This window comes from Pseudoalteromonas sp. BZB3 (genome assembly GCF_040104455.1).
Lineage (GTDB): Bacteria > Pseudomonadota > Gammaproteobacteria > Enterobacterales > Alteromonadaceae > Pseudoalteromonas.
Genome location: NZ_JBECOS010000020.1, coordinates 1 through 109,147 on the forward strand (window position 1 = coordinate 1; position 109,147 = coordinate 109,147).

Below are 109,147 nucleotides of genomic sequence, written 5' to 3' on the forward strand. Positions count from 1 at the left end.
GCAATATAGGTAAATATTCTCCACCCAATAACCACTCCCATTCAGATAACAGAGTGTCTCGTTCAAGGTGCGAGAAATTTACCGTTAAGTCATTTAATGTCATCTGCACTTCCTAGAAAGCTAACGCTTGCCGTAAACGGCACAAAATAGCAGGCTAAAATTGGCGACGAAGGAGCACAAGCCTGCTGTTTTGTGTCCTTGGTTTAACGGCCTTGTTAGTTACGATGCCTTTTGAGCATCTGATTTTATTGAAGAAATAAAACCGAAAAGACAAACTATGCTTACTAAACTTAAACAAATAATAGATAACTGATTTAGCTGTAAGTTACCAAAAATAAATAAATCGCTTACTAAAAGTGCAGTACTTGATGTGAAACCAGCTAGAAAACCTGATTTGTGCTTTTTAAGATTCACCTTATCTCCTTACTGGATGAATTTCATTAGTAACTAACGCCTCATTCAGAGGCAACAAAATAGCTGGTTAAAATTAGCGAGGCACGAGCAAAAACCAGCTGTTTTTTGTCCTGCTGCAATGACTTGTTAGGTGCGTTTTATTTACTCAATATGAAACATGCCGCGGCATTGTCATATACTGCGCCATATTCTTTGAAAGTTTTGTACGGAATATATAGGCTAGAATATAAATATATTATCAAAGCGATTAATAGGCTAAAAGTGGTTAAAACTCTTTTTCTCTTTTTAACACGCTCTCTTACCTTCTTATCCTTAAAATCATCATTAGTCATGTTTCTAATGAAAATTGCTAAAGCAGTTATCAAAGCTGAAAAGGCTACAAAAAACCAAAAGGCAGGAGCAAAGTGCACCACTCCATAACCTGAAACCCCTAATCCAATCCCAGATGTAGCAAACAAAAAAGTGTAAAACGCTCCAGTCATAAACATTGGAATAAAACCTAAACCCGCTTTCCCAATCTTTGTTAACAATGAATTTTTACCAACCATATGAAAGTTATACGCAAAAATGAGGAAAATTGGAGGTAACACAACAAGAAAACGTTCTACCCATACATCTTGAAGGTCTAAAATACTCTTTAACTGATCACAAACCGATTTAGAAACATCAGAAATTTTCTCAATAATCCCAGTACCTGCAATTTCATAACCTAAAAGGCTACTAATGCCAACAACAATAACAAGAGATGAATAAAATATTACTGCTTTATATTTACCGTACCACTCAGAAAGAGAGAATGACTTTTCATTAGTTGAAACAGCTGACATTGATAACCTTATTTAATTTATTATTTTTGACAAAAACATAATGAATGTGTAGTGACTGAGCACCTAACGCTTGCCGTAAACGGCACAAAATAGCAGGCTAAAATTTGCGACGAAGGAGCACAGCCTGCTGTTTTGTGTCCTTTGTTTAACGGCCTTGTTAGCTTTCGCTTACACCAACTTGTTGTGCCACTTGACCTGTTAGGGAAAAATGAACCTCAATATCAGTTGGTTCAATATTTTCAATTTTATACTCACCACCCAACAGCCAAGGTTTTGTTAAGCTATAAATTTGGTTGTGTGATAATGATTTACCTGACTCTATTAAATCACCTACCATTTGAACTGCAAAGTATTCTATAACGAACTCTTTATCAGCTAACAACTCATTGAAGTCTTCAGGTGTGTCAGCTACTTGTGAGAACTCACCGCCTCCTGAATCAAGCCACCAAACTTGGCCATTATTTACATTTTGAACAAATGCATCACCGGAAGCTGAAAGCAATATAGGTAAATATTCTCCACCCAATAACCACTCCCATTCAGATAACAGAGTGTCTCGTTCAAGGTGCGAGAAATTTACCGTTAAGTCATTTAATGTCATCTGCACTTCCTAGAAAGCTAACGCCGTTGTAACCGGCAAAAAATTGTTGGCTAAAATGTGTAGCGTAGCGTAACAGCCAACAGTTTTTTGTCCGCGTTGACGACCTTGTTATGCGTTGACACTCAAAATTCAAAGCGCTTGCGCCTGCACTAATAAGCCAAACTTAAAATTAAAAAACACCCACCAAACCAAAAATTGCAAAGAAGCGTTCGACTGGTGAATGACATTTCTGGTCACAGCTTAAATTGAAAAACGAAAAGCCAAGACCAACTTAAAACTTGATTACGCCACTGTACCGAAAAGCTGATTTGAAGAAAAGACTTGAAGCAAAAACCATTTTAAAGACAGCGATTTAAAGTGACGCATAACGCTGCCGTAAACGGCACAAAATAGCAGGCTAAAATTGGCGACGAAGGAGCACAAGCCTGCTGTTTTGTGTCCATGGTTTAACGGCCTTGTTAGCTTTACAAAAAGCTGAGTGTGTACAAGATAACCCAACCTGTAAAAGCTATAAAGAATAAGCCTTTAACTATTTTTAACTTTCTAGCCTTTTCTGTATACGCAGCCCTAAAAAGAAAACCTGATGGTACTGCTGCACCAAAATAATAAACTCCCGGAGCAAGCAAAACACCTGACTTACTCGATGCGTAAGTAATAAAACACAGAGCTAGAAAAGCGCCTATAAAGAACATACCTTTCGATGTTTCTAGAAATTCAATTGAAGTATCAAAAAAATCACTTAAATATTTTGTCATTGTGTAATCCTTCACAAATATACAGAGTAAAGCTAACGCCCGATTAACGGGTAAAAAATTGTGGGCTAAAATTGAGCGAAGCGAATAGCCCGCAAGTTTTTTATCCCTGTTTAATTGCTTGTTAGGTTACCGTTCCTGAAAACTATCCCCTTACTTGATTGTTGCCAGCCATCAATCTCAGGGTGATTGATTAAGTAACCATGAAACCCAAAAATAGAATACTTTTTCCGGATACGCTCTGCCCAAAATATGCCAATTAACGCACCGATAAAACTTGAACCATAAATGATGTTTATGGCTGTATCGTAATCTGCGTAACCCAAAGAAAATGCCGAGGTTAAGGCAAATAACACTGTAGGTACTAATACTATTTGTAAATAGAGGCAGATAAAGATGCCATACCCAAGCAATGTTATAAATAGTTCAAATGGAAAGGCCAAAATACTTCTAATTATCTTGAACAATTCACCACCCCTTTTGGTAACCTAACGCCTTACTAATGGGCGCAAAAATGCTTGGCTAAAATTAGCGACGAAGGAGCACAAGCCAAGCGTTTTGCGTCCTTTTGAGTAACTTGTTATACGTTTTTACTCTAGTCTTCCTTCAGGGCACCAGACAGCCATGCCACCTCCAGGGCAAGCAACAACTAACCAAGTATCAGAGTTTTCTCCATGACTAGTTAACCCGGCTTGCCACGGCTCGTAATCCTGATCTTCTCCGTTCATATAAAGAAGCTTTCCACTTTCAAAATACACAACCAAATGGGGATGATGAGATAATATTTGTATTTCCTTTACTTCTTCGCCCCTCAATTGATGAAGTTTGATTTCTTCTTGCTCTTGGGTCAGTTCTTCACATTCAACGGGAAATTCTTCTGGTAAAGAATCAAAGATATCCCATTCGGATGATAAGTTGATATAAGCCTCTTGAGCTATGTCTTTTGGGCCATCCAGTAATAGCTGTGGAGTGAAAAACCTCAAGCCATTAACAGAGCTTCCTTTCATCAATCTGTTCATTACAGATTCGGCAAATTTTCTATCAGATTCGTCCATAGTCTCGAAACGTATAACGCTTAGCTAACAGGCAAAATTGAATGAGCTATAATCGAGCGAAGCGACGAGCTTATTTAATTTTGTCCTAGTTTAGCGCCTTGTTGTGCGTTTACACTTTGCTTTTAAAGCGCTTGCGCCTGCACCAGCGAGCTAAACTTTTATTTACAAAAACACTCACCAAACTCAAAATTGCAAAGAAGCGCTCGACTGGTGAATGACATTTCTGATCACAGCTTAAATTGAAAACGAAAAGCTAGACCAACTTAAAACTTGATTACGCCACTGTACCTAAAAGCTGATTTGAAGAAAAGATTTGATGTAAACACAGCTTTTAAGTCACTGACTTGAAATGACGCACAACGCTTGCCTAACCGGCGCAAAATAGCAGGCTATAATTAGCGACGAAGGAGCGCAAGCCTGCTGTTTTGCGTCCTTGGTTTAGGCACTTGTTAGGTGTTTTCTTCGTAAATATCTATTACATGACAAGCTTGAAAAGTGACAAGTTGTCCGCACTGCACACAATCACTGCCAGCAGGATCATTATCTAATTTGCCCTTATAGTAATTAGGGTAAACGCCTATAATTTCTACCCACATACGTTCAACCGAAACTTCGTCAGAACCTATGTTCTCTTCCATGCTGAAAATTAGCTTTACCAAATCGCCTACTTTAAGAGATTCCCTGTCTTCTTTTTCAGGAATCCAGAATGTGTCTGGATATTCCTTATTTAATTCTTCTCCATTATCCAATTGATAATGATCTCTTTCATAGGTTGGCAGAGTCATCAAAAACCTCGAAACACCTAACGCCTCGCTTAACCGGCGCAAAATAGCAGGCTAAAATTAGCGACGAAGGAGCGCAAGCCTGCTGTTTTGCGTCCTTTGGTTAAAGCGTTTGTTATATAACAAACTACTTACTCATAGCACTCTTAACTCTAATTAAAATAAATAAGCAACTTCCAGAAATTAAAAAGTGCGCCCAATAATCAACAATAGAGAATGAATCACTCGGTACAACAACCATGTAGAGGTCGTCCGATTTAGCTACTTCTGTTAATACTACCTCGTACAGATAAGTATCATAAACAAATAGAGCTATGCCCGAAAAAATCAGAACGATGCTGATTATAAATAAGGCTTTAAACATTTCTCACAACTCCAATTGTTATATAACGCCGTTGTAACCGGCTAATAATAGTTGGCTAAAATTTGTGAGGCACGAACAAAGCCAACTGTTATTTGTCCGCGTTTACAACTTTGTTAGTGCTTTTTTTGCAAATATTGGCTACTGACTCTTTTAGCCCATCATTAAACTTATATTTGCCTAGTTTTGTATTATTTACCAATAATAGTTTTAGCTTTTCAAGCAAAGTCTCAGGTGTTTCTTTACTGAGGCAATTGGAATACTTACTGTTACTTTTCGATGCGTCTAAATAGCCTAATAGATAAGAAGAACAATGGCGTTTATAGCGAGCAAATTTTGCTAAATCTGATGTACATTCACTTACAAACTCTTCAAACGAGATCGGCTGATAGCTTTTCACGTTGAAAGAAACAGCAAAAATGACAAAAGGTAGTATTAGTTTCACAAAACTCTCGAAAGCACTAACGCCGTTGTAACCGGCAAAAAATTGTTGGCTAAAATGTGAAGCGGAGCGTAGCAGCCAACAGTTTTTTGTCCGCGTTGACGACCTTGTTATGCGTTGACGCACCGCTTTTGAAGCGCTTGCGCCTGCACCAATAAACCAAACTAAAAATTAAAAACACCCACCAAACCCGAAATTGCAAAGAAGCGTTCGACAGGTGAATGACCTTTCTGGTCACAGCTTAAATTGAAAAACGAAAAGCCAAGACCAACTTAACATTTGATGACGCCACTGTACCTAAATGCTGATTTGAAGAAAAGACTTGAAGCAAAAAAACCTTTTAAAGACAGCGATTTAAAGTGACGCATAACGCTCGATTAACGGGTTAAAAATAGTGGGCTAAAATCGAGCGAAGCGAAGAGCCCGCTGTTTTTAATCCCTGTTTAATTGCTTGTTATATGCTATTTAAAATCAAAACTAGGCCTTTTGTTACCGCAACAAATATAGATATACCAATGATAATTTTCGGTAACTTTGGGTAATTAACTATCATGTATTTCAGAGCTGGAGATTTATCAACTGTTCCGAGTTTACCGCTAAAATGTAAAGCACACATGACGCAAATGAAAATCACCAATAATGTATTGTATGGTTCAGGCAACATCTATCCTATCCATAGCTTATAACGCCTCAGTTAAAAGGCAAAATTTGGTTGGCTATAATGTGAAGCGGAGCGAAACCAGCCAACTGGATTTTGTCCGCTTTTAAACTGTTTGTTATACATCGACAACTTCACAATCCCAGTTTTCTATACTTGATTTGAGCTCTGAAATGAAAATTAAAACAAAAGCCAACACACCAAATGCAATACATAGCCAAATAGGAAGTATTCTTTGAGCAATACCAATTCCTGCTAAAGCGCCCAGAATTATAGGGGGTATCCAGTAATAGATTGGCTTTTTGGGTGGTTTTATATATTTAAGTTTATAAAGTTTTACTAGTACGCCTTCTTTGTTCAAAGAGCACTCATTACGACCCTTAATTAAGTCTTTACTCTCGAAGGTAATCTCATATTCAACACCGTCGACCATGAATTTATGGTTAGATTTCAATTTATAATTCTGGCTTTCAGAAACTAGTTTTCCATTAACAGAGACAAACTCTTTTCCAGAGAAAGGACTACACTGATAAATGATTTCATTTGAGTCAACTTGAAAAATGAAAGTAGCCCCCTCTTTAAATGAAACTTCCACAAATTCATTGATTTTCATCCAGACATCCTTTAGATGTATAACGCCCGATTAACGGGTAAAAAATTGTGGGCTAAAATTGAGCGAAGCGAATAGCCCGCAAGTTTTTTATCCCTGTTTAATTGCTTGTTATGCGTTGACACACCACTTTCAAAGCGCTTGCGCCTGCACCAATAAGCCAAACTTAAAATTTAAAAACACTCACCAAACTCAAAATTGCAAAGAAGCGTTAGACTGGTGAATGACCTTTCTGGTCACAGCTTAAATTGAAAAACGAAAAGCCAAGACCAACTTAAAATTTGATTACGCCACTGTACCTAAAAGCTGACCTTAAGGAAAGGCTTGAAGTAAAAACCGTTTTAAAGACAGCAATTTAAAGTGACGCATAACGCTTAGCTAACAGGCAAAATTAAATAAGCTAAAATCGAGCGAAGCGACGAGCTTATTTAATTTTGTCCTAGTTTAGCGCCTTGTTATGTTCTTTACGCACAAGAAATACGCCCATGCGATTAATATGATTTGCAATGGTGCTCGTATCAACAAATAAACAGCTCCCCATTGATGACCACCTAGCCCAACACTATTTAAGGCAGCGTATACATTTGCAGGAAAAAACAATACAAAAATGAGAATACCAAGTTTTGCTGCAATGCGTTGGAATTTAGGCATGAAAAGAGCAATGCCAACCATTAATTCGAGGGCACCTGTAAAATAGATTAATGAAACTTTGAAAGGCACCCAGGAAGGAAGCATTTCAACCATTCCATCTGTTCTTACGATGTGACCTATAAAGAAAAAAATAAATGCCATCCCTAAACCCCAACAAGCATACTTGTTAATATCAACAGATACCTTCATGAATTTAGAGTAAGCAAAGGCCATACCCAGCGGAGAAGAAAGAATTAAAAGAATTATTATTGGTGTTACCATGGTTCCATCCTAAGAACATAACGCTTGCCTAACCGGCGAAAAATAGCAGGCTAAAATTAGCGACGAAGGAGCGCAAGCCTGCTGTTTTGCGTCCTTTGGTTTAGGCACTTGTTAGGTTACTGTTTACCTATACGCTTGATTATTAATAATGTTAAAAGCATAGCTGAAGTTAAACCAACTAAAAATGGTTCATAGTTACCTTCTGGATCTTTGAACCACATCCCAGCTATGAATATTGATATAGCCAAAAACATAAACTCTACAACCCAAAGAGATTTTTCTATAGGAGATTTGATAGTGTTTTCTTTCAAATCTAACACTTTGGCGTTGAGGTTATTTTGAAATATAGCTAAATTATTGGCCATTTCAGCTTCAACATCAGGAAGCATTCTTTCGAATAACTTCGGATTCCCTGCCACTTCAGTGCTTTTTTCTAACTTGGCTATGCTTTCAACTTTAAACTGTTTCTGTGCGTCCTGAGCAAGTTTTGAAATATCATTTTCTAACGAAGAATCATACTTAAGATTTAGCGTATCGATATATGAAAGGATCTCTGAATATATTTTTGTAGTGAATTCAGCAATCATATTCATGGTTTGTTTGATTGTGTTTCCCGAACGGAGCATACCATCAGCGGCATGCTTTCTTAGCATTAACTCAAATTGTTCATCTAACGAGGAAGTTGAATCAATTAAAATCAACCTAATCTTTTCCTCAAAGTTTTTCTTAAAGTCGAAATTCATACTGAATCCATTCAAAGTAACCTAACGCTTAGCTAACAGGAAAATTGAATAAGCTAAAATCGAGCGAAGCGACGAGCTTATTTAATTTTGTCCTAGTTTAGCGCCTTGTTGTGCGTTGACACACCGCTTTCAAAGCGCTTGCGCCTGCACCAGCGAGCTAAACTTTTATTTATAAAAACAATCACCAAGTTCATAATTGCAAAGAAGCGTTCGACTGATGAATGACCTTTCTGGTCACGGCTTAAATTGAAAAACGAAAAGCCAAGACTAACTTAAAACTTGATTACGCCACTGTACCTAAAAGCTGATTTGAAGAAAAGATTTGATGTAAACACAGCTTTTAAGTCACTGACTTGAAATGACGCACAACGCCTCGCTTAACCGGCGCAAAATAGCAGGCTAAAATTAGCGACGAAGGAGCGCAAGCCTGCTGTTTTGCGTCCTTTGGTTAAAGCGTTTGTTATATAACAAACTACTTACTCATAGCACTCTTAACTCTAATTAAAATAAATAAGCAACTTCCAGAAATTAAAAAGTGCGCCCAATAATCAACAATAGAGAATGAATCACTCGGTACAACAACCATGTAGAGGTCGTCCGATTTAGCTACTTCTGTTAATACTACCTCGTACAGATAAGTATCATAAACAAATAGAGCTATGCCCGAAAAAATCAGAACGATGCTGATTATAAATAAGGCTTTAAACATTTCTCACAACTCCAATTGTTATATAACGCCGTTGTAACCGGCAAAAAATTGTTGGCTAAAATGTGAAGCGAAGCGTAACAGCCAACTGTTTTTTGTCCGCGTTGACGACCTTGTTATGCGTTGACACACAAATTTAGAAGCGCTTGCGCCTGCACTAATAAGCCAAACTTAAAATTAAAAAACACCCACCAAACTCAAAATTGCAAAGAAGCGTTCGACTGGTGAATGACCTTTCTGGTCACCGCTTAAATTGAAAAACGAAAAGCCAAGACCTACTAAAAACTTAATTACGCCACTGTACCTAAAAGCTGATTTGAAGAAAAGGCTTGAACTAAAAACCGTTTTAAAGACATCGATTTAAAGTGACGCATAACGCCTTAATAAACGGCGAAAAATAGCAGGCTAAACTAAGCGAAGAATGAGCGCAAGCCTGCTGTTTTGCGTCCACGGTTTAATTAACTTGTTAGTTGCCGGTTACAACGATATCGCACTTATAGCCGCCAACTTCACTCTCTAAAGTATCACTGTTATACACTGTGTATTTACCAGAAACTGTGAATATTTTTTCATTGTAACCATTATACTCCCAGCGAAAACCTGTGGTTTCGGAGTTTAAGCTCAACACTTTTGTTGATTTCAGCTCAGAAGGTGACATTAAACTATTCATTTCCTCAGGAGCACCACCAACTACCAGAAATAACCACGTCTTATCTGATTCTCGAAATATAGCTAACTCATCAAATGAGCTCTCACCCAGAGAAATAGAAATACTATCTTTGAAGCTGATTTCACTAGGATTGCAGTTAAAATGCTTAGGTGACTCAACCCAAACTATTTCAGGAGCCTCGCTTTGTTGTGACCCTAAAGAAGCAAATGGGCTCAATAAAAGTATAAGTATTCTCAAAATTTTCCTAGGCAACTAACGCTTGCCGTAAACGGCACAAAATAGCAGGCTAAAATTTGCGACGAAGGAGCACAGCCTGCTGTCTTGTGTCCTTGGTTTAACGGCCTTGTTAGGGTTCAACTTTCACAAAAGCTGATTCAGCTGAAACTATAAGCTCTGCACCTGATTCAAATTCTAATGACCAATGCCAACTGTCATCAGGATCACCGTCAACCCAAAACTGACCTTCACACCATTCATCGTCTGAAAGGTAACCAAAACTACTCAAACAATCATCTTCATTAAATGACCTTTCAGAGCTTCTTGGTTGAAAACCAAAATGCTCTACATTGAAAAGTGAAAGCAAAAGAGTTGTAGGTAATTCACTTTTAACCCAATCATATTTTCCCTTTCGCCACTCTAGAACAATTAAACGCTTTTCAACATCGTAACTAAATTTTATAAAATCATAATCATTATGAAGGTCATAAACAGTAGAGTCATGTTTCAGATGAATGCTACCTGTCCATGAAAAATTCTCTGAAATCACGATTGAACCCTAACGCTTAGCTAACAGGCAAAATTAAATAAGCTAAAATCGAGCGAAGCGACGAGCTTATTTAATTTTGTCCTAGTTTAGCGCCTTGTTATGTTCTTTACGCACAAGAAATACGCCCATGCGATTAATATGATTTGCAATGGTGCTCGTATCAACAAATAAACAGCTCCCCATTGATGACCACCTAGCCCAACACTATTTAAGGCAGCGTATACATTTGCAGGAAAAAACAATACAAAAATGAGAATACCAAGTTTTGCTGCAATGCGTTGGAATTTAGGCATAAAAAGAGCAATGCCAACCATTAATTCGAGGGCACCTGTAAAATAGATTAATGAAACTTTGAAAGGCACCCAAGAAGGAAGCATTTCAACCATTCCATCTGTTCTTACGATGTGGCCTATAAAGAAAAAAATAAATGCCATCCCTAAACCCCAACAAGCATACTTGTTAATATCAACAGATACCTTCATGAATTTAGAGTAAGCAAAGGCCATACCCAGCGGAGAAGAAAGAATTAAAAGAATTATTATTGGAGTTACCATGGTTCCATCCTAAGAACATAACGCCGTTGTAACCGGCAAAAAATTGTTGGCTAAAATGTGAAGCGAAGCGCAGCAGCCAACAGTTTTTTGTCCGCGTTGACGACCTTGTTATGCGTTGACACACAAAATTAAAAGCGCTTGCGCCTGCACCAATAAGCCAAACTTATAAATTTAAAAACACTCACCAAACCTAAAATTGCAGAGAAGCGTTCGACTGGTGAATGACCTTTCTGGTCACAGCTTAAATTGAAAAATGAAAAGCTAAGACCAACTCAATACTTGATTACGCCACTGTACCTAAAAGCTGATTTGAAGAAAAGACTTGAAGCAAAAACCGTTTTAAAGACAGCGATTTAAAATGACGCATAACGCCGCCTTAAGCGGTGAGTAACAGTTTGCTAAAATGTGAAACGAAGTGGAACCGAGCAAACTGTTACGAATCCGACTTTAAGGCTTTGTTATACGCGGCTTGCAGCATAGCCGTTGCATAGCCATCCGAAAAATGAAAATAACTAGCTACAAGGAATAAACATATTTGAAATATACCTAATTGAATACTTGGTAATACCAACATTCCAAAATAAACTGCTGATGCAGCAATAACCAAAAAAAACCTTTTTGCTGTATATAAACCAAAATGCTCTTGGCTGGTGACTAACTTCGAGTTGGCTACAGCTTTAGATACTTTGGAAGTAATTTGACCAAAAATAATACATGAAGCTAAAGCCCAATCAGCGGTCATAAAGATTTCACGCCAACTCCCCATATAAATTTTAACCCCAATCAAAAGGCAAAACGGAATTGCTATATACAGAAATTCAGTTTTTAAGTCAGCATAAATGGCCTTTCTCTGCCGTTTAGAAAGAACTAAGTTCATGCTGGTAAGCCCTGTTTCTTGTGATGTTAATAACTTCTTTAATCTTGGCGTTACGAATTATAGGCTCCCCCTTACCTTTAGGGGGGGTATAAATATCATAAGAAACAAGAGTGTCCATGGTATCTTTAGGACCAATTGGCTGAATTAAACCTTTTTGATACCTATCTAGCCAATCCTTATGAGTTACTTTTGCTGAAAAAGGCTGTTTTATTTTTTCACACCTAAACGTCCAAACTGAATTCCCCTCATTAACCGGTATTTTGGCAAACAGTTTCAGCTTTATTTCATGACTTTCCGTAGAGCCTTGAAACATTTCTTTTGGATTTCCAGTGAAACGCCATTTGGTGTTTAACCGACACTCATTTCCCTGATCGTTTGATGATTTAAAAATGACACTTTCACCACATTTTGTTTTTTCGTTCGCTGTAGAGAAAGCTTTTAAGACATAAGCTAAATGTTGTCTATCAATGAGAGGTTCTGCAATCTGATTAGGCACATTATTGGTAAGTGTATTTTCTATTTTAATTGCAAGTTCTTCAACTTGCTGCTCTGTCTCAGTTTCATCAATATCTACTAAATCATCAAAAGTGCTATTTCCAGATTTATAAATTGCTTCTTCAAATATTGCATCTAATTTACCTGGAAGTGAGGACAACTTACTCAAGATAGAGCCACTTTCAATTGCATTTAGCTGAAAATCAAAGTCTCCTTTAATGCCCATGGAGTTAGTCATAAGTTGACCAAAATCCCTATATGCATTTATATAAAGAGACATAGCATCAAATATTTCCGCAGGGTTTTTGCGATCTTCCAAATAATCCAATTTAATACTTAACTCAGGTTTCAAAGAGCATCTCCTTATGGTTGATATTTTCACCTAGCGTATAACAGCTTATTCTCTCCCAAATTGCCTGAATAAATACCGACAAAACGGGCTATATTACGTGTCCCAATATTCACACAAGAAAAGTTCATTGTAAACATGAGTTTAGAATGTCCAATTTTGCTCAGTTGTGAAAATTGGACAAAACGCGCTGTAATAATGTTATGCGTCAAAAACAAAAAGCTGTATATAAAAACAGCATTTTATTTTGCTCTTTTTGTGAGGTAGTTAAATTGATATAAGTGCATCATGATTGAAGGCTGAGAATCTAAACAAACTTGCAAAGTAAACTTGATTAGATATCTAAACCCTCTTGCACACGTATTTTTGCGGCCACAAAGTCTACATGTGCAACATACATCAAACTCGATATTTTACGAATGATGTGATCTTCATAATCATCTAAATGACCATCTGCAAAAGCAACGTGCCATAACAGCTCTATCACCTCCATACGCTCTTCATAGCTTGTTTTCGCATTCACTTCTTTTACGAATTGGTGCAAATCTAGCGCAGCTTCAACCATAGGTCTTACTTTGTCTATCAGAACTTCAACTTGTCTTTCATCTAGCTCACATTGCGTTTTTAAAATTTCGGCAATCTTATCTAATTCCGATTGCTCAATTTTGCTGTCAGCGCGCATGACTTCAACTAACAGAGCTGCAAGCCCTGTATTAAAGTCAATTGAATTCTCAGGCTTGTTGGTTTGCTGTAATTCATTACTGAAGTCAGCTAATAATGCTTTAAGCTTTTTAAACACTAGTATGTCTCTGATTGTTCTATATAGTTTGATTATATCTCTGTTCTTCAAATTATATCGACTCATAAACATTTTCTTACAGTATTTAGGGACTCAATGACATACACTCGCCATTCTACATTTTGGAATTACATGGATGCATATGAAAACGCTTATCTCAGCACTACTTTTGACACTCTTAGCGGGGTGCGTTTACGTACCAGAAAACGTACATAGCTATGATGAAAAATGTAATGTCATGCGTAAAAAGAAGGTGTTAGCCCTAGAAGAAGCGATCCCCATGGCAAATTGCTCAAATGAAGCATGTGCACTCTTAATGGCTAGTTATGGTTTAGTGACTGCAGCTAGCTTTGTGGTATCAGGTAGTATTGTGGTTATTTCTAATACCGTGTATTGGCTCGAAAAACCCTCTGATTGCAAACTAGAGGAAACAAACATCAACTAAACTAAAATCGAGTTAACTTGGGAAAAACACCTGCACAACTAAGCCCGTTTTCCCATCACCTCGGTTATGCAAACTTAGTTGACCATGATGGGCTTCTGCGATTTCTCGACAAAGCGCAAGCCCCAAGCCGCTTCCACTTGCTTTGGTTGAATAAAAAGGTACAAGAGCATTCGCCATAACCGCTTCACTCATACCTTTACCTGCATCACTCACGCTGAGTAATGCACCTTGAGATTTAGCTTCAATTTTTACTTTAATCTGTTCTGCTTCTGAACCCGATTCATGCGCGTTTTTAAGCAAATTAATAAGAAGCTGCTCTAGCTGAACTCTGTCTGCAAGGCATTCAACGTTTGGGATATCCCCTTCAATACTAAAAGCCCACTCTTGCTTAACACTGTTCAATAAACTCGACCAATCAATTACTACGAGTTTTGGTTGAGGCAATTTGGCAAACTTGCCGTAACCTTGAACAAACTCATTCAGGTGATTTATGCGCTCTTGCATGGTCGAAAATACCCGCCCTAGCCTTGGTTCATTGAGGTTTTGCGTCAGTATTTTTCCGCTGTGTAGCATAGACGACATAGGGCCTAAAGAGTTATTGAGCTCATGACTGATGATACGTATCACCTTCTTCCATACTGCCACTTCTTGACGACTCAGTTCACGAGTGAGCTGTTTAAAAATATATAAACGGTGGCTATGGTTATTTAACAAGAACTGTCCGGTTGAAAGGTGCCAAGTTTGGGCTTCGTCATCTTGATTTAACTGACTATCGTGTGAATGTGCGTGCTTTAAGTGAAATAGTCCATCTCTGCCTGCTTCCATCGCATTTTGAATTTGCTCACTGCCAAAAGCATAGAGTTCATTGCGAGTCAGACCTTCAAGTTTCTGCTCACTATTAAATAACAGTTTGGCACTGTGATTACTGAAGACGACATGGTTATTGCTGTCTATTAAAACTAGCGCTTGCGGAGAAGACTGCAACACTTTATCGAGCATCAATTCACGCTGATAAATCCATTGTTTTTCTTGTCTAAGTTGCTCGGCGGTTTGGTTGTAAGTATGGCACAAACGCCCAAGTTCATCGTCTTCAATGTAAGCAAGTAAACTCGAAAACTCACCGTCTTTGAAGTTTAACAATCCCGTTTCTAACGCTTTGATACCTGAGTTAACCGGTTGAGTAATTAGACCACTCACAAACCAAGCGAGAACAACGGCTAAACTCAAACTAATCAGGCTGTGTGTACTTGATGCGCCTAGCACAAGTAGTATAGGCACTAACGCCAACACAACACTTAACATTGTTGCTAACTGCAATTTATGGCGAGTACTAAGATTAGCTGTGAGTGATTTCATAAAAGTTATCGTTTTAGTTTTATTAGTAATCGATATCGAATTTTTGTAAGCGCCTATATAGCGCTTGTCGTGATAGACCAAAATGCCTTGCTACTTTGGCAACAACCCCATGATACTCACGCATTGCCGCCTCTATTTCATCTTTATTAGGTTCTTTATTTGAGTTTGGAAGCGTTACATTTTGTGTTTGGTTCAGACCAAAGTCGGTAAATTCCAGTGCACCATTTGGCTTTAGAACAGCAGCACGCTTACAAGCGTTTTCAAGCTCTCTGACATTTCCCGGCCAAGCATAGCTCGTCAAAGCCTGCTCAGTGGCTAATCCAAATTCTCGTTCTGGCAAGAAGTGTTTTATAAGTGGAACGATGTCGTCTTTTCGTTCACACAATGCAGGCAGTCTGAGCTCTATGACATTCAGTCGGTAATATAAATCTTCTCGAAACCTGCCAGCTTTTATGTCTTGTAATAAGTCAGCATTAGTCGCCGAAATAACCCGTACACTGACCTTTTGTGTTTGCACTGATCCTAAGCGCTCAAACTCACCCGTTTGCAAAACTCTAAGAAGCTTCATTTGCCCTGACGGAGGTAAATTGCCAATTTCATCTAAAAATAACGTGCCGCCATCAGCAGCTTCAAAACGACCAATACGCTGTTTATTAGCGCCTGTGTAGGCACCCGCTTCTGCGCCAAATAGCTCAGCCTCGATTAACTCACTGGGCAATGCGCCTGCATTAACTTTAATAAATGATTTGTCTGCCAAAGCAGAATTTAGCTGCACAATTTCGGCAATACGCTCTTTACCACTGCCGTTTGGCCCAGTGATCAATACCGACACGTCTGACTTAGCGAGTTGCAATGCCATATCTACTACTCGCTCCATGGCTGTGCTTGCATACACAAGACCAGCTAAATTTGCCTGCTCATGGGCAGAGTGTCGCTCATCTTGTTGGCGGTTAAATGTATCGTTGTCTTGCTTGGCCTTACCCAATTCAATCAGGTTTGCAATGCTGGTCAGTAATTTATTATCGTCCCAAGGCTTGGCAATGTAATCAGCAGCGCCCGCTTTCACTAACTCTATGGCGGTTTCAAGCTCTGTCCATGCGGTGATCAGAATAATAGGTAAGTGTGCATTGAGTGCACGCAGTTGATAAAAGAGATTTTTGCCTTCTTCACCCGATGTGGTGTCAGCGGTAAAGTTCATATCTTGAATAGCCAAGGCAATACGTTGATAGCGAACAACTTGCTCGGCTTCGAAAGGGGTATGTGCTGTCACAACATCATAACCATGTATTTCGAGCAATAGCGATAACGCATCGAGTACAGCTTGGTTATCGTCAATGATGAGTATTTTGTCCATGTATTTTCGTTTTATTATTCGTGCTACACCAAAGGCTTGAGTGTAGCACGAACTAATAGATTGAGTATTTAGAAGTTAAATTGTTCTTGTTGCAATACTTGGATCGATATTAGCCGCACGCCGTGCTGGCCCAATCACCGCTAATAAACTGATCACAAAAACTGCAACGGCTGTGATTGCAACATACCAGTTTGATAACGCAGGGACTGAGTAATGTGCCATAAGCTGTTGACCGAGTAACACTGCACCACATACCCCTAGTACTAAACCAGCTACACAGATTAGGCTGTTTTCGACCACAAAGTAACTGATAATCGCTGATTTGCGAGCCCCCAGCGCGCGCCTTGTACCGATTTGCTTTGTGCGCTTATTAATATTAAACAAGGTAAGGCCAAAAATACCCAAGGCTGTAACTAATACTAGTACACTGATTAATATCACTAGCATACGCATCATTAATCGGTCTTCGGCAACATAATCTGCTTTTTTTACATCCAGCCCGGTTAAATCTTGAATAACGCGCTTTGCGTAATTTGAATGCATCGCACTTTCAATTTGCTTCATCACCTCGGCGCGGCGTCCTGGCTCTGTACGAACTAAAAACTGATGAAGCTTACCTGGGCTCACTGTCGGTAGTAATACTGATTTATCTTTACGGTTTTCAAGTTTCAGCCAAGGGCCTTTCATCATGCCGATAATACCGACAATTGTTAAAGGCTGGTCGCCCATATAAATCACTTTGCCTAATCCATCCTCACCGGGATACAGATCGTCCATCAATGCTTTAGTTGCCAACGCCACTTTAGGGAATTTGCTATAGTCTCGATTCAACACAACTTCATCTTCAGTAAAGTTGCGACCAGCAATTAAGTTAACACCTAAGGTGTTTAAACCGTGCTCGTCTGTTTCAAAGTAACTGGCGTTCACCGATTTTGACTTTTCTGGTACGGGTTTTAATCTAAAACCCGTTGACGAACCTCCCCCCGACAGTGGCACAGCACTGATCTGAACAGCATCAACAACACCCGGCATGGCTCTGAGCATCTGCTCATCTAAATCTATCTGTTGGATTAAATCAACGTCAGTGCCAAAGGTCATTACGTTAAACTTAAAAATATTTTCTTCTTCATACCCCGTTGGCTGGTTTAAATAATCGAGTCTATCTTTAATGATAAAAGCTGCATTGCTAACAATGGCTGTTGTAATCGCTATTTGTATTAGCAACAACACTGCCCCCACTTTGGAGCGCAACAAGGCATTGAAAATAGGTTTAATTTCTAACATGTCAGGCTCCTATTGGGTTTTAAGATAAGTAGCTGGTGTGGTGTTACATACTAACCAAGCGGGGTAAAGACCGGCGATAATACACGCTGAAATGGCGATTAACGGCGCGGTCATCAGCATTGAAATGTCCATATTCGCGAGTGCATCGTAATAACTCAGGCTTTGACGTATACCAAATAAACCAACTTGCGCCACAATAATGCCGATAACACCACCAAAAAGTCCCAACATACCAACTTCAACAATGTGCTGGAAAAACACTTGTTTCTTACTTGCGCCAAGTGCTCGTCGCACGCCCACTTCTGGCGCTCGGCGTAAGAATTTCGCCAGTAAAAGACCAAGAATGTTAGCTAAACATACCGCCAAAAACATAAAGCTCAGTGCAACCATAATCTTGTTATCTTCGTTCACCACCTCCCAGTAACTGATCCATTGATTTACATCTCTAAGCTTATATTCGGCTTTTTCACGCGTAAAACGTCCAGCTTTCTTTTCTTCAGCAATATAGTTTTCTAAATACGCTTCAAAAACACGTTTCTCAGAGGCATTGTTTAACTCTACCCAAAACTGTAACCAAAATTTTTCTGATTGCAGCTTGTCGTTAAAGACTTTTACAGGTTCATGTTTCCAACCATTGGTGTTTCCCCAAGTGTCTATTTCATTCGCTTTGATCAATGAGAACGGAATAAAAATATGCTCTGGTTTGTTGAAAGAGCCATTGTTTAGGTCGAAATATTTTATGTGTAACTTCCAGTCTTCGATCACCCCGACAACACGCACACTTAAATCATCAAGATAAAAGGTTTCCCCTACACTATTACTCGTACCGAATAATTTTTTGCTAATGCTTTGAGAGATTACAGCGACTGGAGCTGCACTACTTTCCTGCTCTTTGCTCCACACGCCGCCATTGATGAATGACAGATTAAACATATCAAATGCATCTCTTGACGCCACGCGTGTTTGCTCTAAAAATGGTTTCACTTTATCTGAGTTTAAGTGCACCGAAAAACCGGTTTTCATCAAAGCTGCGCGTTTAAATGGTAAATCCGCGTTTAATAAATTTTCAGTATCACGATAAGTTAACTGGTATGGCATGCTGTCAGGTGACCACCAGCTTTCTCCTTCATCCATGCTTTGCAGTTGTACCGCAAACAGTTTGTCACTCTTTTCAGGAATAGGGTCCATCGACATCATGTGGTAAACCGACAAGCTGGTCATTGTAATGCCAATACCAACTCCTATGGCAATTACCATTAACAGGCTTACTAATGGCGTGCGTTTAAAGCTCCGCCAACTTAAATCTATATAATGACTGAACATATTAAGCTCCTACTGCCATATTTGGATTACCCTGATATAGCGTAAAATCAGCAAGTTGGCCGTCTACTACCTGAATATTGCGCGGTGCACGACGAGCTAACTCCGCGTCGTGCGTTACCATGATTATGGTGGCGCCATCTCGGTTAATTTGTTCAAGCAGCTCCATGACTTGACGTGCCATTAAGCTATCTAGATTACCTGTTGGTTCATCGGCCAATAAAAAGCGAGGTTCACCAGCCAACGCACGTGCAATGGCAACACGCTGTTGTTGACCACCAGAGAGTTGCTGAGGCAAATGCTTAGCACGGCTAGCTAGCCCCACTTGCTCCAAACACTGCTCTATTCTGCGCTTGCGCTCAGCCGCTTTGATCCCGCGATAACGTAAAGGCACTTCAACGTTTTCGTACAAGTTTAAATCTGGAATGAGGTTAAAGCCCTGGAAGATAAAACCAATCTTTTGGTTACGTAAGTCCGCACGTTGATTGTCATTCAGTTTGCCAACATCAATGCCATCCAATAAGTATTCGCCACCAGTGAAGGGTTCTAACATACCTGCAATATTCAAAAAGGTGGTTTTACCTGAACCCGACGGGCCAGTTACAGCAATAAATTCACCTTCTTCAACATTTAAATTAAAGCCACGTAAAGCATGTGTTTGAACCATCTCTGTTTGGTACATCTTGCTGATATTATTCATTTTTAACATTATTCTTTCCTTTTTAATTCGGTCTATATTCTGTTGATGATGCCTAAATGTGCTTGTTGTTATTTCAACGATACTTATCTAAGAAGTACTTATCTCAACAATACGGCATCGACATTTTTAAATGTGTCGTAATTTGAAATGATGATTTCATCGCCTTGTGCAAGTCCACTTAACACTTCCACATGGTTAATACTGGTGACACCGGTGTTGATTTCGATGCGTTCTGCACGTTCGCCATTAAGCTTGTAAGCCACGTAGCCACCCGCATTCATAAATGCTCCACGCTTTACCATTAATACATCGCTGCGGTTTTCTAATAAGATACGCCCTGATAAACGCTGGTTTTGACGTATATTGCTAATATCACTTTGGTTAAAGCGCACACGCGTGGTTACTTCACGGTTATTCACCTCTGGCGAAATGGCTGACAACGTACCTTTAACTAGCTCAGTGCCCATTTTCAGCTCTACTTGCATGCCGATCCCTAAATCATTGGCATAGCTCTCTGGTACTTGTAATTCTGCTTCAAAAGCGGACAAATCGACTAAAGTGAGTAAGGCTTGGTTTTTAGTCACCATGGCTCTAGGTTGCACCAGCAAGTTACCAACGATGCCGGATACACTGGCTTTTACATTTAAGTTGCTGACTTTTCTTTGAAGTTCATCAACCACCAGTTGCTGTCTAGCAACTTGGCTTTGCGATGATTGTAACTCAAACGCCAAGGTATCTTTGGCGAGCTCAACCTCTTGCTGCGCATGTTTAAACGTCAGCTTAGCTTTGGCTAAATCATCGACGGCTTTTTCTAAATCAATTTGACTGATCAGGCTTTTCTCTATTGATAATTTTGCTCTTCGGTTTTCACGCTCAGCGGCACTGAGTTCTACTTGCGCCATGTCTAATGTTTTATTAAGTGTTAAAGTCTGGCGCCTTGCTTCTAGCTCACTTCTGGCAAGTTCGCCTTGTAGTCTGGCAAGCTCTGATTCTTGTTGCTTTAAACTGTTATTCAGCTCCGGACTTTCTACCTCTGCGATCACCTGCCCCTTCTCTACACTGTCACCTGCTTTCACTTGCAAGGTGACAAAGCCTTGCTCTGGGCTGTAAGCTTTTGGTGCATTAGCAGCAACTATTTTACCTGTTGTAGCGATATCTCTGACTAGGTCACCTTTAATGACCGTCGCAATTTGTAGCTGGGCTTTATCAACAGACTGGCTGACATTATCGGTATTCATCATGGCGTAACCTGCCCAAGTAACAAGCGACAGTACACCAGCAATCAACAGTACAGGTTTTATTCTTTTGGGCTTATATTGGACCATTTGATCTTGGCCACTGGTATCTCTGATCATACTTATTCCTTATTGATTCAAAAATTGCTCGGTGCAGCTGATAAGTAATGACATCAACAACATCAGAAGGGGTGATACAAAAAAAGCGGTCGTTAAAATCATTGTCTTGCTCCTGAGCCTATTATGTCTAAATAGATACCAAGACTGTGCCAAACTTTAAAACCCAATATTATCATGCAGTTACCAGTTTCTAGGTTCTTGTACGCTTGTCCGCGGACTATAAAAGTGTCCGCATCGGACACTTTTTAACTAATACCTCTCCTCTTAATTAAGTGATCTATTTTGAGGATTGGTATAAGTCACTCACGCAATGATAAAAATGCTTAAGTCATTGAAATGAAGTAATAGACTGTTAATCTAAGAAAATAACAACGGTATCTAAACTGAGATTAAGGAGTATAAAAATGAAGTTCAGTTTATTAGCGGTTATCGCATTGCTCTTTTCGAGTCAACTTATGGCACAACCAGAGCAAATCTTTTTATTACGCCACAGTGAAAAAGCCAGTGGGAGTGATCCGTCATTAACAGATAAAGGAAAACTCAGAGCCAATAACATTGCCAAACAACTTCAGTCAGCCAAACCAACACAGCTGTTCAGTACTGATTACAACCGAACTCAACAAACCATCGCGCCACTGGCAAAAGCTACATTGCTAAAAATCCAAAGCTATAACCCAAGAGAATTAGTACAATTTGCAGGTGAGTTAAAGTTATTAAATGGTGTAGCCGTTGTTTTAGGTCACAGTAATACAACACCTCAACTTGTGAAGCTGCTTTCAGGGCATCGAGTGAACATTGAAGAAGATGAATACGACAAACTATATGAACTGCGCCTGCATGGCGATAAATACCAACTTATTCGTCACAAAACATCAGCTAAAGCAAAGTGATATTCTCGCATTAAAGATAACTCTTTTGTAACGTGAAAAATCGACAATCTAAATCTATGCTTTATAAAAAAGATAAAGCATAGAACTTCATGAACGTTCAACAGTCTATTATTATTCCAGCAAAAAAAGAGCAAGTATGGCGCGTCATTAGCGATATACGTCATGCCCACCAGCATATTTCTGCCATAAAAAGCCTAGTGATTATTGAGCAACCTAAAGAGGGACTAAAAGGCCTAAAATGGCAAGAAACCAGAGCCATTTTTGGTAAAGATGCCGCAGAGACAATGTGGATCACAGAGTCACAAACCAATGTATTTTATAAGACCAAAGCACAAAATCATGGTTGCGATTATTACTCTGAGATGAAAATTGTCGAAGGAAAAAATCAATGTGAACTTATTATGGGTTTTACTGGTGTTCCGCAAAGCTTGTTTGCAAAAATAATGGCAAAGCTCATGTCACGATTCATGACAGAACAACTTAAAAAAACCATGCAAGCAGACTTAAAAGACATTAAAAGTGCAGTGTTGGCGATCCATAACCTAAACACTGAGTGAATTATAATTGCTCTGAAAAGATTTTGTATATTCCGGCTTCTGCTTGCTCAACTGTTTGTGAAGCAAACCCTAAGCGAATATGACTTACCTCGCCATCATTTGGTTTTAAAGAACGGACTGAATTAGGGTGATAAAACTCTTCTTCCGACTGAAAATAAATTCCCTTTTCTCTTGCTCTTAATTTTAACGCAACCACATCTTGATGGCAGTTTAGCCAGAATGCCATACCACCATCAGGCTTGATAAATGAAAGGTTTAGGCCCTGCGCTTTTAAAGCATTAAGGGTGCTATTCATTGCTTGCCATCGCGCTTTATATGATTTGGTCATACGCTTTAAGTGACGTTCAAACTCTCCTGTCTCCATCCAGTGCGCGACCGCCAGTTGAGTAAAGACGTCATTCTTATGATTAATGAGCTTTTTTAACCCTTTTAAATACGCTAGAACAGGTTTGGCAGCATGTAAATAGCCGAGTCTCGCTCCAGCACACATTATTTTAGAAAAGGTCGATATATAAATCACAATACCCGCGGGATCATCTGCCGCCATTGGCTGAAGAGGCCGACACTGATAGTGAAATTCATGATCATAATCGTCTTCAATGATCAGCACACCATATTGATAGCACAACCGGTAAATCTCCAGACGTCTAGCTATTGGCAATGTCACTGTAGTCGGGTATTGATGTAATGGTGTTAGATATAGTAGCTTGATTTTTCTAAATTTAAACTGGGTTTCTAAGTCATCAACACATATCCCCTGCTCATCTTGTGCAATATCGACTAGTGCAGCACCACAACTTTCGAATGCCTGTCTTGCAGGCGGGTAGCCTAAGGTCTCAATCGCAACAAAGTCACCTTGATTGATAAACCCTTTAGCAACCAAATATAAAGCTTCTTGTGAGCCATTACAGATAAGTAAATCATCAACATTTAGTGCTCTTGCCTGACCGAGGTATCTTAAAATTTGGTGCTTTAGTGAGGGTAATCCTGTACTCTCTGAATAATGCATGTCATGGGCGTTGAATTGCCTCGCGGCCATACTCAAAGATTGTTTAAATTTCTGTTTTGGAAAAGCTGATAGATCAGGCAAGCCACCGGCAAAAATATAGTCAAAAGCAGAAAGGTCGACTTCACTTGTCTGTTGTAAGGGCATCGAAAAATTATACTCAAATGGTTTTACACTTCTTCGTTTAGTATATTTTTCACTGGCATCAATTGGTAAATGTTCACTTACAACATAGCCACTTCTTTGTATAGAAGTCAGCCACCCTTCAGCCACTAAGCCTTGTAAAGCGTTCATCACAGTGTGACGATTTACTTGGTAATAAAAAGAAAGAGCTCTGGCTGACGGAAGCACTGTACCAGGTAACAATGAACCTGACTGAATTGCATTGCGGTATACGTCAATAATTTGCACATATTTGGCTTTGCCATCACTAAAAATAATCTCTAAAGGTTGCATGGCTCTGTCTTACTGAAAAACTGAATCATCATAAAAGAGTATAAAATATGCCTGAACCTCTTCTTGCTGTGTAAATGTCGAATTAACTATAGCTTGGCAGGAGTATTAATAATTTGCCAACTACTCACTTTATCATTTACATATCCTGACTGGCGATACGCTTTTTCAATTTCACCCCTTTCTTTTAAAATTGATAGCCCTTTTTCAAGTGCCTTTATCAAAGGCTGACTTTGAGCGGTGAAACGCGCCACCGGAAAATGACGACTATCAGGCATAATGACTTTTAAGTTTTTGATCGGTACATAAGTTTGGCCATTATGTTTAAAGCTCAAATCATCAGAATTGTGAAAAGGTCCTAGCATCACATCAGCTCGTTTTTTATAGAGCATATCTAACATGGTCGTGTACTTACCAGTGTGATACATGCCATTAAAGTCTAATTGCTTAAGTATTTGCCAGTCATGCTGCCAATTTTGATTTGAAACTGCGATTAGCTTAACTAATTCAGCGGGTTGCTTAACTGACAGCACATCAACATTGTCGCTATGCGTATATAACCCAGCTTCTGCACGACCCGCTTCTAACACGGCGCTGCTAATATGCAATTTCTGCTCAAACTGTTTAATCTCATTTAACCAAAGCGGAGTCGCACTTAAATGGATTGCCCCTTGCTTCATCAATTTAATTCTACGTGGCGGATGATCAACTTGAATATAGTTAATTGGTAATTTAAATCCGCCAAGGCGAATTGCTTTAACAAGTAAAGCATGTTCAACAACATCGCGAGAAGCTTTTAAACTGCTGTAGTCGTGTACGTCTAATATGTTTCTATTGTCTAAAAACTCAATGTACTGCTGTTTTATATCATCTTGTATGGCTATGGTTATCGTTGAGTTGTCTATTTCGGCTACGCTAGCACTGTGCCAAAGCATACAAAAACACAATAATAGTAGGCGGGTCATATCAATCCTTAATCTTCTCAACGCACTGTCATTAAATCGTAATTCACTTATTAACTCAATAATAAAAAAATATTAACACTGGTCTAGTAGTTTGTTCCGCTCTGGTTGTATTTGTTAGACCTAATAACAGCTAACTTGTCCTTAGAGATCATTGCGACGATAAGGAATTACGAAGATGTTAAAACCTATTTCATTAGAGACCGAGAAAGTTAAGCTCACGCCATTAACTGAAAATCATCTAGATGCCCTCTTTAAAGCAGGCAACCACCCTGATATTTGGCAATGGGTGTTTAACAATTATTGTGAGAGCAAAGAAAAGTTAGCTTTGTGGTTTAAAAACACCGCACAATTTAACCAGAATGAACAAATTGTCATGGCAATCATAGATAAAGCCTACGGTACTGTCGTTGGCACTACACGGTTATTTCGACTTGATACACACAATCATAGTGCTGAAATTGGTCATACATTCATTGCTAAGTCAGCACAAAAAACCTATGTAAATACCCATGCAAAGTATCTACTACTCAGCCATGCCTTTGAGGATTTAAACTTAGTGAGAGTCACCTTATGTACTCATGAGAAAAATAAGATCTCAAGAAATGCTATTTCACGTCTTGGTGCCAGGTTTGAGGGGTTAGCATACAAACAGCGAAAACTACCTGGCGGTAATTTCAGAAATACAGCCATTTTCAGTATCACTGACGATCAATGGCCAGATATAAAAGCTAAGTTAACGAAACGAATGCAAGCAACTGAAACTGCACAAAACTAAAACAATCTAATTGATTTAACACAACAATAAGGGAGTATTGGGTGTGTTGACCTTTGCTGTGTGTTTTTGCAGCTGTGAGTTGGATGTTTAGGCAAGGCAGAGGCTGCATAGCATAGTTATTCTATGTAAGTCAGCCGATAACGCCGAATAAATATTCAACTCGCGCTGCTCGAAGAGTTCAACCAAAGGCTTCCACTACTTTGTCATTCGTCACTCACATAAATCATTATGCTTCGTAACTCATTTCGCGTATTGAAAGCCTTTGATTTGAACAAAATTCATACCTCAAAGATAAACACACCCAAGATTAATTAACTCCTCTGATCTTCATCAAATCAGCGCTAAATTAAGTCAGTCACCTAGATTATTTTGTTTATAAATCAACCTTATTTGACTATATTGCCCGTCTTGCATTAACAGGATGGAATGCCAGTATGAGTTCACGACACACTCAAGAAATAACACTAACAAAAGAAACCATTCTACTTTCAACCACAGATCCCAGTAGCAGGATCACCTATGCTAATGAGGCTTTTTGTGATGTCTCTGGTTTTAGCACCACAGAAATGTATGGTCAGCCAAACAACTTGGAGCGCCACAATGATATGCCTAAAGCAGCTTTTGCCAATATGTGGGACACAATTCAAGGTGGTAACTCTTGGATGGGCCCAGTTAAAAACAAAAGTAAAGATGGCCGATTTTATTGGGTGAATGCCTTTGTGACGCCCATAAAAAATGAGCAGGGTAAGATCATTGAGTATCAATCTGTCAGAACCCATCTAGACGCAAAGTTAAAAAGCGTGCTGATCGCGCATACAAAAAAATACAAGCCGGGCAAGTTGCCAACCGTTATTACGATAGCACCAAATGGATAAGCTATGGTTTGGTTGCATCAAGCGCTATTGCTTTTATGACATTGGCCTTCATCTTTTCAACTGCCATTTTGGCGCTCGCTATTTTGCTTATGTTAACTTCATACATGCAATTGAGATGGCGTAAGCGTTATACCCTCAAAGAGGCCAAAGAAGCGTATGATAACCCACTTATGTCATTCTTGTATTCAGGGCATAACGATGCCGTTGTTTCATTATATTTAGCAATAAAAATGCAACAAGCCAAAGTCAGAGCGGTTGTTGGACGGGTCAATGATGAGTCTCTTAGGGTAAATGTAAATGCACAAAAAAATACTCAAAGTGGGCAACAAGTCTCAGAGCTATTAAGAAAACAAAATAATGAAGTTCAGCAAATGGTGCAATGCATGCAAGACTTCACCGTCACCATCGAAGAGTTGAATACGAATGTAGAACGAGCCTCACGCGCTGCAATGGCTTCAGAGCAACACACTCAAGATGGTAAATCTTCTGTAGATAAAGTCATTGATGCCATACATCATTTAGATGAGCATTTAGCTGAAGTTAACCAAGCCGTATCTAGATTGGTTGCTGGTAATGAGAAAATCCATGGCATTTTGAATGTCATCAATTCAATTGCTGAACAAACTAACTTGCTGGCATTAAATGCCGCGATTGAAGCAGCAAGAGCCGGCGATCATGGCAGAGGTTTTTCTGTTGTCGCTGATGAAGTAAGGGCCTTGGCTCAAAAGACTCAAGCATCAACAGAAGAGATAACCCAGCTAGTCCAAGAGCTGAACGATGTATCACAAAGTGCTGTTAGCTCGATGGACCAAGGAAACCTTTTGTCTAACACCAGTGTGGAGCTTGCAAGTAAGAATGGTGAAAGCCTATCGACGATTCAGTCCCATGTTACCGAACTGGCTGATCTTAACCGTTCGGTTGCAGCCACATTATAACAGCAGTCCGTGGTCATTAAACAAATCAACCTCAATGTTGAGAGCGTAAGTGAACTGGCCGACTTAGGTGGGCAACATGGTCAGCATTCTCATAACTTAAGCCAAGAGCTGTTAAGCCAAATCGAGCAGCAAACCAAACTCATCCAGCAATTTTGCTAACATCAAGTTGCGTGGCTTAAGTCACGCAGCGCCCACCAATTGACCGCTTTTTGTACTATATTATTTACAAATCATAAAACTATAGTTCTTAATGTTGACCAAATACTTCAATTAAAGGCCCTTCAGAGCGATCGCTTCACTGTTCTCAGCGTAATGACTTGTACCAACTCACGCGAGGCCAATACCATGCTGTACTATTTAATTACCAGTCAAAACTACAAAACCTTCAGAAACATTGAAGATAAAGTAAAAGGAATTGCCTACGTTGAAGACATTACTCACCTGTGTAACCACGAACCACATCCTTGGCACATCTGGCTGACAAACAAGGTCGCTCACCTCATTAAAGCTGAATCATTATTTGCTCTGCTAGTCGTCATTTCAACATTTATTGCAGCTTCTATGACTAATCTTTCTACCGGTCTATTTGTGATTGGCGGAGTAGTTGTTGTGCTCTTTAGTATCTGGGTTTGCGGATTAATTGGCATCGAGCAAGTTTCTCATTATGTATCATGCCAAGATATGCTCAAGGATGAAGAAGACGCACTTGCAATGTACATTGAAGCACAAGAGGAAAATAAGGAAAGAGTTGAAAAGATACTGAAGTCTGAGAGAGAGCTTAATTTATATAAAGTAAACGTTTAATTTATATAAGCGGGACAAGTCCCGCTCATAAAGCTTTATTGCTGGTTAGTCAGCTTTTCTTTTGCAGCTTGAACTTTTGCAAAATCTAGACCTAACTCTTCCACAGCCTCTTTAATCAAACCTGGATTTTGCATGACTAAGCCCATTAACTGCTGAAGCTTTTCTTGAGGGATACCTAGTTGTTGCACAATCCCCATCGCCATAAGTGGGTTGTCTGTTAGTGCTTCAAATAGTTGGTTAATCTGTTCATCAGCAATATTATTTTCTTTAAGAATGGCAATAATTGGATTCATAATTTATCACTCGCAATTAGTTTATAACGCTTTATGTATGGGCAAAATCATTGTTTTCAACTCTCGCCATGAAGTTTGTTATATTTATCAAGCGCTAATTGAACGCGCTTCACTAAGGCTTTATCAGTTTTAAGACTAAATGCCATGCAAGCTCGGCGATTATCTATTTCTTTTACCTCGATGACTTTTCTGAGCATAGAGTAATCATACCCGAGCTCTTTCATCCTTTCTGAGGCCGTGTATTCAGTATGTAAAATCAGATCTACTCTTCCACCAAGTAACTTTCTAGGTGATGAACTAGGATCTGAAGTGAGATCTAAATTTAACCCAGGCTTAAAACCTGCGTCTGTCAGATACCCTTCACTTACGCTACCACGCACGATAGAAATCACATATTGCTTCGCATCATCAAGAGAGTTGAGCTGAATATCATTTCTTGTTTTTAACGCAAATAAATACTCTTTCACTGGAGCCATTAGCGGGCAAACCCATTGAAATAGTTTTTCTCGTTCGGGCGTTCGATAAATTGAATAGATCATGGTATTGGCTTGTGTCTTAGCCAAATGCATAGAGCGTAACCATGGATAGCTTGTTATTTTATATTCAACACCAGCATCAGATAAAACAGCTCTCACTTTGTCTGTAGAGCGGCCAACAAGCTGCCCTTCAGCATTGGTGTAGTTATAGGGTAACCACTCTTCAGTCACGACATGGAGAGTTTCTGACGATGATACCTTAATACTAAAAAGTAAGGCTAAATAAAGAAAAAGTTTCATTTATTCCTCAAGGCAAGTAATAGAGACTCACCTATCAAAAAATGCATCAACCGCGAATGCGATTAACTCATCAACTTGAGATTCAAACTCTTCTAGCGGCTTTTCTATTTTTTGAAAATAGCTATCGACTTGTCCTTGAGTAAGTTTGCGATTCAATAAAGAGTACTCTTTTTCATCGAGTAGCTTGTCATATCTTGGAACAAAAGAAAGAATAGCATAATTAGGAGGCGGTATTTTCTTCACTGCGAATTGACAAAACTCTTCGATGTAATCGATACCATCAGGACCCAAACAACCGGGTTCAACACGGTAAAGAAGTTGGATCCTCATGTCTTTGCTCATTTTACTTACCTAAAAAAGACCACCTTTTTGATTTTTCCTTTTTCAATCTGGTAGCTAGTTACAAACTCAGAGCGCTTATCAACTACACCTGCTTGCTGGGTGCAAATTTCTGAGCTTTCATGATCAATAACAATACTGCCATGCACAATTCGTTTAAGCGATTTTGCATTTAAGCATTTCATTTTCTTAAACATCAAACCATAACGTTTGATTAAATCTTCTTTACCCGTAAACATGAGTTTTTGTGGGTACATGTAGAACTCTACATCATCAGCATATAAAGCCAAGAAAGATTTAATGTTTTGTTGATTATAGGCAACAATTAACGCATCTATTACTTTTTCAGCTACTTTTTCTTCTGCTGTTTTAATATTACTTAGTGCAGCCGCCTTTTCTTCAAAGGCTGGATTTGCATTAATTGCAAATGAAAAAAAGAACAAAGTGATAAAACTAAAAAATCTCATAAGTACCTAATAAAAATACAGCATAAACCTGAGCACCTTATCAAATCTCAGTCTTTTTTCATAGCTTACCAGTATTGTTCGACTGATATATGACCAGGTTCAGAACGTCGGTGCCTTGAATAACCGAGCGTTTGAAGAAGTTGCGCCAAGTCTTTTACCATGTCTGGATTTCCACAAATCATAAAATGAGAATCTTCAGGTAAACGTTCTTGATTGAAATACTTCGCTATTTCATTGCTTTGAATTAGATCTGTGATTCTACCTTGTAACCCCTTCTCTGGCATTTCTCGCGTCACGAGGGGTAAGTAAGTAAATTGCTTAAACAGCTTTTGGTGTGCATTTATAAAGTCTTGATAGGTTAAATCTGTATTAAACCTAACGCTATGGATAAGGACAATTTGCTTATATTTGTCCCATATCTTGCCATCTGCCAAAATTGACAAAAAAGGCCCGATGCCTGTGCCTGACGCTATCATCCAAAGAATCTCGCGCTTAGGTGACTCTTCAATAGTTAAAAAGCCGTTTGCTTTCGCTTCGACTTCAATACTGTCACCGACTGAAAGATCAACAAGACCTGATGTCAACTTACCGCCCTCAACCTCTGTCAGGTAAAACTCAAGTACAGGATCTTTCGGTGCATTAACATATGAGTAAGCTCGAGCAATTCGCTTATCACCAATTGTCATCGCTAACTTAGTAAACTGGCCAGCTTGAAAAGGAGCGACATCTGCAGCAACTTTGATGGTAAAAAGTGTTGGCGTCCACCAGTTTACTTCCGTGATTTTTCCACTAACCCATTGAGACATATAATAGCTCTGTTTATTTCACACTCTATAACTGTGGCAGATAGCACCGATATGTCAAAAATCTCAGCAGTTCACAAATTTTAGGCAAAAAAAAGCCACACTATTCAGTGCGGCCTTTTGGGGTGTGATTCGCTTTCATTTTGGGCGTGTCTCCAAAAATCAGCGATTACGTTACCAAGGAACTTTCTTGCTCAAAACCCAACGAGCAAATAACAACTTAAAACTCTTTATGAAATCGTTAGATTGACTCTAAAGCAATCTTAACCATTTCGTTAAATGTACTTTGTCTTTCTTCAGCCGGTGTTGCTTCACCTGTGATCACATGATCACTTACTGTGAATAATGCCATTGCTTTTGCACCATATTCAGCTGCAACGCCATACATGCCTGCAGTTTCCATATCAACGGCTAATACACCTAGCTTGTCTAATTCTTCATAGAAAGAACCATCAGCTTGGTAGAATGTATCCGTAGTAAATACGTTACCAACTTTCGCTTCGATACCTAGTTTACGTGCCGCATTAACACCGTTTTCTAGTAGACCGAAATCAGCAATCGCTGCATAGTCATAACCACGAACACGTGCACGGTTTACATTTGAATCTGTACTTGCACCCTGTGCAAAAATAACATCACGGATTTTAATGTCTTGGCTAATACCACCACATGTACCGATACGGATAAGGTTCTTAACACCGTAGCTAACAACTAGCTCACGGGCATAAATTGACATTGATGGAATGCCCATACCCGAACCCATGATGCTTACAGGTTTACCATTGTATGTGCCTGTAAAACCAAACATGTTACGAACACCTGTAACTTGGCGAGCGTCTTCAAGGAAGTTTTCTGCAATATATTTTGCGCGTAAAGGGTCACCGGGCATTAATACCGTTTCAGCAAAATCACCATTGTTCGCATTGATATGAGGAGTACTCATTCTCTTTTCCTTCTTACGCCTTGATCAGGTCGTCAGCAAAGCTGTCGCCGTAGTCAAGTGTTGATAAATTAAACCACTGGGCAAGGGTTTGACCTATGTCAGCAAAACTTTGTCGTTCGCCGAGTGCGATATTGTCAATCCCCGGTGTATAAGCCAGTACCGGTACATATTCACGTGTATGATCTGTACCTGGTGCTGTTGGATCGCAGCCGTGATCTGCCGTAATAATTAATAAATCATCTTTTTGTAATTTATTAAGTATCGTTGGTAGGAAATCATCGAATTGCTTTAGCGCTTCGGCATAACCTACTGCATTACGTCTGTGACCAAATTTTTCGTCAAAATCCACAAGGTTTGTGAAAATCAAACTGTGATCAGGGGCGCTGTCGATGATTTCAGAGGTTTTCTCTAGTAAATTCATCAAACCTGGCGCTTTATGCTTCTGGGTAATGCCTTGGTGGGCATAAATATCAGAAATTTTACCAATACTGATCACTTCACCACCATCTTGCGACAACTTATCTAATAATGTTGGTGCAGGAGGTAGCACAGAGTAATCTCTACGATTACCTGTACGAATAAAGTCGGCACTCGAAGTGCCTATAAATGGCCGCGCAATCACTCGTCCTATGTTCATATCATCAAGCAGTGCCCGTGCGATTTCACATACTTGATAAAGCTTGTCAAGGCCGAATGATTGCTCGTGTGCGGCTATTTGGAACACACTATCAACTGAGGTATAACAAATTGGCATGCCCGTTTTTACATGCTCTTCACCCAGTTGCTCTAAAATAACGGTACCTGAACCGTAACAGTTGCCTAAAATTCCTGGAATTTCGGCGCGTTTGCACAATTCAGCAACAAATTCTTCAGGGAAGCATGGTTGTGTATTAGGGAAATACCCCCAATCAAATAACACAGGTACACCCGCCATTTCCCAATGGCCAGATGGCGTATCTTTACCACTTGAAAGCTCTTTTGCATAACCCCAAGCTGCCTTTGGCGCTGAGCGTTCTGCCACTTCACACGCTTCTTTACCCGCTGCTTCGCAAGCGTCAACTAAACCAAGTTTAGTTAAGTTAGGTAAAGGGAGTGCTTCTCCTTTATCTTCTTTATATGCAGCTAAAAGGTGCGCAAGGGTATTTGCTCCTAAGTCTCCAAATTGTTCAGCATCTGGAGCGGCACCTACGCCTAAGCTGTCTGCCATCAGGATAATTGCTCTTGCCATAATTTACCTCTTAACTTATGCCAATCTGGAGAATAAATAATTGCCTCCGAATCAGTGTTGGATACTTTAATAGTTGGTTAACAACAGCGTACAGGACATAAGTCCGCTTTTAAAACTAGACGCCAATTGTCACGAAAATGTCATAAAAGTCCTGTTTTTAGCAAGCGGACATAAGTCCTGTCGCATAAATATCAAAATCGCTAAATTTGCTCCCTAAGCGAAGCAAAAGAGATTATTCGTGTCTTTTTTGCTATTGTGATCTTCCGAGTGAATCAACAGTTGGGTGTGAACTTTAGTGACACGAACAATTATAGCTATTGCTGGTGCATCTGCATCTGGCAAATCTCTTTTTACGCAAACTATTTATAACGAGCTTGTAAATGAGCTAGAAGATGGTTCTATTGCCATCATCGAAGAAGATGCCTATTACAAAGATCAATCGCATTTACCGTTTGAGCATAGAACACAAACAAACTATGACCATCCGGATGCATTTGAACATGAGCTTCTTAAATCGCATTTAGAGCAATTAAGATCTGGTCAGTCTGTAGAAGTACCAAGTTACGATTATGCGCAACATACTCGTAGTAAGGAAACTCGTCAGGTTAACCCTGCAAAAATATTAATTGTTGAAGGCATTTTATTACTCAGCGACCCTGAGTTATGTAAAGAGTTTGATATAAAAGTATTTATTGATACGCCTCTTGATATTTGTTTACTGCGTCGTACGCAGCGTGACATCGAGCAGCGAGGCCGAACACTACAATCTGTTGTGGAGCAGTATCAAGCAACGGTAAGACCCATGTTCTATCAATTTATAGAACCATCTAAACATTCAGCTGATTTAGTGGTTACACGCGGTGGCATGAATCGCGTGGCGATTGATATAATCAAAAGCAAGATAAAATATTTGCTACAAGAATAAAAACGGGAATTTACCATGACAACAATAATGAGCCTAGTGGGCATGATGGCCCTACTGGGTATTGCATTTGCAGCGTCAACGAATCGCAAAGCTATTAATTTGCGTACTGTTGGGGTGGCGTTTGCACTACAGCTTTTTATAGGTGGTTTTGTACTATTTGTAGAAGCTGGCAGAAACATACTTGACCAATTATCAAGCAAAGTATCAGCAGTAATTGGTTATGCAGGAGACGGTATCGAGTTTTTATTCGGCTCTCTGGCAAAAAGTGACAGTAATATTGGTTTTATTTTTGCGATCCAAGTATTACCGGTCATCGTATTTTTCTCTGCGCTAGTCGCAGTGCTTTACCACCTAGGCATCATGACATGGGTCATTAAAATTTTAGGTGGTGGCTTACAAAAATTGCTTAAAACGTCTCGTCCGGAGTCGCTTTCTGCAACAGCTAATATCTTTGTGGGACAAACGGAAGCACCTTTAATTGTAAAACCGTTTATTCCAAGCATGACGAAGTCAGAGTTATTTGCTGTGATGGTAGGTGGCCTTGCTACCGTAGCTGGTTCTGTTATGGCAGGTTACGTTGCAATTGGTGTTGAGCTTAAATATTTAATTGCTGCCAGCTTTATGGCTGCGCCTGGTGGTTTCTTAATGGCAAAAATGATCGTGCCGGAGACAGAAACACCTAAACAGAATTTATCAGATGTAATGTCTGATGAAGAGAAACCAGTAAATGTGATCGATGCAGCTGCATCTGGTGCGTCAAGCGGTATGCATTTAGCACTCAACGTAGGTGCAATGTTACTTGCTTTTGTAGCTTTAATTGCATTATTAAATGGTTTGTTAGGCGGAATCGGTGCTTGGTTTGACCATCCGACCCTAACATTACAAGAGATTTTAGGTTACGTATTCGCACCAGTTGCATGGTTACTTGGTGTACCTTGGAGCGAAGCTGTAACGGCCGGTAGTTTTATCGGACAAAAGCTAGTAGTTAACGAATTCGTTGCTTATCTAGACTTTATGAATTATCGAGAAGGGTTAAGTGCTCATACACAAGCAATTGTCACATTTGCGTTATGTGGATTTGCTAACCTTTCATCGATTGCAATCTTACTAGGCGGACTTGGCGGTATGGCGCCGAGTCGAAGAAAGGATATCGCACGCTTAGGGCTCAGGGCGGTTTTAGCAGGGTCAATGGCTAACCTAATGAGCGCCGCAATTGCAGGGTTTTTCCTCTCGCTAGCTTAGAAACTTAACGAGATTTCCCTAAAATTTGCAAAACAATTGGTTGGTTGCTTTAAGGGGTTAAAGTAACCACACTAACTTGAACGATACTTCACCAAAGGGCCTTTATGGCCCTTTTATCGTTTCTGGAGCAAGCTATTCTTTAAATGAAAAGTTTTCAATGAAAAAGCTCTGAATTAAAAATATATTCACCCTACTTTTACTTATCTCTTTTCAATTAACGCCTGTAACTTATCCTGCTTTAAAAAATTTTCTAATGACAAGAACAGCGGTTTTGGCAGTTCATCTAAGGCGAACCATTGCCAACCTAGACACTTATTTGGCTCCATGATTTCAGGCTCACCTTCTACACCATTTGCCACCACATACAAGGTTACATAATGTTTATTTAGCGGATTAAATACATCGTTAGAAAAGCCCAACTGACTGACTCCAGAAACCTTCAAGCCTGTCTCTTCTAGCGTCTCTCTGATTGCACAAGCCGCTATTTCTTCGCCCATTTCTAAATGACCACCTGGTGTGGCCCACGTATTTGCGCCATGCGACCCAATACGTTCACCGAGTAGAATTTTACCATCACGAATAATGACAACTGCGACACCCACTCGAACATGTTCTGACATAATATTTGCCTTAATTATTTATTATTTTATTAAACACAAAAAAAGCCGCTTAATCGCGGCTCTTTATAGATAACCTGAGCTCAGGTTAGATAGATTTTTAAATTCCTTTTTTAGTTAACACAGCGGCATAGAAACCATCGTACTCGGAGTTTATTCCCGGTTGTAGGTTTAGCTCTTCTAGTAATTCAAAATTTGGGTTGTTTTCCAAGAATGTGTGCACTTGCTGCTGGTTTTCACTCGGGAAAATAGAGCAAGTCGCATACACAAGCTTTCCGCCGACTTTACACATCTGGCTGTAACGCTGCAGAATTTCGGCTTGCAAATTGATCAGAGTATCAATATTTTCAGGTTGTAAATGCCATTTTGCATCTGGATTACGGCGCAGAACTCCCGTGCCAGAACATGGTACGTCTAGTAACACGCGATCAAACTTTTCTTTTAAGCGCTTAATGGTTTTACTGTTTTTGATAAAACGCGTTTCAAGCATATGTACACCCGCACGCTTTGCACGTTTTTTTAGTGCATCTAGCTTATGCTGATGAATGTCCATCGATAAGATGTAGCCTTTATTTTGCATTAGATTAGCAAGGTGTAAGCTCTTACCACCCGCGCCTGCACACGCATCAACAACACGCTGGCCAGGTTTTACATCGAGTAATGGCGCAATCTGCTGAGAGCCTGCATCTTGCATTTCAAACCAGCCTTTGCTGAATGCATCTGATTTAAATAAATAGCCGTATTCTTCAACTTCTAAGCAGTTTTCTTGCTCAAGTAGTTTGGTGATTGATTGGCTCTTTTTCAAAGACGTTTGTAACGTTGCAGCTTCGGTCTTCAAGGTATTTACACGAAGGTAAGGTTTCGCAGGTACGTTCAGTGCCTGTGCGATATTAATCCAATCATCACCAAGCTCTTGCTCAGCGCGCTGCCAAAGCCAATCAGGATAGCTTTGTTGCTCTGCTGGAGAGGCCTCATTAAGGTTTGCTTTTAATGTCTCAACATCTAAACCTGCAAACTCAGACCAATTTGGTAACTCTACGCCATTTAACAGCTGATAAGCTTCAAAGTGTAGCCACGGCCAATTCTCATCTGAGGTGTCGATATCAAGTGCCGTATTGAGCTGGCGATGATAACGGATCAGCTCATAGCAATGTTGTACATAATAAGCTTTGGTTGCTTGATTCCAAAAAGCTTGGTTAGCAAGGCCTGCTTCTATTGCTTTATCAGCGTACTGCTCTGTTTCGAAAACTTGTTTAATACAGCTAATAATGGCTTCAACACATTGGCTATCGTCTAACACTCACCTAACTCCTAAATTCAATAACGACGCGGATTGTAGCTGATTTTCAGATAAGCGACGAGCACTATCCACATAAAACATGTAGGGTGCTTATTACATTTGCAACAGTTCATTACAAATTCGAACTTGTTTGCTCTGCAATTAAACCTAAGATAGAACCACACTAAGTTCGAGGAAAGGAATAAAAATGAAACACACGCTTTTATTGATGGCAGCGCTAGGCGCATCTTATTCAGCGATGGCAGCAAAAGATATTCCAATAAAAACCAATCGCAGCCTGATTGAAACTAAAAGCCCGATTATGTTTGCCTATCATGATGAAGACGCCAATTTAGCTGAGCTTAATCTTGAAAGCATGGAATTTACCAAGCTCGAACTGCCAAAAGATACTTTTGGTTTTGATTACGGCAAGTTTGCGGGATCATCTAAAATCACCGCTTTTGTGATGAATAAAGAAGGTATTTTTGCTGTCGATAAACAGGGCGCTAAAAAGGTGCTTTCAACCAATGCACTGCTTTCTAAACTAGAATTCGACGAGTTCGAGAAAATCAATTTTATTAGCGACATTAATAATGATGGTCTGAGCGACATTGTTCTGCCTGACTTAACTCACTCAGAGATTTACATTCAAAACCCTGACAGCAGCTTTACTAAGCACACATTCAGCACTGAGCCTAAATTTTCGGGTAATTTTAGCAGTGGTAAATTGCGCCTAGACATTGACTTAACCATGGTGCCTAAAGTATTCGACATAAACCAAGACGGGTTTAATGATTTAGTGTTTCATGATAGAGAAAAAATCGATGTACTTTATGCCAATAAAACAGGCTATGAAAACGCGCTTAAACCATTAAAACTCCCTGTTGAGACGGGCAAACTTGATGACGTTGAAGCGAATCGCCGCATTGCGAAATTACTCGATATCAACAATGACGGTAAACTCGACCTTGTCACGCGTTATGCACCAATTGTTGAAGGCATGGACTCGCTCGATGTTGAACTCACCTTTCAGGTATTCTACGGACAAAAAGATGGTCAATTTTCAGCAACCCCGTTAACTTTGCCTAAGGCTTCTGGCACCAGCCGTTTTGAGTTCGATAATGATTTTAACGGCGATGGTAAAAGTGAATTACAAAAGTTTCATGTCGACTTTGGCCTAGGCACCATCGCTTCAATGGCACTGGGCGGCGGTAGTACTGATGTTGATGTAGAGATCAGCTTTTATGCGCAAAAGCCTGACGGCACTTTTTCTGAAGATCCAGACTCTGAAAAAGAAGTTGAAATGGAAATTGGCATGAGTAGTGATGAAATGGCTTTAACTTACTATGCCGGCGATATCAACGGCGATGGTAAACAAGATGCTGTATTCAAAACCGGCAGTAAAACACTCAGTGTTTACTATGGTAATGCCGAGACTGTTTTAAACAAAAAACGCAGTAAGATCAAACATAAACTACCTGAAGATGGCAATGACATTAAGCTAGTCGACATCAATAATGATGGCAAACACGATTTTGTACTAAGATTTCAAGATGATGATGGGAATAGCAAAATAATCACACTGCTCAACTAAAGCAGAATTTAAAAGTGGTATTGTAATAATAGCTTTGCCACTTTCCCTTCTCGATGTAAACATAACTTTATTTTTTTGATAAAAACTATAAAAATATTCAAAACACCATTGATAATAAATAAATTATTAGGCAAAGTGTCTCCGATGTTTATTGTTCCGATCCACTTAATTTAGTGTTCTATTTTTGGCAAAGGGAAATTGTCAGTTACAGGCGTAATACTAACTATTTAGTTTTATCTAAAAACCTACCAACGCTAGTCTCAGTTTAACTTCCCCCATCAATTGAATATTCCGGATTGGTATTAACCACATTCTAAAATTTTAGTACTAAAGAATTTTCAAAAAGGTGAATACTTATGGCTTTTGATTATGGCTCAATAGATCTTGGGCTCAAAAACCCCTTCAAATTAGAAGGCAAAGTGACAGCATTAAGAGGGGTAATTCAAACTCTCACAGGTATGACACTGCTATTTTTTGCAGCAGGCCTTGTAAAGGAAGATCAAATTTCGGGCTGGATTTTAATGCTATTTGGCATTGTTAATTTAGCTATTGGACTCAAAACTGCAGCATCAGGTATTTACTCTACTTTAAGATATTTTGTTGGAAGAAATCACCCGACTTCTCTTGCCTATAATTTTAGCAAATCAGAATCATCTACTGCTCACAGCGAAAAAAATGATGTAGCTTATCGAGCAAAAACGTTGGAAGAAATGTTGGTAGGAAGAAAGAACAGCACTTTTGTCGAACCAAAAGGTTTCATCGCAAGACTGCTCCATAGTCTCTTACCTAAACTACTATTCTTACCTTATCCCGTTAGAAATATGACGCAACGAATCTTCAATGCATGGATAAGTACGATTGTCGCTTTAGTGTCATACGCCCTGATCGCCTTCGTTTCTTTAACTGGTTTTGCTGGTGAAGTTGGTGAATTAGCCTTTCCTATTTACAGCTGTTTTTTAATGCTTTTTATTTTTCTTACTTGGCGCTCGGCTGGAAGACCCATCTCTAGAAAAGCAGAAAGTACGATTGAAACCTTAGGCACCGCAAGTTTTACCAAAATTATTGCCCTATCTATTGTTTTACCTTTAGTCATTGGGCTTGTTATGTCATTTTTAATGAACAAAACTGGGTTCTCGAAGCAAGATATTGAGCAATTTTTAAATCAACTTCCTTCTTTTAATTCAGGTCTGTACTTAATTGGTATTGTTGTATTTGCACTGATTGGCACAGCAATTATTGGCTCTATGATTAGCGCCCGTTTAAATAAGGTTGATCCTGTCACTGAAGTATCAGAATTACGAGAAAACTGGCAAGAATCTGTTCACCCGAATGAAATCTTTATCAATCTTGATAATTTAGTCATGGCAAACAGGCGCTACAGAGAGGTTCCTAATAGAGTTTATAAAGAGCTAGACCCTAAACTGCAAGAGCAAGTTGATGGTAAAGGTGGCTTTAATGGTGAAATGATACAAGAAGTACAACCCAAGTTTTCACCTATGAACTTAGGTAAAACATTCGAGCTATCTCGCTTGTTATCTCTATTATTCGGTAATATCTTTTTTATTATCACTCTAATCTTTAGTGTTTTATTAGCCTACCAAGCAATTGATTTAGCTAAATTTGTTAGTAGTCAAAACATAAATAGCTTTGAAACAGCTTTCAATTCTGCAAACTTATCCACCTCGTCCCAGATGTTAATAAACATCGCTCAATTATTTTTAATAGGTGCGATATTTAAAGCCTTCGCTCGCCTTATGACTAATTCGGCCCATGTATTTTTTGCAGAAATGCAATTCGAGTCATTACTTGTATATTTCAAATGTGAAGGCACGTTTACCGAATCAAAGATTTCTACAGGTACAGGTATTCATGATTCAACTCGTTCAGAAAATACGCTAGTAAGAAGCAGCATCACACCTTGGATTATTGTTTCACGTATTGTGAGTTCAACATTCGCAGCGACAGGTTTAAAAAATTTAGAGCACCCAAGGCATATACTCGAGATGCACAAAGATGAATCGCAATTAGATGCTATAAAGCATGATATTGTGAGCTTCTTGAAAGATAGAGAGTCTATTGCTTCTATCACCAGTGAAAGAGATCTAGGAAATGCTTCACAGCTTTATCAGTTAAATCAGCAGACGAGAGCAATGAGCGGACAAAGTATTGCACATAAGCAAGATGAGGAAGCAGCCGGTTTTTTAAGAGCCGAACAGCCTGAAAGTGCAAAGTAACGTCTCTTTAATATAGGTTTGTCTGTCACTTTTACGAACAAACGTACAATTCGGGGTGTCAAAGGCTATTAAGACGAAAATTGATTTTGATAGCCTGTTTCTTGTGATAATGGCAGGTTGTCAATAAATTTAAAACCTAACTTTCAGTAGGTGCGCGGTAAATATGCACACCAAGAAAAATTGCAATAGTTAAAAGCAGGTGTAAATTTGTGTCTGCTTTTTTCATGCAATTGATTCTAATATATACTTGTAGAACGAAAATTATTTCATTATCTTAAACAGTAGAAGAATAATAAATCGGTGATATACGTGCAGTATCTACCTCTCGAACACACGCATTTTCAAGATGTTATCTCACTAGCAAACATCGTTCATGGTGACAACTATATGGACGAGCAGAGCCTAACTAAAATGCATCAACAAGGTATCAAGCATGATATTAATGCCAGCTTTGTTGCAATAAATGAACAAAACGAGCTCGTCGGGTTTAGGCTAAGTTATGCCGCAGATCAATGGGACATTGATAAGTGGTGTAGCCCAAAACTCTGGCCTGTACTCCCTTCACAGATGGCATATTTCAAATGCATCGCAGTTTCTGAAAAAGCTCAAGGCCAAGGCATAGGCCCCAAATTACTTCATGCTTCTATTGTTGCTTTAAGACAGCAAGGTGCTTTGGCAGGTGTTGCGCATTTATGGAAACAAAGCCCAGGTAATGGCGCGGTGAAATATTTCACAAAAGCAGGCGGTGAGCTGATCAAGCTTCATGATAATCGCTGGACCGAGTTATGTGATACACAAGGTTATGTGTGTACAGTTTGTGAGAGCAGTTGTCAGTGCCAAGCGGCAGAAATGGCTTTACTTTTTTAAAGTTTAGTTACGAAACATTGCGCGGCTTCTAACCGCGCAACTACAGGCTTTTCCTACCAAGGTATTTGATCACCTTTATAGCTATAAAAGCCACCACTTTGGTCGTCAGTTAAAGACTCAATAACTTGCTTTAACCCCAGCGCTGATTCTTCCGCACTTATCAGTGCATTTGGTCCGCCCATTTCTGTTTGAACCCAGCCAGGATGTAGCGCTACCGTTTTAACGCCTTGTGATAACAAATCGTTTGATAGGCTTTTGACTACTGAGTTTAAAGCCGCTTTCGAACTGCGGTAAATGTATCCGCCGCCTTTGGTATTTTCAGTATGGCTACCAACGCGTGACGATAAAGCTGCGATTACTTTAAGTTCACTATTTAAGACTTGGGATACAAACGCTTCTGCAAGTTTAGTCGGCGCAATCACATTGGCTTCAAATACGTCACGCCAAGCACCTACATCGCAATTGCCAAAGCCATAACCTTTTGGCCCATAGAGCCCGGCATTATTCAAAAGCACATCAATGTTTGAGTCTGCTAATTTCATGCTCAAAGTTGCCATTTGCTGATAATCTGTAATATCTAGTTCATAGACCTGAAGCTTTTTGAATTCGCTCTTTAACTGATTAAGCGAAGTTGCAGTACTGCTGTTTCGACACGTTGCGATTACTTGCCAATCATCAACTAAAAAGACCTTGGTCAATGCTAGCCCTATGCCACGGTTTGCACCGGTAATAAATACTGTTTTCAATCGAGTTCACCCAATATACCCAAACTTCCTCAAGATGCATGATTCAGAGCGCTGCCTTCTGTTCTAGTTCAAGGAAAAGGACGCAGCGTAATGACGCGTCCTTTCCAAGTTCTTTGACAATGAAATAGGACTGAAAGCACGCTCCCTTGGGCGAGTTTGATTGGCTTTCATACTGCGTTATCAATTTTCGATTTAGAACCACTAGATCTTCAAATCGATGCCTTGTCTGACAGCCAATCAATTCTCGCTGAACCTCGTATCTTGAGGTGGTTTGGGTATATATTCAATACTTTGTGTCATTTTGCCATTTTTACATTTGCCATAACACCCCGGCTTTCTTGGGCAGCTGTTACCTCGAATACAAATGACTCTAAGTTCAGACGCTAGCCCCCGCTCTATCCAGTTAATATTTAGAATACGCGCCACACTAAGCAATTGCTGACGGATATTATGCGGCACAACCGTTGAGCCGCCATGTTTAATACAAAGTGCTTGTAGGTTCTCAACGACAGCTTGCGCATCAGTGCCTTGCGCATCAATGGCAGGGTTCAAATCAATCCCCATACACAGAACATGTTTTGCACCAGCTAAATCCTCAACTAATACAGATTCGCAACAATACAAACGCGTCTTACCATCAACGCTCAAAATTGAAAGCTGGGCACTGCTTTCTCGCGACATTTCTCCAAACTTTCTAAATACCGCCCAGTGCTGACAGGGATCTTCAACCTGACGCATATTACCCCAAGGCAGAGGAATACCATTGCCTCGATAAACCGCTTTCAACTTACCCGGTTTATACGCATCAAAGTAATGCCAATGTGGGTAGGGTGACACCACAGTCATGCGTCGCATCGCCACAGACACCGAAATATCGAGTTGTTTATGTACTGAGATATCGTATCCATAGCTGTCGAGTAATTGCCTAAACGGCGCTTTAGGACACAGTAATGCGCCAGCAAAAAAACTGGCTTCAAAGTCTTGCCAAGCTTGTAGAATATCTTGCGCATTGGGTGTGGTGTGTAATTCGGTTTCTTTTTGCTCAGCCCCACCTATCGATAAAATGCACTTAACCCCGTCTTGATTGTGTAGCACTGCATGTCCAATATGCACCGCTAAATCATATTTTAATCGGCTTTCTTTCGTTTTTAATTTCTCATTTAAAAACACAATATTAGGCGCTCTTAAAAAAGAACTGACTAATCGTGACTTATTAACTTGTTTTACTTCGTTATGGTTTTCCTTTTCATTAAACCATTTAATTTCTAACCCTTTTTCTTGAGCGATACGCATTAAATCGTTGGAGGTTAGATATAAGTTTTTATTGCCTACTTCTTCTGCTGCACGCTCTAAATCAGGAAAATGATTTTGATGATGCTCTTGGTGCGCACGAATTAATAAATGTGCGAATTGACGGCCGCTTATTCCCGTTTGAGACAGCATTTCTGGAATCGCAATTTGTAAAATATCATTACTAAACAGAAAGTTGGGCTCAAGAGCCATACCTGTGATCCCGCCACTTCTGCCTTTATCTGGGGTAATGGTATCTTTTTCAGGCTCACTGTCTAAAAACCACTCAACGGGCTTTTGAAATACTTGGGCGAGATTTTCAAGCATTTCTTGACTCGGCGTGCGCTTGCCGCGCTCTATCATAGAAAGGTAAGAAACAGAGGGCGCAGAATAGGCATCTACTCTCACACATCGACTAGATAAATCTTCTAATGTCAGATGGTTACGCTTCCTTAAATTACGTATTTTGGTCCCTAAAAAGTGAGATTTCCGCATTAATGTTGATGTCTTTTTCACTGCCGTCCCCTGCTTATATTTTATTCACACAGTAAAAATAGCAGATTTTGTAAAATTTACACTGTGAAATTCTTTTTGTGAAATTATAAAAAATATTCACATACACTGAATTCAACAACCAACAAAAACGATTTAACGAATGAGGTTACGATTATGACAGCACTAACTCGCAGTGAAATGACAGATCAAACATGCCAGAAAATGACACTTGCAAAACAATATCTTGATGAGCATTGCCCGCTTGATCAGGGTTCACACACGCAAGTGACACATTACTTGGTTTACTACAATCACCTAATGGCGTTTTTCGCAGACGGCAGTCACTGTGGTTTAGAGCAGCCAAAACAATTTGTTGCCCTTTGCGGACACCGTGATGATCCAACAGCTATTTTGCTTAAGAAAAAAGATGGCTTACATATTGAACTGACTTTCAACCGCCGTGGTGATGCAGGTAAAATTGATATGGCGCACATTGATGATATTCAAATGGAAACACAGCTCAGTGCTGTAGATAGTAATAATGACGCAACCCAACTAAAACGCCTTTGGATTAGCTTTTTAACAGGCATCGAATATTCAATTGTTCGTGAAGGTCAATCTAAAGCCTATACTGCAAAAGATGGCAGCGAGTATGTGCTGTAAAATCAAGTCACAAACAGCATGAAAAACCAGTGAGCACTGTGAAAAAACAGCGGTCGGTGCTCAAATTGTCAAAAACCAATGTTCATATGTTTGAGACTACACCAAATTTTAAAAAGCTGTCGTAGATAAAGCCTTTTTACCTGTGGAGAACTTCACTGCTGAAACCATACTTTATCTTTAACCCTTCAAGCGCAGCTAAAAATGCCTCTTGCTCAAATAACCCTTCAATTATGTTAAATTGACTCTCTAAAGAAGTTAGACTTAATAAAGCTCTGTAATATTGCTCATGAGATGCTTTTGAGAAATAAACTAAATCTCGCCAATGTGGGGGCAAACTAAAATAATAATTTAATGTTGCTCGACTGATCACAGCCAGATCAAGGCGTTGCTTTATCAAAATTTCTAGCAACTGTAATTCTGAGCTCGTTGGGGTCAGTTTGGCCTTCCCCGCTTTTAAAACAGGTGCAACTCTAAAGTAATGATACCCTCTCACCCCTCCAATATTTTTTCATAAAGAGATTTTTTACCTGCATAATCAAAAAGCTTTTTAACATGAGAAATAAATTCATCCTGATCATGTAATAAAGGCCTGGTCCAGAGAAACTTGGTTTTTTGCTTGTCTTTAAACCATACAGGGTGAACACCTAAGATCATGCCATCTAAGGTATTGTTGGCGATTTCTCTATTGAGTCTTTTAAGAGGTACAAACTGGGCGACAAACTGGTATTTGCTTTGAAAACGATGAAAAAGCTCAACCAGCTCAAAATAAAGCCCTGTTTCTAATTCTAACTGTTAAATATATGGCGGTTTTAAATGGTAGATATACACGTAAACTTTTTCAGCAGTATGTATTCTTTTTCCCTCTTCTTTTGTATTCAGTGACAAAGGCATTAATACCAAAAGAAGTAGAATAACTAAAAAGTACGGCACGATAATTCTATATTTATTTATCATTTAATTAGCTATAGACGATTTTTGAGTTTCTACAACTGCTAATTAATTATCAACGCTGCAAGAAAACCCACTAAAAATTAGGACCATAGCGGTTGCGCCACCACAAAAGTTCCTGCGAAAAGTTGAATACACTCTAATAAAACTGATTAAAGTAAGGGTTCTTTTATTGTGTCTTTGTACCAGTTTTTTGCTTGCTGTAATTGAGCTTTAATAAACTCATCTTTTAACGTCATATAAACTTGTATATCGTTATTACAAGCCCGAGCTGCGTCCGCTTTAATCTCAGCATACTGTAAAGCAGCTAGCTTATGCGCTTTTAAATAATCTCTAAAAATACGATGTTCAAACGCATGATCATGGCCTTGTTCAAAAATATGCACATGGTGGGTTCTTTGCAGGCCACCCTTTTGAAAGTAACGTCTTCCAACAATGCTATTCTCCCCCTTGCCAACAAACCCAAGCGCCGTGAATTGCGCAGTGAGATTATCTAAAAAGTCTAAATTTTTCACTTCAACAAGTATGTCGATTATGGGTTTAGCACATAAGCCAGGTACTGATGTACTCCCTATGTGTTCAATCAAAATCACTTGACCTTCAAGCAAAGATTTTAGTTGTTGTTTAACCTCTAAAAACATTTCAGGCCAAAGTGGGTTATATTCTACGACCTCAATAATTCTTGCCATTAACTTTAACCTTATTGCTTAAACGTATTAATTAAGAGATATTACACAGTTTCTACCACTATCTTTCGCTTGATAAAGTGCTCTATCGACTCGAGAAAACACATCATCGAAGCTAGTATCCTCGCAATTGAACTCAGTAAGTCCAATACTGACCGTGAGCTGGATTTTTTTAGCGCCGCATAGTAAGGATGACGCAACTTTATTTCTCAAACGTTCAGCAACATAGCCGCCTGCATTGATGTCCGTATAGGGTAACAATATTGCGAACTCTTCCCCGCCAATACGGGCGAAGGTATATTCTTCTCGCAACAGGTCTTGTACAGTTGAAGTAAGATTTTGTAGTACTTCATCGCCTATAGGGTGGCCAAACTGGTCATTAATATTTTTAAAAAAGTCGACATCCAAAGTTAACAAGCTAAAGCACGTATTTTGCCGTTTAAAAATACTAAATGCTTTCTCTGCCTCTTTTAAAAAATAGCGACGGTTGTAAATACCGGTTAAATCATCAGTGTTAGCTAAACGCTTAAACTCTTCTTTTAGCTTGAAAATCTCAGTTACATCAGTTGAGAAACCAATAAGAGAGCGCTTGCCTGCCATGGTCACTGGTACTTTAACGCTTAAATAATGCTGAGTTTCTCCATTATCAACCATAACTTCCTCAACACGTTGCACTTGCTGCTCTGTAATGGCTTTAGAATCACTCGCATGAAAGTGCTCCGCGGTGTCTTTAGGCAAAATATCTTGCTCTTTTTGACCAATTATTTGGTCTGAATCTAGACCGAATAAGTTCGCGACTTTGGAGTTCACATATAAATAACGTCGTTCCTCGTCTTTCATGTAAACATATGCTTCTACATTATCTAGAATAACGCTCAACAGTTGTTTTTGTTCTTCAACTTGCTCTCTAAGACGCTTTTCTTCGGTGATATCATGTGCGACACCTACCAAGCCGATGATATTTTTTTGTTTGTCGAATAGTGGGGTTTTAATAATCCGGTAAACTCTTTGTTCTGAAGTATGACGAACAAAGTTTGTTTCTTCAGAGGCAATTTGCTGCTTACCAGACAATACTTTCCTATCATTTTCAATTATTTGCTGAGACATTGAAAGGTCAAAAAACACGCTATCGTCTTTACCAACTATGTCATCTTTTGAACATCCAAATAATGCCTCAACTTTATCATTTGCATATATGTATTTCCCTTGCATGTCTTTTACGAAAATATAAGCGCCTAAGTTGTCACATATATTAGACATTAAAGACATAGGCTCACTTGTGACGATATTTTGTATATTTTCCAAAAAATTATCCCTTATAGATTTAATATTTTTTGAACATTCTTTCGGTAGTGCTTCTAAAGAACAATGCAAACTTAGCACAACTAAAGCAAATAGAAACTGATTTGCGAGTAATCACTTCACTTTTAGGCTTGATTAATCAATTCAAGATACAAATTGTATACAGTATTTTATTTTTGTTTATTAATATGCACTTTCGGCTTTTAATTATCTTCACTCTATTATCTTCTTTTTTCACTCAAGCACTGGATATAAAAGTACACACGCTGCCAGTTCAAAGTGAGCTCACAGCAAGTGCAATTAGCGGAAAGCTTATTTGGGTCGCCGGTAACAAAATTACTATTTATAAGAGTTTGGACAAAGGTAGGACCTGGATTAATAGTGGATTCAAATCTAATAAAAATTTGATTTCAGAGACATAGAAATCATTAATTACCAAACCGCCATTGTGATGACGGCAGGATATGGTGAAGATTCGCGTTATTCATCACCAACAATCAAGGGAAGAGCTGGAGGTTACTCTATCAAAACCCTGACTAGAAAGGCTTCTTTAATAGCATCGCCTTAGTTAACAGCAAGCTTGGTTTTCTGATGGGCGACCCTGTTAACGAACACTTTATGCTAAAACACACAAAAGATGGTGGTGAAACATGCCATGCCATTAATATGACACATTTTCCAGAGATTGAAAAAGATGAAATCGCATTTGCCGCTAGTGGTAATACGCTCATTTCTGATCGCCAAAATGAAATCTATTTTGCGACAGGTGGCAACCAAGCTGCGATATATCAGTACAATTATAAAACTAAAACAAGCCATAAAACTCAACTTCCCCTTTATAGCAAAGAGAAGACATCTGGTGCTTATAGTGTCGCGTTCAATAGTAAAAGTGATCTATTTGCACTAGGAGGCGACTATAAACAAAGACAAGGTCTATATGAAAACATTGTTTTAATAAATAAGAATGGTCGACCAGTAAATCAAGCGGTTAACTTTGGAGGTCTCATTACAGCGATGCAATGCGCTCACAACTTTTGTATTGCTGTTGGTAAATCAAATAGCTATATGTCGAAAGATAATGGTTATCAATGGCAACCCTTTAAAAGCACTAGCTTTGAGGGGTTTTATACTTTAGCCCAAAGTGAAGGCACTTTTATTGCCGCAGGTACACAAGGTAAAGTAGCTGTCATAAATCAAGATAACTCATGGTTTTGAACACTGAAATCTTGGGTTTTTGAGCACAAAAGCTTATCTTTAAATTAGGTCTGTATGTTTATTTAGAGGAACTAAAATGCGTACTATCGAAAAAGAACTGTATCAACTTAGTGCTGATGACATATGTGTTTACGCTGTTGTTAAAGGCTCATGGAGCTATGACGAAGCGATCCTGTTCAGCAAAGACTTTTTAGACATTATTAAGACATTTGAAGGAAAGCCTTTCACACATCTGGTCTACTTTGATGGATTCACTTTTTCAGTGCCAGAAATTGAAGAAATCATTCAAAAATTGGTAGATAAATTAGTATCTCAAGGTTTAAGATTTACCGCTCAAGTTATCCCATTTGAGTACTACAACATCACTCAGTTTCAACTTGCAAAAATGACGCAAACTAAAGGCTTATTTGTCAAAAAATCTTTCAACTGTTTAATCGATGCACAAGATTGGTTAGAGTCTCAATCTTTCAATATGCCTCATCAAGATAACCACTTTGAATGCGAAATATTTAAAAGTTTAAAAACAGGGTGATAACAAAAGGTTAAGAAATGTAAACAACATAAAAACTTGTTTATTAATAATTTAAGTCAAACCAAGTCTCTAAAATCACACCAAAATAAAACAATAAATTTACAATTGTATTGATAAAGGTGCAAAAAAAAGTATAAATTGTTCCTCTTTTGAACAGGAGGCGGCAATATGAAACGTATCTTATTTATCTCACTCTGCGCTGTGATCATAATCGCAACATTTTTCTTTACTAAGCATAGTGAAGATGAGCAAAATATTGTCATCGCACAAATCAGCAAACCTGATGTAGTCAACGTAAGTCCCCCTTCTGTACCTGCTAAGAAAGAAACGCACATTGACGATACTAAGCCATTAACGAAAACTGATGTCAGATCAGAGTTTTATGCAATTAATAAACTATCAGAAAAAGCTAAATCAGTGCTTTCTGAAGCGGGTGTGTTGCCATCAGATCTAAATAACGAGGCTTACGTTGAATTTGACCTTCCCTCTCTTCGAGCATTAGAAGCAGGCGACAATTTTGAGCTGATGATCCCCCAGTCGGCAGAAACTTTTATCGCAGAAGTCACATTTATTGATGTCGCAGGAAATGGCGATAAGAGTATTTTTGGTAACGTAACTGGTGCAGATGGTCGCTTTCATACCACGGTTTTAACCGTAGGCAAAGATGCGGTTTATGGTCAACTTACCGCACCAAGTGGAAATTATGTATTTGAAACTAAAGACCAATATGGATGGATAGCTGCAAAACGGGACTTGTATAGAAAACACGTTGAGTTCGAGCATTCTGAGTCTGAACATCACTCAGATGCACAACACACGGAGCATGAAAAAACTGACATTTTTGCTCCTAAATTTAACAAAACTGACAAGTAAGGAAAACAGATGAAAACATCACTTAAAACACTGGTCGCTGCATCTGCAATTGCGTTTTCTGGTTTCGCTTCGGCTGTTACCATTGATATCGGTATTTTATATACAGACCAAGCAGCTGCTAAAACAGCAAACATCAATACTAAAATCAACCAACTTATTGCCTTTTCAAACCAGGTATATCAACAAAATGGTGTTGATATTCAACTTCGTTTAGCTGGTAGCCAAAACCTTGGAAATTATGCCATCACACCTGAATCTGGATGGTTAAATGCCGTAACAAATAGCACATATGTTGCAGATCTTCGCAACACTTGGCGTGCCGATATGGTTGCTGTGCTAGGTACTGGTGAGAGTGCTGGTAATGGTTTAATTTCATGTGGTTTAGCTTGGGTTGGCCAAGGCTCTAACGGTAACTTATATAGCTCAATGAGCGATCGCATGTTCAGCATTACTGCCATTGATTGTGGTGCAACGACATTTGTACATGAACTAGGGCACAATCAAGGCCTTGCTCACTCGCGTAAACAAGGTGATACATCTGGCGGTGTTTACGTTGATGGTATGGGCCACGGTGTACAAAATAGCTTCGCAAGTATCATGGCTTACCCACACGTGTTTGGTTCAGCAACTCAGTACGATTATTTTGCAAACCCAAATTGGTCTGTAAATGGCGTACCTTATGGTGTTGTAGGTCAGGCATATGGCTGGAAAACAGTCAACGATACTAAGTACAGTATTGCTAACTTTAAGTAATATGATGTAAAAATAAAGAGAGGTGTATTGAGCACCTTTCTTTTAAATTAAGCATGTTAAAACTGTATAAATGCCCTTCATCTTTTATTTCTATTCTAAGAATAAAATCTTTTTTCTAAAGTACCCAAAAAGTTTGTCAATGACTTGGCAATGTCATATTTGCTTGATATGCTGAAAAAGAATGTATAAGCGCTTGTTTTAAGTACATTAATCAGCTTTTAGCAACAATCAGCTCTTCGCTAGAAATAAAAATAAATTGAGTTTTCACATGTCTTTATCGCAATTTTCAGATCAACTCATACATGAGCAATTTTCGTCAGCCCAATACCAACTTTTACATAAAATTGGTGAAGGTGGATTTGGTAAAGTTTTTAAAGCAATACAAGTCAATACTGGTCAGCATGTTGCCATTAAGTTTTTAGCAATAGAACCACATAGTGAAGAGCAACAAAAACAGCGCTATGTAGAGCGGTTTAAAAGAGAAACAGCATTAAGTAGTCAACTACAACACCCAAATATTGTCAGGTTACTCGACAAGGGTCAGATTAACGATAATTTGTTATATGGGGTATTTGAGTATGTTGAAGGGCAATCCCTTAGAGAGCATTTTATTCAAGAAGGTGCACTAAACGCCGTTGATGCCAAAGAAGTCATGCTTCAGGTCCTTGACGCCTTAGTTCACGCTCATCAAAGCGGTATAGTTCATAGGGATATTAAACCTGCCAATATCATGCTCACCAAAACGGGGGCAAAGACACACGCTAAAATTCTCGATTTTGGTATTGGCACGCTCACTCAAGATAGCCGCCAAGCCGACTTTAATACACTAACTCTAACCCAAGAAACACTAGGCACACCATCTTATAGTGCACCTGAACAATTGCGCGGTGAACCTGCAACAGAAAAAACCGACCTTTACGTTTGGGGTTTAGTTTTCTTAGAGTGTTTAACTGGCCTACCTGCAATAACCGGGTCAAGCATTGCTGCTGTTTACCATAAGCAATTAAGTGATATGCAAGTATCAATACCAAGTAGCTTACTGGGTCACCCCATAGCAGATTTATTGCGACGTGTATTAATTAAAAACGCCACCGATAGAGTAATTACTGGTGACGCGCTTTATCAGGAAGTAGCCCAAGTTAACATGTCTAACCTGGTTGGCGTGTTAGCAGATCTGCGAGTACAACAGCAAGCAGATGATGACACGATGATCATGCGTGATGATGGTCCTGCTGGTGCGTCAATGCAAAATTTTACAGCCCATATTGAGCGTAAACAGATCACAGTTTTAGCAATGCGACTTAGCAGCAAAGTGCTAACAGACAAAGAGCTTGATTTAGATATTGTCGATACTCTATTTAGATCTCAACGTAATCACTGTATAGATATTGCGACGCGCTATGGTGCCACTCATGTTGGTAACTTAGCAGATTCAGTGTTGTTTTATTTTGGTTACCCAATAGCATCTGATAACGACACACGCCTTTGTGCTCGCACAATTTTAGATGCTATCAGTGACATCGCTAAGCGTAACGCACTTAATCAAGAAGCACATGGTGTGCAGGTTAATGTGCATGCAGGTATTCATGCGGGAGTGTTCACAACCTATGCTACCGCTATGCCTGAAGGCCATATTGCAAATACTGCGATGGCGCTAGCAAGAGAAGCCGGTGAAAGACAAATTTTATGTAGTGAAGAGTCAAGGGCCATTCTTGAACCCTATTCAGAGTTTGAATATTCTGGTGAAAAATTACTAAGCAGTAACCTTAGTAAAGAACGTATATTCAGCTTAAAAGGTGAACGCCGAGTAGAAGCCTTTGGCTTTATGCGTGGCACAAGAAATAGCCATGAACTCGTTGGAAGAAGCAATGAACTACAACAGTCTTTATCAATCTTTAATCGCGAAACCACAGAAAGCCGCTTTACCCATATTCATGGTGAAGCCGGTATTGGCAAATCTCGTCTATTACAAGAAATCAGAAGTAATGCGTCTAAGTACCAACACCTTGTCGCACAGTGTTTACCTGAGCATCAAAATAATGCGCTTTACCCTATTCTGAATCTGGTCCGTTATTTGTATAACACAAGTAATTTGACCACAGCACAAGCAATAGAAACCTTTACAGCCATTATAACAGAGCATGACAACACGTTAGATTGTGAACAAGCATTACCTATCTTACTAATCTGGCTAAATATTGAATTAAATGATGAATTAACAGCCTCAACATTGGCACCTGATGCGCAAAAAGGTTATTTGTTTAAAGCTCTTACTGCATTATTAATGAGTCAGAGCTTCACAATCAACGCTAACAAACTATACATCGTCGAAGATATTCACTGGGCAGACATAACAACCATTGAATTTATTCAGCACTTCGCGAAGCAACTCCATAATGGCGACGTACTTATAAGTACTTCACGTCAAAAAGTACCTACCCAATTACAAGATCTCACTTTGCTAGAAGTTGGTTTGAAGAAATTAACTCAGCAAGCAACTGAAGACTTCATCGTAAAACTGTTTGATGATCAAGCCGTATCACAAAACGTCCTTGATGTGCTTGTAAACCGAACTGATGGTATACCCCTGTTTATCGAAGAACTCATCGGTATGTTAAAGCAAAGAGAATTAGTCAGTGTCATCGATGGCGAGATTAATTTCATAAGCCCCGAAAAGTTAGATCAAGTGCCTACCAGCCTGCGTGAGTCACTTCAGCAAAAACTCGACAGCCTAGTTCATGCAAAAGAAACCGCTCAACTGGCTGCCACCATTGGTCGTGAGTTTGAATATGAACTGCTAGTTGCCGCTTCATCATTAAGTGAAAACCAAATTCAAAATGACTTAAATGAACTGGTAGCAAAAGACTTAATTGTTCATCAACGCAGTGTGGACCATGATAGCTATATCTTTAAGCACGCATTGGTCAGGGATGCGGCTTATGATTCTATTTTAGACAGTGACAAAATAAAAATTCATTCTAATATTGCAGACAAAATTCTCAGTTTAAAGAATGAAAATAACTATATTTCAGAGCTATACAACCATTTTAATTTATCAAAGCAATACCTTAAAAGTGTTAATTATGGGTATAAAATTGCCAAATCTCATTCTGTCTTAGGCTTTTATACTTCAGCATACAACTTACTTGATAGCTGTATAAAATCTGTATCAATTACAGAAATTGATGAAAACCCTATAATATTTGTAAAAATAAATTGTTTAAAAATTAGCTGCTTAGTTGCTATTGAAGGGTCTGGGAGTAAAGAAATACTCTCAATATCCTCCTACAACAATGATTTAATAAAAACCTTAAAAAGCTCAGATCTTTCACATGACTTAACTCATTACATTCATCATATAAATTGGTCAACAATGACCTATCATCATATGATATCAAATAGAATAAAAGCATTAGAACTAGCATTACTTGAGTCAACAAATGCCAGCTCTTTAAACTATACAAATGACCAAAAAATTGTTTCTTTTATACAAGTCGCTAATTGCTACCTTCTTGATGGCAATGTCAAAGAATCTTATATATATGTTCAAAAAGCTTTAAATATATTCACCTATAAAGATGGAAGCTTCGAGGATAACTCATGTCTTGAGTACGGGTTTTCGAGCAAAACCTTCCTGTATATGATCAAAGCGTCTTCAGAAGCAGCATTCAACGACAGTAAAGCTAAAGAATCTATCTATTCGGCGATAGAAATAAGCAAAAATGCAAAAAGCCCAATTAGCGAATTAATGTCTCTTGGTTATGGAGCTATCTGCGGTTATTTATTAAATGACAAATCCTTTATTTCTGTATGCATAGAAAAAATGTCAACACTTCTTCTAAAGCATACTGATCTTAGCCACTTTTCTATGTATCTTGATATGCCAAATGCTTTCATTAAGAGAGATATTGAGAGCTTAGAGCAATCTATTCGTATTATGGAAGAAAGCGGCCAAACCCAATGGCTTAGCCTATATAAGTGTATGATGATTGATATTTTAAAAAGTCACGGTCTTCATAAACAAGCTAATGAAGTTGTTTTAACTACATTAAAATGGTGTGAAAGTAGCAACGAAAAGGTTATGTACAAAAAGCTAAAAGAATATTTAAAAGAAGGGAATCATGAAAAATAATTATAAAAACACCGGTTTTATTCATATTGAAGACTTTTTTAGTGATCAAGAGTTTGAGACTCTTATAGGGTTATCTAAATCTATAGTTCGCGAAAATGACTTTTTAGATTTTGAGATTAAAGATTTAGAAAAACTTCACCTTACTAATAGTAGTAAGTTTAATGAGTTTAGCGCTAGAGGTTATAAATCTGAAAAGTTATATAAATATATAAATTCAGTACTAAAACAACGCATAGATAAAATAATTAAAGAGATATATAAAGATAATTTTTTCATAGAAGACGATGCGACATTGCTTGCTTGGTACCCAGAGAACTTAATCAAAGGTTTTACTGGATATCATCAAGATGGGCCATCTGATGAGATACCTCATGGCTTCCCTCATTGTTGGATTCCACTTACAGATGAGAGAAAGGAAAATTTTGAATGTATACCTAAAACACATACTTTTGGTAATTTTCCTCATAGCCATATGGGGCACTTTATTAAAGTAGAATCAAATATCGTTGAACAGTTTAAAGAGAATAAAAAGTCTTTTTTTGTTAAGCCTAAAGATCTTTTTATTTTTAATACACGGCTGATGCATTGCTTAACAATCAACAACACTAACTCAATAGCATGGTCTATTGAATTCATCGTAAAATAAGGAAAAAAAATGAGTAATTTATTAAAACTATTAAGTGAAATTACAACTAATCAATCAATGCTAAACAGCTTCATTAACAATGAAAATGTTCTTTTTAAAGCATTTAACATTGATGAAAAGACGCAGAATGCTTTTAGAAGCAATGATGATGGCAAATCATTACTAGATGCTGTGAAGCTTGAGCTAGATGCACACGCTGCACCTTCAAAAGTAGTGGTACAACCTGATTACCACAGTGCTGCGCCAGTATTACATTTGGTAGATGCTTTAGTTCAAAACGAAGCTTTCCGTAACGTTTTTGTTTCGAATGAAAATGGAATTCGTGATGGAGCGGCTAAAGCATATGGTGTCAACGACACTCAAGCAGACACTATCGCGGCATTAATCGAAAAGAAAGAAGGTTACGAAACCGACCTTGATGCTGTTCTTGCTGATATTAAAGAAGAATTAGTTAAAATCAAAAATAGTTAATACATTTTGGGGCCTAATAGCTAGGCCCCTTTAAATAATGTACCTAATCATTTTTAATACTGATATTCCCGTGGCGAAGAGTCACTTGCTCAAATTTGTGAGATAAAAAAGCATCTTAACAAGAAGAGAAAATTAAAACTTTATATTTAGAAACATTAACATCAGATTACTCTCTATTATCCGTTGCTACTAGAATATCTTAGTGTGGACCTGAGCTTTATCAAACTTTGCCTAAGCTGGAAACAAGCGCATATGTGTGGCCTGGTCGGTCAAGAAAGTGTGGATAAGCGGAGTAACAACCTGCAAGACTCATTATAAATGTTAGGTAAAGACACTTCACCTTATAGTCAAACAAGAATAATACGATTCATAAACATCTTATGTTAACTTTACGTAAATTCATTCTTTGTCCATATTTCAACTTTACAATGAAGTCTGGCTTTAACACAAAGGATTCAATAATGCGTCGATACTTACATACATTGGTTGCAGGCGCCTTACTTACAGCGCTGTCTGGCTGTGGGTTTGGTGACAATGATGACCCCAAAATAGATATCATACCACCTGATAATTCAGCTACAGAACCACAAACAAACATTGCCATTACTGAAATTTCAACTGGCCCATTAGATGTACTAGAACCAAACAGTACATTTAGAGCTTACTACGATGTGCATGTAAAAGGCTTCGACGACATTGACGTTGATGTACACTTTTATTTAGTGCATGCCGCTGAACTAGATGAGTCTGGTGAAACTGAAGTTGAAATAGACGAAGTACACAAAGTTGGTGCATTAGAACTGGTTAGCGTTCGTGAAGGTGATCACACCTTTGATATAGACATTACTGTACCTAACGACTTAATTGGTGGTCACTACCATGTAGTTGCGCAAATTGACCCACACGATGATCATGCCGAAGACTTAGAAGACGATAACCACCCTTCTGTTGATCACGAACCATTCTCTGAAGGCGACTTTCCGTTCGCTGATATTCAAGTACGTGTACTTGAAAACCACGATTACAAATTACTTGGTGCTGAATTTGGTCAAGAAGCATTAATCTTAGACGTACCTGATACCCAAGATGGAACAAGCCACCACCACTCAGATTTAGTTGGTTTTATTGAAGCTGACTATGAAGGGGTTGATTTAGGTGACTCGGTTATCACTGCTGAAGTCATGGTAAACGGTAACTGGGTACCAACGCATTTTTGGAATGCTGAAACGCAAGGTTATGAAGATCAAATCTTACATACTTTCACAGCGGGTCTTCATGATGAGCACATTGGCTTTGATATCGCGTTAGATGATGAACTATTAAAGACCATTCATGATGGTTATGACGCTGCGCAAGAACAAAACCTACAAGTGCGTTTCACTTTGACTGACACAGGCACCAATGCTGAAACAATCACTGACAATAATATAATTGAAGCTGAGATCCCGCTTTATTTCTTCAGTGGTGACGAAGATGTAAGTGAAGATGAAGGTGTTGCTAAACGTGGTGGTCCACAGTATTCAGTTGGTTTAGCTAACATCAAATTAGAAAAATCATTTGATAAATCTTATGGTAACAAGTCTAAGTTCAGCGTAGGTGTTGACTTAAATGGCACATTATTCATTGTTCCAACTGGTGATATCGGTGGTCGAGTAGCAGGTGAAGGTACTGTTGAAGCTTACTTCTTCAACGCTAAAAATATACTTTTTAGTATCTCTTATGATGGCAGTGCATACGTAAGTGGTTTTAATACGGGTTACGCATCCGAGATGATCATCTTTAATAACGTTGTATTTGAAGATGAGAAGTACACAGCTAAATATGAAAAGTCGTGGGAGAAAAAGTGGGAAGAGAACAAAGTATTAGCTAAAGCTCGCTTTACAATTGGCCCTGTTCCTATGAGTGTTGAAGCGGGTGTAAATGGTAGCCTTGGCTTCGAATTAACGGTTGGCTATAACGCTGAACTATATGCTGAAGGTGACTTATTCCATGTTGACTTTGGTGCATTTGGTCGTGGCGGTATTGACTTAGCTCTTGTTTCTGCGGGTGTTCAAGCTGTACTTACTCTAATAGATAATACTTTTGCATTAGAATCAAATGCAGGCTTTGCTCTTGCTAGTACAGGTAACAGCAAACCACATATTTACTATGGTATTGAGCTTAAAAATGATCTTGATGTAATCTCAGGTAAGTTTGGTTTATACGCTAAAACTGTCGGTGTTAAATGGTGTAAGAAATGGGGTATTCCTTACCCATGTGGTAAGAAAGAAACTAAATATGACCTATGGCTATACCAAACTAAGAGTGTTTACAATAAATCTTGGACACTTTACTCAAAAGAGGACGAAATCGAATTATGATAAGTTCGTTTCGTAAATCTTTGCTTGCCGCGCCAGCTTTGGCGCTGGCAAGCGCACAAGCTTATGCCCAATGTCAGACACAGTTTAATTTCGACATTAAAACTTATACGTCTTTTGACTACAGTAAACTCAATAGTGCTGCGCAAACTACACAAGTAGACTTGCAAGGTGTGCTATCTGTTAAGCCTGCAGTTAAAGGAGAAGACAAAAATTGGTGGGCAGTTAAAGCCGACCAAGTAAAAATTGTTCAGGGTATTACTCAAGTCCCTGCGCCTAGTTATCAAACTGCTTTTGCCTTTAAACTTAACGAGTATGGCTTGATCAGCGACTTTCATTTTACTGATAGGCTGGACGACCAAACTCAGCAAAAGCTAAAAGGTTTAGCATATTACTTACAATATCAGACAAAGTTAGCCGATATAAAACCAGAGCAAGATACTCTGGGAACTTACAAAGCTGATTATAAGCACACTGATAGCAAAATCAGTTTTACTAAAACGCGATACGAATTAGATAAAGATGTGGCACTTAATTCTTTCAATCAAGTAGACATCTTACATTCAGAGCACACCATTGAGCCATCAAGCTGCTTTATGACCCTACGAGAGGGTAGCGAAGAGCTAGATTTAGTCGGTCAAGATTTAACGTTTCATTCAAAGCAGCGTTATTTAATTACCCAGTTAAAAACGCCTGTAGCGACTGACTTATTTAATATGCATGTCGACTTAGAGCAATGGCAGACACAAGCTATTGAGCTGACTGAAGATGAAAAAGCACGCTTAGCTGCCGAACTGAAAGCATTTTTAACGCAGCAAGATATTACTCAAATCGACGCATATACATTGTCGTTATTACTAAAAAAATACGACGCAGTTTTAGGCACGTTACGAGATGTGTTTGTTACGCAATTATTGAGCGACAATGCGCAAATGCGTTTATTTAATGCATTAGGCCAGCTCGATACCGAAGCGAGCCAACTACTGTTAAGCAATTTATTGGTTGATACCGAAAAGCTACCTGTAACGCAATTTAGAGCACTACGAGCTTTAACTCAGGGTGAAACTGCGCTTACACAACAAGTGACCGATACTTTGTTAGTATTACTCAACGATGGCTTTTTAAGTCTTGATAGTGAAGTGCAATCAAGCTTTTATATGACGCTGGGTATTTTACTTAATAACCGTGCCGACTCGCCGGCTGCCCAGCAATTAGCCCAAGCGATTACTGAGCAAATCACTTTAGGTGAAAATGAAGCTAAAACTGCTGATTTGATTACCGCTTTAGGTAATAGCAGAGATGAGCAGCATGTTGCGCTTATCGAGGAGCATCTAACTGACGCAAGCCCTCGAATTGAGAAAGCGTCTATCAGAGCATTGGGCATGATGCAAAGCGAAGAAGCCTACAGCAACCTCGAAAAGCATTTTAGTAAACATTCAGGCCGCAATACCAAAGCCCTTGTCACAGCACTAGGTAACTATCAAATGCAGCCAAAAACCAGTGATTCGGTGCTAAACATTGCTGTGAATGATGACGATGACAATGTTAGGTACGCAGCAATCAATGCATTGGCAAAGCAAGAAAATCAAAAAGGCATTAAACAAACGCTTAGAATGGCTTTAAAAACTGAGCAATCTAAACGTAACTTTAAAGCAATCATTAAGCTACTGCACAAAAAAGACTAAAAAAGGCGCTAAGGCGCCTTTTTTAGTCTAAGTTTTTAGACTCTACTAAATAGTTTCGCCATATAATGTTTAATGACGCCTAGTACTTTTATAAGCACCACTTTCGCCCTCAAAGAAACGCGACATAATAAAAAATAGGAGGAGCCCCTCCTATTCGAAAAATTAAAACTAAATATCAAATTTATATTTAACTATTTTTGAGACTGAAAATCTGGGTGACCAGACCTATTAAGCATAAAGCTGTAAAGGTCAACATAACGTCTTATGTTTTGCTGAGTGCTTGATCCTGCGCCGTGACCTATCTTATCGTCAGCCCTAATCAATAGCATTCCTGAATGCTCTGATGATAAATACTTTGCAGCAAATTTTGCTGTATGCCAATAATCAACCCTTTTGTCATTAAGACCTACATCAAGGTAGATATCTGGCAAAGCACTAACATCATTAAGCATTTCATAAGCGTCCATTGCAAGTATTGCTTTAAAATCCTCTTCATTTTTAGGGTCACCTAATTCACCAATTTGGTTCGCGCCATTCTTAGACTGTAAAATTCTTGTAGGGTTAAGAATTGCAACTGATAGCGCTGCATGGCCAAAAAGATCTGGTCGTTTTAAAACTGCGGGACCAACTAAAACGCCCCCCATACTCACGCCATATGCGCCTAATAAATTTGGCTCGGTTCTGCCTGTTTTCACTAAATGCTCAGCACAAGCGATAAAATCAGCATGGCCATTTGGTTTATTCTTGCCTCTTCCCATCTCATGCCAAGTTCGGCCTTTTTCACCACCTCCTCTGACATGACAATTTACCCAGATACCCCCCTCTTCATTGAATGGGAACATCCTTGGGCGATAATTAGGCCTAATTGAGGTACCGTAGCCACCATAGGCATATAAAATCGTTGGAGATGGGTCTTTTAAATCTGAAGATTTGCCATATATTGTTACCGGAACCAAAGTGCCATCTGCACTCTTAGCGAACTCTCTCAATACTTTATAGCCAGTTGGAAGCTCATGTGTAGCGCTATTCAAGCCTAAAGAAGTTATCTCCCCAGAGTTATATTTGAAGTATTCTCGAGAATGCATTGGACTTTCTACAGAAAATATTATCGCGTCTGAAGCGTTGTCACTTGAAAGAGATCTAACTACGCCATCAAATGGAAGAGAAATATTAGTGATCTTTTTATTAAGATCTACGAAGCGTACGTTATCAAAACCATCTTTCATGCTGACAACAAACAAACCACTATTTACAGCAGTAATTGATGTAAGGACTTCATCACCTTCCCCTAAAACTGGCGTAGCATCATTGAGATTTTGTGACCTGTTTAAGTCAAGTTTCAATACCTCTCCATCAGGGGCTGTTTTTTTAGATAGAACATACAATTCATTACCAATTAGTGCACTGCTCGATATTCTATCTTTATAGTCCGCTACAACCTGCCATTCTGATTTACCTTGCTCTTTAATCAACAGTCTGTGATCAGGTCTAGCTCCGGTGCCTTTGCCTAATACCCAACGACTATCTTTTGGATAAATTACAACAGGGAATTCAGCAGAATTAAAATTAGCCCCGTTGTCTATTTCAACCCCTAGCTCTAGATTACGCTCAGCGCTTTCTAGTTTAACATTCTCAACAACCATTCCTTGAATGGGATCGTTGTCTATTGCATATGTCATTTTAGTGATAGAAAATTCTGTATCGTTTTTCCAACTGGCAACAAACTCACCCCATACAGGAGATACCTCTGTGTCTAAAATTCGCAAAGAATCTGTATCAATAATTCTAACAGTTCCAACTTCAGAACCGTCTGGAGAAATGTGAAAAGCAATATATTTACCGCTAGGAGAAACTGAGTAACTATGTATTGCTGCCGAACTACCATCATTATTGTTGTACTTAGCAGGGTCGACAATTAAGCGCTCTTCTCCTTCTATACGAACATATAATTTTCCGACGGAGTCAGTAGAGCTCTTATGCAAATAAAAAAGTTTATCGCCTGACAACTTGGCTTGAGAAAAGCTCGACTGTGCGCCAAATAACTTTGTAGTCGCTTCTTCTAAACGAAGCCTACCTGCTTGAGACCCAAGCAGCTCATCTGTTTGTTTGGCTGAACTTAACATCCAAGCTTTCAGTTCATTTTCTTCTTTTTCCATCCAACGATATGGATCATTTATTTCATAACCAAAAACTGTTTCCTTTTTTGGTATTTTTTTAGGTGACTTATTAATTGAGGCATCGTTTAATGCGTCATGATTGGAGCAAGCAGCCAAAACTGCTATGGAGATCGTAATAAGTAGGTATTTCAAAACATATCCTTTGAGAGTGTGCATAATTAAAAAAATTTAATCGCAAGCGAGGATACTTAATAACATTTTGACCGTCAAACATTAATGCTTATAAATCAGCAAGTTGAACTTTAACCTTTCTTGTAAAATTCATTCCCTGCTTTACATTGCATATGGAGTACAGCCTAATACCTACACAGTGTCTAGAGACCATAAATTAAGTGGGAGATGATAAATAAAAAACTCTGTTCCTATGAGCTTGCAGCATAACCACTTATGAACGCTCTATAAATTATAATGTGAAGATGCCAAACCAGAAATGGGTTGTACGTTTAATTCGTCTCAATACAACCAATACCGACATTTATTTTTTGCATGTATTGTGCAAGCATTTGTGATGCAGCGTCTTTTGAACTCAAATTATCAAAAACCCCTTGTTGATCGGTAGCACTTCGATGTTGTCCAAGCTTGAGCTTACCCTCTATACTTAAAATTTCTATTTCAACTCCAACGATAGCGCGAGACAAACGCGCATTAAATTCATGATTATAAATATCAACTTGATTGAATAAGTCTGCTTCGTATTTTTCAACTGTTTTAGTCACTACAGCCATTGTCTCTTGTCCATCGAGAAGTTTTACTCTTCCTTTAACGTTTACCGCAGCATAGTTCCATGTCGGTACGGCAGGGCCTTTTTCATACCAACTAGGAGAAATATATGCATGGGGCCCTGAAAAAATAATCAGCACTTCTTTTGCATCTAAGACTTTGTGATGTGAATTAGCTTTTGCTAAATGTGTATAGAGCGTGTTGCTATCTTGATCAAAAATAAATGGCAGGTGTGAGCTAACTAAATCTTGTGAAACTAAACATCCAAAACCAAAGTCATGGATAAATTGGACGGCAACAGCGTCGGGCATTTTTTGATTTTTTGGGATGTGCATAGTGTTACTCCTATTTGTTTAGAAGTAACACTAGTCAAATTTGGTCTATAAATATTCAACCAAAAACAAATTAAGTAATAGACCAGAGAATTCAAAAGTAGTTTGTAGTGATCTTTTTAATGTATGCCAAGCTATATGAATACAAGGTGCCACAACTCATCATGCTTATTGATTAAAACTAATCTCTCTAGACTCCAATAAGAATTGCTCTCCTGAGTGAAAATTAATTTCTATATAGAAAATATGATTTTGTTTATATTTGGGTTCTGTATTGAGCGCCAATTGGGTGATTTCTGCAGGCATATTGTCTGGCTGCGCAATGAACTCTGCCACAGAAAAATAGTCTACATCGCCATTTTGTTCACTGTAATAAGGAGAGTGTACGTAATCTAGGTACACCACATCAAAAACATCATTCAAACTGCTTCCTGCGGGTAAATCATCATTGAAAGCGGCACTAGAAGTAATCTTAATACTCGAAATGCGCTGCTCTGTGAAAGGTAACACAGGTGAGCAAGCATATGCTTTACTCATGAGTGAAAAGTCAAAGATAGAATCAAATCGTTTAGCGAGCGAGTTTTTCTCTATATCAAGTTTTATAATAAAGTTCTGAAAGTCAATGGCGTCAAGACTTTCATAAGCATCTCCACCAACATACTCTCCCCGCAGATCAGAATTAAATACACTCAGTGTATAGTCTTGAATAACATATTCTGGAGTACTCAGGTCTCCGCATGGCGTGTCTGGTCCCTCATCATTACTACAACCAGCAGTTAATAAGGCAAGGAAAACTGAGGTAAATACGGTGCAGCGTTTCATAGGTGCATCCTTTCTAGTTCAAATAAGCGTTTCTATTTTGATTCCAAATCGAGTTTATGAAAAGCCTTTAGCATCAGTTTTTAGTTTTATTCTTATCTAGTTTGTAAATTAATGTAACCGGGCAATAAAAAGGCCAAAACCTAAGGTGGTTTTGGCCTTTTGCTCTGGGGGTTGTTTTATAAAAAAATTAATAACTGATTTGCTTTTAAACGCTTTTTAAGTTCGCGTTAGAAGTCTACGCCTATCGACAACCTGGTGTGTTGTAATCAACCACAATTGAAGCTCCTTTGGCGTTACCCGATACTTTAAGGTAGCCCCAATATTGGCTTTGGTTGTTGATATAAATACACTCACCATTGCCGCTATTGGTAGAAGAAGCATCTACATTCGTGCTGGTAGGCCAGCCTTGGTTGCTATATTCAAGACTTAAATCGCCCGAGCCATTGGCGGTTGTGATTGCGATGCTGTTTTGGCCGCTTACATTTTCTAAGCTTAACCAGATTGTGTCTTGCTCAGCCAAACATCTCACTTGACCGTCATATAAACGACCACCTGTTACAGGACCACTTGTCGCACACGCATCAGGTACATTGAAGCCTGAACCTGCATTGAAGCTCGCCATAATCGACGTATCAAAGCTGTTGTAACCATAAACCATCACATGGTAAGTCCCAGCTTGTATATTACTGATCTCACATGTTTCGTTATTACCACCGATATAAGGACGGCAATCATAGTCAGACATGGTCGGCTCTGAACCAAACTTCACGTACAGATCGGCATCTCCAGTACCACCGTTTAAAGCAAAGGTCAGATTACTTGCACCTGCAGGTACCACAAACGTGAATTTCAATACGCTGTCTTGCGCGCCAGAAATAGCCTTTGATTCACCATTTTTCAATTGGTTGGTCGGCGTCGTATCACCTAAAATAGTTGCTGTTGTTGACTCAGTTCTGCTCGCCCCTTCTGTGTCAGTAGCAGTGAGTGTCACTGTATATTCACCTGCCTGTGCATAGCTATGTACAGGGTTCGCTTCAGAGCTTGATGTGCCATCACCAAAGTTCCATGTATAACTTGCGATGCTGCTTTCTTTATCAAATGAGCCTTGGCTAGAGAAATTAATTAGTTCAGCCTTGTTTGCCATATAGGGACCGTTAATCGCCACTACAGGTGCTTCATTTAATTTATCGCCGTTTGCAAGCTTTTGTGTCCACTGGGTAAATTCAGCATCGTAATCAACTGCCCAGTTGTTTAAACGCGCCTTATACGCTGCCCAATCACCAGTTCGAGTCGAGTTCAGCATCAACTTTACTTCATCTATATGACGTTCAAACATAAAGCGAACAGCTAGATAACCCCAGCGATAGATCCTGTCTTGGTCAAAGCCATCATAAGTTGTATTGAAGATTGTACCTAACGTGAAAGTTGAGCCATCTTTAATGGTATCAATCGCTGCTTGGTTGTTATCTTCATTGGCAATATATTCAGCAACGCCTTCACTCCACCATACAATGGCCTCTGTTGGTGCATTGAAGTCACCATATAAATCGAATCGTCCATCAAGGTAATGTACATATTCATGCTCTAAGTTCCACACATAGTGATCAGGGTTCGCATAACTGGCTTCGTACGCAATAAAGTTTGGCACATTACCTGGTTTCGAAGGGTCGCCCTCTAAATACATGCCGCCATTATTAGTGTTGATGCCGAAAATTGGTCCCCCATATTTGCCGTAGTCAGTGCTTGAATCAAAAATATTGACTTGCAACTGCACATTATTGTCATCAGCAACAGGCATATTGTTAGTATCTAGCTTGGTATGAAAATAACCTTCTTCGTAACCCATTTTGCTACAGGCTGCTTGATGTTGGGCCGTTGTCATATTCTGTGAACGGATTTTAATTGTGCTACTACAGATATATGTTTGCGAAAGAACTTGGTTTTCTAACTGTTCGCCGTAATTACAAATGCCATAGTCATTACAATTACCGTAATAACTGGCCGTATCAGCTGCACCTAACCAAGCTACATCACCAAAACCGACCATTTCATAACGACTGAAAATGTCTTTAAGTCCTGCATCAACTGAACTCTGAATGGCTGTATCTGAATATTTTTTAAGGCGGCCTAATTCTCGTGCTGCATTAGCCAACATAAACTCAGCGCTTGAATCAATCATATAATTGCTGGTTGAAAATTTTCTTAGTGCTGCAACAAGGTCGGTTTGCGTACCAATTTTTGCTTGAAATTCGTTGTTCCATTGGCCACGGAAAAGTAGAGTAAATACATTATTTACTGCATTTCGCATATTCCACTTTGTTGCATAACTCTCGTTCCAACGATTTAGCCACTGTGTAATGATTGGTAAATATACGTCTTGTTGTTCTGAGCTGTCCATTGTAATGATGACTTCAGATAAGGTCTGACCATGCGCATCATTGTCGTCGTAGAAGTGGCTATTATTTACGAAGGCATCAATCGCCTTTTTTATTGCTGGGGTCACCCAAGCTGCAAAAGTAATTTGATCGTTATAAAACTCAGCAAAGTAGCCCGCACGTAAGAATAAGAACATGGCTTCGATATTTGCATCACCACCACCTTGATAGTTTTGGCTTAGAGTTTTTACGTGATTTGCCACTGCATACATATTGTTCGAGTCAAATGCAGTTGCTTGAATATTGCTTGATGCTGAGAATAATTCGTTTACACATTGTACACCTTGAGACTTAATTTCATTGATTAAAGTCGTACTATTAGTGGTTGCCAAAGCATTAACATTACATACTGCCGCAGCCTGTTCATTCGCTAATGAGAATGCATTCATTTGCATCATTACAGGTTGTTCAGCATAGTGAGATTCTGCAGTCGGAGCATTTTCAACATGTGCTTCATTTTCTACACCATGGTGATGATGATGATGATGATGATGATGCTCAGTGTTGATGGTATTTGTTTGCTGCATTTGCGGTGCTGTCATTGCAAATGCAGTTATGCCATAAAGTGAGCCTGCTACCAGTACTGCAAGTTTTTTTATTTTCATTTCTCTTCCTTACTTGTTGTTTTTTATTTGAACAAATCGCTCAAACACCAAACATTAAAGCAGCACATTAACAAGAATGCAATATATTGTATGCAATTGTTAATCGTGAAAACAATTAATTTACAAAGCGGGCAGTTATTAAATTGGTTGTAAGCGTTTTAATTGACTAGGAATTATAAATAGAAAAAGAGGCGAAGCCTCTTTTTTATGTTCTAACTAAAAAATTATCGAGACTTAGCAAAGCTGTGTATCAGTGCAAAGGCCTGTAGTGACACACCAAACTCGAGAGGTGGTTACACCACCTGCAACTGCTGGTGTTTGCTTTTCATCTAATAGCTTGTGTTTTTTAGATAGATTTTTAAGCTTTTTTTATTTAGTTTCAACACATTAAACTCCTTTTGATTAGCAAGTGAAGCCAACAAATGATGTACAAATAAATGGGTGGGTAAATGTTTCGTCATCAATGGGCTTTGCACCACCACCGACCTGAGGTGTCGCTGCTTCGCCTAACTGTTTATTTGCTAAAGGTTGCTGAAGTGTTTTAAGGTTTTTCTTTTTAAGTGTAAGTTTCATCGTTCTTCTCCTTAGATAGTTGATGAAACATTAAATTAACATCTAACTACAAAAAGAGACAGAAGACCGTTAGATTGAATAAATATTAAACACCTTAAAAACTATCCAGAATTGAATATATAATTCAACCCCTCTTAACGAAGCGATCTATTATTAGGATTGGCATAATTGCGCCCTATCGGGCTATAGGTAATGTAATCTCTATTTTTAAGCCACCTAATTCACTGTGAGAAGCGCTAATTTCACCACCATGGGCTTCTACTACCTTTTCACAAATAGATAATCCGAGTCCCGACCCACCTAGATCGCGACTTCGAGACTTATCACAGCGGAATAAGCGTTCGAATAAATGCGGTAAATCTCGCTCAGATACACCTGGGCTTGAATCCGAGAAGGACAAAATTACAACCTGTTCAGTTTGTGAAACTTCAAAGCACACTTCCCCAGGTTTATCTGTGTAGTGGATAGAATTTCGACTCAAATTAGCAACGACTTGATGTAATCTTGCTGCGTCTACTTCAAGTAATGCCTTATCGAGTGATGACTTTTTCACCTCAAGATGTAAATCATGGTCGCAAAGTACATCTTCGATTTGCCCTGCTAAGTCATCGAATAACTCACTCGCATCATGCGTTTCTAAATTTAAGTTAAATGTACCTGTATCAGCCTGAGCGAGCTCATAAATATCTGATATTAGGAGATTTAGGTTATCTAACCTCTGATTTAATACCTTGTAGGTCGACTGAGGATCTGACACAAGATTATGTTCAAGTGCTTCTAAATGAAGCTTTAAAACAGCAAGTGGTGTACGTAATTCATGAGACACATCTGCAAGCAGCTGCTTTTTTAGCTCTAACGCTTGGTTTAAATGCTTGGTTTCTTGCTCCAACCTCGCTCTGCGTTGTCGAGTAAAAACCAACACAAACAAAATAATAAACAATAAAACAGCAACAATTGAGAAGCCAATATAACGTGTAAGTGTTTGTTCAGCTTTTAATAAAGCCTGCTCCGCTTTTGCTTGCTTTAACTCGAATTGACCTGCCACATACTCTGACTCAGATGCTAAAACAAGGGTCTTAAGACTCCCTTGTTCTTTCATTTTGTTTTTGTAATTCAAATGCATTTGGTTTTGCGCTTCAAATGCGCCTTCTAAATCACCTTTCCCTTGTAATGCTTGCGCTAGAAAACCGTAATGTTTAGCTATGTCTTTATTTTTGAGTGGCTCAGTTATTAAAAGCTGTCGGTGTGCCTGCTCATACAATGCATTCTGCAAATAGGTATCAATCAATAGATAACTTGCTCTTGCGTAAGCATTTATATTTTTAGTTATATCCAACTGCGTAATAATTGTTTCAAGTGTGTCTTGGGCTATTTGAAGTTTACCTTCGCGTAGATACATTTCACTGATATAAGTTTGCGTATCTAAAACAGCAAGAGGGATATCTAGCTCAGCCAAAATAGCTAAAGACAGCTTAAAATGTTCAGCAGCTCGTTCAAATTGTTTTAGCGCGACTTTCTGCTCGCCCATCCTTCTTAGCGTGACAGCTTGATCTTGTTTGCCATTAAGTCGTTTATCTATGTCGTGGACTTTATTGAAATAATCGTAACTTTTTGCATGTTCCCCAAGCGCAGCATAACTTTCAGCTAGCCCCCAAAACGTGTCGTTCATCCAAAACTCTTGAGACTTTTGCGGCAAATATGGAATTTTCTGCAGTTGCTGTAACTGGATCTCTAGTGACTTTTCAATTAAGTCTAAACTGGTGTAAATAGCACTTTTCTGCCGTGCAACTGCCATTTCAAGTTGCACATTTTCCGCTTTAACAGCCGCCTCAAGTGAGGCATCTAACGCGATCACAGCATCGGAGTATTTATTTAACTGTTGATAAGCATGAGCCAAAAACCGATTAGCATGAGATGATAAAGTATGTAATTCAGCTTGTTCAAAGAAGTTCGAAGCAGCAATTAAGTAAGGTATTGCCTCGAAGTGATTACCCCGGGTCATCGCCATATTACCGCGAGAGAGGTTCAACTTACCTGAGTACTCTAAGCTTTCAAATGACTCAAGTAAGGTTTCTAATCTCGCTAAATAAGTGACTGTTTGTTCAAAACACCCTTCTCGGATGCACACCAGACCAGCTCTATGAAGCACATATGCAGTTTGAGATTGTGTCAACACATTACTGTCCAATAAACCACCAGCCTTCTTGAGCAAAATTTGTCGCTCTTTAGATGACTTCAAGCTTTCTGCTTGCACCTTAAACTCATCAAACTCTGCGTTTGTTGAGCCGATAGCTACCACACTAAAAAATGCAAAAAACACAAAAAAAGTAATTCTCATACACCATATTAAACACTTGATTAACAACTAGAAGAAAGTCTAGCGCGTAATGCGAAACGATTCCAACTAAAGTCTAATTCAACCACACACGAATGAGTCAAATAGACTCACAACCAGAAAAGTCAAAATGACTCCAGCTTTATAAAAAGAAAAGTTAAAACCATTAATATCAACAACATAAAAATTGGCATCAATGTTGATTTATATAACTCGTCGCGTTTAATTAAGAGTAAGCTTTATGCAATCTAAAGTCCTATCAGAGCAACCCCTTTATCAATACTGCTTAAAGTTTGGCAGCCGTGCCATGGTGATTTTGTTATTACTGACGCTTTGCTCGCTCATTATTAGCTTTTCACTAGCAGAACAGTTCTCTTTGCCAGTGCAGATTGCTAGCCATATCGCAACAATCATTTTTAGCGCGTTATTCAAAGTTGCTTATGTGATCCGCTGTATCGGCGCTTATCACTTAGGTCACACTAGTTTTTAATATTGAGGAAAGTCATGTTAACCAAACAGCACATAGATATTGTTAAAAGTACGTCTGTGATTATTGAACAAGGTGGTAGTGCCATCACAGAGCATTTCTATAATCGTATGTTTAGAGAGAACCCTGAACTTAAACACATTTTCAACATGAGTAACCAGCATACAGGTCGTCAAAAGGTCGCGTTATTTGAAGCAATTCTGGCCTATGCAAAAAACATAGATAACCTGAGTGCATTAAAAAGTGCGGTAGAGCGCATTGCAAACAAACACACCAGCTTTCACATTCAGGCGCATCATTATGACATTGTTGGTCTGCATTTAATTGAGACGTTTAGGGAATTATTAGGCGCAGTCTTTACACCAGAAATAAAAGACGCTTGGACCACAGCTTATGGCGTACTCGCTGATATCTTTATCAATAAAGAAAACTCAATTTATGCTGAAAACGCCAATAAACTTGGAGGTTGGCAAGGCAAACGTGCATTTAGACTCACAAGTAAAACGCCTGAATCAAAATTGGTGACCAGTTTTGTGTTTATTCCTGTCGATGAACAAGCCGTTGCAGACTTTAAACCCGGCCAATACTTAGGTATTGAAATCAGCAATGAACAGTTTGAACATACTGAAATACGTCAATACTCTTTATCGGATAAACCTAATGGACGCAGCTATCGCATCTCGGTAAAGCGAGAGTTAGGTGAGCATAATGGTATTGTATCAAACTTCCTGCACGATCATTTGAATGTTGGAGATGTTGTCGACTTACATGCCCCCGTTGGGGATTTCTATTTTACAGATAAACAATCTCCGGTTGTGCTTATTTCTGCTGGAGTTGGCATCACACCAATGCAATCTATGCTTGAATTTAAGTCCGATATTAAATATCCACACCCAGTGACATTCTTACATGCCTGTGAAAACCAAGAACAACATTCGTTTGCACTGCAAACTGCAACTTTATGTGAGCAAAACCAATGGTCGCACCATACTTGGTTAAGAGAAACGAAACAGTCTCAATTACAGGAAAATCAATCTACTGGCTTGATTAATTTTTCGCAAATCGAACTGCCAAAGCAAACAGGTCACTTTTATCTCTGTGGGCCGATTGGATTCATGAAGTTTGCTAAAACCGAATTAGAAAACCTAGGTGTTTGCAGTAGTCGAATTCACTACGAGGTATTCGGCCCGCACGCCCAATTTTAACCTTTCTACATCCCAATAACGCAACCGAGCTGACCACATATGTTACTTCGGTTGCCTCTAGCCTCTAGCCTCTAGCCTCTAGCCTCTAGCCTCTAGCCTCTAGCCTCTAGCCTCTAGCCTCTAGCCTCTAGCCTCTAGCCTCTAGCCTCTAGCTAATACTATTTACTCATTTTAAATAATCGCACTAGTACTTTTTTGCAAACCCTGATAATAATACTACTACTTTAGTAATTAAAAAAAACAGACTAATACTTTTTAAGTATTACCAAGGATGTAACTGGGTCAGTTTTCCAAAACTTTGGGGTGCAATATGCATTTATTCGAACCTGATACAACCAATACATCAAATGGTGCTCGTCCACTGGTATTTTACGTCATCATCACATTCGTACTTTTTCTCATTACTTTTTTCAGCTTTCCTTCTAAAGCAATCACTGTGATGTCTGGTGAGTTAGACAAACATTTGAAGTCATATAACTATGGCACCAAAGCCGATGATCGCTGGGTGATGCCATCCGCACATGATCAAAAGGTATTCGAGAAAATGTTTGATGCCTTTTATCAACAAAACTGGCCGCTTGCTGAAGACTATGCCCATCAAATTGACTATTTAGTCATTCAGTTTTCAGATGTAGACACGGGTAATACTTACTACTTATTACAAGAGAAAAACCAATTACCAAGTGCCGATTTTAAAGGTGGCGGCACTTATGTGCTTAACCCAAATGGCCTAAATGCGGTACTTCAAGCACCTCACCCAAAGCGCGACTCTTTCACAGGTACGCAATCAATTGACGCTTTCTTACACACACAGAGCAAGTTACTAATGCTTGCAGGGACACGCCGTGACAGCAGTCATGATATCAGCGAATGCACAGGCACAAATTACTCTGCAAGCGACGTTGCGCACCAAACCGAGTCATATTTTCAAGTCGCCCACGAACAAGCTAGCAACTACGATGACACGACCGTATTTATTCAATATCACGGTTTTGGCTCTACCACTCGTGCCAAGTTACAATCTCAATGTGGTACCGATAACGACCTAATGCTTAATTTAAGTGAGGGTGTGCGTTATGCAACCAATGACAATGAACACAGTATTATGCAACTGCTCAGAAAAAACGTCGAAGCGGGTGGCAAAATTAAAGCCTGTGTTTATGGTAACGATACTAAAAGCCTGGGTGGTACGTGGAATGTGCAAGGTCGCCATTCAAATGGCTCTGTTGATAGTTGCCATAAAAGCGCAGATGCTTCTGCAAAACGCTTTATTCACCTAGAGCAAAGCTATGGTGTCAGAAAATATCATCGTGACGCAATGGCTGAACACTTAAAACAAGCTTTGAATCAGTACTTTCAATAAACTTTTATTTGACAAAGATCCCCCAAACAAAACGGCGTGCCAACACTCGCCGTTTTTATTATTGATGCCTTCTTGCTAATTCCTGTTTAATATATAGGTAAATTAAATTTAAAGTATTAGCTTTATTTTCAAGCTTACAGAAACCAGCTATACCATACGCAAGGATCATAAGTGGATTTAGTGTTACAAGAACAACAACAAAATACTATCGAGCAAGCAAAATCACTCCTGAAAAAAGGTTGTTATAAACAGGCAAAACTATTTTGCGAAAGTAATTGGGGGCCTATTAATACATGGATAAAAGAAGAACAACTAAGAATATCTAGCACAATATATGCTCATTTAGGCGGAGATCGTAACTCAGATGCTATTACCCTAAGGCTCTATCGTAGCCATAAGTCTTCACCTAAAGTATTGTTCGACTATTGGTATTATAAGCTTAATAACTTTGGCAGCATATTGGCCCAAGAGTTATTCGATAAAACTAAAACTTTAATCATTAATAAAGAATACACCGAAGATGTAATTGCTTTTGAAGCAATTTTAAAGGCTCAGTTTAACGATTTTGACCAAGCTGAAGAGCTTCTTTCCAATGCTCAAACACAATCAGACAATAAAATTTGGTTTGAGACCATCAGAATCCGAAATCTTATTTCACAAGATAACTTTGAGACTGCATTTGACTTAGCTTCGGAGCTATATGAGTCCTCTCCTAGGATCAGTACTCTACGTGCTTATTTCAATGCTAAACAACAGGTGAAAGGGCTAAAGCAAGCTACCTCTTTTCATTAAATGAATTACCTAAGTACGAATCTGCGAGTCTTTGGCTGGAGTGTGCAAGCTCCTTGGCGGATTTGTTGGATTGGGAAAACTGTAACTATGCTTTATCACAATATGAATCTTTGAAGTTTGATGATGACAAACAATCGCGAAAAACGTTCAAAGTATTGAAGGGGCAATGCCTCTTAAATCAAGGAAAACTAGCTGAGGGGAAGGCACTTCTTGAAAAGAGTAAACTTTTTTATTGGCAAAAAGTATGCGAGAACATTGATAGTTTTGATGACAGCACCTCAAAGATAGACTCAGCAATTAAAAAACTTGACGTTCCATTTATCAGACAAAAACACCTCACTTGTGCACCCACATCAATGTCTGCAATATGCCACTTTTATGGTATACCAATTGACTCTCAAGCTATAGCAAATGAAATCTGTTTTGATGGAACGCATAGCACTAAAGAAAGGCAATGGTTAAGAAACAATGGCTTTGATTTTGTCGAGTTTGAATTAGAAAAATCTATTTTAGTAAATTTAATAGATTGTAATATTCCGTTTGCACTCGTCACTACAGATGGTTTTAATGCTCACATGCAAGTCGTAATGGGTTATAACTTACGACACGGTACTATGTTTATCATGGACCCTAGTAGTACAGCAATGCAAGAGATGCTCATACAAGAAACCATAGAAAAAGAAGTATTTACTGGCGCAAGGTGCATAGCATTTGTTCCAAATGAAAAGAAAGATTCTCTTAGCTTCATTCAAACTACATGTAGTCACTTATTTCCAATCTATGACAAGTATGAACTAGCCAAAATTGCAAATAATACCGATGAGATGCTGAGTGCTGTTAATGAAATGAGTGCTTTATCTAACGATCATCGACTCACTTTAGTTGCCAAAAGAAACCTTGCTTGTTTTTATAACGACCTTTTGGAAATCCAGAAAACAACAGAGCAATTATTAAAGATTGCACCTCATGAGACAGTTCTACTTAACTCAAAATATTACTATATCCGTGACTTACAAAGTCGTCAGGAGGCCATTAATTGGCTTAGTAGCAATTTAAAAGATCAGTTTAATCTGACTTTAAGTGAAGTTTTATTTAATGAACTCAGCAAAACAAATGAACAGCCAATCCTGTTAGCAGAACAACTCAAAATACTTAAACGATATGGTTATAAAAGCCCTTCAGTATTTAACACGCTTGGCCAATATTATTGGCAAAAGCAGGCATTCCAAAAAGCCAATGATTGCTTTTTTATTAGCCATAATATGGATGATACCGATACTGAATATGTTGAAAGCTATTTCAAAACAGCCAATATTTTAGGTAAATCGCAACTAGCCATTGAGTGGCTGCAAAAAAGAGTCAATAAGTATCAGTCACAATCCCCTTTGCCATCAATCTCTTTATATAGATCCATGTGTACATTTAATAGAGAACAAGAAGGTATTAAAGTACTAAAATCATCTTTGATACTACACCCCAGTGACACTCAGCTTATAAGTACTTTAGCTAACGCCTTGGCAGATATCGGTGATTTAGAATCTCTAAGAAAATTGCTTGATAACAAAAAAGAATTTCTTTCAAAAACCGTATACCTAAATTTAAAAGCACGACTTTATGAAATGCAAGGGCTATTAGAAAAAGCATCTTCTTGCTTTAAAGAAATCTTTATTGATACACCATTATTGTTTTCTGCCGCCAATAACTATTTCAGAAGCTTAAATAAACTAGGAAGACAAGAAAAGTTAAACTCTGAGCTAGAGTTACTCGTTTCAAAATATTCAGAGGTTCCTGATGTTTACTTTTACTTAACTGATTGGCACTCAAGTCCATCCTATCTGAAACTTCAATTGGAACGAATTTTATTAAAGAGACCAGAAAACTGGCATTTAAGAAAGACTTTAATTAATACTCTTGTTGAATTAAATGACTATAAAGAAGCCCTTGAGCAAGCAAAAACAGCAAATGATATGTTAAACGGCTCTTATCAAGAAGCGCAGCTTGCTAGATGTTATTTCTTTAATGAAGACTTTCCTAGTGCTATCCAGCTTGCAAAGAAGGTGCTTACGAAAGATGTAGACAATGAAACAGCACTTTGGATATTAGATGTCACAGCAACCAGTATCGAATTAAAAGAAGAACATCTAGACTTTGTTAGAAATGAGCTTTCAAATCAACACTCTATGGAAACGGGTATCTGGCACTATTGGAATGAAGCCCAAAATATCGCAGCCAAATGTGATTTAGAAGACTTTATTAATACTTTACTTAATGACTATTCGAACGACTGGTCTACCTACTGTATTGCTAGCCAGTTCTATAGTAAATTCAATGATGCAGACAAAGCATTTGAAGTTTTAAATCTCGGTCAATTAAAGCTACCTCTTGTTCCTCGACTTTACACTGAACAAGCTGATTTAGAGTTAGCTGAAGGAAATATTGAAGCTGCAATCGAGAGTAACATTAAAGCGCTTTCAATCAACCCAGCTTGGGATAGGGTGTCAAAAAATTTAGCAGATTTATATGAAAAACAAGGCAAAATTGAACTCGCCTTTGAAGTAATAAAAAATGGTCTAAAGCATAATGGACAAGATGGGATCCTCCATGGTTTCTATGCTGACTACGCATACAAACTAGGCTTTGCAGAAGATGCGCACAGTCACCTAATTACGGCTATCAGACTTCATACTAACTATACTTGGCCATGGGGAATGCTCAAGAAAACATCTGCAGAGCTTGGATATCATGATCGTTTGGCAGAGCTCGCATCAGAATTGATCAAATCTCAGCCTCATATTGCTGCAAGTTGGCGTTTTGCAGCTTATGCTACAAATCAAATTTCTGAAAAAGAAAATTATTTGAAGCAAGGTTTAGAACATGATCCAATGAATGAAGAAAGTCTTAAGCAGCTAGCGGACTTATTAACAAACAATGGACGATTCAACGACGCAATCAAGTTACTTGAAAGTACACCTTGGGGAGAGCAATTACCTCTAACTTTAGCTGAATCTAAAGCTGACTTTTTAGCTCAAACAGGAAAACAAGAGCTTGCTGCACAGACACTTTGGAACGCAATAAAAAACCAAGCTGATCATAACAAAACTTGGCAAAGGATTTATGAATTGTATCGTAGCTTTTTAACTTTAGATAAAAGCTATGAGCACAAAATAATCAAAGCAGCTAATAGACAAATAGAATTAAACCCTCACTCGCCTGAGCATTTATGTGTTGCTGCCGAGCAAATATTAGAGTTTGGTGATGCAAGCAAGGCCACAGCCCTATTAGAAAGAGCTTATAAATTAGCACCAAGCGATGAATACATTGTGCTTACTTATATTGATAGATTAATTGATTTATCAGAATTTGAAGTCGCATTACATTGTCTTGAAAACTACGAACAGTTCTCAATTGTCAGCTTTGCTCTGGCAAGAAAAGTAAATGTCCTTTGTCAACTAGGTCAAATTGAATATGCGAGAAAAACATTCGAACAATTAACCAATACTGACTGTGAGATGTATGGCACTATCCAACACGCCTTTAATGCTTTGAGTAAACATACTGATAAACTTCAGCTCATCGATGTATTAGAATCATCATTGACCCAATGCTCTCAAATGCAAGCCTATTTCTGGGCTGACAAATTTATCGAGTCTTACCCTTCTAAAGTAGTGGATACACTTTTAGAAAAAATGCAAAAAATCAGCTCTGATAAGATTTGGTCTGGCGCATTTTGTGGTTTAGTTGATTATTGGCAAGACAAAAACACTGTGCCAAACATCAAACTTATCGAACTGCACAAACATAGAATACATCAAGACGGTACATTAATTGGTCGTATTATAGATTTATATATGCAGCGCCAACACTATTATAATGTTGCTGCATTTATGAATGACTTATCCGATCGCAGCATCGTCCCAATGTCCTGTCTATATCAATACGCTATTTGTTTATTAATGCTTGGCAAACATGCAGATGCCACGGTCATATTAGAAGAAGCCAAAGAAACAACTCCTGATAATACACTTCACAATCTACTTGTTTGGCAGCACGCAATGGAATGGATAAATACAAAGAAAATTTACCCGGAAGAATTTAACTTTATTGATAAAAATGAGCTTATAGAATCTGAGCTTCACATTCTTAAATGCTTAGAGCTCATGTCTTCTTTATATCAATTCGCTGGAACTCCTTATATTGGAGATGTTCAAAATGACTTAAAAGGACTCAAAAAGAGCTATAAAAAAGTAAAAGGCCTAGCTTCTAGCGATTTTATACATCAATCGTTTTTAGAGGGAATAAAGCAACTCATACATACAAATGGTTTTTTCGATAGATTAAAACTTGCTTGGCTTACATTTTAAATAAATTAGAAGTTCAACGGCGAGTTAGCACTCGCCGTTTTTATTTGTAAATAAGCAATTCAAGACAGTAGTCACCAATCAACAACTCTGATAGCTTAAATATTAGACTCCACCTAAATCGAATAATTGAGGAACCAATATGTTTATAAGGAAAGCTATTAATATTGCAATTGCTAGCAGTTTGATACTCGTATTAGGTACGATTAGCCAACCAACCCATGCTGCTGACACAATCGAACAGCATATTCAAAAAAGCATTATCATTGCAGGAGAAGCGCAATCAAAGACTAGCTTGATTCAGAGAATGACTGAAGAGAATGTGCCAGGTTTAAGCATCGCAGTATTAAAAAATGGTGAGATTATTTGGGCTAAAGGCTTTGGCATTACTAACAGTAATACAAAACAACCAGTAAATGAGCATACGTTGTTTCAGGCAGGCTCAATTAGTAAGCCCATAGGTGCGTTAGCTGCTTTAAAATTGGTTGAGCAAGGTAAACTGTCTTTAGACGAAGATGTAAATAAATACCTAAGAGGTTATCAATTAACTGGTGCTAAGCTATCTAAAAAAACGCCTGTCACCCTTAGACAGCTACTCACTCATACCGCAGGGCTATCAGTGCACGGGTTTCCGGGCTATTCAACAGGTAATAAAATTCCCTCAACTATCGATGTCTTACATGGTAAAGGTAACACGGCTAAAGTCGAAGTTGTGTTAACGCCAGGTTCTGAATGGCGGTACTCTGGAGGTGGCTACACGGTTATGCAGTTACTGGTAGAGCAAATTAGCGGACAGACATTTGCTGAGTTTACCGATGCAAACATTCTTAAACCTATGGGGATGCTGAACAGCACCTACGCACATATATTACCAAATGATCTTAAGAAACGAGCCAGTGCCGCATTTGATGGTGATGGCAATATGCATTCAGCTGTATTCAATGATTACCCTGAAAAACCAGCGGCTGGTCTTTGGACAACCCCAACTGATATTTTAAAGTATGCCTCTCATATGCAAGCCATTATGAAGGGTAAGAAAGATGGTATTTTGCAAAAAGAAACCGTACAAGCCATGTTTACCAAACATAAAAATGATTGGGGCCTAGGCCCTGCATTAATGGACGTTGATGGACAACTTGCATTCGGACACGGTGGAAAAAACCTTGGCTTCACAAATGACTTTAAAGCGTTAGTAAATAAAGGCGATGCTTTTGTCGTGATGTCCAACGGTGACAACGCAAATACACTAAATAACGAAATTATGGCAACATTATCTAAGCATTATGATGTTACATTCTTAGAGCAAACTGTCATTCAGCCAGTCACATTAAACCCCCAGCAATTAGACGCCTATAAAGGGGAATACCTGCTACTCACTGACATTGGTTATAACGGCGACTTCATCTCTAAAATTAGCGTGAATGATGGCAAAGTGACAATTCAAAATCCGGGGGACGTTATGCCGTCCCGACTCGTGCCGGAAAACACCTCGAAATTCATCAGTGCTGTTTCTGGCAATGAGTTTGTTTTTAAATTCGAAGGGAAAAAAATAACAGGATTAACTGTTGCCGGTCGATTTGAATTACAAAAGATAAAGTAAATAAATTAAGTAAAAACACAAAAAAGTGCTTACTAAAGAGTAAGCACTTTGGTCTAAGTGAATTTTTAATCGGGAAACTTTTGTTAGTGTGCTAAAACCTCAGCGTTTAAACTAATTGTGTTAGCATTTCTTCTGAGTATTCAACCACCGCTTCACCTGATTGAACACGCTCAACATAATCAGGGTTGGCAATGAAAGGGCGACCAATCGCCAGTAAATCGAATTTATTATCAGCTATTGCATGGCTTCCTGTCTCTGCAGAAAAACCACCCACACCCACCAGCGTATGTGGGTAATTCTTTCGAATATAATGACTTACTGTACCACCTAAATAGTCGAATTTCATGGCATCATCGAAGATACCCACATGCAAATAAGCTAGTTGGCGTTCAGCCAATTGATCTAACAAGTAATCAAACACAAGTTTGTCTCTGCTGTCTGCTTCCATATTAAAATATGCCCCAGGAGAAACACGTAACGCGGTTCTGTCTGCACCAATTCGGTCACTAATTGCATCTACAACTTGTAGTGGAAAACGAGCCATATTCTCTGGTGTCTGGCCAAACTCATCTTCACGGGTATTACTTGAGTAATGTAAGAATTGATCAACCAAATAGCCATTAGCACCATGGATCTCTACACCATCAAAACCAGCGTCAATGGCATTCGATGCAGCTTGTGCAAAATCTTCTGCCATTTGTTGGATCTGCGCTTGCGTCATAGGGGTTGGGGTTTGGTATTCAAGGTCACGCATTCTCGGCACAGTACCTTCAACTTTAACCGCACTTGGCGCAAGTACCTCATTGCCTTCGTAAAAATATGGGTGTGATACTCGCCCTGTGTGCCAAATTTGTGCAAAAATTTTTCCGCCATTTTTGTGTACTGCGTCAGTGACAACACGCCAGCCATTGATTTGTTCAGGTGTGAACAAACCCGGAGTATTTGGATAACCTTGACCGTCAGCGCGAATTTGTGTCGCTTCAGTGATGATAAGGCCTGCACCAGCTCGACGCGCATAATAGTCAGCCATCGCTTGAGTCGGCACTAAATTATCGTCAGCCATACAACGCGTAAGCGGTGCCATTAAAATGCGATTCTTTAGCTCTATGGTGCTGTTTAATGCAAATGGTTGAAATAGGTTGTCAGTCATGGAATTTCTCTTTAAGTACATTCTTGAACGTTTATTCAAGATAGCCCTATTTGAATGATCGTTCAAGAACTTTTTTGAACAAACATTCAAATTGATTTAAACTTGCCTCATCAACACTTCAAGATAAATACAATGCGTAGTGCCGAATTCGACAAAGTTGCAGTACTTCGAGCTGCCATGCAGGCCTTTTTAAATAAAGGTTACACTAAAACCAGTATGCAAGATCTAAAACAAGCAACCGGTCTGCACCCTGGGTCTATCTACTGTGCTTTCGAGAATAAGAGAGGCTTACTGCTGGCTGCTATTTCGCAATATAACCAAGACAGAAGCGATGAATTTTGTGCTTTTTTCATCAATAGCGACTCAAGTAAACAAGGTCTAGAAACCTATTTAGAACATATTGTTGAAGAGTGCTTAAGCTGTGATAGCAGCAAAGCCTGCTTACTCACAAAGGCACTCAATGAATTGGCCGAACAGGATGACGAAGTACAAACCTTAATAAGCCAGCAACTAGAAGCATGGCAGTCAGCAATCACCGACAAATTTGCTCGCGCACAAAATGAGGGCGATATTTCTGATTCACGTTCAGCAGAATGTAGAGGGCGATATTTTGTAATGGGTATTTATGGCTTGCGCACATTTGCTAATACCCACCCAGAAGCAGAAACATTAATAAAGTTAGCAAAGCAACTTTTCAAAGACGTTTGCGCTTAGGCCGCATTGAAAGCCTTTGATTAGATTAAAACCATACCTCAAAGACAAACACGCCCTAATAAAACAAAAAAGAGCCTTTTAGGCTCTTTTTTTGAAAGTTAATTAGTTAATTTCATCAGGGCATGTTCTTAATGATGAGCGTTCGGTTGTGTAACACACTTTGTTTAATATATTTACAAACTCTAGTGACTTTACAAAACTGCTTTTGTCTTGATAAATCAGTTCACTTTTGTCGTTATAACACTCAATGTAACCTGAGTTAACTAAACACATGCCCTGTTGCGTACCAATTAGATTATCAATATGACCTTTTTCTACAAACAAGTTATTGAAATAATCTGCCTGTTCGCCCCAACAGTGCCAATTACCTGAACTATATTGCGCGCACATATCTGAATTACTCACGGCAACAATGTTAGCCACACCCGCTCTTTCTGGTACTTCAAGTACAGATAAGGGCCCCTCGCCATGACAACTCACTTGATCATCATTATTGAGTAAGCAAACAAACTCCCCCTTGGTTACACCCTTTTTAACAAGGGCAGCTAGCTCTCCGACGTCAAGCAAGGAATTTAAATTATCTCGACATGATACTTCGTCGGCTCTGAAATAACAGGTGTAGCGTTCACCTTTGTCATAAATTCGAGATGTCATCTTGGTTTTTAAATCGGCTTGTATCAATTGATTTTCACTATCCTGTGCACTGAGTGTCACAACAGGAAAGCTGCTAGTTGCATTATTAGTAATTTTCGCAACTGTCGAGCTCAGAGTTTCAATTGTTAGATCATCATTATTCGTTGACCAATTCATTATTACTGCAGAATTGCTTAAGCGATCTTTACCATAACCAAAGACGTAATAGTCACTCCCCGCAATATAGGTTTTTTCGGTACCAGCAAATAATTTTAAATTGCTCTTATTTAAGTTAATTGATACTAACTCTGTGGTCGAAACAGTGCCCGCTTGCATCACTACTTTTAGCAGTAATTTTCTATCAATCAAAATGTCTTTAGCATTAAGAGTAAATGATAAGTTTAAGCCATCCCGAATCACCGTCGCGGTGTCTAACTCCGTATAGCTTAAGCTTGATAAATCAATAGAGACACTGTCTAACACCCCAGCTTTATCAACTGCTAAAGCATTGAAAGTCAGCGGCTCGTTTTTAAATAGTTGTGGCAATTCACTTGGCTGCTCTATATCTAATGTCGCTTTGGTCGCAGATTCACTGAGCAAAGCAAATACAGCATTTTTTTGGGCTTCTAGCCCATTTTTAAAAGTGACTTTGTATTGCACCAAGGTACTTACTAACGAAGTATTTTGCGACGGCATGACCAACGAAAGCTTGGTCGCCGACTCTTCTTTTTGTTTAAAAATTTCTTCGTCAATTACCCACTCAAAAGACTGAATGTCATCAGCACTGTCTGTATCAACGCTCACCACCACTTCTTGCCCCGGTGCAGCATAAGCTCTGTTCACCGATAACGAGAGCTTACCGACTTGCACGACATTATTTACTTTAACTTCAGTTTGAACAGACTTCTTTTCGCCGCTTTGAGCTTCAACATCGAGTACTAATGTTGCACTGGTATCATCAGATACTTCATTCGCTTTGATAGTCACAGTCTTATTCTTGGCATTAACCAGTTCTCCTAACGAAGTATCTAACCAGCGCCATTGATAAGAAGTAATGCGCTCAGATGATTGAATTTTTGGCTCTATCAATAAATAGTCTTGCTCGTTCAGCGCATAACTTGCATCAAGATTCACCGTTAGACCCACTTCGCTTTTCGGCAGTATAGTTAGCTTAAAAGGCTGTCGATATTCATCATGATCTGTCGTTACGACAAAGTTCAAATTATAGGAGTACTCGCTAGATAACGTCGGCGCTGTAAATGTCACGACTGAAGTACCACTGTTATTAGATTCTTGCGTTGTAACTTGTTTGTTAGCAAGGTCTAACTCATCTGTTTGCCATTCAATATCAATTATTTCTTCACGTGAAGAAAATTGTGCTGTGATTTTAACTAGGTCACCAGAGAAAAATTCATAATTATCTTGTAAATCAATATCAACTTGATTACTAGAAGCTTTCACCATAACGATGAAAGTTTTCTTTACTTTATTATCGGCACTGTCTGTCACTTCAAGAGTAAGTGTCACTTCTTGATCTGTTGTAACAGCAGGAAATTGAACTAACACTCCCGTGTTTGACGAGTCTTTAAAAGTCACACCACTTAATGAACTAGTCCACTTAACTGTGACGCTTTCATTTTCTGGGTCAGAAATAGATGTCTTTAGCCTAATTGCTGTTAGAGAAGACGCTTCCGAACCACCTGAGATACTGACTTGAGGGGCTTTATTTTGACTCACTGGTTGTGAGTCAGCAGTCTGTTTTTTACCACTACTGCCACCACAGGCAGTTAACATGATACAAAAAATAAATAGTGAGAGGGTACGCATTTAAATGTTCCTTATTTAGGTTAAATTCCTCAATTAGAAACTTACATTGAAGCTCATAAAACTGCACTTTAAAAAATGTATTAATTTGTAAGTAATTAATTTTACTTAAATTGTCACCAATTTAGGAATATTTCATAAAACTCAATGGGTACATTAATGCAAAATGTAACAACAGCCATATATTGTTTCAAATATAACCAGTGAGACTATTCACAATAGGTTATCAGTATGTTAAAAAAACATCTCACCATAACAATGACAACATAGATTAACAGGGAAAATATGAAAGTAATCAATAAACTATCTGCGGTCGCAATGGCTGTAATCGTTGCTAATTCAACCTCGGTACTTGCTACTGAAAATAACGAAGAAGTAGAGCGTATTGAAGTCACCGGCTCACATATTAAACGTACTGATATGGAAGGCCCTTCACCAGTCCAGTCTCTTTCTGCAGCAGATCTCGCTGCGACGGGCTCAACGGATTTAATTGGCGCATTACAAAAGTTACCAGTTTCTGGGGCGGGTACTTTTAGTACCCAGGGTAACTCAAGTGATGATACGGCGAACGGTGGTTCAAGTGTTGCACTTCGAGGCTTAGGTGCTTCGTCAACATTGGTATTAATTAATGGTCGCCGTGTTGCTGTTAGCCCATTCGCAAAAGACATCGAAACCTCTTTCGTAGATTTAAATACCATTCCCGTTTCAGCAGTAAAACGCATCGACATTCTTAAAGATGGTGCGTCTGCAACCTACGGCTCTGATGCCGTAGCAGGGGTAATCAATATTATCATGCGTGATGACATCGATGGATTTGAAGTCGCAGGCAAAATTTCAGATACCGCTGACGGCGGTGGTGAAGAGCAAAACTTCACGCTACTTTGGGGCTCTACCAGTGATAAGGGTTATCACAACTTCTCTTTAGACTATTTCAAGCGCGGCGATGTGTTCTATGCAGACCGTGATTATGCCTCAACAGCCGATCAACGTTTCCGTGGCGGTAATAACTCGCTGAGCTCTTCTGGCATCCCGGGTAGTATCGAAGTCGTTAGAAGCATGCTAACTGACGCACAATGGAATGCCCTACCAACGAAGAGTATTGCCGATGACGGTACTCCTGTAAAACAAACCATCTTTGCTGATGTTTGGGGTCAAGACAAATGTGATGAATCTTTGATCATTGGCGATATTTGCCGCTATGACTATGCACCACATATGAGCCTAGTGCCTTCAACTGAGCGTATTAGCTTTAACTACAACGGCGTACAAGAAATTACCGATGACATTGAAGGTTTCATGGAGTTTTCAGCGCAACACGCTTCTACATTCATTCAAGGTGCTGGTAGTCCAAGCTTTACCGAGTTATTCATGAGCGGCGATAACCCAAATCATCCACTTGCCAATGACGCTGATCATTTCCTACATGGTGTTGATATTTCAATGCGTCGTCGTACATATGATATTGGCAACCGTAAGAAAGACGTGGACTCTGAGTATTATCGTGCTGTGATCGGCGCCCGTGGTTCGTTCAACGAATGGGATTGGGAAACAGCTTATTCAGCCATTCGTTCAAGTGCAGTAGAAAAAGGCTTTGATGGCTTCCCGAACAAGTTACGCGCTCAAGAAGCGATCGATAAAGGTTATTGGAATCCGTTTGAACCAAGTACCAATACCCCTGAAGGTTTAGCTTTCATTGAGACAACAACAACACGATATGGTAGCTCAAGCATGCAGTCTTTTGATGCGACTGTATCAGGCGAAGTATTTGAACTTGAAGCAGGTGCAGTGGCTGCGGCGTTTGGTTTAGAACACCGATACGAGAAAATCGAAGATAACCCAGATAGCCAGTACCTACGCGGTGAGATTTTTGGTACGGAAGCAACACAGGCTAACGGTGATCGCGATAACACCGCCCTATTTGCTGAATTTAGTGTGCCAGTACTTGAAACATTAGAACTACAATTAGCACTTCGTTATGAAAACTACAGTGACTTTGGTAACACCACAGATCCTAAAGTTGCTTTCCGCTGGGCGCCTTCTGAAGATTTAGTTGTTCGTGGTTCATGGGGTACAGCATTTAGAGCACCTTCTCTGGTTCAACTTCACTTAGGTCGTACTGACGAGTCTCCAAGCGTCATCGACAAAGAGCGCTGTAAAATCACGGGCTCCGAACTTGACTGTGAACCTTACGAGTACACCGCGGTCGTTGCTGGTAACAAAAACCTTCAACCTGAAACATCGACCAACTATAACTTAGGTGTGGTTTGGCAAGCGACGGAAGACTTTTCTGTAGGCGTGGACTATTGGAACTACGACCAAGAAGATCTTATCAAGAAAATTGGTGCGCAAAAGCTAGTTGACTGTTGTGGTACCGATGCAAACCTTGTTGTACGTGGTCCCAATGAAGGCAGCACACCAGGTCGTATTCAAACTATTTATGATACCTTCGTGAACATTGGTGGTCGTGAGACAGATGGCTTTGATTTAAACCTTGCTTATAAGCTTGATACCAAAGACATGGGTTTCTTCAAATTTGACTATAAACTTAGTTATGCACTGAACTTCGAAGAGCAATCTTTTGAAAGTGATGAAAATGGTAACACCTCAATTGCAGCTGAAGATCTGAACGGTGAATATCAGCATCCTCAGTTCAGATGGACTGCAAGCATTGATTGGGAATTAGATAACGTACTCACTACGCTAAGTTTCAGTCATATCGACGCTTATAACGACCTAGCTGATGCAAAAGGTAACAAATTTAAGATTGACTCTTGGACCACGTTGGATGCCTCAGTAAGCTACACAGGTTTTGATAATCTAATCTTAACTGCTGGTGCAGCAAATTTAATGAATGAAGAGGCACCACAAGCACCATCTGAATCTATGGGTATTGATAATAAAACTCACAACGCACTTGGTCGCCAGATGTACGCGAAATTCAAGTACAATTTCTAAAGCATAAAAAAAGCCCTAGATGATTTCTGGGGCTTCTATTAGTTAAGTATTTTATCACTTACCACTTCTTGTGCCAGCCCCGCCACGAGTAGCAGTTGTTCTTTCGTATCTCTCAGCATCTCGCTCAGCAAAAGCTCTACGATAAGCATCTTCCTCTTTTGTGATACATTCTTTCTTCACAAATCGACTACCCAACTTTGGCTCTGTGTAACACACCATATTTTCTTCATCTATTTCTTCATTGTTAGCCTGAAGGTTTTTACTAGTAGAATTACAGCCAGCTAAAAAAATCATCGCGATTAATGAGGCACTCAGTGTAAAACTTTTCATAATTATTCCTTGTTGTCTGATATGTACAGAATAAAGCTACACAAAAAACAATAAATTGTGTAGTTTTTATTCAAATTAATTTACACAGTTATCATAAAACGTTGTCGTTGCAGGCCAATCACTGAATACACCGATTACGCCCACCTCTTGGGCAAGAAAATCTAAGAGCGTTAACGTAAATCCATCATTTTTAATTAGCTCTTTCACTGATTGATAATAAAATCCACCACCATGAGTAAGCGGTCCAGATCTTTCTAGTGACCAGGCTATGATTTTTAATCCCGCTTTTCTTGCTTCTATTGCATAAGTTGATTGCGCGAGTGTTCCTTCTTCACTGATAGTAACTAGCATCCAAAGCGGTGGCGCTATGATATTCACTCCCATTGTTTTAAGCTCAGCCATTGTATGTTGCCAAGTGCTCGGTTCATTGTGATCAAATCCAGTAATTTCATAGCTATCATCTAGATAAACTACCTGCTGTGCATACTCTGAGTGATGTTTTATCCAATATTGTACGTCTGAGAGTAAAAACGATTGAGGAAACACATCCTTCTCCGGCACACCAGCCTGCTTATATTCAGCAATCAGTTTTCTCGCATAGTCTTGCTGTGTAAAGCCGTTGAATGGCATCTCAACTTGTGGTGTTTTAAGCTCAGGCGTCATTTTCACGCCAAGCTGTTGGAATAACGCAATACTTTGTTTGTGCGTCATTAATGTACCATTTGCTGCATATAAATCAGTGCGCCACATAGGTGTACCCTGCATATACTCTTGTTTTGTTCTAGCAAACTCGTTGGCACCATCCATCTTGCCTTTAAGTTGCAAAAATTCGTCTAGAGTTAAATCTGAAGTACAGCACTGGACCTGAGCCTTAATGCCTTTATTGATATCACCTGCTCGAAAAGGAATACGGCATTTATTTGCAAGTTCAGGCATAGCTAATATGTTTGTCGTGGTATGCAGATCGCACTGAGAATGACGGCATACTAGGGCTTCGTCTTTGGTAAATGCCACATCGCACTCTAATATGCCAGCCCCCATTCTAGCTGCTGCTATATATGACTCTTTTGTATGCTCAGGAAATTGCAAAGGCGCGCCTCGGTGGCCTATAGAAAAGTCAGTCTTTTTAATGCTCGAAGCTTCACACGCGCTAAGTCGGCTCTTTAGTTCAGAATCTGGTAGTTGTTCAAGTAAATAGTATGGTCGCACACCGACTTGAACTTCCTCATTCGATAGTTTGGGTTGCTTGGAGCTACATCCTGCAAGAAGCATTAAAGTTAACCCTAGTAATCTCTTCATCATAAGCTTTTTATTTGTTCATTTATGACAATTAAAGCACTCAAAAATGACAATAAAATGGACATGGTCATATTGACTAGTGAAACAACAAGTGAAGTTTAAGTTAAAACAAGAAAAGTTTTTATAGGTTAAAAAAGCAAAAACTTAAATCCAATCAAAATTAATACCACGCCACCGAGCAATTCAGCTTTGCTTTCTAACCAAGTGCCAGACTTATTACCAACCAAAACGCCTAAATAACTAAACACAGCGGTAATTAAACCTATGACTAAACAGGCAATAAAAGGGTCTACCGACATTAAGTTTAAAGTAAACCCAGCAGCCATCGCATCAATACTAGTAGCAATAGCCAATAAGCACATAACTTTTTGTGTTAACTGTTTAAATTCAGCCTTCTCCTCAGAGTCAGCTCCTTCGTATACCATCTTTGCGCCAATTCCACAGAGTATTACAAATGCAATCGACTGTTTAAAACCACCTATCCAGCTCAGTAAACCTGCACCACCCAAGTACCCAATTAGCGGCATCGCCCCCTGAAATACACCGAAATAAATCGCACACATCACAGCAACTTTACGCAAACTATCTTGCTTTTTAGCGCCAAGTCCAACCGCTACCGCAAAGGCGTCCATACTCAGCGCGACGGCCAATATCAATACTTCAAACATTCAACTTCACAACAATAAAAATTCGGCCTCGCATATTAATTCGTTTTACTGAAGAGTAAAGCCACTTTATTCTTTGCACTCTCTTAAAACGTTGATATATTGTGTAATTAAAAAATGAAAATTTCTATGCTCAAATTTATCTTCGCATGCTTTACACTTTGTTTTTCACTCAATAGTCTGGCTGAAACGCCAAAATATTTTAATAAAGCAATTAATGACGAATATATCTCAATATTAAAACACTTAAAGCAAATGCTTCCTGCTACACAATTAAAGCTTGCGTATTTACCTTCTTTTTACCCATTTGCCATAATGGATGTAAGAGCTACAAGTTTTGAAAGTAATGAAGATAAACAGAGCTTTGCGAACTTTAACTATGGTGTTCTTGGCCGTGCCTATCTAAATATTAGTGAACAACAACAAATACAATTACTTAATATCGTCATTTGCAAACATGAGAAATGTGAAAAACAACGTTTTGAAATCATTACCCCTTTTCTCGATAACGCTGAAACTGAACTCAACAATTTAATAAACCAACGTGATATCGAAATAGTCCAGCAAACGTCAGAAGACGTGTTTCGCATCAACAATTCATTTTTTAGTCCTGAAGAAGTGTTGCAATATTCACCGTCAAAAACTGCGGGGTTTATACCGTCGGGTGAATTCAAAATAATTTCGCTTAACGAAGCGCCAGCAGACTTGTTACTTGCCTCTAAAACTCAAGTCCTCAGAAATAAAATGACAGAATTCAATGTTGCAGCCATAACCAGAGTTAACGGTAATAGTCTGAATATTATTTTTGGAGGGTTAGGAGACAATCACTGGGGCATAATGATGAATTATTTAGAAAAGCTACCTAAACCAGGTGAGTATAATCACCTAGGTCTACAATATGAGATTATAAAAAAAATTAACCAAACTATGTTTTATTATCAAACAAATTAGGTCGTATTGGTTAAACAACGCACTTGAATAGCATGCACAGTTTTCGCCTTTTTATCACAATAAAAAAGTCTCGAAACATCTTAAATCTGCACAAGGTAATAGGTTTACTATACTAGCTTAAAAGCGAGTTCCTTTTTTAAATCGTTGTGTTAGGGGCTTAATGTTACTAAACAGCAATGATGGATTACATTGTATGGGTGATTACTCAAATAGAACAAAAACAAGCGCAGATAAATAACCGAAACAATGAGCTACTTCTACTCAGTGATAAAATCAAACAGACTCAGTTTGAACATGAAAAGCAATTAGACGACCTTGCCAGTCAACTGGCACAGAAAGAACACCTTCTTTCAGATAAACAAAATAATGTGATCGAGACTCAAAATGAACTTGATAAAATGAACGAGCAAAGTCGCAAATTAACAGCGCTTATTGATAAAAACCAACAACACATTCAACAACAAACCGAAATTCAGCCTCGACAGGATTAGGCTTGAGTATTTGCTATAACTTAATCACCCCAAAAATGCAGGGAAATATCACCTGCTTAGAAAGTGAAAGCGGCGCATACTTTGAGCTTTCTTTTCTTTTTACCATTCAAACCTAAGTAAAACTGGCCCAGAATAACAAAACACTAAAACCTATCGAGCTTATGCCTATTAAAACAATATATTTAAGCGCTGGCGTTACAAACCGCTGTGCAAATTGCACGATATTTTTGCCAGGGTACCACTAACAATCCAAGAGTTGTCCCTATCAAAACCCAGCCAAATACACTAAACACAAGCGCCCATTTCATATTTTCAGCATTCAAAATTAAGGCCATACCTGCCACCAAACGACAAGCCATTTCTGTAATGTGGGCTTTCGGTGATTGAGCAAATGCGAGCAAGAACGTTTTTACACGCTCAGGTTTAATCAAAGCCAAGAAACCAAATGCGATAAAATATCCACTCAAAAGTGCAACTATCCATTGCGCCAAGTCACTCATCATTTTAATCCTGCATGTTACTTTTTTATAAAGCCTGCTAAACGAACATTAATCAGTTTCTAAAAAAGATAAAAACGTTAACTTTGTAAATAGTTAAATAATAATTAGAAAATAAAGCAACAAGAAAAAGAAAACTTAATAAAAAACCACAGAAAGTGAATATTAATTCTTTATTTTTGAATAAACATGAGTAGAATCACCGTTTTCAAAATGACGTTCAAATTAACTATGAGGTTTTACGTGTTCTCGCTTTTTCGTCCTTCAATGATTGCCCTTGCAGTCTCTACTGCGGTTTTACCAAGCACATTCGCACACGCGCAAACTCAGCCTAATACTGAGTTAAAAGCGCAACTTTCTAAAGAGATTGAGACCATTCAGGTAACGGCAACACGACGAAAAGGCACTGTACAAGAAGCACCACTCAATATTACAGCGGTCGACAATGATGTGATGAAGCAGCAAAACATCACTGACCTTGAATCTGTATCACGCTGGGTGCCGGGTTTAACCATTACCGATCAGGGCGGCCGTGAAAGCTCACCTATCATTGTTCGCGGTTTGAATACAAATTCATCTGAACGCGCCTCTGATTCTGGTACGGTTGCCACTTATTTAGGTGAAATTCCACTGAGTGTTAATTTACGTTTAACCGATATCGAACGTGTAGAAGTGCTGATTGGCCCACAAGGCACGCTTTATGGTGCGGGTACATTAGGCGGTGCTATTCGCTATATGCTAAAAGCACCTGAGCTTGATTACACTGAAGTACAAGTGAGCGGTGACGTGTTTGCCCTATCTGAAAGTGACGGCCAAGGTGGTGAGTTTGGTGCGGTTCTAAATCTGCCATTGATTGAAGATACATTGGCACTGAGAACGAGCTTTAATCATTACACTAACCCAGGCTATATCGATTACAACTATATTGTTAAAACACCGGGTGTTAGCAAGCCAGATATTGACTGGAACAACTCTGAAGAAGTCGCACAAAACATCACCCAACATAAAGATGCCAACGACGAAAGCATTACCACAGCTCGCGTTTCTCTTCGTTATCAGCCATCTGATGTGTTTGAAGCGACGCTAAACTACTTTTATCAAAAACAAAAAAATGGCGCGAACAGCATTAGCCAACATCAAAGTTTGGCGAGCAGCAATCCGCTTGCTGACAAAGTCGGTAAGTACGAGTCGGCATACCGTGTATTAGAGCCAAATACCCAAGAAGATGAGCTACTCAGCCTTGAATTAAAAGTGGATTTAGATTTTGCAGAGCTTGTTTCTGCTACGGGTTTAACCGATTACGAACAAGTGGGTCAACGTGACCAAACCGATCTGCTTTATGATATTTGGCCGGGTTACGCAGACTTTCCTAGTTTTACGGCGTTAACTGACGATACCAGTGAAGTAAAAAACCTCACACAAGAAATTCGTTTAGTATCGAAAACCGACACTGCGTTAAATTGGATCGCCGGTGTCTATTACAATAAAACCGAAGGCAGTTCAGACGACCGTGAATACACGCCGGGCCTTAGCGATTTCTGGGGTGGAGATATCACCAATATCGAAAAAGATTTAGAGTATTTGGCGCTGGGCGAATACGACAACAAAGAGCAAGCTATTTTTGGTGAAGTTGGCTATGCGTTTAGCGATAAACTAAACGCCACTGTCGGTGCGCGCTTTTATGAATATGAAGTAAAGTCGCTGTCTGGTGCTGTTACACCGCTATATTCAGGTGATATTAGCAACATCAATCAAGTACCAATGGAACTGGTTGAAGCCAGCGACAATGGTTCACTATTTAAGTTTAATCTTGATTATAAGTGGGACAACAACATCATGACCTACTTCACTATCAGCGAAGGCTTTAGATTAGGCGGCGGTAATGGCATAATGTCATGCCCTGACGTATTGCCTGATCAACAGATAATCTGTGCGTTGCCACACGAAGTTGATTACAAGCCAGATACCACCACCAACTATGAATTAGGTCTAAAGTCGACTTGGTTTAAGAACAAGCTACATTTGAATATCGCAGCCTTTAATGTGCTGTGGAATGATGCACAAATTCAAGCAACCACGGTTAACGGTAAAGCCATTATTACGTCAAATGCCGGTGAAGCTCAGAGTAAAGGTATTGAATTTGCGACTCGCGCAATATTAACCGATAACTTAAGTACTTATTTAACTTATTCATATGCCGATGCAAAATTAACGCAAGACGCGCCTGCACTGTTTGCGGTTTTCTCTGAAGACGACTACAGCAGCGAAGAAATCGCCAAATATCAACCTTACTACGATGGTGAAAAAGGCGATAGATTACCGGGGGCGCCTAAACATCAGTTGTCATTTGGCGTAACCTACAATACCGACGTATTGGAAGACAAACTGCTGACTATCAACTATGGGTTAACAGCACAAAGTGATGTGATCACAAAAGTAGGTTTAAAAGCTGACGGTGAAACTTTAGCGGGTTACGCTATGAGTAATTTAAGCTTTAGACTTGCCGGTGAAGCTTGGTCAACGACCCTATACGTGAACAACTTATTCGATAAATACGCACAAACCTCGGTGCGTCGTGATAAGTCTTGGGCGGGCGAAGGCAAATATCCAGAGCTTTCAAAATCACTACCCCAGTTACAACGTGTTTATGGACACTATGTGACCACACCTCGTACTATTGGCCTTAAATTCGACTACCAATTTGAGTTATAAATGACCTTAGCCAGTAAAGTAAAACAATACCTTACAAAGGGCGCGCTCACCAAAGCGCACCCTTTATTGGTGTCTTGGTTACAGCAAGAGCCCCACAACCCTCAGGCTTGGTGTTTTCTGGCTGAACTCAATTTACTCGCTGGCGATAAAAGCAAAGCGCTTAAAATTATTAGCAAAGCACTGAGTTTAGCGCCATCATTACCGATTACACTTCAGCTTGCGAAAACGGCATTGTTGGCGGGCGATCACCAGCAATGCGAGAATACACTCAAAGGCTTAACCTTAGATACCGCACACCCACTTTCAGCCTCTGCAATAGAGCTAGATTTGGCCGCTAATTTATGGCTTCGCCTAAACCAACCATATCGCGCACTCTGTTTATTCGAGCAAGCCCATTCACTTGATGAATTGAACACAAACATTAGTTTAAATTACGCGATATGCTTAAAAATGGCAGGCAAAATACCAGAAGCTGAAAGGTTATTTGAGTCTATGATAAAACAACAGCCTTCACACGAATTGGCGCATTTATCACTCGCTGAGCTCAAAGCTGACAAATCGAGTGCCATTCCCGTTTTGTTAGAAAAGGCCCTCGAACAGAAGCCTCAAAGCCAATATTTAAACCATGCCAAAGCCTTATATATAGAAGCACAAAAAGATTACAAAGCCGCATGGCATCACTTCGAATTAAGTAAAGAAAAACCTGCACAAAGCGTTCAGTTTGACGCAAACGCCCACCAGCAGTTTTGTTTAAATCGTATTCAAAGCTCTATTAGTGAAAAGCTTGGTGCGTTTAAAACAAATACGCCCCAAACTGGTAACCAAGCCATTGCCCCTATTTTTATTGTTGGCATGCCCCGCTCTGGCACCAGCTTGTTAGAGCAGCTTTTAGCAACGCAACCACAACTCAAAGGACTCGGCGAATTGAGTTTTTTACCTCAATTACTAAGCATCAAAACGGGGTTTTATAAACAAATAGAATCAACCCTTTCGGATACCCCTGAGTTACTACTTAAGCAATATAGCCAGCTACTTAACCAAGACAACAAGCAAACAGACTTGCGACAAAACAATATAAGAGGCATAGATAAGCAACCGTTTAACCTCTACTTCGTCGACGTGATTTTAAAACTGTTTCCCAATGCAAAAATCATTTGGCTAGTGCGTAATAGATTCGATACCTGTGTTGGTAATTTTAGACAAGCCTACCAAGTAAACAGCCCATTCCATCATTACAGCTTTGATTGGCAACATATTAACGCCTGCTATGACGACTTTATGAAACTAGGTACCCATTGGCAGCAAACATTTGGCGAAAGCTTTGTACGTGTTGATTATGAAAATTTAGTGAGCGAACCACACTCTCAGCTTGCAGATTTATTCAAATTTCTAAATATCGAAGTCGAGGGTGATCCCCTTAAATTTAATCAGCACAACTACTTCTCAGCAACCGCCAGCAAGCTGCAATTAAGACAGCCCCTGAACACGCACTCCATCAATAAGTTTAAAGGGATTTATCCTGCATAAGACGTTATAAATCATCTGGCGTGAAATTGGCTTTAAAAGTAAAAGCATAAGGCGAGTCACCATGCTCTCTTAAATATTGTAAACGCGCTTTTGCTTCTTCGGCAGTGGGAATGTGCCCCTCTTCAATCCACCATAATACATAAGAGTCTTCATTTAGCTTTTCAAACCATTCGCCTTTACGTCGCATAAAATCACGGTGATGGGTGCGAAACATAAAATCTTTAAGGGAGCCTGGACTTGTCCATACTGACATATTGATTAACAAACTCGGGTCATCAAACGCTTGAATGCTCGTCGCATCACCCGATTCATCTTTCAAGCGCCAAACAAAGCCTTCGCTTTGTTCCGCGGTGGCATTTACCACATCGAGATTATCAACAAAGTCTTTAATTTCTGGGGCATCTAAAGAGTATTTTGCTCGGGCTATATTCAATTGTGCTAAATGCATGACTCTCTCCATGAAAAAATAAAAGGCTAAGTTGCATAGCAATCAAACCCGCTCAACAACTTGGTTATCTTCTTAATTGATATGGTCATAATGCTTTAGTTCAATGTTTAAACAACAACTTTTTTTAAATAAGCAATAATGAGTCCCTTGCTCAAACACGCTAGCACAACAATTTTTTCCTATACCCTAAATAGATCTTCAGTGTAGTGGGAAGTTATAACTAAAAGAGGCAAAGTTTACATTTAGACGTTTAATAATGTGGTTCTGGTGATTAAGAATTAATGTTGAAAAATAAGAGCAATCAGAGGGCACACTATCTTCAATCGCCCCAAGATTGCTAAACCCTTCTCTAACCAATTTCGAATGAGGTAATACCATAAGTTCTCTGAAGCTGAATTTCAGGCTGGTTTTGCGTATACATTCTGGCAGTTTCAAAACATTGCCTCATTGCAAACTGCTCAGCCAATTTAACCGCTTCATCGTTGACTTGGGGCACATCTAGGAATATGTCTTCGTTTTCAGATACATGACCGCTTAACCTCAGATAAAGCGCCCGAGCAATATCTGCCGAATCAGCAAACAAGGGTCCTATTTTATATCCCGGTGCACACTGACGAATTACACCTATACCTTTAAGTGCACCATTTTCAACGTAACCTAAAGCCACGCTATCACTTTGCGTGATCCAGCCTTTTAGAAACGCCTGCCTATCTGCTGGAAAAATGCAGCACAATACTTTTTAATGTCGTTAAACTCAAGTGACGATAACGGCTTAATATTTTCTGCATCAACTTGTTCTATGTTTTCAATAACACCACCTTTTCGAACAAAGCGAATATTACGATGAGCCAACTTAAACCCTGACTTTTTATAGTTATCTTGTTGATCAACCACGCCATCCAAACCGACATTACAACCATCTAAATGTGTGAGCGCTTGTTGCCAAAGTTGATAACCATAGCCTTGACCGCGATATTCAGGTTTGACGATATAAAACCCTAGAAAGCCAAAGTCATCATCGTATTTCACCACTGAAATACTCGCTATCGGTTCATCGCCTAAATAGCCCATATAAAAGCCACTTGTATCTACTTGATAATAGAACTTCGCATCATATAGCCCTGGGTTCCAACCTTCGTATTCAGCCCATTTTGTGGCGAGTTCCACATCTTCAAAGCGTGCAACTTTTATCGAGAATTTTTGCTCTGACATTGTTTTTCCCTCGCTTTATGCGTTAATTACGTTTCATTACTTACAAAGGGTCTGAACGACTGGTTTTATACCAACCCTCAATAATACTCAATCATTTTGAGGGACTAAAACTGACGCTAACTTCGTTGAAAATTTCTTATTTAGAACAACTAAATAGCAAAATTTCCGCCTTGCCTACATGGCTGTAGGTACCTCAGCGATAGCAGGAGGCATGAGCGGCGTTATCGACAAGTTTTCCTTGCCTAAAAATAAATCGCTTAATTAAGAGGATGGATATCATTCGCAAGCTGAGCACAACTATTTTCTTCTAAGAAACCCACTATCAAAGCGTTTATTTTGGTTTTGAGCCATTCAGGTCCATTATCTTCCATATCATTGTGGCGCGATTTCGTTATTGTCACCACGCAGCTACCAAACTTTTGCTGCTCACTGACTGTAGGTAAAACCCCCTTGTCGGCAGGAAAGTCACTGGCTCTAATAGATAACACTTTGACATCGTCTCTTCTAGGCAGAGGTACGCGGCGATGATCTAGGGTAATAATATATTGAATATAGTCTTTGCCTTCATTAGCAAGCCAGGCTGAGATATCACCACCGTTCGAATGTCCAACTAAAGTTAGATTATCGAAGTCATAGTTTTTAAAACGCGGTTTCAAATTATTACGAATAAAATCAAGGGTGACTGCACCTCGAGACCAATTTTCACTGCGCGTTTCATATAGATTACCTGACACAGACAAAGGCGGATCGTTTGGTAACTCATGGCCAATTGCCACAACCATATAGCCTCTTTGTTTTAATAAATTGGCAATGAATTGATAATTTAGATGTGATACGCCATATCCCGCACTTATGAAAGCAACGGAGCAAGGTGACTGAGCTTTACATGAGCCAGTTTGAACTGGATGTGAAATTTCAATGGGGATGTAACGATCGCGAGATTTATCAAAAATTACATCAGCTTGCACTGTAAAGTTTATACCCGCCCACAACAGTAAAAACCCTCTCATCAAATACTTCATGAATTTAATTAATCCTTATTCTTATACTCATTACTTAGCTATTTCAGTACATAATATATGTAATATCATGTTTTTAATAATTAAATTTCAAAATCACCTTATTTGAAGAAAGTTGAAATCTAACCCCCCCCGCCAAAGTGGAGTCGAGAACGACTCCTAGAGAAAGATATTTACCTCAAACTCTTTCACCCTATTTCAATGCCTCAATCTGCCCTCTATTTAAGACCTAAAGACGCTTTAGTCTCAGCTAAATAAGTTTGAGATACGGGCACCTCAGTGCCATTTTCCATCACCAAAATTAATTTTCGGCCCTCTTTTTTAGTTTCTACAACTGCATCTTTGGCGACCCACCATGAACGATGTGTTTGAAAACCATCATAATGCTCAACTTTTGCTAGTGCATCCTTGAACCGCATCAATATCATATGCGCGCCTTTTTCGGTTAACACTTTCAAATAGTGGTCATCCATTTGTAAATAAAGTAGTCGCCCTCTCTTTTCAATTGGCAGTTCGTTAATTAGCTCGCTCATTGGCTGACTTTTTATTTCTTCCACTTTTTTAGCTTCATTAGCAAGCACTTCAACATTATGTTTTATCTGCTTATTTTGTTTTAATACAATACTTTTTACTGCACTAACACCTGCGATCACGCCGCCAATAAATAAACAGCTTAAAAAAGACATAGGTATAGACTGCCAATAGTTTTCGAAGCTTTTAAAAAACAAATTAATAATCAGTGGCGCTAATAATGCCATGATTAAACTAGCAACAAAGGTAGATATGATTAGCCTAATTGCTGTCTTATTTAAAGCAGGTGGTAAAGTTTTAAATAGCCGAATTGATAAAACTTGAATGATGGGTGAATAAACCGCATATCCAACAAAACAGATCACAGCCCAAAATGCGCCTGCATATAAAAAACTTAGGTTATGCATCCCAAAAGGCTTTAAAAACGTTAAAAAAAGCACAAAAAAAGCCACTATATAACAATCTGACAGTGTCTCTTTCACGCTAAAAGACTCTCTTAAATACTGATTTTGTTGGTTAATTTCGCGATTCGCCAATTGAACACCCTGTTATTTTTGTTATTTTACGAACTTATCTGCACAGCTTACGAAAGCTTGCTTGAGCACCTGCTCAGCTCACTTTATTGTTATCCCAACAGCCAAATAGGCAACAACTAAACACATGATAAATTAGGAATAACAATGAATATATTAAAACTTTCAGCTCTGACATTATCTTTATTAAGTGTACCTGTATCAGCACAAACTGTGCAATTCGATATTCAAAACATTAAGCATGATGAAGGTAAGGTATATGTACAATTATTCAAAGGAGAAGAAGACTTTAACAATAACATTCCTTATAACGCGACTATCGTAAAAGCCAGAAAAGGTTCAATGACGGTTTCATTTAGTGACATTGAACCTGGTGATTATGCCATCCGTTACTTTCATGATGAAAACAATAACGGCGCAATGGACACAAACCTTTTTGGCTTACCTGTTGAAGGGTTTGGTTTTTCAAACAACGCCAAAGTGAACTTCGGCCCACCGAGTTACCAACAGGCTGCTTTTAAAGTGGCACAACAAACTGTTAAAAATAACTCAACGGTTAATTACTAAGGAGAAAAATCATGGAACGCAGGCAAGCACTTAAAAATATGTTCGGTTTATCAATGGCAGCGGCAATAACACCGTTACCATCTTTCGCAAACTTAGGTCATCTAGAAGCTGATCCGCTTAAGCAAAATGCAGTACTTTTTAATAAAGCACTTAAAACCGAACCCAATCTAAAAGGCTTAGTGGGTTTAAAGCAAAATATTGCCCCACAAACGCTTATGCTAGAAGGTAAATTGCCTGCAGATTTCAGAGGCACATTTTATAGAAATGGCCCTGCGATACACCAAAGACAAGATCAGCGTTACCTTCACCTTTTTGAAGGTGATGGCATGATCCAGCAATTTTCATTTACTGATCAAGGTGTGCGCCATCAAGCCAAATTTGTAAACACGAATAAATTTGTACAAGAACAAAAAGCCGATAAATTTTTATTTTCTGGTCCTGATAGCAAGCTCACTGACAGTTTATCTGTGACCGGACCAGATTCAGTTAACACGGCCAACACCAATATTTTACCGGTAAATGGTGAGCTATGGGCTTTATGGGAAGAAGGCTCAGCCACTGCAATTGAAGCTGATACTCTTGAGACCAAAGGACTGGTCGACCTAGGGCAAAACACCAAATATGGTAATAGCCTAAAAGGTCTACCTTTTTCTGCGCACCCAAAAGTAGACCCTGATGGCACTATTTGGAATTTTGGAAGCACAGCAACCGGCGACATTGTGCTATATCACATAAATAACCGTGGCATCACACAAAACGTTAAGATACTTAAAACAGGCTACCGCGGCCACATGCTGCATGACTTTTTAATAACACACAAACATTTGCTTATTATTTTACCTTCGCTTGTAAAAGACAAAAGCAAAGACATGCTGTTTGGTGCCATTGGGTTTGATAAAAGAATCCCAATGCGAGTATTAGTTGTTGATAAGCAATCTTTAACACTACAAAGAGAGTATCAACTAGACCCAGGCTTCGCCTTTCATTTCGGAAATGCATGGGAAGATCAGCAAGGTACAATTCGTTTCGATGCAAGTCTATACCCAAACCTAGATAGCTTGCATTACATGAGCGACATTATGCAAGGTAAGATAAATCACCCAGAGCCTGCAAAAACAACATTTTTTACTTTATACAAAGATGGTCACATTACTCAGAATGAAATTGAAGGGATCAGTGAGTTTCCTCGCGTCTACGATCATTTAACAGGCCTAAAAAATGAGCTACTCGTTACCCTTTCTTCAGTGAAAAGTGATGTATGGAGCGACGCGGTACGCGCTATCAACACGAATACGGGTAAACAAGATACCTTTGTATATGGCACTGATTTCTTGGTAGAAGAACATGTCATTGTTGATAATACCCAAAAAGAGGGCAACGGCTATCTAATTGGGACTGCACTGCATTTACCTTCAAACCGCACATGCGTAAATATTTTCAAAGCAAATAGAGTAAGTGATGGCCCTGTTTGTAGAGCTTGGTTGCCTGGCGTCATCCCGCTTGGTTTTCACGGTAACTTTGTCGCTGCATAGTGAAAAGCGAGCCATATAAAGCAGCTGGCTTTTGTTTTATACGTATCGCCAGCTGCTTGAAAATAGATAAAAGGTTTTAAAATTAGCTTAAGTTTTTAAATGTTTTGAATGACCCCACTGAAAGTGCAATCCCCATAATTAGAGTAATTAAAAAGCTGAAAGCACTAAAATTATCACCGTTAAACTCACTCAATAAATAGCCAGAGAAAATAAAGAAAACGGCACTTGCGCCCCAAAGCGTACCTGCAATAAACCCTCTATCAAATGAAAATTTCTTCGTCGCTGTCATATTCAACTCCTTATTTGACGTCACAAACAGATTTATACTCTGAAACCAGATATTTATGAAGGGCTAATACATAGAAAATATATAAGCTGTTTCTTAGAGTGGAAGACTCCGACTAACATGGGTGCTCAAAAATACAATGAATAAGATGAAAGTAATTTTCTCTTCACTAAACGCTACTTGCCTAATTCACTCACTATTTGAAAACAAGAGTTTACCGTTCTAAGCTTTATGACTTTTAAAATCAGTTTATTCAAACCTTACATAAGGAAGTCCAAGTTTTATTTGCAAAGACATAAACTGCTCTTCAGAAAATGGACCAAATACAACCTCTTCTGCTTCAGCGTATTTATGATCGTTTCTTTTATCTATGTAATAAAAGCCACACACACTCTTTGGACAAGCGTAAACTGATATAAAGGCTTCGTTAGACGCTATATTTACCGGCTCTTCAATACGACCTATATAACCGCCATTACCAAGAGAATAGCCTAAGCTTTTAACGTCATCGATAATGTACACTTCATATGGTGCTTCGATCCAGCTTGGAGAGCAGCCAAGTAAAAGGACAAAGCATGTGACCGAAATTGTATATATGAATCTCACTTTACGGCATAACCAATTTATTTATTAAACAATTACCCACCTCTTGTCAGAGGAAAAATAATGTAACTGTTTTAACACACATAAGCGCTTAACGGCTTCTTTGCGGAATTCTTCTTTGTAATGCTGATGCTTTTTACAAGTCATGTGACACCTTAACTTCTGTTAAATATTACTATAGATGGTGTCTACTTTTTATGGGTAAGTCCTGCAGCTAACACCTAATTTACTTGTTAGCTGTGAACCCGTCAAAATGACATTAGCACTAGCTATACATGAATAATAAATATTTAGTGAATGCATCTAGCAACACCGAATATAAAAAATAGAATAAAGTGGCTACCCCATTCTATTAAGGACAGTATGAGTGGAAAAACATACCATATCTTTTTTGATTTTGTAGTAATCATCATAAAGAATACTACAGCGGGTATTAGTAAAGGCCAGATGAGTAAAATAAGTTCGAACCAACTCCAATCTTTGCAATGAACCACTTTAAGCCATAACCAAATAGGTAGAAAGCTCAATACGATTAAGTAGGAAACGACCAATCTAGTCTTCATGTACATAACAGCTAACGCCTCGCTTAACCAGCGAAAAATAGCAGGCTAAAATTAGCGAAGAAGGAGCGCAAGCCTGCTGTTTTGCGTCCATTCTTTAATTAATTTGTTATGTTCTCTTTTTAAACTGTATGTACTTAACGTGCACTTTATTACCGACAGTACCAAATGCATTGGGTAAGACTTTTGCTTTTATAAGCCCTCGTAATATTGCACGTGAGTGTATTCTAATTGGATTGAGACTCAATATTTTAAGGTTTATTACTTTACCTTCATTTGATACATCAAATTCTACGGTACCTTCTGTATTTGTTAAGGCACAGGCTGAAGGCAAAGAAGAATTAAACCGTATTGTAATGGGCTCAAAAATACTGGATTTACCTTCAATTGATGTAGCAATGCTAATAGATTCATCTAGAAACTCAATGTCAGGGTCATTGCATGCTTTAGTAACACCAAACTGGACACCAGCTACAAGTAATAATGTGCTAATCACGATGCCTCCTGAGAACATAGACATAATGACTCCCACACGGTGCTAGCCTCCGCATTTTCGTGGGTTAGCTTAAAGCCAGAGCCATAATTAGTTTGTCAAATAACTAAATAGCAGAGGCTAGCATGACTAAACATAACATACTTTTCATTGGCTTAGATACTCATAAAGAGTTTCTTGAAGTTGCTTACATTGAGGATGATCGGGGTGCAAAACCCATTCACTTTGGAAGAATATCTTCAGCCAAGTTAGCCATAAAGAAGCTCATTCGTCAGTTTGAGTCTAAATATCCTCATGCAACCATGCATTTTGTTTATGAAGCTGGCCCTTGTGGGTATTGGATTTACCGCTTAATTACTTCTCTTGGACATTGCTGTTACGTGGTTGCACCCTCGCTTATTCCTAAAAAGCCTGGTGAACGTGTAAAAACTGACAAACGTGATGCTCTTAAACTGGCTAAATTACTCAAGTCTGAAGATTTAACCCCTATTTATGTGCCTGAGCCTGAAGATGAAGCTATTCGTGATTTATCTCGTGCTCGAGAAATCGCTATGAAGGATTTAAAAGATGCCAAATACCAACTAAAAGCACTGTTACTTCGCAACAATATTAACTATGCAGGTACCGCAAATTGGTCTCTCAAACACTTACGCTGGCTTACTGAACTTGTATTGCCACACCCCGCACAACAAATCGTTTTACAAGAGTTTATTCAAACTATCAACGAGCGAACTGCACGATTGGAACGACTTGACAACGAACTCTCTCACTATGTTTATCAATGGCGTTACTACCCTGTTGTTAAAGCTATTCAAGCTATGCGTGGTGTTCGTTTGCTTGTAGCCGCTGGCGTTGTCGCTGAGCTTGGCGACTTATCACGCTTCGACCATCCCCGTAAATTAATGAGTTATCTGGGTCTTGTGCCCAGTGAACACTCGAGTGGTGGCAAACGTCATATTGGCGCAATTACTAAATGTGGCAATGGGCGCGCAAGGCGGTTATTAGTCGAAGGCGCTCATAGTTACCGTCATACTGCTAACATATCCACCGAGTTACAAAAACGACAAGAAGGCTTACCAAAGCAAATTGTTGATATCGCATGGAAAGCGCAATTAAGGCTCTGTAAACGTTATAAAAAGCTCATTAATAAAGGCAAACATTACAACCTCGTTGTCATCGCCATTGCCCGTGAAATGATTGCTTATATCTGGGCAATCGCAAAAGAAGTGGTGCTAGTCCCCGTTAATCCAAAATTACGAATTGCTCGAGTACCCGCTTAATATGAACGAATTAGAGTTAATGCATTGGGTCAAGCATCGGGTGTGGCACAACCACCGACGGCGTTAGGATGGCAATACTGCTAACGCAGGATTGAACCACGAACATAGACTGAAAACAGGTGCCACCGATAATCGGCATAGGTCGAACTAAGTAAGGTCTGCTCTGCTCATGAAAATGAGTAACCAACGAATACCAGCATGAAAACCGACGAAATTACTTGCTTCATCCAATGTATTAACTCGCTCTAATTCAAGTTGAAATAATTATGGCTTAAAAAGTTAGGCGAGGATCAGTGCGTTTAACTTGACAGTGGGAGTCATACCAACGCTTGCCTAACCGGCGCGAAATAGCAGGCTAAAATTAGCGACGAAGGAGCGCAAGCCTGCTGTTTTGCGTCCTTTGGTTTAGGCACTTGTTATATGAACTATTTACCGTGAAAAATAGACCAAAAGGTTTCTCTTGCTTTATGTAGACTCGTTAAATTTTCACCTTTTGAAATAAAAAGTGCTGACCCAGAGAATATTAGGACTAAAGGTAAAATTAAACTGAACATTTTGGCTTCAGCATCATTCCTCTCAACACCATTTAAATTAATGGTCACACTAGGATCAAATAATGCCTGAAAAGCTGAGTAACCTAAAAACACTCCTACACATATAAATAAAACACCAATTAGGCGTAATGTATTTTTATAAACACTGACTGGTAAGTACACTCAGACCTCAAAGTTCATATAACGCTTGCCGTAAACGGCACAAAATAGCAGGCTAAAATTGGCGACGAAGGAGTAAAAGCCTGCTGTTTTGTGTCCTTTGTTTGACGGCCTTGTTATATTTTTTCACACTCTTTAGTGTCTACTGGGAACGTGGCAACTTCTTTGTGATTCATATCCATATAACTGTAATTAACAACAATAGCCATTTTTCGAAACTCAGACATAGACTCACTTGTGCAAACAGCATTTACTAAGTTTGGTTTCATACTTTCTTTGAATTTTGGAACGTCCATATCCGCAACGTCGTAGTTAATTAGTTTATATTTATATGTAAAAGTTTTATTGAAACCAACCGTTGAAACAAGGTGTGTATCATTGTCGACAACCATAGGCAGATTAACATTGATGGTGTTAGCTGTTTCCATCAAAATTTCTGTGTAATCAATGGGCTTTGAAAAGATGCCACTTACAGCCCACTTTCCAATAATCGCACCACCAATAGCGCAAATTATTATAAATGCATTTGTGCCTAGTTTTTTCACTTTGTTCTCTCAAAAATATAACGCCCGCCTTAACAGGCGGAAAATAGCAGGCTAAAATTAGCGACGAAGGAGCGCAAGCCTGCTGTTTTGCGTCCTTGTTTAAGCGATTGTTAGCATGACAATTCACCGAGCTTGATTACAGTTACACTTGCCACTTTAAATGGTCCTCGAACCCAATAGCCCCTTGTGCCAACCTTTATACGTTTGCGATGAAAATCACGCATTTCATCAGACAATATCCACATATTGGCAGTACCTTTATATGGTGCATTTCCTGGGGTTGTGTCTTCTATAACTTGACCGTTTTCATCAAGCAACTCAGGCCAGATCATATAAATGCCATCTGCTTGTGGATCATCACCATGATACAAAAAGTCTGTTCTCATACCTTGGTGGGGCTTAGCATTTTTCAATTCATTACAAAGATCAATTTCATATTCGACAATAAAATCTGGTTGTCTATTTTGAACATCTTCGTAGGGTGAATGCATAAAATTCCTCAGTCATGCTAACGCTTCAATAATAGGCAGAAAATTATAGGCTACACTGCCGCGCAGCGGCAAGCCTATGATTTTATGTCCTTATTGATTGACTTGTTAGCTAACGACAGCTCCAGTACGTAATTAAACCCACAATCTATGGCTACAGCCTTAGATTTAAAAATAGAAACAATATCTATTTCACCTATGTATAAACCTATGACGTCTCCGTCTTTGCCAACCTTTTCGGATGAGCAATGATAAGCAACATAATACTTTTGCTTTTCCTTAACCACGGCGCTTATAGATATCGAAAAAGTGATATTTTGAATTACTATTTCTTGAGGTAAATTTGCTTTAGATATTGTTGTAGAACTATCTAACCACCTAACTTTTATTGGATGTTTTAGCTGAGCTGCAACGACCGATAAAGAAAACATAAGTGTTACTGCAAATATAACTATTCTCACCATGCTTCCTTGAGTTAGCTAACGCTTCAAACACTGGCGCAGCTTTGCTGCGTCCGAGTGCTTTGACTTGTTAACAATACTCGCCTAAGGACAACTCTAATTCATCGGCTTTTAGCTTCAAATCTGCTGTAGACGGCTTTCTCGACATTCGCTTTATTTTCTCATCGGGATCTTGTAACCGGTGATTTAATTCAGGAGAAATTGACTCGTTTAGATCAACCATAAACTCATATTCATCTAAATGGATTGTCATAACTCGCTTATCGATATCATCTATGATTAGCGCTCTGATGGGACATGCTTTTGCAAGCTCGACAAACCTGTTATCGAACGACGCAAAGAACGGTACATAGAAATCGCCGATATTCGACTTGCTTGCAAGTGTTTCTTGGTATCTTATAGCGAATAGATCCCAAGCCATTCCCTTGATTTTGTGTAGCGACTTTTTACCCAATTGACTAATAGGATCAAAAAACCTGAAGTCTTTACCGTGCTTCAACAGTTTCCATGCGAAATAAATTTCAGTCTTGGCAAAGGCACCTAGAGCATCTAATGAATATTCAATCAATAACTCCATTTTCTTATTTAAACTAAGGTCTTTCTGCTCCCTCAATAGAATAGCTTTAAGGAGAATAAGATAGAGCCCCATTCTTCTATCCAGAAAACCTTTAATTTCACTGCTAGAATGAAAGGCATGTAGTGCCTCTATTGCTCTCTGACCAGAAGATTCTAAATTCTCAGAAAATTTTGGATTGCGAATGTCAAACGAGTCTTTTTCATATTCCAGGTGATCAAACCTCTTCAATGCTCTGATGGTATTGAATGGCCTGTGATTTTCAGGCTTCATTGAATCGATCAAATTTTCAATTATGAAAAAAGAATAGTCAAAGTTGAACCCTTGTTCTTTACCCTCTTTTATGAACCGAACAAGACCTTCAAATCGACTTTCTTCTTTGTCTAGAGAACCACCGTTTTCCCATACTCTGAATCTTTCAGCAGCATTTGAATCGAGACTTAATGAATAGTCTAGTGGTATTTCAATCCGGCCTTTTCTTTTGGTGACTTCATAATGATGTTCTGAATAGAATAGCAAGCCTGTGCCATAGAAATATTTTTTCAGTGTTGGACAGTGTTGCTCTATCTCTCTTAAAGAGGAATGCGAAAAGTCTGCATCGAGGTTATTTGTAGAATATACCAACCTAAATCCACGGAATAAGTTTTCATTATTCTCGATAAGATTTTTAAAGCTATCTGAAGGATCATGCATAACTACTGCATTTGTAGCATGCTGCAGCCTCATGATTCTTTCCTGTTGCGTTTCTGTTACCACCGAGCACTCCTTGTATTGTTAACGCTTAGCTAACAGGCAAAATTGAATAAGCTAAAATCGAGCGAAGCGACGAGCTTATTTAATTTTGTCCTAGTTTAGCGCCTTGTTATGCGTTTACACACCGCTTTTAAAGCGCTTGCGCCTGC

Annotated in this window: 102 protein-coding genes; 38 read left to right on the forward strand and 64 right to left on the reverse strand. The window is 39.0% G+C overall.

Annotation, left to right across the window (positions count from 1 at the left end; all coding sequences use genetic code 11):
- Positions 1–219: 219 nt before the first annotated feature.
- From ABMY35_RS20135 to ABMY35_RS20215, 17 genes are all read right to left on the reverse strand, one after another.
- Positions 220–414, reverse strand: a complete 195-nt coding sequence (locus ABMY35_RS20135) for a hypothetical protein (RefSeq protein ID WP_349287856.1) — start codon at positions 412–414, stop codon at positions 220–222.
- A gap of 137 nt (positions 415–551) precedes the next feature.
- Positions 552–1,241, reverse strand: coding sequence for a hypothetical protein (locus ABMY35_RS20140; RefSeq protein WP_349287857.1), 690 nt, complete (start codon positions 1,239–1,241; stop codon positions 552–554).
- Between the two features lie 157 nt (positions 1,242–1,398).
- On the reverse strand, positions 1,399–1,842 hold the full coding sequence (locus ABMY35_RS20145; RefSeq protein WP_349287858.1) for a T6SS immunity protein Tdi1 domain-containing protein: 444 nt from the start codon (positions 1,840–1,842) through the stop codon (positions 1,399–1,401).
- 464 nt (positions 1,843–2,306) lie between these two features.
- Positions 2,307–2,597, reverse strand: a complete 291-nt coding sequence (locus ABMY35_RS20150; RefSeq protein ID WP_349287859.1) for a hypothetical protein — start codon at positions 2,595–2,597, stop codon at positions 2,307–2,309.
- A gap of 110 nt (positions 2,598–2,707) precedes the next feature.
- Positions 2,708–3,061 carry a hypothetical protein gene (locus ABMY35_RS20155; protein WP_349287860.1) on the reverse strand — a complete coding sequence of 118 codons (354 nt, stop codon included), beginning with the start codon at positions 3,059–3,061 and terminating at the stop codon, positions 2,708–2,710.
- 123 nt (positions 3,062–3,184) lie between these two features.
- Entirely contained in the window at positions 3,185–3,649 is a 465-nt protein-coding gene (locus ABMY35_RS20160; RefSeq protein WP_349287861.1) for a hypothetical protein, read from the reverse strand.
- Between the two features lie 449 nt (positions 3,650–4,098).
- Positions 4,099–4,434 carry a DUF2314 domain-containing protein gene (locus ABMY35_RS20165; RefSeq protein ID WP_349287862.1) on the reverse strand — a complete coding sequence of 112 codons (336 nt, stop codon included), beginning with the start codon at positions 4,432–4,434 and terminating at the stop codon, positions 4,099–4,101.
- Between the two features lie 449 nt (positions 4,435–4,883).
- Positions 4,884–5,237, reverse strand: coding sequence for a hypothetical protein (locus tag ABMY35_RS20170; RefSeq protein WP_349287863.1), 354 nt, complete (start codon positions 5,235–5,237; stop codon positions 4,884–4,886).
- 773 nt (positions 5,238–6,010) lie between these two features.
- On the reverse strand, positions 6,011–6,505 hold the full coding sequence (locus tag ABMY35_RS20175; RefSeq protein ID WP_349287864.1) for a hypothetical protein: 495 nt from the start codon (positions 6,503–6,505) through the stop codon (positions 6,011–6,013).
- Between the two features lie 441 nt (positions 6,506–6,946).
- Positions 6,947–7,414 (reverse strand): hypothetical protein, encoded by a 468-nt coding sequence (locus ABMY35_RS20180; protein WP_349287865.1) that lies wholly within the window; start codon positions 7,412–7,414, stop codon positions 6,947–6,949.
- Between the two features lie 116 nt (positions 7,415–7,530).
- Positions 7,531–8,157, reverse strand: a complete 627-nt coding sequence (locus tag ABMY35_RS20185; protein WP_349287866.1) for a hypothetical protein — start codon at positions 8,155–8,157, stop codon at positions 7,531–7,533.
- 1,172 nt (positions 8,158–9,329) lie between these two features.
- Positions 9,330–9,770: a hypothetical protein gene (locus tag ABMY35_RS20190; protein ID WP_349287867.1), complete on the reverse strand. Its 441-nt coding sequence runs from the start codon at positions 9,768–9,770 to the stop codon at positions 9,330–9,332.
- Between the two features lie 109 nt (positions 9,771–9,879).
- Positions 9,880–10,299, reverse strand: coding sequence for a hypothetical protein (locus ABMY35_RS20195; RefSeq protein WP_349287868.1), 420 nt, complete (start codon positions 10,297–10,299; stop codon positions 9,880–9,882).
- Positions 10,300–10,385: 86 nt separating this feature from the next.
- Positions 10,386–10,853: a hypothetical protein gene (locus ABMY35_RS20200; protein ID WP_349287865.1), complete on the reverse strand. Its 468-nt coding sequence runs from the start codon at positions 10,851–10,853 to the stop codon at positions 10,386–10,388.
- 433 nt (positions 10,854–11,286) lie between these two features.
- Positions 11,287–11,730, reverse strand: coding sequence for a hypothetical protein (locus ABMY35_RS20205; protein ID WP_349287869.1), 444 nt, complete (start codon positions 11,728–11,730; stop codon positions 11,287–11,289).
- Positions 11,711–12,577, reverse strand: coding sequence for a hypothetical protein (locus ABMY35_RS20210; RefSeq protein ID WP_349287870.1), 867 nt, complete (start codon positions 12,575–12,577; stop codon positions 11,711–11,713). The genes ABMY35_RS20205 and ABMY35_RS20210 overlap by 20 nt, the downstream gene beginning before the upstream one ends.
- A 331-nt stretch (positions 12,578–12,908) precedes the next feature.
- A complete protein-coding gene (locus ABMY35_RS20215; protein WP_349287871.1) occupies positions 12,909–13,373 on the reverse strand; it encodes a TerB family tellurite resistance protein in 465 nt (154 codons plus the stop codon).
- A 142-nt stretch (positions 13,374–13,515) separates the two neighbouring features.
- Here ABMY35_RS20215 and ABMY35_RS20220 point away from each other — a divergent pair, with 142 nt between their 5' ends.
- Positions 13,516–13,818, forward strand: coding sequence for a hypothetical protein (locus tag ABMY35_RS20220; RefSeq protein WP_349287872.1), 303 nt, complete (start codon positions 13,516–13,518; stop codon positions 13,816–13,818).
- Between the two features lie 12 nt (positions 13,819–13,830).
- On the opposite strand, the gene ABMY35_RS20225 is transcribed toward ABMY35_RS20220, so the two are convergent.
- The 6 genes from ABMY35_RS20225 to ABMY35_RS20250 all read right to left on the reverse strand — a co-directional run bounded on the left by ABMY35_RS20225 (position 13,831) and on the right by ABMY35_RS20250 (position 21,187).
- Positions 13,831–15,174: an ATP-binding protein gene (locus ABMY35_RS20225; protein ID WP_349287873.1), complete on the reverse strand. Its 1,344-nt coding sequence runs from the start codon at positions 15,172–15,174 to the stop codon at positions 13,831–13,833.
- Positions 15,175–15,196: 22 nt separating this feature from the next.
- Complete coding sequence (locus ABMY35_RS20230; protein ID WP_349287874.1) at positions 15,197–16,528, reverse strand: sigma-54 dependent transcriptional regulator; 1,332 nt, start codon at positions 16,526–16,528, stop codon at positions 15,197–15,199.
- 75 nt (positions 16,529–16,603) lie between these two features.
- Positions 16,604–17,812: an FtsX-like permease family protein gene (locus ABMY35_RS20235; protein ID WP_349287875.1), complete on the reverse strand. Its 1,209-nt coding sequence runs from the start codon at positions 17,810–17,812 to the stop codon at positions 16,604–16,606.
- Between the two features lie 9 nt (positions 17,813–17,821).
- A complete protein-coding gene (locus ABMY35_RS20240; protein ID WP_138481305.1) occupies positions 17,822–19,135 on the reverse strand; it encodes an ABC transporter permease in 1,314 nt (437 codons plus the stop codon).
- Position 19,136: 1 nt separating this feature from the next.
- Positions 19,137–19,841: an ABC transporter ATP-binding protein gene (locus tag ABMY35_RS20245; RefSeq protein WP_349287876.1), complete on the reverse strand. Its 705-nt coding sequence runs from the start codon at positions 19,839–19,841 to the stop codon at positions 19,137–19,139.
- 89 nt (positions 19,842–19,930) lie between these two features.
- Positions 19,931–21,187 (reverse strand): HlyD family efflux transporter periplasmic adaptor subunit, encoded by a 1,257-nt coding sequence (locus ABMY35_RS20250; RefSeq protein WP_349287877.1) that lies wholly within the window; start codon positions 21,185–21,187, stop codon positions 19,931–19,933.
- Positions 21,188–21,591: 404 nt separating this feature from the next.
- Between ABMY35_RS20250 and ABMY35_RS20255 the strand changes: the two genes are divergently transcribed.
- Together ABMY35_RS20255 and ABMY35_RS20260 are read left to right on the forward strand one after the other, a co-directional pair.
- Positions 21,592–22,077, forward strand: a complete 486-nt coding sequence (locus ABMY35_RS20255; protein ID WP_349287878.1) for a histidine phosphatase family protein — start codon at positions 21,592–21,594, stop codon at positions 22,075–22,077.
- A gap of 89 nt (positions 22,078–22,166) precedes the next feature.
- On the forward strand, positions 22,167–22,634 hold the full coding sequence (locus ABMY35_RS20260; RefSeq protein WP_349287879.1) for an SRPBCC family protein: 468 nt from the start codon (positions 22,167–22,169) through the stop codon (positions 22,632–22,634).
- A gap of 1 nt (position 22,635) precedes the next feature.
- Here ABMY35_RS20260 and ABMY35_RS20265 read toward each other — a convergent pair whose 3' ends face one another.
- Both ABMY35_RS20265 and ABMY35_RS20270 read right to left on the reverse strand, forming a co-directional pair.
- Positions 22,636–24,096 carry a PLP-dependent aminotransferase family protein gene (locus ABMY35_RS20265; protein ID WP_349287880.1) on the reverse strand — a complete coding sequence of 487 codons (1,461 nt, stop codon included), beginning with the start codon at positions 24,094–24,096 and terminating at the stop codon, positions 22,636–22,638.
- A gap of 86 nt (positions 24,097–24,182) precedes the next feature.
- Entirely contained in the window at positions 24,183–25,058 is an 876-nt protein-coding gene (locus ABMY35_RS20270) for a hypothetical protein (RefSeq protein WP_349287881.1), read from the reverse strand.
- A gap of 175 nt (positions 25,059–25,233) precedes the next feature.
- Between ABMY35_RS20270 and ABMY35_RS20275 the strand changes: the two genes are divergently transcribed.
- The 5 genes from ABMY35_RS20275 (at position 25,234) to ABMY35_RS20295 (ending at position 28,447) form a co-directional block, all read left to right on the forward strand.
- The gene (locus ABMY35_RS20275) at positions 25,234–25,833 is read left to right on the forward strand and encodes a GNAT family protein (protein ID WP_349287882.1); all 600 of its coding nucleotides are present in this window, start codon (positions 25,234–25,236) and stop codon (positions 25,831–25,833) included.
- Positions 25,834–26,267: 434 nt separating this feature from the next.
- Positions 26,268–26,708, forward strand: a complete 441-nt coding sequence (locus ABMY35_RS20280; protein WP_349287883.1) for a PAS domain-containing protein — start codon at positions 26,268–26,270, stop codon at positions 26,706–26,708.
- A gap of 8 nt (positions 26,709–26,716) precedes the next feature.
- Complete coding sequence (locus ABMY35_RS20285; RefSeq protein ID WP_349287884.1) at positions 26,717–27,643, forward strand: methyl-accepting chemotaxis protein; 927 nt, start codon at positions 26,717–26,719, stop codon at positions 27,641–27,643.
- A gap of 9 nt (positions 27,644–27,652) precedes the next feature.
- Positions 27,653–27,802: a hypothetical protein gene (locus tag ABMY35_RS20290; protein WP_349287885.1), complete on the forward strand. Its 150-nt coding sequence runs from the start codon at positions 27,653–27,655 to the stop codon at positions 27,800–27,802.
- A 186-nt stretch (positions 27,803–27,988) separates the two neighbouring features.
- On the forward strand, positions 27,989–28,447 hold the full coding sequence (locus tag ABMY35_RS20295) for a hypothetical protein (RefSeq protein WP_349287886.1): 459 nt from the start codon (positions 27,989–27,991) through the stop codon (positions 28,445–28,447).
- Positions 28,448–28,482: 35 nt separating this feature from the next.
- Here the strand turns inward: ABMY35_RS20295 and ABMY35_RS20300 are convergent, their stop codons facing one another.
- The 7 genes from ABMY35_RS20300 to ABMY35_RS20330 form a co-directional block, all read right to left on the reverse strand.
- On the reverse strand, positions 28,483–28,740 hold the full coding sequence (locus tag ABMY35_RS20300) for a DUF2999 family protein (RefSeq protein ID WP_349287887.1): 258 nt from the start codon (positions 28,738–28,740) through the stop codon (positions 28,483–28,485).
- Between the two features lie 56 nt (positions 28,741–28,796).
- Positions 28,797–29,516, reverse strand: a complete 720-nt coding sequence (locus ABMY35_RS20305) for a transporter substrate-binding domain-containing protein (RefSeq protein WP_349287888.1) — start codon at positions 29,514–29,516, stop codon at positions 28,797–28,799.
- Between the two features lie 27 nt (positions 29,517–29,543).
- Positions 29,544–29,858 carry a hypothetical protein gene (locus ABMY35_RS20310; RefSeq protein ID WP_349287889.1) on the reverse strand — a complete coding sequence of 105 codons (315 nt, stop codon included), beginning with the start codon at positions 29,856–29,858 and terminating at the stop codon, positions 29,544–29,546.
- A gap of 5 nt (positions 29,859–29,863) precedes the next feature.
- Positions 29,864–30,322, reverse strand: a complete 459-nt coding sequence (locus ABMY35_RS20315; protein WP_349287890.1) for a nuclear transport factor 2 family protein — start codon at positions 30,320–30,322, stop codon at positions 29,864–29,866.
- A 65-nt stretch (positions 30,323–30,387) separates the two neighbouring features.
- A complete protein-coding gene (locus tag ABMY35_RS20320; protein ID WP_349287891.1) occupies positions 30,388–31,128 on the reverse strand; it encodes a ferredoxin--NADP reductase in 741 nt (246 codons plus the stop codon).
- Positions 31,129–31,366: 238 nt separating this feature from the next.
- Positions 31,367–32,068 carry a purine-nucleoside phosphorylase gene (deoD, locus tag ABMY35_RS20325; protein ID WP_138632942.1) on the reverse strand — a complete coding sequence of 234 codons (702 nt, stop codon included), beginning with the start codon at positions 32,066–32,068 and terminating at the stop codon, positions 31,367–31,369.
- 13 nt (positions 32,069–32,081) lie between these two features.
- Positions 32,082–33,296: a phosphopentomutase gene (locus ABMY35_RS20330; protein WP_349287892.1), complete on the reverse strand. Its 1,215-nt coding sequence runs from the start codon at positions 33,294–33,296 to the stop codon at positions 32,082–32,084.
- A 295-nt stretch (positions 33,297–33,591) separates the two neighbouring features.
- Here ABMY35_RS20330 and udk point away from each other — a divergent pair, with 295 nt between their 5' ends.
- Both udk and ABMY35_RS20340 read left to right on the forward strand, forming a co-directional pair.
- The gene (gene udk / locus ABMY35_RS20335; RefSeq protein ID WP_058032252.1) at positions 33,592–34,221 is read left to right on the forward strand and encodes a uridine kinase; all 630 of its coding nucleotides are present in this window, start codon (positions 33,592–33,594) and stop codon (positions 34,219–34,221) included.
- A 15-nt stretch (positions 34,222–34,236) separates the two neighbouring features.
- Positions 34,237–35,463: a NupC/NupG family nucleoside CNT transporter gene (locus ABMY35_RS20340; protein WP_349287893.1), complete on the forward strand. Its 1,227-nt coding sequence runs from the start codon at positions 34,237–34,239 to the stop codon at positions 35,461–35,463.
- Between the two features lie 200 nt (positions 35,464–35,663).
- Here ABMY35_RS20340 and ABMY35_RS20345 read toward each other — a convergent pair whose 3' ends face one another.
- Positions 35,664–36,083: an NUDIX hydrolase gene (locus ABMY35_RS20345; protein WP_349287894.1), complete on the reverse strand. Its 420-nt coding sequence runs from the start codon at positions 36,081–36,083 to the stop codon at positions 35,664–35,666.
- A 97-nt stretch (positions 36,084–36,180) separates the two neighbouring features.
- Positions 36,181–37,380 (reverse strand): RsmB/NOP family class I SAM-dependent RNA methyltransferase, encoded by a 1,200-nt coding sequence (locus ABMY35_RS20350; protein WP_349287895.1) that lies wholly within the window; start codon positions 37,378–37,380, stop codon positions 36,181–36,183.
- A gap of 187 nt (positions 37,381–37,567) precedes the next feature.
- Here ABMY35_RS20350 and ABMY35_RS20355 point away from each other — a divergent pair, with 187 nt between their 5' ends.
- From ABMY35_RS20355 to ABMY35_RS20365, 3 genes are all read left to right on the forward strand, one after another.
- Positions 37,568–38,953 (forward strand): VCBS repeat-containing protein, encoded by a 1,386-nt coding sequence (locus ABMY35_RS20355; protein ID WP_349287896.1) that lies wholly within the window; start codon positions 37,568–37,570, stop codon positions 38,951–38,953.
- 356 nt (positions 38,954–39,309) lie between these two features.
- Positions 39,310–41,187, forward strand: coding sequence for a hypothetical protein (locus tag ABMY35_RS20360; RefSeq protein ID WP_349287897.1), 1,878 nt, complete (start codon positions 39,310–39,312; stop codon positions 41,185–41,187).
- Positions 41,188–41,496: 309 nt separating this feature from the next.
- A complete protein-coding gene (locus ABMY35_RS20365; protein WP_349287898.1) occupies positions 41,497–42,054 on the forward strand; it encodes a GNAT family N-acetyltransferase in 558 nt (185 codons plus the stop codon).
- A gap of 53 nt (positions 42,055–42,107) precedes the next feature.
- Here the strand turns inward: ABMY35_RS20365 and ABMY35_RS20370 are convergent, their stop codons facing one another.
- Together ABMY35_RS20370 and ABMY35_RS20375 are read right to left on the reverse strand one after the other, a co-directional pair.
- Positions 42,108–42,800 (reverse strand): SDR family oxidoreductase, encoded by a 693-nt coding sequence (locus ABMY35_RS20370; RefSeq protein ID WP_349287899.1) that lies wholly within the window; start codon positions 42,798–42,800, stop codon positions 42,108–42,110.
- Between the two features lie 237 nt (positions 42,801–43,037).
- On the reverse strand, positions 43,038–44,606 hold the full coding sequence (locus ABMY35_RS20375; protein WP_349287900.1) for a DUF3612 domain-containing protein: 1,569 nt from the start codon (positions 44,604–44,606) through the stop codon (positions 43,038–43,040).
- A gap of 105 nt (positions 44,607–44,711) precedes the next feature.
- Here ABMY35_RS20375 and ABMY35_RS20380 point away from each other — a divergent pair, with 105 nt between their 5' ends.
- Positions 44,712–45,248 (forward strand): malate synthase, encoded by a 537-nt coding sequence (locus tag ABMY35_RS20380; protein WP_349287950.1) that lies wholly within the window; start codon positions 44,712–44,714, stop codon positions 45,246–45,248.
- A 136-nt stretch (positions 45,249–45,384) separates the two neighbouring features.
- Here the strand turns inward: ABMY35_RS20380 and ABMY35_RS20385 are convergent, their stop codons facing one another.
- The 3 genes from ABMY35_RS20385 to ABMY35_RS20395 form a co-directional block, all read right to left on the reverse strand.
- Positions 45,385–45,741 (reverse strand): hypothetical protein, encoded by a 357-nt coding sequence (locus ABMY35_RS20385; protein ID WP_349287901.1) that lies wholly within the window; start codon positions 45,739–45,741, stop codon positions 45,385–45,387.
- Positions 45,742–46,348: 607 nt separating this feature from the next.
- On the reverse strand, positions 46,349–46,885 hold the full coding sequence (locus tag ABMY35_RS20390) for a GrpB family protein (protein WP_349287902.1): 537 nt from the start codon (positions 46,883–46,885) through the stop codon (positions 46,349–46,351).
- Positions 46,886–46,912: 27 nt separating this feature from the next.
- Positions 46,913–48,187: a diguanylate cyclase gene (locus ABMY35_RS20395; RefSeq protein ID WP_349287903.1), complete on the reverse strand. Its 1,275-nt coding sequence runs from the start codon at positions 48,185–48,187 to the stop codon at positions 46,913–46,915.
- A gap of 615 nt (positions 48,188–48,802) precedes the next feature.
- Here ABMY35_RS20395 and ABMY35_RS20400 point away from each other — a divergent pair.
- The 9 genes from ABMY35_RS20400 to ABMY35_RS20440 all read left to right on the forward strand — a co-directional run bounded on the left by ABMY35_RS20400 (position 48,803) and on the right by ABMY35_RS20440 (position 60,848).
- The gene (locus tag ABMY35_RS20400) at positions 48,803–49,399 is read left to right on the forward strand and encodes a hypothetical protein (protein ID WP_349287904.1); all 597 of its coding nucleotides are present in this window, start codon (positions 48,803–48,805) and stop codon (positions 49,397–49,399) included.
- Positions 49,400–49,475: 76 nt separating this feature from the next.
- The gene (locus ABMY35_RS20405) at positions 49,476–49,931 is read left to right on the forward strand and encodes a hypothetical protein (protein ID WP_349287905.1); all 456 of its coding nucleotides are present in this window, start codon (positions 49,476–49,478) and stop codon (positions 49,929–49,931) included.
- 168 nt (positions 49,932–50,099) lie between these two features.
- Positions 50,100–50,804: a hypothetical protein gene (locus ABMY35_RS20410; protein WP_349287906.1), complete on the forward strand. Its 705-nt coding sequence runs from the start codon at positions 50,100–50,102 to the stop codon at positions 50,802–50,804.
- 9 nt (positions 50,805–50,813) lie between these two features.
- Positions 50,814–51,557 (forward strand): reprolysin-like metallopeptidase, encoded by a 744-nt coding sequence (locus tag ABMY35_RS20415; protein ID WP_349287907.1) that lies wholly within the window; start codon positions 50,814–50,816, stop codon positions 51,555–51,557.
- Between the two features lie 268 nt (positions 51,558–51,825).
- Positions 51,826–55,689: a TOMM system kinase/cyclase fusion protein gene (locus tag ABMY35_RS20420; RefSeq protein ID WP_349287908.1), complete on the forward strand. Its 3,864-nt coding sequence runs from the start codon at positions 51,826–51,828 to the stop codon at positions 55,687–55,689.
- Positions 55,679–56,335, forward strand: a complete 657-nt coding sequence (locus ABMY35_RS20425) for a phytanoyl-CoA dioxygenase family protein (RefSeq protein WP_349287909.1) — start codon at positions 55,679–55,681, stop codon at positions 56,333–56,335. The genes ABMY35_RS20420 and ABMY35_RS20425 overlap by 11 nt, the downstream gene beginning before the upstream one ends.
- Before the next feature lie 9 nt (positions 56,336–56,344).
- Positions 56,345–56,806, forward strand: a complete 462-nt coding sequence (locus ABMY35_RS20430) for a hypothetical protein (RefSeq protein WP_349287910.1) — start codon at positions 56,345–56,347, stop codon at positions 56,804–56,806.
- Between the two features lie 461 nt (positions 56,807–57,267).
- Entirely contained in the window at positions 57,268–59,166 is a 1,899-nt protein-coding gene (locus tag ABMY35_RS20435; protein WP_349287911.1) for a hypothetical protein, read from the forward strand.
- A complete protein-coding gene (locus tag ABMY35_RS20440; RefSeq protein WP_349287912.1) occupies positions 59,163–60,848 on the forward strand; it encodes a HEAT repeat domain-containing protein in 1,686 nt (561 codons plus the stop codon). Before ABMY35_RS20435 ends, ABMY35_RS20440 begins: the two co-directional genes overlap by 4 nt.
- Before the next feature lie 191 nt (positions 60,849–61,039).
- Here the strand turns inward: ABMY35_RS20440 and ABMY35_RS20445 are convergent, their stop codons facing one another.
- The 6 genes from ABMY35_RS20445 to ABMY35_RS20470 all read right to left on the reverse strand — a co-directional run bounded on the left by ABMY35_RS20445 (position 61,040) and on the right by ABMY35_RS20470 (position 70,850).
- Positions 61,040–63,157: a prolyl oligopeptidase family serine peptidase gene (locus ABMY35_RS20445; protein ID WP_349287913.1), complete on the reverse strand. Its 2,118-nt coding sequence runs from the start codon at positions 63,155–63,157 to the stop codon at positions 61,040–61,042.
- Between the two features lie 311 nt (positions 63,158–63,468).
- Positions 63,469–64,080 carry an FMN-binding negative transcriptional regulator gene (locus ABMY35_RS20450; protein ID WP_349287914.1) on the reverse strand — a complete coding sequence of 204 codons (612 nt, stop codon included), beginning with the start codon at positions 64,078–64,080 and terminating at the stop codon, positions 63,469–63,471.
- A gap of 165 nt (positions 64,081–64,245) precedes the next feature.
- On the reverse strand, positions 64,246–64,899 hold the full coding sequence (locus ABMY35_RS20455; protein ID WP_349287915.1) for a DUF5034 domain-containing protein: 654 nt from the start codon (positions 64,897–64,899) through the stop codon (positions 64,246–64,248).
- 241 nt (positions 64,900–65,140) lie between these two features.
- Positions 65,141–67,939 carry a collagenase gene (locus tag ABMY35_RS20460; protein ID WP_349287916.1) on the reverse strand — a complete coding sequence of 933 codons (2,799 nt, stop codon included), beginning with the start codon at positions 67,937–67,939 and terminating at the stop codon, positions 65,141–65,143.
- Positions 67,940–68,341: 402 nt separating this feature from the next.
- Positions 68,342–68,512, reverse strand: a complete 171-nt coding sequence (locus ABMY35_RS20465) for a hypothetical protein (RefSeq protein WP_349287917.1) — start codon at positions 68,510–68,512, stop codon at positions 68,342–68,344.
- A 175-nt stretch (positions 68,513–68,687) separates the two neighbouring features.
- Positions 68,688–70,850, reverse strand: coding sequence for an ATP-binding protein (locus ABMY35_RS20470; protein ID WP_349287918.1), 2,163 nt, complete (start codon positions 70,848–70,850; stop codon positions 68,688–68,690).
- Between the two features lie 238 nt (positions 70,851–71,088).
- On the opposite strand from ABMY35_RS20470, the gene ABMY35_RS20475 reads away from it, so the two are divergent.
- The 6 genes from ABMY35_RS20475 (at position 71,089) to ABMY35_RS20500 (ending at position 80,652) form a co-directional block, all read left to right on the forward strand.
- Positions 71,089–71,337, forward strand: coding sequence for a hypothetical protein (locus tag ABMY35_RS20475; RefSeq protein WP_349287919.1), 249 nt, complete (start codon positions 71,089–71,091; stop codon positions 71,335–71,337).
- A gap of 14 nt (positions 71,338–71,351) precedes the next feature.
- A complete protein-coding gene (hmpA, locus tag ABMY35_RS20480; RefSeq protein ID WP_349287920.1) occupies positions 71,352–72,539 on the forward strand; it encodes an NO-inducible flavohemoprotein in 1,188 nt (395 codons plus the stop codon).
- A gap of 310 nt (positions 72,540–72,849) precedes the next feature.
- Positions 72,850–73,902, forward strand: a complete 1,053-nt coding sequence (locus ABMY35_RS20485; protein ID WP_349287921.1) for a hypothetical protein — start codon at positions 72,850–72,852, stop codon at positions 73,900–73,902.
- Between the two features lie 171 nt (positions 73,903–74,073).
- The gene (locus ABMY35_RS20490) at positions 74,074–74,694 is read left to right on the forward strand and encodes a hypothetical protein (RefSeq protein ID WP_349287922.1); all 621 of its coding nucleotides are present in this window, start codon (positions 74,074–74,076) and stop codon (positions 74,692–74,694) included.
- Between the two features lie 53 nt (positions 74,695–74,747).
- On the forward strand, positions 74,748–79,055 hold the full coding sequence (locus tag ABMY35_RS20495) for a C39 family peptidase (protein WP_349287923.1): 4,308 nt from the start codon (positions 74,748–74,750) through the stop codon (positions 79,053–79,055).
- A 139-nt stretch (positions 79,056–79,194) separates the two neighbouring features.
- Entirely contained in the window at positions 79,195–80,652 is a 1,458-nt protein-coding gene (locus ABMY35_RS20500; RefSeq protein ID WP_349287924.1) for a serine hydrolase domain-containing protein, read from the forward strand.
- A 106-nt stretch (positions 80,653–80,758) separates the two neighbouring features.
- On the opposite strand, the gene ABMY35_RS20505 is transcribed toward ABMY35_RS20500, so the two are convergent.
- Positions 80,759–81,802 (reverse strand): alkene reductase, encoded by a 1,044-nt coding sequence (locus ABMY35_RS20505; RefSeq protein ID WP_349287925.1) that lies wholly within the window; start codon positions 81,800–81,802, stop codon positions 80,759–80,761.
- Positions 81,803–81,934: 132 nt separating this feature from the next.
- Between ABMY35_RS20505 and ABMY35_RS20510 the strand changes: the two genes are divergently transcribed.
- On the forward strand, positions 81,935–82,516 hold the full coding sequence (locus tag ABMY35_RS20510) for a TetR/AcrR family transcriptional regulator (RefSeq protein WP_349287926.1): 582 nt from the start codon (positions 81,935–81,937) through the stop codon (positions 82,514–82,516).
- A gap of 102 nt (positions 82,517–82,618) precedes the next feature.
- Here ABMY35_RS20510 and ABMY35_RS20515 read toward each other — a convergent pair whose 3' ends face one another.
- A complete protein-coding gene (locus tag ABMY35_RS20515; protein WP_349287927.1) occupies positions 82,619–84,976 on the reverse strand; it encodes a hypothetical protein in 2,358 nt (785 codons plus the stop codon).
- A 282-nt stretch (positions 84,977–85,258) separates the two neighbouring features.
- Between ABMY35_RS20515 and ABMY35_RS20520 the strand changes: the two genes are divergently transcribed.
- Positions 85,259–87,928 (forward strand): TonB-dependent receptor, encoded by a 2,670-nt coding sequence (locus tag ABMY35_RS20520; RefSeq protein ID WP_349287928.1) that lies wholly within the window; start codon positions 85,259–85,261, stop codon positions 87,926–87,928.
- Positions 87,929–87,982: 54 nt separating this feature from the next.
- On the opposite strand, the gene ABMY35_RS20525 is transcribed toward ABMY35_RS20520, so the two are convergent.
- From ABMY35_RS20525 to ABMY35_RS20535, 3 genes are all read right to left on the reverse strand, one after another.
- Positions 87,983–88,258, reverse strand: a complete 276-nt coding sequence (locus tag ABMY35_RS20525) for a hypothetical protein (RefSeq protein WP_138481394.1) — start codon at positions 88,256–88,258, stop codon at positions 87,983–87,985.
- 75 nt (positions 88,259–88,333) lie between these two features.
- Positions 88,334–89,530, reverse strand: a complete 1,197-nt coding sequence (locus tag ABMY35_RS20530; protein WP_349287951.1) for a glycerophosphodiester phosphodiesterase family protein — start codon at positions 89,528–89,530, stop codon at positions 88,334–88,336.
- A gap of 155 nt (positions 89,531–89,685) precedes the next feature.
- On the reverse strand, positions 89,686–90,225 hold the full coding sequence (locus tag ABMY35_RS20535) for a manganese efflux pump MntP family protein (protein WP_349287929.1): 540 nt from the start codon (positions 90,223–90,225) through the stop codon (positions 89,686–89,688).
- Between the two features lie 114 nt (positions 90,226–90,339).
- Here ABMY35_RS20535 and ABMY35_RS20540 point away from each other — a divergent pair, with 114 nt between their 5' ends.
- Positions 90,340–91,173, forward strand: a complete 834-nt coding sequence (locus ABMY35_RS20540; protein WP_349287930.1) for a hypothetical protein — start codon at positions 90,340–90,342, stop codon at positions 91,171–91,173.
- Between the two features lie 176 nt (positions 91,174–91,349).
- Positions 91,350–91,664 (forward strand): hypothetical protein, encoded by a 315-nt coding sequence (locus ABMY35_RS20545; protein ID WP_349287931.1) that lies wholly within the window; start codon positions 91,350–91,352, stop codon positions 91,662–91,664.
- A gap of 182 nt (positions 91,665–91,846) precedes the next feature.
- Here the strand turns inward: ABMY35_RS20545 and ABMY35_RS20550 are convergent, their stop codons facing one another.
- The gene (locus ABMY35_RS20550) at positions 91,847–92,167 is read right to left on the reverse strand and encodes a hypothetical protein (protein ID WP_349287932.1); all 321 of its coding nucleotides are present in this window, start codon (positions 92,165–92,167) and stop codon (positions 91,847–91,849) included.
- Positions 92,168–92,392: 225 nt separating this feature from the next.
- On the opposite strand from ABMY35_RS20550, the gene ABMY35_RS20555 reads away from it, so the two are divergent.
- Positions 92,393–94,873, forward strand: a complete 2,481-nt coding sequence (locus ABMY35_RS20555) for a TonB-dependent receptor (RefSeq protein ID WP_349287952.1) — start codon at positions 92,393–92,395, stop codon at positions 94,871–94,873.
- Entirely contained in the window at positions 94,874–96,400 is a 1,527-nt protein-coding gene (locus tag ABMY35_RS20560) for a sulfotransferase (protein ID WP_349287933.1), read from the forward strand.
- 4 nt (positions 96,401–96,404) lie between these two features.
- On the opposite strand, the gene ABMY35_RS20565 is transcribed toward ABMY35_RS20560, so the two are convergent.
- The 5 genes from ABMY35_RS20565 to ABMY35_RS20585 all read right to left on the reverse strand — a co-directional run bounded on the left by ABMY35_RS20565 (position 96,405) and on the right by ABMY35_RS20585 (position 100,017).
- The gene (locus tag ABMY35_RS20565; protein ID WP_349287934.1) at positions 96,405–96,848 is read right to left on the reverse strand and encodes a DUF3291 domain-containing protein; all 444 of its coding nucleotides are present in this window, start codon (positions 96,846–96,848) and stop codon (positions 96,405–96,407) included.
- Between the two features lie 349 nt (positions 96,849–97,197).
- Positions 97,198–97,515, reverse strand: a complete 318-nt coding sequence (locus ABMY35_RS20570) for a hypothetical protein (RefSeq protein ID WP_349287935.1) — start codon at positions 97,513–97,515, stop codon at positions 97,198–97,200.
- Positions 97,516–97,541: 26 nt separating this feature from the next.
- Positions 97,542–98,060 (reverse strand): GNAT family N-acetyltransferase, encoded by a 519-nt coding sequence (locus ABMY35_RS20575; protein ID WP_349287936.1) that lies wholly within the window; start codon positions 98,058–98,060, stop codon positions 97,542–97,544.
- A gap of 257 nt (positions 98,061–98,317) precedes the next feature.
- Entirely contained in the window at positions 98,318–99,082 is a 765-nt protein-coding gene (locus tag ABMY35_RS20580; protein ID WP_349287937.1) for an alpha/beta hydrolase, read from the reverse strand.
- Between the two features lie 215 nt (positions 99,083–99,297).
- Complete coding sequence (locus ABMY35_RS20585; protein ID WP_349287938.1) at positions 99,298–100,017, reverse strand: LytTR family transcriptional regulator DNA-binding domain-containing protein; 720 nt, start codon at positions 100,015–100,017, stop codon at positions 99,298–99,300.
- A gap of 273 nt (positions 100,018–100,290) precedes the next feature.
- Between ABMY35_RS20585 and ABMY35_RS20590 the strand changes: the two genes are divergently transcribed.
- Together ABMY35_RS20590 and ABMY35_RS20595 are read left to right on the forward strand one after the other, a co-directional pair.
- On the forward strand, positions 100,291–100,710 hold the full coding sequence (locus ABMY35_RS20590; protein WP_349287939.1) for a DUF2141 domain-containing protein: 420 nt from the start codon (positions 100,291–100,293) through the stop codon (positions 100,708–100,710).
- Between the two features lie 11 nt (positions 100,711–100,721).
- The gene (locus tag ABMY35_RS20595; RefSeq protein WP_349287940.1) at positions 100,722–102,242 is read left to right on the forward strand and encodes a carotenoid oxygenase family protein; all 1,521 of its coding nucleotides are present in this window, start codon (positions 100,722–100,724) and stop codon (positions 102,240–102,242) included.
- Positions 102,243–102,324: 82 nt separating this feature from the next.
- Here the strand turns inward: ABMY35_RS20595 and ABMY35_RS20600 are convergent, their stop codons facing one another.
- The 3 genes from ABMY35_RS20600 to ABMY35_RS20610 all read right to left on the reverse strand — a co-directional run bounded on the left by ABMY35_RS20600 (position 102,325) and on the right by ABMY35_RS20610 (position 104,211).
- On the reverse strand, positions 102,325–102,531 hold the full coding sequence (locus tag ABMY35_RS20600) for a hypothetical protein (RefSeq protein WP_349287941.1): 207 nt from the start codon (positions 102,529–102,531) through the stop codon (positions 102,325–102,327).
- Positions 102,532–102,777: 246 nt separating this feature from the next.
- On the reverse strand, positions 102,778–103,050 hold the full coding sequence (locus tag ABMY35_RS20605; RefSeq protein WP_349287942.1) for a hypothetical protein: 273 nt from the start codon (positions 103,048–103,050) through the stop codon (positions 102,778–102,780).
- A gap of 750 nt (positions 103,051–103,800) precedes the next feature.
- Positions 103,801–104,211 (reverse strand): energy transducer TonB, encoded by a 411-nt coding sequence (locus ABMY35_RS20610; protein ID WP_349287943.1) that lies wholly within the window; start codon positions 104,209–104,211, stop codon positions 103,801–103,803.
- 98 nt (positions 104,212–104,309) lie between these two features.
- Between ABMY35_RS20610 and ABMY35_RS20615 the strand changes: the two genes are divergently transcribed.
- On the forward strand, positions 104,310–105,464 hold the full coding sequence (locus ABMY35_RS20615; protein WP_349287944.1) for an IS110 family transposase: 1,155 nt from the start codon (positions 104,310–104,312) through the stop codon (positions 105,462–105,464).
- A 425-nt stretch (positions 105,465–105,889) separates the two neighbouring features.
- Here the strand turns inward: ABMY35_RS20615 and ABMY35_RS20620 are convergent, their stop codons facing one another.
- The 5 genes from ABMY35_RS20620 to ABMY35_RS20640 form a co-directional block, all read right to left on the reverse strand.
- Complete coding sequence (locus tag ABMY35_RS20620) at positions 105,890–106,180, reverse strand: hypothetical protein (protein ID WP_349287945.1); 291 nt, start codon at positions 106,178–106,180, stop codon at positions 105,890–105,892.
- A 113-nt stretch (positions 106,181–106,293) separates the two neighbouring features.
- Entirely contained in the window at positions 106,294–106,722 is a 429-nt protein-coding gene (locus ABMY35_RS20625; protein WP_349287946.1) for a hypothetical protein, read from the reverse strand.
- 110 nt (positions 106,723–106,832) lie between these two features.
- Positions 106,833–107,213, reverse strand: coding sequence for a hypothetical protein (locus ABMY35_RS20630; RefSeq protein ID WP_349287947.1), 381 nt, complete (start codon positions 107,211–107,213; stop codon positions 106,833–106,835).
- 74 nt (positions 107,214–107,287) lie between these two features.
- A complete protein-coding gene (locus ABMY35_RS20635; protein ID WP_349287948.1) occupies positions 107,288–107,674 on the reverse strand; it encodes a hypothetical protein in 387 nt (128 codons plus the stop codon).
- 67 nt (positions 107,675–107,741) lie between these two features.
- Positions 107,742–109,001, reverse strand: a complete 1,260-nt coding sequence (locus ABMY35_RS20640) for a hypothetical protein (RefSeq protein ID WP_349287949.1) — start codon at positions 108,999–109,001, stop codon at positions 107,742–107,744.
- Between the last annotated feature and the right edge of the window lie 146 nt (positions 109,002–109,147).

Coding starts and splice junctions, on each gene's coding strand:
- ABMY35_RS20455 (WP_349287915.1), bottom strand. CDS start 64,899: ATGAAACGCTGCACCGTATTTACCTCAGTTTTCCTTGCCTTATTAACT.
- ABMY35_RS20390 (WP_349287902.1), bottom strand. CDS start 46,885: ATGGCAAGAATTATTGAGGTCGTAGAATATAACCCACTTTGGCCTGAA.
- ABMY35_RS20530 (WP_349287951.1), bottom strand. CDS start 89,530: ATGCTTCTTGCAGGATGTAGCTCCAAGCAACCCAAACTATCGAATGAG.
- ABMY35_RS20575 (WP_349287936.1), bottom strand. CDS start 98,060: ATGTCAGAGCAAAAATTCTCGATAAAAGTTGCACGCTTTGAAGATGTG.
- ABMY35_RS20320 (WP_349287891.1), bottom strand. CDS start 31,128: ATGTCTCAATGGGTTAGTGGAAAAATCACGGAAGTAAACTGGTGGACG.
- deoD (WP_138632942.1), bottom strand. CDS start 32,068: ATGAGTACTCCTCATATCAATGCGAACAATGGTGATTTTGCTGAAACG.
- ABMY35_RS20430 (WP_349287910.1), top strand. CDS start 56,345: ATGAGTAATTTATTAAAACTATTAAGTGAAATTACAACTAATCAATCA.
- ABMY35_RS20245 (WP_349287876.1), bottom strand. CDS start 19,841: ATGTTAAAAATGAATAATATCAGCAAGATGTACCAAACAGAGATGGTT.
- ABMY35_RS20465 (WP_349287917.1), bottom strand. CDS start 68,512: ATGAAACTTACACTTAAAAAGAAAAACCTTAAAACACTTCAGCAACCT.
- ABMY35_RS20550 (WP_349287932.1), bottom strand. CDS start 92,167: ATGATGAGTGACTTGGCGCAATGGATAGTTGCACTTTTGAGTGGATAT.
- ABMY35_RS20315 (WP_349287890.1), bottom strand. CDS start 30,322: ATGAGATTTTTTAGTTTTATCACTTTGTTCTTTTTTTCATTTGCAATT.
- ABMY35_RS20310 (WP_349287889.1), bottom strand. CDS start 29,858: ATGAGCAAAGACATGAGGATCCAACTTCTTTACCGTGTTGAACCCGGT.
- ABMY35_RS20205 (WP_349287869.1), bottom strand. CDS start 11,730: ATGAACTTAGTTCTTTCTAAACGGCAGAGAAAGGCCATTTATGCTGAC.
- ABMY35_RS20505 (WP_349287925.1), bottom strand. CDS start 81,802: ATGACTGACAACCTATTTCAACCATTTGCATTAAACAGCACCATAGAG.
- ABMY35_RS20180 (WP_349287865.1), bottom strand. CDS start 7,414: ATGGTAACACCAATAATAATTCTTTTAATTCTTTCTTCTCCGCTGGGT.
- ABMY35_RS20260 (WP_349287879.1), top strand. CDS start 22,167: ATGAACGTTCAACAGTCTATTATTATTCCAGCAAAAAAAGAGCAAGTA.
- ABMY35_RS20165 (WP_349287862.1), bottom strand. CDS start 4,434: ATGACTCTGCCAACCTATGAAAGAGATCATTATCAATTGGATAATGGA.
- ABMY35_RS20520 (WP_349287928.1), top strand. CDS start 85,259: ATGAAAGTAATCAATAAACTATCTGCGGTCGCAATGGCTGTAATCGTT.
- ABMY35_RS20275 (WP_349287882.1), top strand. CDS start 25,234: ATGTTAAAACCTATTTCATTAGAGACCGAGAAAGTTAAGCTCACGCCA.
- ABMY35_RS20225 (WP_349287873.1), bottom strand. CDS start 15,174: ATGAAATCACTCACAGCTAATCTTAGTACTCGCCATAAATTGCAGTTA.
- ABMY35_RS20535 (WP_349287929.1), bottom strand. CDS start 90,225: ATGTTTGAAGTATTGATATTGGCCGTCGCGCTGAGTATGGACGCCTTT.
- ABMY35_RS20435 (WP_349287911.1), top strand. CDS start 57,268: ATGCGTCGATACTTACATACATTGGTTGCAGGCGCCTTACTTACAGCG.
- ABMY35_RS20220 (WP_349287872.1), top strand. CDS start 13,516: ATGAAAACGCTTATCTCAGCACTACTTTTGACACTCTTAGCGGGGTGC.
- ABMY35_RS20580 (WP_349287937.1), bottom strand. CDS start 99,082: ATGAAGTATTTGATGAGAGGGTTTTTACTGTTGTGGGCGGGTATAAAC.
- ABMY35_RS20510 (WP_349287926.1), top strand. CDS start 81,935: ATGCGTAGTGCCGAATTCGACAAAGTTGCAGTACTTCGAGCTGCCATG.
- ABMY35_RS20585 (WP_349287938.1), bottom strand. CDS start 100,017: ATGCATAACCTAAGTTTTTTATATGCAGGCGCATTTTGGGCTGTGATC.
- ABMY35_RS20355 (WP_349287896.1), top strand. CDS start 37,568: ATGAAACACACGCTTTTATTGATGGCAGCGCTAGGCGCATCTTATTCA.
- ABMY35_RS20595 (WP_349287940.1), top strand. CDS start 100,722: ATGGAACGCAGGCAAGCACTTAAAAATATGTTCGGTTTATCAATGGCA.
- ABMY35_RS20265 (WP_349287880.1), bottom strand. CDS start 24,096: ATGCAACCTTTAGAGATTATTTTTAGTGATGGCAAAGCCAAATATGTG.
- ABMY35_RS20450 (WP_349287914.1), bottom strand. CDS start 64,080: ATGCACATCCCAAAAAATCAAAAAATGCCCGACGCTGTTGCCGTCCAA.
- ABMY35_RS20360 (WP_349287897.1), top strand. CDS start 39,310: ATGGCTTTTGATTATGGCTCAATAGATCTTGGGCTCAAAAACCCCTTC.
- ABMY35_RS20460 (WP_349287916.1), bottom strand. CDS start 67,939: ATGAAAATAAAAAAACTTGCAGTACTGGTAGCAGGCTCACTTTATGGC.
- hmpA (WP_349287920.1), top strand. CDS start 71,352: ATGTTAACCAAACAGCACATAGATATTGTTAAAAGTACGTCTGTGATT.
- ABMY35_RS20635 (WP_349287948.1), bottom strand. CDS start 107,674: ATGGTGAGAATAGTTATATTTGCAGTAACACTTATGTTTTCTTTATCG.
- ABMY35_RS20540 (WP_349287930.1), top strand. CDS start 90,340: ATGAAAATTTCTATGCTCAAATTTATCTTCGCATGCTTTACACTTTGT.
- ABMY35_RS20515 (WP_349287927.1), bottom strand. CDS start 84,976: ATGCGTACCCTCTCACTATTTATTTTTTGTATCATGTTAACTGCCTGT.
- ABMY35_RS20340 (WP_349287893.1), top strand. CDS start 34,237: ATGACAACAATAATGAGCCTAGTGGGCATGATGGCCCTACTGGGTATT.
- ABMY35_RS20255 (WP_349287878.1), top strand. CDS start 21,592: ATGAAGTTCAGTTTATTAGCGGTTATCGCATTGCTCTTTTCGAGTCAA.
- ABMY35_RS20250 (WP_349287877.1), bottom strand. CDS start 21,187: ATGATCAGAGATACCAGTGGCCAAGATCAAATGGTCCAATATAAGCCC.
- ABMY35_RS20615 (WP_349287944.1), top strand. CDS start 104,310: ATGACTAAACATAACATACTTTTCATTGGCTTAGATACTCATAAAGAG.
- ABMY35_RS20240 (WP_138481305.1), bottom strand. CDS start 19,135: ATGTTCAGTCATTATATAGATTTAAGTTGGCGGAGCTTTAAACGCACG.
- ABMY35_RS20200 (WP_349287865.1), bottom strand. CDS start 10,853: ATGGTAACTCCAATAATAATTCTTTTAATTCTTTCTTCTCCGCTGGGT.
- ABMY35_RS20160 (WP_349287861.1), bottom strand. CDS start 3,649: ATGGACGAATCTGATAGAAAATTTGCCGAATCTGTAATGAACAGATTG.
- ABMY35_RS20565 (WP_349287934.1), bottom strand. CDS start 96,848: ATGCATTTAGCACAATTGAATATAGCCCGAGCAAAATACTCTTTAGAT.
- ABMY35_RS20555 (WP_349287952.1), top strand. CDS start 92,393: ATGAGGTTTTACGTGTTCTCGCTTTTTCGTCCTTCAATGATTGCCCTT.
- ABMY35_RS20230 (WP_349287874.1), bottom strand. CDS start 16,528: ATGGACAAAATACTCATCATTGACGATAACCAAGCTGTACTCGATGCG.
- ABMY35_RS20345 (WP_349287894.1), bottom strand. CDS start 36,083: ATGTCAGAACATGTTCGAGTGGGTGTCGCAGTTGTCATTATTCGTGAT.
- ABMY35_RS20600 (WP_349287941.1), bottom strand. CDS start 102,531: ATGACAGCGACGAAGAAATTTTCATTTGATAGAGGGTTTATTGCAGGT.
- ABMY35_RS20145 (WP_349287858.1), bottom strand. CDS start 1,842: ATGACATTAAATGACTTAACGGTAAATTTCTCGCACCTTGAACGAGAC.
- ABMY35_RS20405 (WP_349287905.1), top strand. CDS start 49,476: ATGCGTACTATCGAAAAAGAACTGTATCAACTTAGTGCTGATGACATA.
- ABMY35_RS20545 (WP_349287931.1), top strand. CDS start 91,350: ATGATGGATTACATTGTATGGGTGATTACTCAAATAGAACAAAAACAA.
- ABMY35_RS20150 (WP_349287859.1), bottom strand. CDS start 2,597: ATGACAAAATATTTAAGTGATTTTTTTGATACTTCAATTGAATTTCTA.
- ABMY35_RS20485 (WP_349287921.1), top strand. CDS start 72,850: ATGCATTTATTCGAACCTGATACAACCAATACATCAAATGGTGCTCGT.
- ABMY35_RS20560 (WP_349287933.1), top strand. CDS start 94,874: ATGACCTTAGCCAGTAAAGTAAAACAATACCTTACAAAGGGCGCGCTC.
- ABMY35_RS20475 (WP_349287919.1), top strand. CDS start 71,089: ATGCAATCTAAAGTCCTATCAGAGCAACCCCTTTATCAATACTGCTTA.
- ABMY35_RS20500 (WP_349287924.1), top strand. CDS start 79,195: ATGTTTATAAGGAAAGCTATTAATATTGCAATTGCTAGCAGTTTGATA.
- ABMY35_RS20610 (WP_349287943.1), bottom strand. CDS start 104,211: ATGTCTATGTTCTCAGGAGGCATCGTGATTAGCACATTATTACTTGTA.
- ABMY35_RS20630 (WP_349287947.1), bottom strand. CDS start 107,213: ATGCATTCACCCTACGAAGATGTTCAAAATAGACAACCAGATTTTATT.
- ABMY35_RS20235 (WP_349287875.1), bottom strand. CDS start 17,812: ATGTTAGAAATTAAACCTATTTTCAATGCCTTGTTGCGCTCCAAAGTG.
- ABMY35_RS20410 (WP_349287906.1), top strand. CDS start 50,100: ATGAAACGTATCTTATTTATCTCACTCTGCGCTGTGATCATAATCGCA.
- ABMY35_RS20590 (WP_349287939.1), top strand. CDS start 100,291: ATGAATATATTAAAACTTTCAGCTCTGACATTATCTTTATTAAGTGTA.
- ABMY35_RS20305 (WP_349287888.1), bottom strand. CDS start 29,516: ATGAAACTTTTTCTTTATTTAGCCTTACTTTTTAGTATTAAGGTATCA.
- ABMY35_RS20300 (WP_349287887.1), bottom strand. CDS start 28,740: ATGAATCCAATTATTGCCATTCTTAAAGAAAATAATATTGCTGATGAA.
- ABMY35_RS20295 (WP_349287886.1), top strand. CDS start 27,989: ATGCTGTACTATTTAATTACCAGTCAAAACTACAAAACCTTCAGAAAC.
- ABMY35_RS20470 (WP_349287918.1), bottom strand. CDS start 70,850: ATGAGAATTACTTTTTTTGTGTTTTTTGCATTTTTTAGTGTGGTAGCT.
- ABMY35_RS20415 (WP_349287907.1), top strand. CDS start 50,814: ATGAAAACATCACTTAAAACACTGGTCGCTGCATCTGCAATTGCGTTT.
- ABMY35_RS20525 (WP_138481394.1), bottom strand. CDS start 88,258: ATGAAAAGTTTTACACTGAGTGCCTCATTAATCGCGATGATTTTTTTA.
- ABMY35_RS20425 (WP_349287909.1), top strand. CDS start 55,679: ATGAAAAATAATTATAAAAACACCGGTTTTATTCATATTGAAGACTTT.
- ABMY35_RS20175 (WP_349287864.1), bottom strand. CDS start 6,505: ATGAAAATCAATGAATTTGTGGAAGTTTCATTTAAAGAGGGGGCTACT.
- ABMY35_RS20280 (WP_349287883.1), top strand. CDS start 26,268: ATGAGTTCACGACACACTCAAGAAATAACACTAACAAAAGAAACCATT.
- ABMY35_RS20440 (WP_349287912.1), top strand. CDS start 59,163: ATGATAAGTTCGTTTCGTAAATCTTTGCTTGCCGCGCCAGCTTTGGCG.
- ABMY35_RS20140 (WP_349287857.1), bottom strand. CDS start 1,241: ATGTCAGCTGTTTCAACTAATGAAAAGTCATTCTCTCTTTCTGAGTGG.
- ABMY35_RS20400 (WP_349287904.1), top strand. CDS start 48,803: ATGCTAAAACACACAAAAGATGGTGGTGAAACATGCCATGCCATTAAT.
- ABMY35_RS20420 (WP_349287908.1), top strand. CDS start 51,826: ATGTCTTTATCGCAATTTTCAGATCAACTCATACATGAGCAATTTTCG.
- ABMY35_RS20270 (WP_349287881.1), bottom strand. CDS start 25,058: ATGACCCGCCTACTATTATTGTGTTTTTGTATGCTTTGGCACAGTGCT.
- ABMY35_RS20185 (WP_349287866.1), bottom strand. CDS start 8,157: ATGAATTTCGACTTTAAGAAAAACTTTGAGGAAAAGATTAGGTTGATT.
- ABMY35_RS20330 (WP_349287892.1), bottom strand. CDS start 33,296: ATGGCAAGAGCAATTATCCTGATGGCAGACAGCTTAGGCGTAGGTGCC.